The following is a 115,343-nucleotide window of genomic DNA, read 5'->3' as shown; positions in this document are numbered from 1 at the left end:
GGCGGCTCTGAAATTGAGCAGGAACGTCAGTGGTTGAAACCGCAGGTGTGGATCGGCCCGGCAATTTTGTCGGCCATTATGCTGGCGGTCATTGTTTACGCCATTCTGGGCGTCAACGACCAGGGGATCGACGGGACGCCAATCAGCGCGAAAGCCGTGGGTATCACCCTGTTTGGTCCGTACGTTCTGGCGGTTGAGCTGGCCTCAATGCTGCTGCTGGCGGGTCTGGTTGTGGCCTTCCACGTTGGCCGCGAAGAGCGTGCTGGCGAGGTGCTGAGCAACCGCACTGACGACCGCGCGAAAAGAAAAACGGAGGAACGCGCATGATCCCCTTAACACATGGACTGATCCTCGCTGCGATTTTATTCGTTCTGGGCTTAACCGGTCTGGTTATCCGCCGCAATCTGCTGTTTATGCTGATCGGTCTGGAAATCATGATTAACGCTTCCGCGCTGGCCTTCGTGGTCGCCGGCAGCTACTGGGGCCAGACCGATGGTCAGGTGATGTACATTCTCGCCATCAGCCTCGCGGCTGCTGAAGCGAGTATTGGCCTGGCGCTGTTGCTACAGCTCCATCGTCGCCGCCAGAACCTGAACATCGATTCAGTAAGTGAGTTGCGTGGATGAACATGCTTGCCTTAACCATTATTTTTCCGCTGATTGGCTTCGTGCTGCTGTCATTTTCTCGCGGCCGCTGGTCTGAGAATCTGTCCGCGACCGTGGGCATTGGCGCTATCGGCCTGTCGGCGCTGGTCACAGCGTATGCGGGTATCGACTTCTTTAACAACGGGCGTCAGGCCTACAGCGTACCGCTGTGGAACTGGATGTCGGTCGGTAACTTCAACATCGGTTTTAACCTGGTGCTGGATGGTCTGTCTCTGACCATGCTCTCCGTGGTCACCGGCGTAGGCTTCCTGATCCACATGTTCGCCTCCTGGTATATGCGCGGTGAAGAGGGATACTCCCGCTTCTTCGCCTACACCAACCTGTTTATCGCCAGCATGGTCGTTCTGGTGCTGGCCGATAACCTGCTGCTGATGTATCTGGGCTGGGAAGGCGTGGGCCTGTGCTCTTACCTGCTGATCGGTTTCTACTACACCGATCCGAAGAATGGCGCAGCGGCCATGAAAGCGTTCGTCGTGACCCGCGTGGGTGACGTGTTCCTCGCTTTCGCGCTGTTCATTCTCTACAACGAACTGGGCACGCTGAACTTCCGCGAAATGGTGGAACTGGCGCCGGCGCACTTCGAAGCAGGCAACAACATGCTGTGGTGGGCAACGCTGATGCTGCTGGGTGGCGCCGTGGGTAAATCCGCGCAGCTGCCGTTGCAGACATGGCTGGCCGACGCGATGGCGGGTCCAACCCCTGTCTCCGCGCTGATCCACGCCGCGACCATGGTTACCGCCGGTGTCTACCTGATTGCGCGTACCCATGGCCTGTTCCTGATGACCCCGGAAATTCTGCATCTGGTGGGTATCGTCGGTGCGGTTACGCTGGTGCTGGCAGGCTTTGCCGCGCTGGTGCAGACCGACATCAAGCGCGTTCTCGCGTACTCCACCATGAGCCAGATTGGTTACATGTTCCTGGCGCTGGGCGTTCAGGCGTGGGACGCAGCCATTTTCCACCTGATGACGCACGCGTTCTTTAAAGCGCTGCTGTTCCTCTCATCCGGTTCGGTGATCCTGGCCTGCCACCACGAGCAGAACATCTTCAAAATGGGCGGACTGCGTAAGTCCATCCCGCTGGTCTATGTCTGCTTCCTGGTGGGCGGCGCGGCGCTGGCGGCACTGCCGCTGATTACCGCGGGCTTCTTTAGTAAGGACGAAATCCTTGCGGGTGCCATGGCGAATGGTCATATCAATCTGATGGTTGCGGGTCTGGTCGGTGCGTTCATGACCTCCTTGTACACCTTCCGTATGATTTTCATCGTATTCCACGGTAAAGAACAAATTCACGCTCACGCAGGGAAGGGGATTACCCATCACCTGCCGCTGATTGTGCTGCTGGTCCTCTCCACCTTCGTTGGCGCGATGATTGTGCCACCGTTGCAGGGCGTACTGCCGGCGACAACCGAGCTTGAGCACGGTCGCGTTCTGACGCTTGAAATTACCTCTGGCGTGGTCGCAATTGCGGGCATTCTGATTGCCGCATGGCTGTGGCTGGGCAAACGCACGCTGGTGACCGCCGTTGCCAACAGCGCGCCGGGCCGTCTGCTGGGCAGCTGGTGGTACAACGCGTGGGGCTTCGACTGGCTGTACGACATGATCTTCGTGAAGCCGTTCCTGGGCATTGCGTGGCTGCTGAAGCGCGATCCCCTGAACAGCCTGATGAATATCCCGGCGATCCTCTCTCGCTTTGCAGGTAAAGGCCTGCTGTTCAGCGAGAACGGTTATCTGCGCTGGTATGTGGCGTCCATGAGCATCGGTGCGGTTGTTGTACTGGCGCTGCTGATGGTGTTGCGTTGATCGTTAAGTGAATTTTATTCGAATTCGTTGAAAATCAGGCCCCTGTTGGGGGCCTTAAAAAGGAATATAAATCGCCATGTTACTACCCTGGCTAATATTAATTCCCTTCATCGGCGGCTTCCTGTGCTGGCAGACTGAACGCTTTGGCGTGAAGATGCCGCGCTGGATCGCGCTGATCACCATGGGATTGACGCTCGCGCTTGGCCTGCAACTGTGGTTGCAGGGTGGCTACTCACTGACTCAGTCTGCGGGCCTTCCGCAGTGGCAGTCTGAGTTCATTCTGCCGTGGATCCCCCGTTTCGGTATCACGATCCACCTTGCGATTGACGGTTTGTCGCTGCTGATGGTGGTACTGACCGGTCTGCTCGGCGTTCTGGCGGTACTGTGTTCCTGGCGAGAAATCGAAAAATACCAGGGCTTCTTCCACCTGAACCTGATGTGGATCCTGGGCGGCGTAATCGGCGTGTTCCTGGCCATCGACATGTTCCTGTTCTTCTTCTTCTGGGAGATGATGCTGGTGCCGATGTACTTCCTGATCGCGCTGTGGGGCCACAAGGCCTCCGACGGTAAAACGCGTATCACGGCGGCCACCAAGTTCTTCATCTATACCCAGGCGAGCGGTCTGGTGATGCTGATTGCCATCCTGGCGCTGGTGTTTGTGCATTACAACGCCACCGGCGTCTGGACCTTCAACTATGAAGATCTGCTGAAGACCCCGATGTCCCACGGCGTGGAATACCTGCTGATGCTGGGCTTCTTCATCGCCTTCGCGGTGAAAATGCCGGTAGTACCGCTGCACGGCTGGCTGCCGGACGCGCACTCACAGGCGCCAACGGCGGGTTCCGTTGACCTGGCGGGTATCTTGCTGAAAACCGCGGCCTACGGTCTGCTGCGCTTTTCCCTGCCGCTGTTCCCGAACGCCTCCGCAGAGTTCGCGCCGATTGCCATGTGGCTGGGCGTGATCGGTATCTTCTACGGCGCGTGGATGGCCTTCACGCAGTACGACATCAAACGTCTGATTGCGTACACCTCCGTTTCCCACATGGGCTTCGTGCTGATTGCCATCTACACCGGCAGCCAGCTGGCGTACCAGGGTGCGGTGATCCAGATGATTGCGCACGGCCTGTCCGCGGCCGGTCTCTTCATCCTGTGCGGTCAGCTCTACGAGCGTCTGCACACCCGCGACATGCGCATGATGGGCGGCCTGTGGGGCAAAATGAAATGGCTGCCTGCGCTCTCCATGTTCTTCGCGGTGGCAACGCTGGGTATGCCGGGTACCGGTAACTTCGTCGGCGAGTTTATGATCCTGTTCGGCAGCTTCAAGGTGGTTCCGATGATTACCGTCATCTCTACCTTCGGTCTGGTGTTCGCGTCCGTGTACTCGCTGGCGATGCTGCACCGCGCATACTTCGGTAAAGCGAAGAGCGAAATTGCTGCACAAGAACTGCCGGGGATGTCGCTGCGCGAGCTGTTCATCATCCTGCTGCTGGTCGTACTGCTGGTGCTGCTGGGCTTCTATCCGCAGCCGATTCTGGATACCTCGCACAGCGCGATGGGTAACATCCAGCAGTGGTTTGTTAATTCTGCTTCTACTACAAGGCCGTAATTCGCCATGACAATAACTCCACAACAACTGATCGCGCTGCTACCGCTGCTGATCGTCGGATTGACGGTGGTGGTTGTGATGCTCTCCATTGCGTGGCGACGCAATCACTTCCTGAATGCGACCCTGTCCGTTCTGGGTCTGAACGCTGCGTTAGTCTCCCTCTGGTTTGTTGGCCAGGCGGGCGCGATGGACGTCACGCCGCTGATGCGCGTTGACGGCTACGCCATGCTCTACACCGGTCTGGTGCTGCTGGCGAGCCTGGCAACCTGTACCTTTGCCTACCCGTGGCTCGAAGGTTACAACGACAACAAAGAAGAGTTTTACCTGCTGGTACTGATTGCCGCGCTGGGCGGCATTCTGCTGGCGAACGCGAACCACATGGCCGCGCTGTTCCTCGGCATTGAGCTGATCTCACTGCCGCTGTTCGGCCTGATTGGTTACGCCTTCCGCCAGAAACGCTCGCTGGAAGCGGCAATCAAGTACACCATTCTGTCTGCTGCCGCGTCGTCGTTCCTGCTGTTCGGTATTGCGCTGCTGTACGCGCAGACGGGTAACCTCTCGTTCATGGCGCTCGGCAAGAGCCTGGGCGACGGCATGATGCACGAGCCGCTGCTGCTGGCGGGTCTGGGCATGATGATTGTTGGCCTTGGCTTCAAGCTTTCTCTGGTGCCGTTCCACCTGTGGACGCCAGACGTATACCAGGGTGCGCCTGCACCGGTCTCTACCTTCCTGGCGACGGCGAGTAAAATCGCTATCTTCGGCGTGGTTATGCGTCTGTTCCTGTACGCGCCGGTGGGTGACAGCGAAGCGGTTCGCGTGGTGCTGGGCATTATCGCGTTCGTGTCTATCATCTTCGGTAACCTGATGGCGCTGAGCCAGACCAACATCAAGCGTCTGCTGGGCTACTCCTCTATCTCCCATCTGGGCTACCTGCTGGTGGCGCTGATTGCGCTGCAAAGCGGCGAGATGTCGATGGAAACCGTGGGTGTGTATCTGGCCGGTTACCTGTTCAGCAGCCTCGGCGCCTTCGGTGTGGTGAGCCTGATGTCCAGCCCGTACCGTGGCCCGGATGCAGATTCCCTGTTCTCCTACCGTGGCCTGTTCTGGCACCGTCCGATTCTGTCGGCGGTAATGACCGTGATGATGCTCTCGCTGGCGGGTATCCCGATGACGCTGGGCTTTATCGGTAAGTTCTACGTGCTGGCCGTCGGTGTGCAGGCGGGTCTGTGGTGGCTGACTGCCGGTGTCGTTATCGGCTCCGCGATTGGTCTCTATTACTACCTGCGCGTAGCGGTGAGCCTGTACCTGAGCGCACCTCAGCAGCTCAACCGCGATGCACCATCCAACTGGCAGTACAGCGCCGGCGGGATTGTGGTGCTCATCTCCGCGCTGCTGGTGCTGATCTTCGGTATCTATCCGCAGCCGCTGATTGAGATTGTTCAGCGCGCGATGCCGCTGATGTAAAAACAAAAAACCCGCCTCGGCGGGTTTTTTATTGCCCAGCGACGCTACGCTTGCAGGGCCTGCGGGTTTTGTAGATCGGGTAAGCGTAGCGCTACCCGACTAAGCCAGCTGCTTCCGGCTAATTAACGGCCCGTCAATTTTCTTCATCGACCGCTCCAGCACTTCCTCAATCACCGACGACAGCTCGTTCAGCTCAAACTTCGCCACATAGCCGTCCGCCTTTACTTTGCGAATATGATCTTCGTTGGCGTTGCCGGAAAGGGACGAGTGGATCACCACCGGAATATCTTTCAGTACCGGGTCGGTTTTGATTTTGCGCGTCAGCGTAAAGCCATCCATCTCCGGCATTTCGAGGTCGGTTAATACCAGAGCGATCTTGTCGGTGACGGGGACACCCTCAGCCTGCGCCTGCGCGGCCAGCTGGGTGATTTTCTCCCATGCGTCTTTGCCGGTGATATGCAGCTGAGCCGGGATCTCCATCGCCTGCAATCCTTTCTCCAGCATCGAACGCGCCACCTTCGAGTCTTCTGCAACAATCGCGACGGAGCCTGGCTTGATGTTGAATTTAGTGGTTTCCAGATGGGTGGCGTGCAGATCGTGATTCGCCGGGGTGATGTCATACAGGATCTGTTCCACGTCCAGCACCATCGCCAGATCGTTGGTATCGGTCTTGTCATCCAGGCAGGCAATGCTGGTGATATAGCGACCGCTGACGGCGGTTTCAGCGGCGTGCACCTGCTTCCAGTCAAGACGCATGATGTTCTCCACCGATTCCACGGCGAAGGCCTGCACGCTGCGGGCATATTCGGTGATCAGCAGAATGTTCAGCCCGGTGGTTGGCTTGCAGCCAGCGACGGCGGCCAGATCGATCACCGGGATCACCTGGTCGCGAATGTTTACCATCCCCATTAGCGGCGACTTCATGCCCGCCGGTTTGGTGAAGGTCGGCATCGGCACAATTTCGCGCAATTTGAACACGTTGATGCCGAACAGCTCGGATTTATTTTCGTTCAGAGAGGTGCCAAGACGGAACAGCAACAGTTCAAAACGGTTGGACAGGGTGAGATTCGCCCTGTCATCAATATCTTTCTGGAAATTATCCATTCTACCCTCAATAGAAATGCTGGCCTTTTAATCGTTATCGGCATCCTGAGGGAAAAATAAAGGACTAAACGCTGACCTGAGCGAAATCTACCGCCAGCTCGCAGGCGGGAAACACTTCCCGACACTCTGCCAGCAGGCTTTCACAGCCGCGGACGTCATAGCGTGAACTGACGTGCGTGACAATCAGTTTCCCAACGCCAGCCTCACGCGCCAGCCGCGCCGCCTGACGCGTTGAGCTGTGCCCCCGGCTGTTGGCTTTCTCTTCCATCGCCGCTTCCAGCGTCGCCTCGTGCACCATCACGTCCACGCCCCCGGCAAGCCGAAGCGCCGAAGGGCAGGGGGCGGTATCACCAAAAATAGCCAGTTTTTTGCCCGGCTGCGGCGGCGCGAGGTAATCCTGACCGTTAATGACGCGCCCGTCGTCCAGCGTGACGGTTTCACCAAGCTTAAGGCGCTGGAACAGCGGGCCGGGCCTGACGCCATCGGCCCGCAACGCGGCGGCGTTCAGCGCACCGGGCTTATCGTGCTCCTCAATGCGATAGCCGTAGCATTCCACCGGATGGTTAAGCGGGTAAGCGTGCACCCGATAATCACCGTCGTCGAACACCTGGCCTTCGGCTATCTCAATCACCTCCAGCGGATAGTCTGTCCACGAGCCGCTCAGGCGCAGCGTGGTTTCAACAAATTCCTGAATGCCCGCAGGGCCATAAATCGTCAGCGGGTTGGCGTTACCCGCCATTGAACGGCTGCACAGCAGGCCCGGCAGGCCGAAAAGATGATCGCCGTGCAGATGCGTAATAAATATTTTATCCACTTTCCCTGGGTGATAAGAGGTGTGCAGCAGCTGGTGCTGCGTGCCCTCACCGCAGTCAAACAGCCACAGCCCACCCCGGGTAGGATGCTTAAGATCCAGCAGAATTGCCGTCACGTTTCGTGAGCGGGTTGGCACGCCGGCGGACGTACCCAGAAAAATCAGTTCCATAACGCAATCAGCCCTTTGCCCAATGGGAAGAGGTTTAGTATAACGTGATGAACCCCAGGAAGGAGAAACACATGATCCAGTGGCAAGATCTACACCACAGCGAACTGACCGTGCAGTCACTCTACGCCCTGCTCAAGCTGCGCTGTGAAGTCTTCGTGGTTGAACAAACCTGCCCGTATCAGGATATCGACGGCGATGACTTAATCGGCGAGAACCGGCACATCCTCGGCTGGCGGAATAACGAGCTGGTGGCGTATGCGAGGATTCTGAAAAGCGACGACGATTTTGACCCTGTCGTCATTGGCCGCGTCATCGTCAGCGGCAGCGCGCGCGGTGAAAAGCTGGGCTATCAGCTGATGGATAAAACGCTGGAAGCATGCCAAAAACAGTGGCCGGACAAGGCGTTATACCTGGGCGCACAGGCGCATTTGCAATCTTTCTATGCCCATTTTGGCTTTCGCGCGGTCACCGGGGTTTATGACGAAGATGGCATCCCCCATGTTGGCATGGCGCGCGAAGCGAAACAGGCGCAATAGCGAGACGTTGTCTATAGTTATCGGACTGGTGTACTAACATGGAGAAAAATATGTCATTTCAATCCTGGGAAACCCGAGCAGACGACGACCTGACGCTGCTAAGCGAAACGCTGGAAGAAGTGCTGCGCTCGTCAGGCGATCCTGCCGATCAGAAGTACATTGAGCTCAAAGCCCGCGCCGAGCAGGCGCTGCATGACGTTAAAAACCGCGTCAGTAACGCGTCCGACAACTACTACTACCGCGCCAAACAGGCGGTGTATCGTGCCGACGATTATGTGCATGAAAAACCATGGCAGGGTATTGGCGTCGGTGCAGCCGTAGGGCTGGTGCTGGGTCTGCTGTTAGCCCGCCGTTAAGCCGCTAAACCCCTCCCTACACGTGGGTACTGCTATTTATTGTCAGTACCCCGTATAATATAAGGTTTTAACAGGGAGAGGTTCGCGTGCACTCGATTTTCCTCGCGCTGCAAAGCCTGCGCACCCAGCTTGCGCAAGCGTTGCCTGATACACCCGGTTTCCGTCATTTCGACGTCTCTTTCCCGTTAAACGATGCCTTCGATCCCCTGGCCTGGCTGGGCGTGCAGCGAAGCTATCCACAGTTTTACTGGCAACAGCGCAGCGGTGATGAAGAACTTGCCGCGCTGGGAAGCCTCGCCCATTTTGATTCTCTGGCCTCGGCTTCCCGGTTCCTGCACACCCATGCCGTGGCAAATGACACCCGTATCTGCGGCCTGAACGCCTTCAACCCGGCGCAGGGCACGCTGTTTTTACCGCGTCTTCTCTGGCGACGGTCTGCCGGGGTCGCCACGCTGCGCCTGCAACTGTGGAGCGAAACCTCGCTGCGCGAAGATGCCCGTGTGGCATTGAGTTTTGTCGATAACCTGCGCGACGCCGCGCCGATCCGCCCGTTGTCCGTTCAGATTGAGCAGGAAACCCATCATCCAGAAAAACCGGAATGGCTGACACTGATCCGTCAGGCAACGGATACCATTGCTCGCGGCGACGTCGAGAAAGTGGTGCTCGCACGCGCCACCGATGTGCAGTGCCGGCAGCCCGTAGACGCCATTGCGCTGATGGCCGCCAGCCGCGCGCTGAACCTCAACTGCTATCATTTTTGCATGGTCTTCGATGCCGACAACGCGTTTCTTGGCTCGACCCCCGAGCGCCTGTGGCGGCGACGCGGCACGCTGCTGCGCACCGAAGCGCTGGCAGGCACTGTTGCCAGCCATTCTGACGATAAGCAGGCCCAGCGTCTGGGGGACTGGCTGATGAACGACGACAAAAATCAGCGGGAAAATATGCTGGTGGTGGAAGATATCTGCCAGCGTCTTCAGCACCAGACCCGGACGCTGGAGATCCTGCCTGCCCAGGTGCTGCGTCTGCGCAAGGTGCAGCATTTACGCCGCTGTATCTGGACCGAACTCAAACACGCTGACGACGAGCAGTGTTTGCATATTCTGCAACCAACGGCGGCGGTGGCCGGGCTGCCGCGTCAGGCGGCGCGAGAATTTATTGAGAAGGTGGAGCCGTTTGACCGGGAGTGGTACGCCGGATCGGCGGGCTATTTGTCGGTCGATCAAAGTGAATTCTGCGTGGCATTACGCTCCGCCCGCGTTCACGACGCCGCGCTGCGTCTTTATGCAGGGGCGGGCATCGTCAGCGGCTCCGATCCGGAACAGGAGTGGCAGGAGATCGAAAACAAAGCCGCCGGGCTGCGTTCCCTTCTCCTGAAGGATTAATACTGATTCGTGCAATCCCGATTCATATCAAAATTCTGACTTTTTCTATTATTTATACTGTGTCGCATTCTTGATACTGGACAATCTCATGTCAGTAAGTTCTTTTAACCGACGCTGGGCGACGGTGATCCTTGAAGCCCTGACCCGGCATGGCGTCAGGCACGTGTGTATTGCCCCGGGCTCTCGCTCCACGCCGCTCACCCTTGCTGCGGCGGAAAACCGGGCTTTTATTCATCACACCCATTTTGACGAGCGTGGACTCGGTCATCTGGCGCTCGGCCTGGCGAAAGTCAGCAAAGCGCCCGTGGCGGTGATAGTCACCTCCGGCACGGCGGTGGCGAACCTCTATCCGGCGCTGATTGAAGCGGGGTTAACCGGCGAAAAGCTGATTTTACTCACCGCCGATCGTCCCCCTGAACTTATTGACTGCGGCGCTAACCAGGCGATTCGTCAGCCCGGCATGTTTGCCTCGCATCCGTCACGGACGGTTTCACTGCCGCGCCCCACGCAGGATATTCCTGCCAGCTGGCTGGTTTCTACCCTGGACCACGCCATGAACGCGCTGCGCAGCGGCGGGCTGCACATCAACTGTCCGTTTGCCGAGCCGCTGTACGGCGAAATGAACGATACCGGCCTCGCCTGGCAGCAGCAGCTCGGCGACTGGTGGGAAAGCGAAAAACCGTGGCTGCGCGAGCAGACGCATCTGGAAAGCGCGAAACAGCGCGACTGGTTCTTCTGGCGTCAGAAGCGCGGCGTGGTCATTGCCGGGCGGATGAGCGCGGCGGAAGGCAGGCTGGCGGCGGAGTGGGCACACACGCTTGGCTGGCCGCTGATTGGCGACGTGCTTTCCCAGACGGGCCAGCCGCTGCCCTGCGCGGACCTCTGGCTGGGGAACGCGAAGGCGGTCACCGAGCTTGCGCAGGCGCAGATTGTCGTCCAGCTGGGATCGAGCCTGACGGGCAAGCGCCTGCTCCAGTGGCAGGCCACCTGCACGCCGGAAGAGTACTGGCTGGTGGATCCGCTCGAAGGACGCCTTGACCCGGCGCACCACCGCGGTCGCAGGCTGGTCAGCGACGTTGAGCGCTGGCTGGAGCTTCATCCGGCAGAAAAACGCAAGCCATGGGCGGTTGAGATCCCCGAACTTTCGCGTCAGGCGTGGGAGCTCACCAAAGCGCAGTGCGAGGCGTTCAGTGAAGCCGGTCTGGCGCACCGTATCCGCAAATACCTTCCCGAGCAGGGGCAACTTTTTGTCGGCAACAGCCTGGTGGTGCGCCTGATTGACGCCTTCTCGAAGCTGCCCGCAGGTTACCCGGTGTACAGCAACCGGGGGGCGAGCGGCATTGATGGTCTGATCTCCACCGCGGCGGGCGTACAGCGGGCCAGCGCGAAATCCACGCTGGCGATAGTAGGCGATCTCTCAGCCCTCTACGATCTCAACGCGCTGGCGCTCCTGCGTCAGGCGTCGGCCCCTTTCGTGCTGATTGTCGTTAACAACAACGGCGGGCAGATTTTCTCCCTGCTGCCCACTCCGCAAAGCGAACGTGAGCGCTTCTATCTGATGCCGCAAAACGTGCAGTTCGAACACGCCGCCGCCATGTTCAGCCTTAAGTACCATCGCCCGGAAAGCTGGGACGCGCTGGAAACGGCGCTGAACGCCGCCTGGCGACAGCCCGGCGCAACGCTGATTGAGCTGGTGGTTAACGATGCGGACGGCGCGCAGAAGCTGCAACATCTGCTGGCGCAGGTGAGCCACCTGTGATCCTCGCAGGCGTCACTCAGCGCGGAAAACCAGGCTACCCCTGGCTGGTTTTCCTGCACGGCTTTTCCGGCGACTGTCACGAGTGGCAGACCGTTGGGACGTCGCTGGATGACTATCCCCGGCTCTACCTTGACCTGCCCGGACACGGTGGTTCCGCGGAGACGGGCGTGGCGGGGTTTGCAGAGATGAGCGAGTTGCTCACGCACACTCTTATTAGTTACAACATACTAAACTACTGGCTGGTGGGGTACTCCCTCGGCGGCCGCATTGCGATGTTTCATGCCTGCCAGCATCCGGCGGGGTTAGACGGGGTGATTGTGGAGGGTGGACACCCTGGCCTGCAAGATACCGATGCGCGTCAGGCGCGGCTGATCGCTGACCGACGCTGGGCGTCACGTTTTTGCAGCGAGCCGCTGGAAGCTGTCTTTACAGACTGGTATCAACAGCCGGTCTTTGCCTCCCTTACGGAGGAACAGCGCAAGGCGTTGATCGCGCTGCGCAGCCGGAACAACGGCCCGAGGCTGGCTGATATGCTGGAAGCCACCTCGCTTGCCGTTCAGCCTGATTTACGTCCCGCGCTCACCGCGCGTGATTTTCCTTTTTACTTTCTCTATGGCGAACGTGATGAGAAGTTCAAAGCCCTTGCCGCTGAACTCAACGCCACGCGCCATGCTATCCCCCATGCCGGACACAACGCTCACCGGGAGAACCCGGATGCGGTTGCCGCGAGTCTGGCTCAGATACTGCGTCATCGAACAAAGGACACGCTATGATCTATCCTGATGAAAACATGCTCTACGCGCCGGTTGAATGGCAGGACTGCTCCGAAGGCTACACCGACATTCGTTATCACAAATCCGCCGACGGTATCGCCAAAATCACCATCAACCGTCCGCAGGTGCGCAACGCGTTTCGTCCTCTGACCGTCAAAGAGATGATCCAGGCGCTGGCGGATGCCCGCTACGACGACAATATCGGCGTTATCGTTCTGACCGGTGAAGGCGAGAAAGCCTTCTGCTCCGGCGGCGATCAGAAAGTGCGTGGCGACTACGGCGGATACCAGGATGATGCGGGCACGCACCACCTGAACGTGCTGGATTTCCAGCGCCAGATCCGCACCTGTCCGAAACCGGTCGTGGCGATGGTGGCAGGGTATTCCATCGGTGGCGGTCACGTGCTGCACATGATGTGTGACCTGACTATCGCGGCGGAAAATGCCATCTTCGGCCAGACCGGCCCGAAAGTGGGCTCTTTCGACGGCGGCTGGGGCGCCTCCTACATGGCGCGCATCGTCGGCCAGAAAAAAGCCCGCGAAATCTGGTTCCTGTGCCGTCAGTACAACGCACAGGAAGCGCTGGATATGGGCCTGGTTAACACCGTGGTGCCGATCGCCGATCTCGAAAAAGAGACCGTGCGCTGGTGTCGCGAAATGCTGCAAAACAGCCCAATGGCGCTGCGCTGCCTGAAGGCGGCCCTGAACGCGGACTGTGACGGTCAGGCGGGCCTTCAGGAGCTGGCGGGTAACGCCACCATGCTGTTCTACATGACCGAAGAGGGTCAGGAAGGGCGCAACGCGTTCAACGAAAAACGCCAGCCAGACTTCAGCAAATACAAACGGAACCCGTAATGCGTTGCGCGCAGGTTTACCGCTGGCAGATACCGATGGACGCGGGCGTGGTGCTGCGTGAACGGCGGTTAAAAACCCGTGACGGACTTTTTGTGCACCTCCGGCAGGGCGAGCGGGAAGGGTGGGGCGAAATCGCCCCGCTTCAGGGCTTTAGCCTGGAAACGCTGGACGAGGCGCAGGTGGCGCTGATGGCCTGGACGCACCAATGGCGCGAGGGAGTGGCTCCGGCACTGCCGGACGTTCCTTCCGCCGCGTTCGGCATCAGCTGTGCGCTGGCCGAGCTGGACGGCAGTTTGCCGGACGCGGCGAACTATCGCGCCGCGCCGCTCTGTACCGGCGATCCGGATGAACTCTTCGCGCTGCTCTCCGCGATGCCGGGCGAGAAGGTGGCGAAAATTAAGGTTGGCCTGTACGAAGCGGTGCGCGACGGGATGGTCGTCAACCTGCTGCTGGAAGCCATTCCCGATCTACACCTGCGGCTGGACGCCAACCGCGCCTGGACGCCGCTGAAGGCGCAGCAGTTTGCGAAGTACGTCAACCCGGCGTACCGCAGCCGCATCGCGTTTCTCGAAGAGCCGTGCAAAACGCGCGACGAGTCCCGTGCCTTTGCCCGGGAAACCGGCATTGCTATCGCCTGGGATGAGAGCCTGCGCGAAGCCGATTTCACGTTTGCCGCCGAACCGGGCGTCAGCGCCGTGGTGATTAAGCCAACGCTGACCGGCAGCCTCGACAAGGTGCGCGAGCAGGTTGCAGCCGCCCATGCGCTGGGGATGACGGCGGTGATCAGCTCGTCCATAGAATCGAGCCTCGGGCTGACGCAGCTGGCGCGCATTGCCGCCTGGTTAACGCCAGAGACTGTACCCGGCCTTGATACGCTGAGCCTGATGCAGGCGCAACTGCTTCGCCCGTGGCCGGACAGCACCTTACCGTGCCTTGACGTCGGGGCGCTGGAGCCGTTGCGATGAGCTTTAACGACTGGCCGTGGCGGCACTGGCGCGCCCGGAGTGGTGATAAACCCGCGCTGCGTTTAGACGAAGTCACGCACAGCTGGTCTCAGCTGTGCGAGCGTATCGATCGTCTGGCCGCCGGTTTTCAGGCTCAGGGCGTCAGGGAGGGCGACGGCGTCATGCTCCTCGCCCACAACCATCCGCGGACGCTGCTGGCCTGGCTGGCCCTGCTTCAGTGCGGCGCCCGCATTTTGCCGGTAAACCCTCAGCTTCCTCGCCCGCTGCTGGACGTTCTCCTGCCGCAGATGACGCTGCGCTTTGCGCTGGTGCTTAACGGTGAGTATGACGGTCTGCCCGCGCTGGCGTTGAGAGAGGGCGAGGAGCTTGCCAGCGTGACGTGGAGAGCTGAACGTCTGGCCTCAATGACGCTCACCTCCGGCTCCACCGGCCTGCCAAAAGCGGCGGTGCACACCTGTGCTGCCCACCTTGCCAGCGCACGAGGCGTGCTGTCCCTGATGCCTTACGGCGGTGATGACGACTGGCTGCTGTCCCTGCCGCTGTTTCACGTCTCCGGTCAGGGGATTCTGTGGCGCTGGTTGCAGGGCGGAGGCCGCCTCACCGTGCGCGAAAAACAGCCCCTGGAGCAGGCGCTCCAGGGCTGTACCCACGCCTCGCTGGTGCCGACGCAGCTGTGGCGGCTGGTCAATTCACACCATCCCGTCGCGCTGAAGGCCGTGCTGCTCGGGGGGGCGGAAATCCCCGTTGAGCTGACGGAACAGGCGCGCGAGCAGGGTATTCGGACCTACTGCGGCTATGGCCTGACCGAGTTCGCCTCCACCGTCTGCGCCAAAGAGGCCGACGGCGCGCCGGACGTGGGCCGCGCGCTGCCGGGCAGAGAGGTGCAGGTGGTGAACGGTGAAATCTGGATCCGGGCAGAAAGCATGGCGGCGGGCTACTGGCGGGACGGCGCGTTACTGCCGCTGGTCAACGAGCAGGGCTGGTTTGCCACCCGCGATCGCGGTGAGTGGCATAACGGCCGCCTGGCCGTTCTGGGCCGCATGGACAATCTCTTTTTCAGCGGCGGAGAAGGGATCCAGCCGGAAGCGCTGGAGCGCGTCATCGTTACGCATCCGCAGGTAAGCCAGGCGTTTGTCGTTCCGCTGGACGATGCCGAGTACGGACAGCGGCCGGTGGCGGTAGTGGAATGTGCGCCGGGCACGGATATCACGCTGTTGCCAGAGTGGGTTCAGGGCAGGCTGGCGCGCTTTGAGCAGCCGGTGCACTGGCTGGCGCTGCCGTCAGAACTGAAAAATGGCGGGATTAAAATCTCCCGCCAGGCGTTAAGGCAGTGGGTCAATGCCCTGTTAAGGGGCTAATCAGCCGATATCCGGCTGCGGTTTGTGCTGGCGACGACGGACCCAGCGCAGCACCGGCGGCACGACAATCACCATAATCGCCATTGCCAGCAGGATCTTCGTCACATTGCTCTCCCACAGGATCGCCATGTTGCCGTTGCTGATGGAGAGCGCGCGGCGCAGGTTTTGCTCCAGCATTTCCCCCAACACAAACCCTAAAATCAGCGGCGACATCGGGAAGTGCATTTTGCGCAAGATGTAGCCCAGGATCCCCAGCAGCACCATCAATACCAGGTCGAAGGTGGTGCTGTGCACCGCGTACACCCCAACCGCAGAGACGGCGGCGATGGCAGGAACCAGGAACCACAGGGGAATGGTCAGCATGCGCGTAAACAGGCCGATCAGCGGGATGTTCATCACCAGCAGCATCACGTTGGCGATCAGCAGCGCCGCAATCAGGCCCCAGACGATATCCGGTTGCTCGGTGAACATCGCCGGACCCGGGGTGATGTTATAGAGCGTCAGCGCGCCCATCATCACCGCCGTGGTGCCCGAACCCGGCACGCCGAGGGTCAGCATCGGGATGAACGAACCGCAGGCCGAAGCGTTATTGGCCGCCTCCGGCGCCGCCACGCCGCGAATATCGCCTTTGCCGAAACCGTCGCTGTTACCGCTCAGCTTCTTCTCGGTCATGTAGGTGATGGCGCTGGCGATGGTTGCCCCGGCGCCGGGCAAAATGCCGACGAAGAAACCGATCACCGACGACCGCAGGGTGGCACCCACGCACTGCGCCCCCTCTTTGGCATTGAACAGCATACGTCCGGTTTTACGCACCAGCGTCTGCCCGCTGCTGGTATGCTCCAGCATCAGCAAGATTTCTGAGACGGAGAACAGACCAATCACCACGACGATAAATTGCACGCCGTCGGAGAGGTGAACGCTGTCGAAGGTAAAGCGGTAAACCCCGGTGTTGGCATCCACGCCGACGGTGGCTAACCCCAGGCCAATCAGCGCAGATAAAAACGACTTCAGCGGGTTTTGCGCCATCATGCTGCCGAGGCAGGCAATGGCGAATACCATCAGCGCGAAATACTCGGCAGGACCAAACGCCAGCGACCACTGGGCCAGCGCCGGCGCGAACAAAATGATGCCGCCAATGGCGATCAGGGAGCCAAAGAACGAGCTGACGGCGGAAATTGAGAGCGCCACGCCGCCGCGCCCCTGCTGCGCCATCGGGTAGCCGTCCAGCGCGGTCATAATGGCGGCGGCATCGCCGGGCACGTTAAGCAGTATCGACGAAATTCGCCCGCCGTACTCGCAGCCGATGTATACCGTCGCCAGCAGGATCAGCGCCGACTCCGCAGGCAGGTGCAGGGCAAAGGCCAGCGGCAGTAAAATCGCCACGCCGTTGATCGGGCCAAGGCCCGGCAGCAGGCCGACGATGGTCCCGACGAAGCAGCCGATCAGGGCGATCACCAGGTTTTCCGGGGTCATCGCTACCGCGAACCCCTGAGAGAGATAGATCCAGGTATCCATAGCGTGCTCCGTTAGTTAAACCATGCGCCGAGCGGCAACGTCACGTCCAGCAGGCGGTCGAAGGCGTACCAGAGCAAAATGCCCAGTACGACCCCGGAGATCCCCGCCGCGGGCAGCGAGGCGTTAAACAGCATGCCAATCACCATCGTCAGCAGGGCAGTGGCAATCGGGAAGCCGAGCCACTCAAAGCCCCACGCGTACATCAGCAGAACAATTACCATCACCAGCAGACGTTGCAGGGTGCGGCGTGGCGGCCACTCTACGGTGTCCGGATGGCGCAGCAGTAGCGCCACCGAGCAGAGCAGCATCAGGCCGACAATGCCGACGGGGAAGGGGCGTGGCCCTACGGGTTCATAGCTGTATTCGCTGTGGATCTGCCAGGCGACGAACAGCCCGCCAATGCAGAGCAGCAGCCATATCCCGGCAAAAATGCGATCGCTCATAGCGCCTCCGGTTATTTCGCCAGGCCAAAGGCTTTCGCCTGTTCGCGGTAGTCATTCACCTGTTTTTTCACGTACTCGTCCAGCTGCTTGCCGTTCAGGTTGAACTCAAACAGTCCGCGCAGATCGCGCTGTTTTTTGAACTCGTCGGTTTGCTGGAGTTTTGTGAAGGTATCCACCCACCACTGGTACTCGGCGTCGGTCACTTTTGGCCCGACAAAGAAGCCGCGGATGATCGGCCAGACCAGGTTATAACCCTGCTCTTTGGCGGTTGGGACGTCCGCCAGCTGGCCCGGCAGACGGTTTTCCGAGAAGACCGCCAGCACGCGGATCTTATCTCCGCTCAGGTAGGGCACCATTTCGCTGAGATCGCCCGATACCGCCTGCACGTGATTGCCCATCAGCGCCGTCACCGGCTCGCCGCCGCCTTCAAAGGCCACGTAGCGCATCTTGTGCGGATCCACTTTGGCCTGCTGCGCGAGCAGCGCGGCTTTCATCCAGTCCTGGCTACCGATAGACGCGCCCGCGCCAATCACCACGCTGTTCGGATCTTTTTCCATGGCGGTCAGCAAATCTTTCAGGGATTTCCAGGGAGAGTCGGCGCGAACGGCGATCATCCCGTAATCGGTGCCCACGGTGGCGAGCCAGCGCACATCATCCACGTCATAACGACCAAATTTCCCCTGCGACAGGTTCAGCAGCGAGCCGCCGGAGAAGGCCACGACGGTACCGGGTTCGGCAGGGCGCTGCGCAACAATGGCGTTATAGGCTACCGCGCCCACGCCGCCGGGCATGTAGGTGACACGCATCGGTTTTTCGATGGCCTTCGTCTCCAGCAGGCTGACCTGAATCAGCTTGCAGGTCAGGTCGAAGCCGCCGCCGGGTTTGGCCGGGGCGATACATTCGGTGCGGGACGGCGCCTCCTGCGCCTGGACGACAGAGGCACTCAACAGCAATACGCTTGCAGCAACAGCAGAAAGTAATTGTTTTTTCATCGTTTATCCTCACGCCGGAGAACCGGGAGTACGGGTACGGGTGTCTTTTTTCTGATTATGTGAACCACCTTGTAGCGGTTCCGTTGCGTGATTGTTAAAACAATAACCTTTCATTTCCCTTTCACTGCGACACCAACTTTACAGGATGTGATATGCGTCTCTTACTCGCGGAAGATAATCGTGAGCTGGCTCACTGGCTGGAGAAAGCGCTGGTACAGAACGGATTTGCCGTGGATTGCGTCAACGACGGGCGGGCGGCCGACCACCTTTTACAGGGGGAAAACTATGCCGTCGCCATTCTTGATATCGGCATGCCCGGCTTCGACGGGCTGGAGGTGGTGCATCGCCTGAGAAAGCGCGGGCAGACGCTTCCCGTGCTGTTTCTTACCGCCCGCAGCAACGTGGCGGACAGGGTGAAAGGGCTGAATGCCGGGGCGGATGACTATCTGCCGAAGCCGTTCGAGCTGGAAGAACTCGATGCCCGCCTGCGCGCGCTGCTGCGCCGCAGTGAAGGGCGAACCCAGGAGCGGCAGCGGCTGGGGGAGCTGGAGTACGATGATGAAGGCTTTTTTCTGCTGCGCGATGAACCCCTTTCCCTCACGCCGCGCGAACTCTCTCTGCTGAAGGTGCTGATGCACCGCCGGACCCGTCCCGTTTCCCGACAGCAGCTCTTCGACCAGGTGTTCAGCCTGAACGACGACGTTAGCCCCGAGAGCATCGATCTCTATATTCACCGCCTGCGCAAGAAGCTGACCGGCAGCGGCGTGCGGATCACCACGCTCCGTGGGCTGGGCTACGTGCTGGAGTGCGGCGATGAAGTGGGTTAAGCCGCAGTCGCTTTACCTGCAACTTTTGCTCTTTCTGGGTTTGCCGCTGCTGCTGTTATGGGGGCTGTCGGCCTTTAACAGCTACGTTAGCGCGCTACAGGCGGCAACGCAGGCCTATGACCGCACGCTTTTATCCTCGGCGCGCACGGTGTCAGAGCGGCTGGTGGTGCACAACGGCAAGCTCCAGGTAAACGTGCCCTGGGTGGTGCTCGACAGCTTTGAGCTGAACATGAACGATCGCCTCTATTACAAGGTCGTTGATCCTGATGGGCGGACGATCTCCGGCTATGACGATCTGCCGAAAATGCCACCCTCCACGTCGCGCACCACCCACTATCCTGCGCTGGCCTGGTTTTATCATACCGAGTATCGCGGGCAGGCGATCCGCGTGGCGAAGCTGCTCCAGCCAGTTAACGAAGACAGCGTGTTCGGCATGGCGGAGATTTACGTCGCCGAAACCTTGCAGTCGCGGCGCTATCTCGCCACGCAGCTGCTGTTTTCCTCGCTCGTGTCGCAGGGGCTGCTGGTGCTGCTGACGCTGATTTTAACCGCCTGGCTGCTTCGCCGCGTGCTGCGCCCGATGCGCCAGCTCTCCTCGCTGATGGTGCGCCGCGAGCCCGGGCTGCTGGCTCCGCTGCCGGAGCTGTTGCCCTGGTCGGAAACGCGGCTGCTGATTGTGGCATTTAACCGCTATATCGACAGGTTGCGCGGCGTACTTTCGCGGCAGGCGCGCTTCAATGCCGATGCCTCGCACCAGCTCAAAACGCCGCTGGCGGTGCTGAAAACCCAGGTGTCCGTTGCCCTGACGCGTAACGATCCGGCGCTGTGGCAGGAAAGTTTACGGGCAATGAACGTGACGCTGGATAACACCATCGTGCTGACCGAAAGGCTGTTACAGCTTTCGGCGGTGAAGCGAAAAGAGCAGGGTGAGCGACAGTTTGCCCCTGTCGATCTGGTTCAGGTGGTGCAAAACAGCTGCTTTTCCCGGCTGGCGCAGGCGCGCAGCAAGGCTATTGACCTCGGTTATGACGGCGTACAGCAGCCGGTGATAATTGAGGGAGATGACGTGCTGCTGGGCGAACTCTGCGCCAACCTGCTGGAGAACGCGATCAAATACACGCCGGAGCAGGGCATCGTCACGGTGTACCTGCGCACGGATAACGATGCCGTTGAGCTGAGCGTGGAGGACAGCGGACCGGGGATTGCCGAAGATCAGATCGCCCAGGCCATGCTGCCGTTTCATCGGCTGGATAACGTGGGCGATGCCGCCGGGTCCGGCATTGGTCTGGCGCTGGCCAACGACATTGCCCGTCTTCACCGCAGCCATCTCCAGCTGATGCCCAGTGAAAATCTGGGCGGGCTGTGCGTGAAAATGCGCTTTTTGTTGATGATGTAAATGTCGATATTATCAAATCGTTACAAACTAATTGCCCGACGCACGCAGAGTCCATTGATCCCCCTGAAAGTCAGGTTAAAATCTCGCGGTTTTTGGACATCTCTGAATAAATTGTGCGGGATCACGACAATGAAAAAAGTGGCATTAATGGGCTTAGGCCTGATGTGTGTATCGGCGGCGGCCAACGCTATTTCCTTCAACGGCTCGGCGGGCGAGGACTATACCCACCTGGGCTTCGGTCTTGGCACGGACAGCGCAGGTCTGGCAATGACCGGCGGCTGGACGCATAACGACGACGACGGCGATGCGGCAAGCCTGGGCCTCGGCTTCAACGTTCCTCTGGGCCCGTTCCTGGCGACCGTCGGCGGTAAAGGGATCTACACCAACCCGAACGACGGTGACGAAGGTTACGCGGCGGCAGTGGGCGGCGGCTTGCAGTGGAAAATTGGCGACAGCTTTGGCCTGTTCGGTGAGTACTACTACTCTCCGGATTCACTCTCCAGCGGCATCGACAGCTATCAGGAAGCTAACGCCGGCGCGCGCTGGACCATCATGCGTCCGATCACCATCGAAGCGGGCTATCGCTATCTGAACCTGGCCGGTAAAGACGGCAACCGCGACAACGCCCTGGCAGACGGCCCGTACGTTGGCGTTAGCGCAGGTTTCTGATCCTCTCGGCGCGGCGTTCTGTCGCGCCAGTTTCTCTCTTCCTCCGGTCTTCGATTGCGCTATAGTGTTTTGACCATTGAAATGGGAGAACACAATGATAAACGTGGAAATGTTATCCACTGGCGACGAAGTGCTGCATGGGCAAATCATTGATACCAATGCCGCCTGGCTCGCCGATCTCTTCTTTGAGCAAGGATTACCGTTAACGCGCCGCAACACCGTGGGTGACAATCTTGAGTCGCTGGTCAACGTTCTGCGCGAGCGCAGCGAACGCTGCGACGTGCTGATTGTGAACGGCGGGCTCGGACCGACCAGCGACGATCTCAGCGCGCTGGCTGCCGCCACCGCCAAAGGCGAAGGTCTGGTTCTCCACGACGCGTGGCTGACGCAGATGGAGCGTTTCTTCTCCGATCGTGGCCGCGTGATGGCCCCCAGCAACCGCAAGCAGGCCGAGATCCCCGCCAGCGCGGAGCTGATTGATAACCCGGTCGGCACCGCCTGCGGGTTTGCCGTTCAGCTGAACCGCTGCCTGATGTTCTTCACCCCGGGCGTGCCGTCGGAATTTAAGGTGATGGTCGAGCAGCAGATCCTGCCGCGCCTGCGCGACCGTTTTACCCTGCCGGAACCACCGCTGTGCCTGCGACTGACCACGTTTGGCCGCTCGGAGAGCGATCTGGCCCAGAGCCTCGATCATCTGCAATTGCCTCCCGGCGTGTCGATGGGCTATCGCTCCTCCATGCCGATTATTGAACTGAAGCTGACCGGACCGGCGTCTGAGAAAGCCGCCATGCTGGCGCTGTGGCCCGAAGTGCAGCGCGTCGCCGGGGAAAGCCTGATTTTCGAAGGCACGGAAGGGCTGCCGGCGCAGATCGCCCGCCATTTGCAGTCTCGTCAGCTGAGCGTGACGCTAAGCGAGCAGTTTACCGGCGGGCTGCTGGCGCTCCAGCTGACCCGGGCGGGTGCGCCGCTGCTGGCCAGCGAAGTGGTGCCGTTCCAGCAGGAGACACTCGCGCAGACCGCGCGCTGGGCGTCCGAGCGCAGAGTGAAGCATTTCGCGGGGCTGGCGCTGTTCGTTGGCGGGCTGGATGAAGAGCATCTCAACTTCGCCCTGGCAACTCCGGAAGGAACGCACGCCCTGCGGGTGAAGATGAGTATTACCCGCCACAGTCTGGCCGTGCGTCAGGAGGTGTGCGCGATGATGGCCCTGAACATGCTGCGCCGCTGGCTGAACGGCAAAGAGGTCGCCAGCGAGCACGGCTGGATCAACGTCGTCGAGTCGCTGTTCGTGGAGTGAGAATCTGCCGGGGCGGTGGCCCCGGCAACGGTTACGCCAGCGCGTTTGCCAGCAGGGTAATAGGATGTTCGCAGCGTTTGCTGGTGGACATCTCAATCTGCCATTTACAGGTTTCACAGTCGGTCACGACGATATCCGCGCCGCTCTCTTCAATTTGCCGGAACAGCGGCGCGCCAATTGCCTGTGACGTTGGGTAGTTTTCGCGCTTAAAGCCGTAGGTGCCTGCGATGCCGCAGCAGCGTGAATCCAGCACCGTCAGCTCCAGCCCCGGGATCAGCCGCAGCAGCTCAAGCGTATAGAGCGACCAGCCCATCTTTTCCATATGACATGGCGTGTGATACACCACTTTCAGCGGCAATTTGCCCAGCGGCAACGTCTGCCCGCCGTCCAGTTTGCGCCAGAGAAAACGGGTCGCCAGCTCGATGTGCTCGCGCAGGCCGGTGTTATCCACATCCAGCAGATGCGGATATTCATCGCGCAACGTGAAGGTGCAGGTTGACGAAGTTGCCAGTACCGGTATGCCTTTGTCGACGATCGCTTCACGTAAAGCGGTGACGTTGCTTTTCGCCTGCCTCCGCGCTTTGTCGGTAAAACCGTTGGCAATCAGCGGAACGCCGCAGCACTTCTCTTTGCTCAGCAGCTGAACGCCCGTTCCCATGGCGTTCAGCACTTTCAGCAGGTCTTTCCCCAGCTGCGGATGGTTGTAGTTCACGTAGCAGCCGTGGAAGAAGGCGACCTGCTCGGCGAACCGCGCCTGTTCTGCCGCCACGGATTTATACCAGCCGCGGAAGGTGCCGTGAGAATATTTCGGCAGGCTGCGGTGATGGTCGATTTTGAGCGTTGCATCCAGCAGCCTGCGCACCGGCTTCAGGGCGGTGGCGGCATTGACGACCGGCGCGAAAGGCGTCGAGATGCTGCCCATCAAATCGGTATGGCTCAGTATCGCGTCACGCAGCGTCGGTTTCTGCGTGCTGTAGCGCGCGCGGGCGCGCTGGATGATATCGCCAATTTTCACGTCCGACGGGCAGGCAACTTCGCAGCGCTTGCAGTTGATACAGTATTTCAGCGCCTCGTCGTAAAGCGCTCCGTCCTTCAGGCGCAGACGTTCTCCGTCGGGACCGGCCTGCTTCGGGCCGGGATAGCGCGGATCGACGCCGCTGACCGGGCAAACCGTGGTACAAACCGTGCATTTGATGCAGTTTTCAAACCGGGTGTCGTTCATTGTGCTGCCTCCCTGCGCTGAATAATCTGCTCCGCAACGTGCAGCGCGGTGACGGCGCAGACGCCGCCGCCGCAGCCCTGCGCCACGGGATCGTACCCGCCCAGAACCGAGCCGATGGCGTACAGGTTTTCAACCGGTTGCCCGTCCAGCCGCGGGCGCAGCTGGGCGTCGACAATCACCCCGAACTGCTGCCAGGGCTGCGGAGTGAAAAAATCGCTCTGATACCAGTCTGCGCGGGAGGCGCTTTGCCGGACGTCCAGCCCGAGGATCGCCTCACGCACGCCCTCCCGACTGCTCAGCAGACCGTTACTGAAGAAGCTGCCGCTTGCCAGCACCGTATAGCGTGCGCGAAGCGGGATGTCGCCGTGGTTGCGGGTCCAGATTTCGCTTGCCGCGCCTTCTGCCAGGGTGATTTTTTTCACCTCGTCGCCCGCCATCCAGACGCCACCCTGGGCGACAAACTGACGCTGAAGCTGGGTATGCAGACGGATGCCGGGCACGGAAGGGGGGAGCGTCGGCAGTAAACCGAGCGTACAGGGCAGACGCGCCGAGAGCCAGCGCCAGAGCCGGTTATCCGTTAAGCCAAAGCAGGCGGGCATAAACAGGGCGTCGCAGGTCTCGCCGAGCGGTCGAAGCGCCGCGTACAGCTGCGGCCAGTAACGTTCATTATCCAGCAGGCGGGCAATGTTCACCGCCCGAAACTCGCTGGGGTTTTCGCGCAGCACGTCGAGTTCAGGGAGGTCAATCTCGGCGGTATCTGTCTGAACACCCTGCTGCCTGAGAGACGCGGCGGCCAGATGCGGCTGAAAGTCGAGGAATCCGCTGATCCCCACCACCAGCACGCGTTCCGCAGTGATGGGGGCGACAGGCACCTCTTCCGGGCTAAGCCAGGCGGCGCGCAGGGTGCCGAGCGGCGTGACGCGCTGATGGTTAAGCTCCGCGTCACCCTGCATACGTGCGCCGCAGGTGGTGAGCAGATATTCGGTTTCACAGGCAAAGCGGGCCATATTCTCTGCGCCCGTCAGCCGGTAGGGATGTTCAGGCGGCAGATCTTCGAACGACAGCGCGCCCAGTAAATCCAGCGATCCGGAGGAGAAGTGCAGGGCGCTCTGACCACGAGTCACAATGGCGCAGCGCAGACCGCGCTGCGTCAGCTTAAGGCCGCACAGCAGGCCCGCCAGCCCGCCGCCGACGATCACGGTATCAAATTTCATGGGGGTGCTCCTTCTCCAGACCGCAAAGCCCCTGATAGACCCAGCGGGTAAACTCGCTTTCGCGCAGGGCATCGCCCCAGGCGACGGGCTGAATGCCTTTCCAGCGCTCGTTTAAAAAATCGCTGAGCTGGGCAAGCGACTGGGTTGACGTGGTGGCGTGAAAACGTTGCAGCAGCCCGGCGGCACGGCAGGCGCACAGCTCCCCCTGACAGGTGCCCATCCCGACGCGCGTGCGGCGGCGTAAATCAAGCAGGCTGTTCACCGTCAGGTTTTCCACGGCATATTGCACCTCGCCTGCGGTCACGGCTTCGCATTCGCACACCAGGCTTCGGCTGAGTCGCCCTTCGCCAAGCCAGGTCGGAATGCGGTCGCCGTGGCGGTAAATCGCCGAGCCGCGAAGCGGTGCGGGGAGCGAGATGATTTTATGCAGCGTTTTTTCTGTCGAGTGCTGCGAGCCGGGCAGGGCCCGCTCCGCCGTCACGCACGGCGTGGTATTGCCGAGCTTACGGCAGACGGCATCCGTGGCCCACTGCGCCATCAGCCGGTAGGTCATCAGCTTGCCGCCGGTAATGGTGATAAACCCGTCCATGCCGTCACGTTCGGCGTGATCGAGCAGCACGATGCCGCGGCTGACGTTACGCCCGCTCGGATCGTTATCGCTGGCGACGAGGGGACGCACGCCCGCGTAGGCACGCAGAATACGGGTCTGCGCCATCACCGGGGCCAGCTTTTCCCCTTCGCGCAACAGAATATCCACCTCTTCGGCGGTAACCCGGTTGACGTCAATGTCGCTGTAGTCAACGTGCGTTGACGTCGTACCGATGAGCGAAATGGTGTCACCCGGCACCAGAATGTCGGCATCGGACGGCTTGCGGCAGCGGTTGATGACGTGGTTATTGATGCGGTGATCGAGGATCAGCAGCGAACCTTTGGCCGGGAACATGCGGATGGATAAATCGGCGTATTCCGCGATGCGCTGGCCCCATATCCCCGCTGCGTTAACCACCACGGCGGCATACAGCTCGCGGTGTTCGTTGTACTGCGCATCAAACACGCGCACGCCGCGCACGGTATTGCCTTCACGAATAAGTCCGGTAACGTGGTGCCCGGTCAGGATATGCGCCCCGTGTTCCCGCGCGTCGAGCATATTGGCGGCGGTCAGGCGGAAGGGATCAACGGTTCCGTCAGGCACCTTCACCGCGCCAAGTAACGCCGGGTTCACCGAGGGTTCAATACGGCGCGCCTGCGCCGGATCGATCGCTTCAGCCTGAATGCCTGCCGCGGTGCAGGCGGTGATAAAGGTTTGCTGAAAATCGAGGTCGTCTTCGGGAAGGGTGATAAAAAGGCCGTTGGTGGGTTCAACGCAGTGGCGGGCGATGCGCCTGAGGATCTGGTTTTCAGCGATACATTCGCGCGCGGATTCAGCATCAGTGACCGCATAGCGAGCGCCGCTGTGCAGCAGGCCGTGGTTACGCCCCGTCGCGCCGGTGGCGATATCGTGGCGTTCCAGAAGCGTGACGCTCAACCCCCGCAGGGCGCAGTCGCGTGCGATACCGGCACCCGTCGCGCCACCGCCAATGATAATCACATCGCAAGAGCGTGGATCGTGGATTGTCATTGCCTTTCCTCTATGTTCGTTTTTTAGCATTTAGCCACAGCGATCGTGTGGTTTGTTTGATTTCGAACATAAACGCGCGAAATTCGAAAGTGAAACGTGATTTCATGCGCTTTTTTGCGCATCCTGTCATATTTCTGTAACAATCTGTGCGTTGATTCACAGTAACATTCACCGTGATTTCTTAACATCGCCGCCTCTGTAGCCGGGCGCGAGATGCCCGGTCATTATTTGAAAGGCCACGGAGGCTGTTATGCTCAGTATCTTTAAACCTGCGCCACACCGGGCGCGACTGCCAGAGGCAGAGATCGATCCTCTCTACCGCCGTCTGCGTTGGCAAATCTTCCTCGGGATCTTCTTCGGGTATGCGGCGTACTATCTGGTACGTAAAAACTTTGCGCTCGCCATGCCGTATCTGGTGGAGCAGGGCTTCTCTCGCGGCGACCTGGGGTTCGCGCTGTCGGGGATCTCCATCGCGTACGGTTTTTCGAAATTCATTATGGGGTCAGTGTCGGATCGTTCGAATCCGCGCGTGTTCCTGCCTGCCGGGCTGATCCTCGCGGCAGCGGTCATGCTGTTCATGGGCTTCGTGCCATGGGCGACCTCCAGCATTGCCATCATGTTCGTGCTGCTGTTCCTCTGCGGCTGGTTCCAGGGGATGGGGTGGCCGCCGTGCGGACGCACCATGGTTCACTGGTGGTCACAGAAGGAGCGTGGTGGCATTGTGTCGGTGTGGAACTGCGCGCATAACGTTGGGGGCGGGCTTCCGCCGCTGCTGTTCCTGCTGGGGATGGCCTGGTTCAACGACTGGCACGCGGCGCTCTACATGCCTGCTTTTGGGGCGATCCTGGTGGCGATTATCGCCTTTGCGCTGATGCGCGACACGCCGCAGTCCTGCGGCCTGCCGCCAATCGAAGAGTACAAAAACGACTACCCGGATGATTACAGCGAGAAGCACGAAGAAGAGCTGACGGCAAAGCAGATCTTCATGAAGTACGTGCTGCCAAACAAGCTGCTGTGGTACATCGCGGTGGCGAACGTCTTCGTTTACCTGCTGCGCTACGGCATCCTCGACTGGTCGCCAACCTACCTGAAAGAGGTGAAGCACTTCGCGCTGGATAAGTCCTCCTGGGCCTACTTCCTGTATGAATACGCGGGCATTCCCGGCACGCTGATCTGCGGCTGGATGTCGGATAAAGTGTTCAAAGGTAACCGTGGCGCGACGGGCGTGTTCTTTATGACCCTGGTGACCATCGCGACGGTTGTTTACTGGCTGAACCCGCCGGGTAATCCATCAGTAGACATGGCCTGTATGATCGTTATCGGCTTCCTGATTTACGGTCCGGTGATGCTGATTGGCCTGCATGCGCTGGAGCTGGCGCCGAAGAAAGCGGCAGGCACGGCGGCGGGCTTTACCGGTCTGTTTGGCTACCTCGGCGGTTCAGTGGCGGCAAGTGCCATCGTCGGTTACACCGTCGACTTCTTCGGCTGGGACGGTGGCTTTATGGTGATGATTGGCGGCAGCGTGCTGGCGGTTCTGCTGTTGATCGTCGTGATGATCGGTGAAAAACGTCACCACGCTGAAGTGCTGGCGCGTCGTCAATAAGGAGCCTTGTCATGAAATTCACTCAACTTGCAGCCGGCCTGCTGCTGGCCGGTTTGATGACCGGCTCCGCGCTGGCGGCGGATAAAATCGTGATTGCCCATCGCGGCGCCAGCGGCTATCTGCCGGAGCATACGCTGCCAGCGAAGGCGATGGCCTATGCGCAGGGCGCGGATTATCTGGAGCAGGATTTGGTGATGACGAAGGACGACCGGCTGGTCGTTCTGCATGACCACTATCTTGACCGCGTCACGGACGTGGCGGAACGCTTCCCGGATCGCGCCCGTAAAGACGGTCGCTATTACGCCATCGACTTCACGCTGGCGGAGATCCGCTCGCTGACGTTTACCGAGGGCTTCGAGATTGAAAACGGCAAGAAGGTGCAGGTCTATCCGGGACGTTTCCCGATGGGCAAATCTGACTTCCGTATTCACACCTTCGAAGAGGAGATCGAGTTTGTTCAGGGGCTGAACCACTCGACCGGGAAAAACATCGGTATCTATCCGGAAATCAAAGCGCCGTGGTTCCACCATCAGGAAGGAAAAGACATTGCCGCTACGACGCTGGAGGTGCTGAAAAAGTACGGCTACACCAGCAAGCAGAGTAAGGTTTTCCTGCAATGTTTCGATGCGGCGGAGCTGAAGCGCATCAAAACCGAGCTGGAGCCGAAGATGGGGATGGATCTCAATCTGGTGCAGCTGATTGCCTATACCGACTGGAACGAAACCCAGGAAAAACAGCCGGACGGGAAGTGGGTGAACTACAGCTACGACTGGATGTTTAAGCCGGGCGCGATGAAGCAGATTGCGCAGTACGCCGACGGCATTGGGCCGGATTACCACATGCTGGTGGCGGAAGGCTCAACGCCGGGTCACGTGAAGCTGACGGCGATGGTGAAAGAGGCGCACGCGAGCAACATGCAGGTGCATCCGTATACCGTGCGTGCAGACCAGCTGCCGGACTATGCGACGGACGTGAATCAGCTTTACGACGTACTGTATAACCAGGCGGGAGTGGACGGGGTGTTTACGGATTTCCCGGATAAAGCGGTGAGTTTTTTGAAGGATAAACGCTGAAATTGCCGGGTGGCGGCTTCGCCTTACCCGGCCTACGAACTGCGGTTTTGTAGGTCGGGTAAGCGTAGCGCCACCCGACACTGTTACATCTCGATCTCTATATCGCCTTTTGCCCGGCAGCAGCAGGGCAAAATTTCCCCTTCACTGATAAAGGCCAGCGGTTCGGTCAGCCAGTCCACCTGGCCTGCGACCAGACGGCAGCGGCAGGAGCCGCAATAGCCTTCACGACACTGGTACTCTACCTCTACCTGATGCGCTTCCAGCGCCACCAGCAGGGAAGGGTGCTCTTCCTGGCACAGCACCTCTGTACCCGAAAGGCGTAGCGTTACGCGGGTCATCAGAGCTGGAAATCGCTCAGATCGTCGGTGTTGACTTCAGAGTCAATCTGACCGACCAGATACGAACTCACTTCCACTTCCTGCGGCGCCACCTGCACGTTATCGGACACCAGCCAGGTGTTGATCCACGGGATCGGGTTAGAGCGCGTCTGGAACGGCAGATCGAGGCCAACCGCCTGCATGCGGATGTTGGTGATGTACTCAACGTACTGGCAGAGAATATCTTTGTTCAGGCCAATCATGGAGCCGTCGCGGAACAGGTAGTCTGCCCACTCTTTCTCCTGCTGGGCGGCCTGCACGAATAGGTCGTAGCACTCCTGTTTGCACTCTTCCGCAATTTCCGCCATCTCCGGATCGTCCGTTCCGCTGCGCAGCAGGTTCAGCATATGCTGGGTGCCGGTCAGGTGCAGGGCTTCATCGCGGGCGATCAGACGGATAATTTTGGCGTTGCCTTCCATCAGCTTGCGCTCGGCAAAGGCGAAGGAGCAGGCGAAGCTCACGTAGAAGCGGATTGCTTCCAGCGCGTTGACGCTCATCAGGCACAGATAGAGCTGTTTTTTCAGCGCCCGCAGGTTCACGGTGACGGTTTTGCCGTTCACGGTGTGCGTGCCTTCGCCCAGCAGATGCCAGTAGCTGGTCATCTCGATCAGCTCATCGTAGTAGTGCGCAATGCCTTCGGCGCGCTTCTGGATCTGCTCGTTGGTAACGATATCGTCAAACACCACCGCCGGATCGTTCACGATGTTGCGGATGATGTGGGTATAAGAGCGGGAGTGGATCGTTTCAGAAAACGCCCAGGTTTCTACCCAGGTTTCCAGCTCAGGAATCGAGATCAGCGGCAGCAGCGCCACGTTCGGACTACGACCCTGAATGGAGTCCAGCAGCGTCTGGTACTTCAGGTTGCTGAGGAAGATGTGCTTTTCGTGTTCCGGCAGCGCCTGGAAATCGATACGGTCGCGGGAAACGTCAACTTCTTCCGGACGCCAGAAGAAGGAGAGTTGCTTTTCAATCAGCTTTTCGAAGATGTCATATTTTTGCTGATCGTAGCGTGCCACGTTGACCGGCTGGCCGAAGAACATCGGCTCTTTGAGCTGGTCGTTTTTCGTCTGTGAAAAGGTGGTATATGCCATGAGTGTGTCCTGTGAGAGATTTTGTCAATCGGGCAAACAAAATCGTAGGCCGGGTAAGCGGAGCGCCACCCGGCATTTACATTAGATCTTACATGCGCCGCTTTCGCAGCCGTCGTCCTGAATTGACGGGGCCAGGTCGTCCTGTGCGTCTTCCGCACCGTCACGGGTGTTGTGATAGTACAGGGTCTTCACGCCAAATTTGTAGGCGGTGAGCAGGTCTTTCAGCAGTTGCTGCATCGGAACCTTGCCTGACGGGAAGCGCGTCGGGTCGTAGTTAGTATTGGCAGAGATCGACTGGTCGATAAACTTCTGCATGATACCCACCAGTTGCAGGTAGCCGTCGTTGTTTGGCATTTCCCACAGCAGCTCGTAGTTATTGCCCAGCGTTTCGTAGTCCGGCACTACCTGACGCAGCACGCCGTCTTTCGACGCTTTGATGCTGACGTGGCCGCGCGGTGGCTCAATACCGTTGGTGGCGTTGGAGATCTGCGAAGAGGTCTCGGACGGCATCAGGGCAGAGAGCGTGGAGTTACGCAGGCCGTGCGTTTTAATGGACTCGCGCAGGCCTTCCCAGTCGAGGTGCAGCGGCTCGCTGACGATCGCATCCAGGTCTTTTTTGTAGGTGTCGATCGGCAGAATGCCTTTCGCGTAGGTGGTTTCGTTGAACCACGGGCACGCGCCTTGCTCTTTCGCCAGCTCGTTGGAGGCTTTCATCAGGTAGTACTGAATCGCTTCGAACGTCTGGTGGGTCAGGTTGTTGGCGCTGCCGTCGGAGTAACGCTTGCCGTTTTTCGCCAGCCAGTAGGCGAAGTTGATCACGCCGATACCCAGGGTACGACGGCCCATTGCGCCGCATTTTGCCGCCGGGATTGGGTAATCCTGGTAGTCCAGCAGGGCGTCGAGCGCGCGAACTGCCAGCACGGCCAGCTCTTCCAGCTCGTCCAGGCTCTTAATCGCACCCAGGTTGAACGCGGAGAGCGTACACAGGGCGATTTCGCCGTTTTCGTCGTTCACATCGTCCAGCGGTTTGGTCGGCAGGGCGATCTCCAGGCACAGGTTAGACTGGCGTACTGGCGCAACGACCGGGTCAAACGGGCTGTGGGTGTTGCAGTGGTCAACGTTCTGAATGTAGATACGACCGGTAGAGGCACGTTCCTGCATCATCAGGGAGAACAGGTCTACCGCCTTCACGCGCTGCTTGCGAATGCTGTCGTCTTTTTCATATTTGGTGTATAGACGCTCGAACTCGTCCTGATCGGCGAAGAACGCGTCGTACAGGCCCGGGACGTCGGACGGGCTGAACAGGGTGATGTCTTCACCTTTCAGCAGACGGGTGTACATCAGCTTGTTGATCTGCACGCCGTAGTCCATGTGACGCACGCGGTTGCCTTCCACGCCACGGTTGTTCTTCAGAACCAGCAGGCTTTCCACTTCCAGGTGCCACATTGGGTAGAACAGGGTTGCTGCACCCCCGCGCACGCCGCCCTGAGAGCAGGATTTTACTGCCGTCTGGAAGTGCTTGTAGAACGGAATACAGCCGGTGTGGAACGCTTCGCCGCCGCGGATCGGGCTGCCCAGCGCGCGGATACGGCCAGCGTTAATGCCGATACCGGCACGCTGGGAAACGTATTTTACGATGGCGCTGGAGGTGGCGTTGATGGAATCCAGGCTGTCACCACACTCGATCAGAACGCAGGAGCTGAACTGACGGGTAGGGGTGCGCACGCCAGACATGATTGGCGTAGGCAGAGAAATTTTGAACGTTGATACCGCATCGTAGAAACGCTTCACGTAGTCCAGACGGGTTTCACGCGGGTAATTCGAGAACAGGCAGGCGGCCACCAGAATATAAAGGAACTGGGCGCTTTCGTAGATCTCACCGGTCACACGGTTCTGAACCAGATATTTGCCTTCGAGCTGCTTCACCGCCGCGTAGGAGAAGTTCATGTCGCGCCAGTGATCGATAAACCCGTTCATCTGCTCGAACTCTTCTTCCGTATAGTCTTCCAGCAGATGCGTGTCGTATTTGCCCAGCTCAACCATTTTCACCACGTGATCGTAAAGCTTCGGCGGCTCGAACTGGCCGTAGGCTTTCTTACGCAGGTGGAAAATCGCCAGACGCGCAGCGAGGTACTGATAATCCGGTGCGTCGCGGGAGATCAGATCCGCCGCTGCTTTGATAATGGTTTCGTGGATATCAGACGTTTTGATGCCGTCGTAGAACTGAATGTGAGAACGCAGTTCAACCTGGGAGATAGATACGTTGTTCAGTCCTTCTGCTGCCCAGTCGAGAACTCGATGGATTTTGTCCAGATTGATACGCTCGGTGGTACCGTCGCGCTTTGTCACCAGCAGACTCTGATTCATGTGGGTTTTTACCTGTCCGTGAAATAAAAAATATCCCCCGCTTATCCACAGATCCGTCTTGTGACTAACTCTGTGGATAAATACTACATATAGGGGTTTTGCGATAAGAATAACGCTATATGGTGAGTATTCTAGTAAGGATTCTTTTCAGTACAAGGGTTGATTTTGACGTTAAATTGAGGTTGTGAAAGGGTAAAAAAGGCTAAGTCCTCGTGCCATAAGGCCTGGAAGAGATGTCAATATTCCAGAAAAAAAATTCAAAATTTGATCGAGTGCTGATTTCTTCAACGGGAGGTCAGAATTGCGCAACATGATGTCGCGCAATCATTATAAGAATAATGGATGACGTTAGTCGTTTTTGGCGGTTGTATGCAACATATAGTTAACATCCACGCCTGGGGCAAGTTTGAATTTATCCGTTAGCGGGTTGTAGTGCAGGCCGGTGATGTGCTGCTCTTTAAGCCATGTCTGGTCAACCCAGCCCAGCAGTTCGGCAGGCTTGATAAACTTCTTCACGTCGTGCGTCCCTTTCGGCACCATGCGCAGCACATATTCCGCGCCCACCACGGCCATCAGCCAGGCTTTGCCGTTGCGGTTGATCGTCGAGAAGAAGACCTGGCCGCCCGGCTTCACCAGTTTTGCACAGGCGTTGACCACCGACTGCGGATCGGGAACGTGCTCCAGCATCTCCATGCAGGTCACCACGTCGTACTGGTGCGCATGGTTTGCCGCGTGCTCTTCCACGGTTTCCTGAACGTATTCTACCTGTACGCCGGACTCCAGCGCGTGAAGACGGGCAACCTGTAGGGGTTCGAAGCCCATGTCCAGGCCGGTAACGGTGGCCCCTTCGCGCGCCATGCTTTCCGCCAGGATGCCGCCGCCGCAGCCGACGTCGAGCACTTTTTTACCGAACAGACCGCCGGAACGCTCCGCGATATAGCCCAGACGCAGCGGGTTAATACGATGCAGAGGTTTGAACTCACCTTCGAGATCCCACCAGCGGGACGCCACCGCTTCAAATTTGGCAATCTCTTCGTGGTCAACGTTGTGAGCCACCGGGGATTTTTCGGCATTCATGGGCGCTTTTACTCCTTATTTAGCAAGACAAATGAGTATATCAGGCAATCCCTGTGAATAAAGCGTATAGGTTTACCTGTATCACCGCGGCTGTGTTATAATTTGCGACCTTTGAATCCGGGATACAGTAGAGGGATAGCGGTTAGATGAGCGACCTTGCGAGAGAAATTACACCGGTTAACATCGAGGAAGAGCTGAAAAGCTCCTATCTGGACTATGCGATGTCGGTCATTGTTGGCCGTGCGCTGCCGGACGTCCGCGATGGCCTGAAGCCGGTACACCGTCGCGTACTATACGCCATGAACGTATTGGGCAATGACTGGAATAAAGCCTACAAAAAATCTGCCCGTGTCGTTGGTGACGTAATCGGTAAATACCATCCCCATGGTGATTCCGCGGTGTACGACACCATTGTCCGTATGGCGCAGCCGTTCTCGCTGCGTTACATGCTGGTAGATGGTCAGGGTAACTTTGGTTCTATCGACGGCGACTCCGCCGCGGCAATGCGTTATACGGAAATCCGTCTGGCGAAGATTGCCCATGAGCTGATGGCCGACCTGGAAAAAGAGACGGTTGATTTCGTTGATAACTACGACGGCACGGAAAAAATTCCTGACGTTATGCCAACGAAGATCCCAAACCTGCTGGTGAACGGTTCGTCCGGTATCGCCGTCGGTATGGCAACCAACATTCCGCCGCATAACATCACGGAAGTGATCAACGGCTGCCTGGCCTACATCGACGATGAAGACATCAGCATTGAAGGGCTGATGGAACACATCCCGGGCCCGGACTTCCCGACGGCGGCGATCATCAACGGTCGTCGCGGTATTGAAGAAGCGTACCGCACCGGTCGTGGCAAGATTTACATCCGTGCCCGCGCCGAAGTGGAAGCGGACGCCAAAACCGGCCGTGAAACCATCATTGTTCACGAGATCCCGTATCAGGTGAACAAAGCGCGTCTGATTGAAAAAATCGCCGAGCTGGTAAAAGAAAAACGCGTTGAAGGCATCAGCGCGCTGCGTGACGAGTCTGACAAAGACGGTATGCGCATCGTGATTGAAATCAAGCGCGACGCGGTGGGTGAAGTTGTGCTGAACAACCTTTACTCCCAGACTCAGCTTCAGGTCTCCTTCGGTATCAACATGGTTGCGCTGCACCACGGTCAGCCGAAGATCATGAACCTGAAAGAGATCCTGAGCGCGTTCGTGCGTCACCGCCGTGAAGTGGTGACTCGCCGTACCATCTTTGAACTGCGCAAAGCGCGCGATCGTGCTCATATCCTTGAAGCACTGGCCGTTGCGCTGGCGAACATCGACCCGATCATCGAGCTGATCCGCCGTGCGCCAACCCCGGCAGAAGCGAAAGCCTCGCTGGTTGCGCGTCCATGGGATCTGGGCAACGTGGCGGCGATGCTGGAACGTGCCGGCGACGACGCCGCGCGTCCTGAGTGGCTGGAACCGGAATTCGGCGTGCGTGACGGTCAGTACTACCTGACTGAACAGCAGGCCCAGGCGATTCTGGATCTGCGTTTGCAGAAACTGACCGGCCTTGAGCATGAAAAACTGCTCGACGAGTACAAAGAGCTGCTGGAACAGATTGCCGAGCTGCTGCATATCCTGGGCAGCGCAGAGCGCCTGATGGAAGTGATCCGCGAAGAGCTGGAGCTGGTTCGCGATCAGTTCGGCGACGAACGTCGTACCGAAATCACGGCCAACAGCTCTGATATCAACATTGAAGATCTGATCAACCGCGAAGACGTGGTAGTGACCCTGTCTCACCAGGGCTACGTGAAGTATCAGCCGTTGACCGACTACGAAGCACAGCGTCGTGGCGGTAAAGGCAAGTCTGCGGCACGTATTAAAGAAGAAGACTTCATTGACCGTCTGCTGGTGGCTAACACCCACGACACGATCCTCTGCTTCTCCAGCCGGGGCCGTCTGTACTGGATGAAGGTCTATCAGCTGCCGGAAGCGAGCCGTGGCGCGCGTGGACGTCCAATCGTCAACCTGCTGCCGCTGGAAGCGAACGAACGTATCACCGCCATCCTGCCGGTACGCGAGTACGAAGAGGGCGTGAACGTCTTTATGGCGACCGCGAGCGGTACCGTGAAGAAAACCGCACTGACCGAGTTCAGCCGTCCACGTTCCGCCGGGATTATCGCGGTGAACCTGAACGAAGGCGACGAACTGATCGGCGTGGATCTGACGTCCGGTTCTGATGAAGTGATGCTCTTCTCTGCGGCCGGTAAAGTGGTGCGCTTTAAAGAGAACGCCGTTCGCGCCATGGGCCGTACGGCGACCGGCGTGCGTGGTATCAAGCTGGCGGGTGAAGACACCGTTGTTTCCCTGATCGTTCCTCGTGGCGAAGGCGCAATCCTGACCGTCACCCAGAACGGTTACGGTAAGCGTACGGCGGAAAGCGAATACCCGACCAAATCACGCGGCACGCAGGGCGTTATCTCCATCAAGGTCACCGAGCGCAACGGTTCCGTTGTGGGGGCGGTGCAGGTGGACGACGCGGACCAGATCATGATGATCACCGATGCCGGTACGCTGGTGCGTACGCGCGTGTCTGAGATTAGCGTGGTGGGACGTAACACCCAAGGCGTTATCCTCATCCGTACGGCGGAAGATGAAAACGTCGTCGGTCTGCAACGCGTTGCTGAGCCGGTGGATGACGAAGAGCTCGACTCTATCGACGGCAGCGTCGCGGAAGGGGATGACGAAATCGTCCCGGAAGCGGACACCGATGATGACGCAGCGGATGACGCTGACGAGTAACGTCTCCTGACGCATAAAGGGCCGGTTTCCGGCCCTTTTGTTTTGCGTAAGCAGACAAGTGAACGTTGCGACAAGCCGCGTTTACCGCTACCTTAACCACATTCTTTTTTCCCCGATGGCGGAGCCTCGCCCCTTTGAAATACCTCGTTTCCTTTCGTACCACGCTAAAAGTCTCTCGCTATCTGTTTCGGGCGCTTGCGCTGCTGCTCTGGTTGCTGGTGGCGCTGCTCTCGGTGTTCTACATCGTTAAGGCGCTGCACCAGAAAGAAGCGGAGATCCGTCAGGAGTTTAACTTAAGCTCGGATCAGGCCCAGCGCTATATCCAGCGCACGTCTGACGTGATGAAAGAGCTTAAGTATATTGCCGAAAATCGACTGACGGCGGAGAACGGCATTCTGGCCCTTCGTGGACGAGATGAAAAAACCGAAGTACCTGATTTCGAACCGCTCTTCCCGGACTCCGATTGTTCAGCCATGGGCAAAGCCTGGCGTGGCTCACTGGAGTCGCTTTCATGGTTTATGCGCTACTGGCGCGATAACTTCTCCGCCGCCTACGATCTGAACCGCGTCTACCTGATTGGCAACGAAAACCTCTGCATGGCGGATTTCGGCCTGCGGGATATGCCCGTCGAACGCGAAGACGCGCTGAAAAGCCTGCATGAGCGCATCGTGAAATACCGTAATGCGCCTCAGGAAGAGCGTGGAAACAACATCTTCTGGATAAGCCAGGGGCCGCGCATGGGCGTCGGCTATTTCTATGCCCTGACTCCGGTTTATCTCGGCAACCGCCTGCAAGCGCTGCTGGGTATTGAACAAACCATCCGCATGGAAAACTTCTTCACGCCGGGCAGCCTGCCGATGGGGGTGACCATTCTGGATGAAAACGGCCACCCGCTCATCTCCCTTGCCGGGCCTGAAAACCGCCTGAAGGTTGAGCCCAGCTGGATGCAGGAGCGGTCATGGTTTGGCTATACCTCCGGTTTCCGCGAGCTGGTGCTGAAGAAAAGTTTGCCGCCGTCGTCGCTGAGCATCGTCTACTCGCTGCCGGTGGACAAGGTGCTGGAGCGCATTCGCATCCTGATCCTTAACGCCATTTTGCTGAACATCGCGGTAGGCGTGGCGCTGTTTATGCTGGCGAGAATGTATGAGCGGCGGATCTTTATTCCGGCGGAAGCGGATGCGCAGCGTCTGGAAGAGCACGAGCAGTTTAACCGTAAGATTGTCGCCTCGGCGCCAGTGGGGATCTGTATCCTGCGTACTCAGGACGGGACGAATATCCTCAGTAACGAGCTTGCCCATAACTACCTGAACATGCTCACGCATGAAGACCGCCAGCGGTTAACGCAGATCATCTGCGGTCAGCAGGTTAACTTTGTGGACGTGCTGACCAGTACCCACACCAATCTGCAAATCAGCTTCGTCCATTCGCGCTACCGTAATGAAAACGTGGCGATTTGCGTGCTGGTGGATGTTTCTGCGCGCGTGAAGATGGAAGAGTCATTGCAGGATATGGCGCAGGCGGCGGAGCAGGCCAGTCAGTCCAAGTCGATGTTCCTCGCGACCGTCAGCCATGAGCTGCGTACGCCGCTGTACGGCATTATCGGTAACCTCGATCTGCTCCAGACCAAGGAGCTGCCGAAAGGGGTCGACCGTCTGGTGACGGCCATGAACAACTCCTCCAGCCTGCTGCTGAAAATCATCAGCGATATTCTCGACTTCTCTAAAATTGAGTCTGAGCAGCTGAAAATAGAACCGCGTGAGTTCTCGCCGCGCGAGGTGATGAACCATATCAGCGCCAACTATCTGCCGCTGGTGGTGCGCAAGCAGCTGGGGCTTTACTGCTTTATCGAGCCGGATGTGCCGCTGACGCTGCATGGCGATCCGATGCGTCTGCAACAGGTCATTTCGAACCTGCTGAGCAACGCCATCAAGTTCACCGATATCGGCTGTATTGTGCTGCATGTCTGTCGGGCAGGGGAGTACCTGACCATTCGCGTGCGCGACACGGGGGTCGGCATCCCGGCGAAAGAGGTTGTTCGCCTGTTCGATCCGTTCTTCCAGGTGGGAACGGGCGTACAGCGCAACTTCCAGGGGACCGGGCTGGGCCTGGCGATCTGTGAGAAGCTGATCAGCATGATGGACGGGGATATCTCCGTCGATACCGAGCCGGGTATGGGCAGCCAGTTCACCATCCGTATTCCGCTCTATTCGGCACACTATCCGGCGAAAGCCACGGTCGACGGGCTGAGCGATAAGCACTGCTGGCTGGCGGTGCACAACGCCTCCTTACACGATTTCCTGACCTCGATGCTGACCAGCAGCGGCGTGCGGGTCTCACGCTATGAAGGCCAGACGCCGGACGCGGATGACATGCTGATCACCGACGTTGAGCCAGACCAGGCGTGGGCGGGACGCGGGGTGGTGATGTTCTGCCGCCGCCATATCGGTATTCCGATTGAGCGTTCGCCTGGACTGTGGGTGCACAGCGTGGCGACACCGCACGAGCTGTTGGGCCTGCTGGCGCGCATTTACAGCGTACAGCTTGAGGACAGCGATGGCGCGACCGCGCTGGCCTCTCCTGATGAGCTGGCGTCAGTGAACGACGACATGATGATTCTGGTAGTCGACGATCATCCGATTAACCGTCGTCTGCTCGCAGACCAGCTTGGCTCTCTGGGCTATCAGTGTAAAACGGCCAATGATGGCGTGGATGCCCTGAATGTCTTAAGTAAGAACCATATTGATATTGTGCTCAGCGATGTGAACATGCCTAACATGGACGGCTACCGTCTGACGCAGCGTATCCGACAGCTGGGGCTGACGCTGCCGGTGGTCGGGGTGACAGCCAACGCCCTGGCGGAGGAGAAACAGCGCTGTCTGGAGTCCGGGATGGACAGCTGTCTGTCGAAGCCGGTCACGCTGGATGTACTGAAGCAGACCCTATCCGTGTATGCGGATCGGGTACGAAAAGCGAGACAATAAAAAAGGCCCGAAAGGGCCTTTTTTATTTCTCCGGCGGCTGTAGGCCAGGTAAGCGCGAGCGCTACCCGGCGTAAACAGCGAAGATCAATCTTTGTCCGTTGCGCTCAGCGTCACGGAAGAGAGATAGTTCAGCAGGGCGATATCGTTATCCACACCCAGCTTCATCATCGCGGATTTTTTCTGGCTACTGATGGTTTTAATACTGCGGTTCAGCTTCTTGGCAATTTCAGTGACCAGGAAACCTTCAGCGAACAGACGCAGAACTTCACTCTCTTTTGGCGAAAGACGCTTGTCGCCATAACCACCCGCGCTGATTTTTTCGAGCAGGCGTGAGACGCTTTCAGGGGTGAATTTCTTCCCTTTCTGTAGCGCCGCCAGCGCTTTTGGCAGATCGGTAGGTGCGCCTTGTTTCAGTACAATCCCTTCAATATCGAGATCCAGAACGGCGCTCAGGATCGCCGGGTTATTGTTCATGGTCAGAACAATGATCGAAATGTCCGGGAAGTGGCGTTTAATGTATTTGATGAGCGTAATGCCGTCACCGTATTTATCTCCAGGCATGGAGAGATCGGTAATGAGCACGTGCGCATCAAGTTTAGGCAGGTTGTTAATGAGAGCTGTGGAATCTTCAAATTCACCGACTACATTCACCCACTCGATCTGTTCAAGTGATTTGCGAATACCGAACAGTACAATCGGATGGTCATCGGCAATAATTACGTTCATATTGTTCATGTATAAGGCTACCTTGCTACAGCAAGCTCTTGACGTAAGCGTCAATGTCGCTGATGTATTTTTCAATGCCAGAGGCATCTTTCTCACGAATTAGATGTTCCAGCGTTTCACATAACTGCTTGCCGGGAACCAGATTAAGCATGGCAAACACCCCTTTAAGCCGGTGTGCTGTCTGTGCCAGCGCTGCAAAATCCTGCGCAGCGGACTCAGTATACAACCGCTTAACATCATCTGGTACTGTATCAACGAAGAGCGAATAATATCCGCTGGCATGGAGTTCTGCATTTTCATCGCCGCCTAACGGTGACTCCAGGATCTCTTCCTGCGCCAGATTCTCTTCAATCAGTTGTAATACAGCTTCCTGCATTGCATTGCTCATATTAAAGTTGACGCGCAGCTGCCCAGGGCCAATTTTCCGCACGCCTGGCTCATCATCGCTTAAAAGCAAGCCTGAGGCAGTAAGATTAGACGGATTATCAGTTAAAAATAGATCAAATTCTTGACTCGCGAGCCTTTCGTCCGGGGTGATGCAGGACGCGCCCCAGTTTTCTAACTGACGAACGACGATATTACGGATCTCGCTGGAGGTCACGTCCACCATCACGACCACATCATCCAGCAGACGCTCTTCATCCTCTTCCTGTGGATTCGCCGCCATTTTGACGTGTAAGGAGTAGCGGGTACCGAGGGATTCGCGGGCCTTGATGTTCAGATGACCGCCCAGCTTGCGCGCCAGCTGATCGCAGAGCCAGAAGGTGAGGGCATTCGCCTTACCATAATGATCACGCTGCGTATCGTTCAGGAACGGGAAATGCAGGTTATCGATTTCGCTGACGGTCACGCCTTCGCCCGTATCCAGAATGCGGAACGTCAGGCGATCGTCGGTGGATTCATCGGTGCTGACTTCCAGGGTGATCTTGCCGATCTGCGTCGTAGTGACGGCATACTGGATCAGCATCATCAGAATGCGGCGCAGGGCATCACGATCGCCGTGACGCTCGTCGTTGGCCGGTAAATGGTTGTTGATCAACAGCTGGAGTCCCTTGCGCTTGATCACCGGCAGCACTTCCGGTACCACCTCATCAATCAGATCCTGGATGGAGAAGAGCGTCGGGGTGCCCTTCCAGATGTCGTTCTCCAGCATATTCGCCAGCTGGATTTCGTCCACCAGACGAACCAGCGAGTCGGCCTGGCTGCTCAGCTGTCGGCTTTCCGGCGTGCTTAAATCAGCAATCTGCGTGGCGAGTGACTTCAGCGGTTGCTTAAAAGCATCGCCGATATTTTGCATAAACGCGGCGCGACCGTGCTGGTTCTTTTCGTACAGCCTTTGCGCCTGCTTGAGCTTTTTATTCACCAGCACTTCGCGATCCTGATCGCGAATAATGAAGATTTGCGTACGCGAGGCGACCTGACTGCGGAACTGACGGATCTCATACAGTTCATTATTAATGGTGGCCTGGATAACGCCCTGATGCTGGTCCGCCATGGCCGTAATATTTTGCAGGTTAAGGTGCGGCAGAAGGTGGTCGGCAATTTTATTGCTCATGACCGTGCGGTTTGCTTCCTGATCGTGAACGAGCACCCCCAGCGGCAGCACGGAAATAATCTCTTCGTTTAAGGCACGCAGGACGCGCAGTTCGTTGCTGGTTCCTGAGGATACCGATGTCGAGTCGCTCTGGCGGCCCGACTGGAAACGGAAGGTGCTGTAGCCAAACAGCGCCAGCGCCAGCAGGCCGATATTCAGCAGCAGCGGCAGGAGAATGTTTTGCAGGGTATCAAGCATCAGGGTGCCAAAAGGCACCTGCCACACCAGCCGCATACCGGTTGAATTGAGCGATGAGGCAATCTCAATTTTTGAGCCATTAAAGGAGATTGCGACGCTGTCCGCGCCTTCTTTGTCCGACGGCGTGCGCATATTCTGGGTGCTGTTGTCTGGCTCCAGACGGAAACTGTCCAACGGCATATCCGGCGGGATGAGATCGTTAATCGGCAGATCGAAGGCAACCACGGTAGCGAGATGGCCCGGCTGGTTAAAGGTGGTGCGCAGCGTAAAGTAATGGCCGTTCTGCCAGGCGAGGCGGCGTAGCGAAGAAAAACTTTCGCGCTCGTCCAGCGCGTTGGCCTGTTGCAACATTTCTGCCCGACGGGAATCCACAATACTGCCAACGGTGGTCTCTTTAAAGCCGGACGAGAGGTCCTTAAGCGGCAGGGTAGAGACCAGGATCATGCTGTTGTCCTGGCCGTTCAGGTAATACATGGACCACGGAACGGTCTCGGCGCCCCACAGGGTGTCCAGATAGGAGGAGATCCGCTGCGTCATCTCCAGCGTTGCGCTGTCGTGCGAACCGAAAATCAGGGCTTCAGTTTTGCGCTGCGGTTTTTCAAGGTAATAAACATCCTGCTTAAGGCGCGTTTCCTGCAACCCTTCGCCTGACGAGGTGGCAGGCGCGGCGGCGATATTGTCGTAGATTTGCCAGGTCGCATAGCGCCACGTATCAATGCGCTTATGCACCGCGTGGGTGATATCGACGATTTGATAGCTTTTATCTTTAAGCCAGGTGTTCACGGCGCTCTGGACCATCACCCCCATTGTGACTAACAGCACAACGATCAACAGAAGAAAGAAACGGGTGATGCTGCCCGGTAGAAGGGAGAATTTGCTCGGGGCGGTAGTTTCTGTCTGACTCATTGATGTGTTTAACCCGTAATGGCCGCGCGGTAATGGGATAGGGCAGTATAAAGGGTAATAACCGAATTTCCAGCGTCGTTATCGGCATGACCTTGACTTTTTATCTGTCGCAACCCGCTTCAACGACATCCGGGTAAAAGATGTACAAAACTCAGTCAAATGTACAAATACGCCGTCACAACGGCTGAAAAATAGCACGAACTAACAAGAAATTAATTGCGGCTACAAAAAAAGGAATTCTGTAAACGCCAACGCTGAATTTAGTTAATAGTCGTTATCATTACAGGCGGGTAGCACATTAAATGTCTGCTGACGTAAAGAAAGGTAAAAAAAAACCGAATGCGAAGCATCCGGTTCAATTAGGGATAAACAGACATTCAGAACTGAATGACGGTAATAAATAAAGTTAATGATGATAGCGAGAGTTATTTTAGTGGTGTTGAAGGGAATTTTTTTGTCATTCAGTGCGGTACTGTTTTTTAAGTTAATTTATTGAATTTTTTACGATATATTTTTGTTTTGATTATCCGTGCTATATTTTTAAACTTTTGATGCTCTGTGAAAGTTCCTTGAAATTTACAAATTGAAACATCTTGATGGTAAAGTGAAACATCTTCAAAGTTTTCGTATCATATTCCTGTTGGATTATTCTGCATTTTTAAGGAGAATGAACTTGCCGACTGGTTAAGAGGGTTGACCAGTAAGCAGTGGTAAATAATAAGGCATATAACAGAGGGTTAATAAAATGAAAGTTAAAGTACTGTCCCTCCTGGTACCAGCTCTGCTGGTGGCAGGCGCAGCAAATGCGGCTGAAATTTATAACAAAGACGGCAACAAATTAGATCTGTACGGTAAAGTGGATGGCCTGCACTATTTCTCCGATGACGACGGTGCAGACGGCGACCAGACCTACATGCGTCTGGGCTTCAAAGGCGAAACTCAGGTTAACGATCAGCTGACCGGTTACGGCCAGTGGGAATACCAGATCCAGGGCAACTCTGGCGAGAACGAAAACAACTCATGGACGCGTGTAGCGTTCGCTGGTCTGAAATTCGCTGATGCGGGTTCATTCGACTACGGTCGTAACTACGGCGTTGTTTACGATGTCACTTCCTGGACCGACGTTCTGCCGGAATTCGGCGGCGACACCTACGGTTCTGACAACTTCATGCAGCAGCGCGGTAACGGCTTCGCGACCTACCGTAACCAGGACTTCTTCGGTCTGGTTGATGGTCTGAACTTCGCGTTACAGTACCAGGGTAAAAACGGCAGCCCAAGCGGTGAAGGCCAGACCAATAACGGTCGTGACGCGCTGCGTCAGAACGGTGACGGCTACGGCGGCTCTCTGACCTACGATCTGGGCGAAGGCTTCGCACTCGGTACGGCTGTCACCAGCTCTAAACGTACTGATGACCAGAACGCGCCAAACTACTTCGGTAACGGCGATCGTGCTGAGACCTACACCGGCGGTCTGAAATACGACGCGAACAACATCTACCTGGCTGCACAGTATTCTCAGACCTACAACGCGACCCGCGTTGGCGATCAGGGCTGGGCTAACAAAGCACAGAACTTCGAAGTGGTTGCTCAGTATCAGTTCGACTTCGGTCTGCGTCCATCCGTGGCTTACCTGCAATCTAAAGGTAAGGACATCGAAGGCTATGGCGATCAGGATATCCTGAAGTATGTTGACGTGGGCGCGACTTACTACTTCAACAAAAACATGTCCACCTACGTTGATTACAAAATCAACCTGCTGGATGAAAACGACTTCACTCGCCGCACCAGTATCAGCACCGACGATATCGTAGCGCTGGGTCTGGTTTACCAGTTCTAATTGCTCATACTGCAACAAAGGGGCCATCAGGCCCCTTTTTTCATGCTTTTTTAGGGTCTTACAAATACGCTGTTTTAGTGTACTCTTGCCGCCCTGGCATGAGGATAATAACCAATGGAAATGACTTTTTTGCGCGCCAGCTTTCTGGCGACTGTTTTACTCCTGACCGCGTGTGACTCTTCTACGCAGCCCGCAAAAATCGAGGCGCCAGCCGCGACGGTGCTGGAAGGGAAAACCATGGGGACCTTCTGGCGCGTCAGCGTGATGGATATTGATAAATCCCGCGCTGAAGAATTACGCGGAAAAATTCAGGCGCAGCTGGATGCTGACGATCAGCTGCTCTCGACGTATAAGAATGACTCAGCGCTGATGCGTTTCAATCGCTCCAGCAGCACCTCGCTGTGGCCGGTGAGCGAAGCGATGGCCGATATCGTCACGGAATCTATGCGCGTGGGCTACAAAACCAACGGCGCAATGGATGTGACCGTGGGGCCGCTGGTCAATCTGTGGGGATTTGGCCCTGACAAACAGCCGGTGGCTACCCCCGATCAGGCCGCCATCGACGACGCCCGCGCCCGTACAGGGTTACAGCATCTGTCGGTGATCGGTCAGTACGGTCAGCAATACCTGCAAAAGGATATTCCCGATCTGTTTGTGGATCTCTCTACGGTAGGCGAGGGGTATGCGGCGGACCATCTTGCGGCCCTGATGGCGCAGGAAGGCATTCCCCGTTACCTGGTTTCCGTAGGGGGCGCGCTCGTCAGCCGGGGCATGAACGCCAGCGGCAGGCCGTGGCGGGTGGCTATCCAGAAACCAACCGACCAGCAGAACGCGGTGCAGGCGATTGTCGACATCAACGGGCACGGTATCAGCACCTCCGGCAGCTACCGCAACTATTACGAACTGGACGGCAAACGTATTTCGCACGTTATCGATCCGCAAACCGGACGCCCCATTACCCACAATCTGGTGTCCGTTACGGTGATAGCCCCAACCGCGCTGGAAGCGGACGCATGGGATACCGGACTGATGGTGCTCGGCACGGAGAAAGCCAAAGAGGTGGTGCGCCAGGAAGGGCTGGCCGTCTATATGATCACCAAAGAGGCTGACGGGTTTAAAACCTGGAGTTCACCGCAGTTCAACAGCTTCCTGGTAAGCGAGAAAAATTAAAAAGCAAGGTTGCGGGTTTTTGTTCGGTGGCGTTCAGGCAGGCTAAGCGTATGCTTGTAAGAGGAGCCGATAATGAAAAACACAACCTATCTCACCGATGAGGATCGCTGGCAGGCCGTTCTGGCCCGCGATCCTCATGCGGATAACCAGTTTGTTTTTGCCGTGCAGACGACCGGCATTTATTGCCGCCCGTCCTGCCGCGCCCGCCACGCACTGCGTAAAAATGTCTGCTTCTATCCTGATGCTCACCAGGCAGGGCTGGCGGGCTACCGTCCCTGTAAGCGCTGTTTGCCGGACCAGGACGATCCTATGGCGCAGAAAAAGGCCCGTATTGCGCTGGCCTGCCGGCTGCTTGAGCAGGATGCCGCGCTGAACCTTGACGCGCTGGCGCAGCAGGTTGCCATGAGCCCGTTCCATTTCCACCGCTTGTTTAAATCCGTTACCGGCATGACGCCGAAAGCCTGGCAGCAGGCCGCGCGTGAACAACGCCTGCGCAGCACGCTGGCGCAGGGCGGTAAAATCACCGATGCCGTTCTGGCCGCCGGGTTCCCGGACAGCAGCAGCTACTACCGTAAAGCCGATGGCGCGCTGGGCATGACGGCCAGACAGTACCGCAACGGGGATGCCGCAGTCCGCTATGCCATCAGCGACTGCTCGCTGGGCCGCTGTCTGGTGGGGGAAAGCGAGCGCGGGATCTGCGCGATACTGCTGGGGGATGACGACGCCGCGCTGACGGCCGAGCTGCTTTCACTGTTTCCGCTTGCCGTCCGTGAACCGATGGAAGGCGCGTTTGCCGGGCGGATCCGTCAGGTGATTGCCTCTGTCGACAGCCGCGCGACGCCCCTGACGCTGCCGCTGGATATCCGCGGTACCGCCTTCCAGCAGCAGGTCTGGCAGGCGCTACGGGCTATCCCCTGCGGTGAAACGGCAAGCTATCAGCAGGTGGCGAAGGCCATTGGCAAACCCAACGCCGTCCGCGCCGTGGCGGGGGCCTGCGGGGCCAATAAACTGGCGATTGTGATCCCCTGTCACCGCGTGGTGCGTAACGACGGTGCGCTCTCGGGCTATCGCTGGGGGGCAGCGCGTAAGGTACTATTATTAAAACGTGAGGCGAATAAACAGGAGGGATAATGCTCGATCTTTTTGCGGAAGCTGAACCCTGGCAGGAGCCGCTCGCGCCGGGGGCGACGATCCTGAGACGCTTCGCGCTTTCCCGCGCGGCGGCGCTGTTCGACGGTATTGATGCCGTCACCGCCCGTTCGCCGTTTCGCCATATGGTCACGCCGGGCGGGTATACCATGTCCGTGGCGATGACCAACTGCGGCGAACTGGGATGGGCGACGAATGCGCGGGGCTATTTATATGCGCCGAACGATCCGCTGACGGGGCTGCCGTGGCCGCCAATGCCGGAGGCGTTTCAGGCGCTGTGCCATGATGCCGCCGTCGCGGCCGGCTATCCTGATTTTCGACCCGACGCCTGTCTCATCAACCGCTACGCCGTCGGGGCTAAACTTTCCCTGCATCAGGATAAGGACGAGCCGGATCTGCGCGCGCCGATTGTCTCGGTATCCCTTGGGCTGCCCGCTGTCTTTCAGTTTGGCGGGCTGCGGCGCAACGACCCGCTAAAACGGCTGATGCTGGAGCATGGCGATGTGGTGGTCTGGGGCGGTGAGTCACGGCTTTTTTACCATGGTATTCAGCCGCTTAAAAATGGCGAACACTCGGTGGCGGGGGCGTTTCGTTACAACCTTACGTTCCGGCAGGCAGCGTACAGAGAATAAAAATAAGAATTATTCTTGATGTGTGTGAAAGGCAGTTTACACTGCTGGCTGATTTTTCTTGTCCGGATTGCTCTGCATGCAACTACTTCTTCTTGTCTGGCGGCAGTACCGCTGGCCTTTCATCGCGGTAATGGCGCTAAGCCTTGCCAGCGCGGCGCTGGGGATTGGCTTGATTGCCTTCATTAACGTGCGTTTGATCGAAATGGTCGACACGTCACTCTCCGTCCTGCCGGAATTCCTGGGATTACTGCTGCTGCTGATGGCGGTCACGCTCGGATCGCAGCTGGCGCTGACCGCGCTCGGCCACCATTTCGTTTTCCGTCTGCGCAGTGAGTTCATCAAACGTATTCTCGACACCCAGGTTGAGCGCATCGAACAGCTGGGAAGCGCCTCTCTGCTGGCGGGGCTGACCAGCGACGTGCGCGCCATTACCATCGCGTTTGTACGTCTGCCGGAGCTGGTGCAGGGGATCATCCTGACCTTTGGCTCGGCGGCCTATCTCGCCTGGCTCTCCAGCAAAATGCTGGCCGTGACGGCATTGTGGATTGCGATCACCATCTGGGGCGGGTTCCTGCTGGTCTCCCGTGTCTATAAGCACATGGCGGTGCTGCGCGAAACGGAAGACAAGCTCTATAACGACTACCAGACGGTGCTGGAAGGGCGTAAAGAGCTGACGCTGAACCGCGAGCGCGCCGAGCACATCTTCAATAACCTCTATATTCCTGACGCGCACGAATATCGTCATCATATTATTCGCGCCGATACGTTCCACCTGAGCGCCGTGAACTGGTCCAACATTATGATGCTGGGCGCCATTGGCCTGGTGTTCTGGATGGCGAATAGCCTGGGGTGGGCGGATACCAACGTGGCGGCCACGTACTCCCTGACGCTGCTGTTTTTACGCACGCCGCTGCTGTCGGCCGTTGGCGCACTGCCGACGCTGCTGAGCGCTCAGGTCGCCTTTAACAAGCTGAAGAAGTTTGACCTTGCGCCGTTTAAGGCCGAGTTCCCGCGTCCGCAGGCTTTCCCGAACTGGCAAACGCTTGAGCTGCGTAACGTTACCTTCCGCTATCAGGAGAGCGCGTTCTCCGTGGGGCCGATAAACCTGACCCTTCACCGCGGCGAGCTGCTGTTCCTCATCGGCGGCAACGGCAGCGGCAAATCCACCCTGGCGATGCTGTTGACGGGGCTCTATCAGCCGCAGTCGGGTGAAATTTTGCTGGATGGCAACGCGCTGAGCGCGGAGAAACCGGAGGACTACCGCAAGCTCTTCTCGGCGGTATTTACCGACGTCTGGCTGTTCGATCAGCTGCTGGGTCCGGAAGGGCAGCAGGCGGATCCCGCGCTGGTGGAGAAGTGGCTTGCGCACCTGCAAATGTCACACAAGCTGGAGCTCCAGGATGGCAAAATCCTCAATCTCAGGCTGTCGAAAGGGCAGAAGAAACGCGTGGCGCTGCTGCTGGCGCTGGCCGAGGAGCGTGACATCATCCTGCTGGACGAGTGGGCCGCCGATCAGGACCCGCACTTCCGCCGCGAGTTTTATCAGGTGCTGCTGCCGCTGATGCAGGCGATGGGGAAAACCATCTTTGCCATCAGCCATGACGATCACTACTTCATTCACGCCGACCGTCTGCTGGAGATGCGCGACGGCAAGCTGAGCGAGCTGACCGGCGACGAGCGCGATGCTGCGTCACGGGATGCGGTGGCGCGTACGGCCTGAGTGCGATTGTGCCGGGTGCGCCCGGCACGTTAATTTTTCATATATGCCGATTTTTTCTCCATCCCGACACGCCGTTTATTCTTATTTACATATCCCCGCGCTATGCTTAAAGCCAACCTATTTCATGGATTTATGATTAATGTCGTTATTAAAGAAAAACAGCGCAAGGCAGCGTGACCAGGAGCGTGCGCGCCTCATCTGGCTCCTGACGACCGATAAAGCGGTGACGTCAACGTTATTGGGTAAGCTGACCCTGGCTGAGCAATATGATGTCGGCACGCTGGCCGACGATATTGCTGAGGTAGGTGCGCTGGTAGCACATTTACCACCCCCGGATCTGGCGGATACGCTGGAGGCGCTGCCTTCCGAGGAACGCCACGCCCTGTGGCGGCTGGTGCAGGATCACGAGCGCGGTCAGGTGCTGCTTGAAGCGTCGGAAAACGTCTGGGATGACCTTATCGATGAGATGAGCGACCGGGACATTCTTGACGCTCTGCAAACGCTGGATATCGACGAGCAGATCTACCTTGTACAGCACCTTCCGCGAAACCTGACCGGTCGCCTGCTGGCTTCCCTGCCTGCTGAGGAGCGGGCGCGCGTGCGTCAGGTGATGCACTACGAGAAAAACAGCGTCGGCGCAATCATGGAGTTTGGCGTCATCACCGTGCGTCCGGACGTCACTCTGGGCACGGTGCAGCGTTACCTTCGTCGGCTCGGCAGCATGCCGGACAACACCGACAAATTGTTTGTCACCTCGCGGGACAAAACCCTGCTCGGCGAGCTGGAGCTTAAAACGATCCTGCTGAACAGCACCCAGCAGCGGGTGAGTGAGGTGATGGAAACCGAGCCGATGGTGTTTTCGCCGGAAGACGATGCCGAAAAAGCGGCGCGTACCTTCGAACGTGATGACCTGGTGAGCGCCGCGGTGGTGGATTCCGTGGGCAAACTGATGGGGCGTCTGACCATCGATGAGATCGTTGATGTGGTCTATGAAGAGACCGATAACGACCTGCGAGCCCTTGGCGGGATCAGTGCCGAAGATGACGTTCACGCCTCCGTCGGCAAGGCCGTCAAAACGCGCTGGGCGTGGCTCGCCATCAATTTATGCACCGCGTTTGTGGCCTCCCGTGTCATAGATGGCTTCGAACATACCATTTCCCAGCTGGTAGCCCTGGCTTCTCTGATGCCTATTGTGGCGGGGATCGGGGGGAATACCGGTAACCAGACTATCACCATGATCGTTCGCGCCCTGGCGCTGGAAAATATTCAGCCGGGTAATTTTTCGTGGCTGATCTTCAGGGAGATGGGCGTTGCGCTGATTAACGGCCTGGTCTGGGGCGGCATCATGGGCGGCATCACCTGGTGGCTGTACGATGATATGGCGCTCGGCGGGGTCATGATGCTGGCGATGGTGCTGAACCTGCTGGTGGCGGCGATGATGGGCGTGATTATCCCGCTGACGATGACCCGTCTGGGGCGCGACCCCGCTGTGGGGTCGAGCGTGATGATTACCGCCATTACCGATACCGGCGGTTTCTTTATTTTTCTTGGACTGGCGACGATTTTTCTTCTGTAGCCAGCGCCTTTTGCTTCAGTCGGGCAGGGAGGATGCACATCATCACGATCCCGCCCAGCACGCCAATCGCCAGGTTACCGGTGGAAACCGTTGCCACAACCGTCACCAGCATCACGACGGTTTCCGCCACCGGCGCGTTTTTCAGCGTTCCGGGCTGAACGCTATGCCAGCTAAAGGTCTTGACGGCCACGATTGCCATAATACCCGCCAGTACCGCCATCGGGATTTTAGCCATTACCTCGCTGAGCGCCGTGACCAGTATCAGCAGCACAACGCCTGCCGCAAGGGTGGAGATACGGCTTCTGCCTTTGCCCATCTCCACGTTAACGATGGTTTGCCCAATCATCGCGCAGCCCGCAATGCCGCCGTAGAACCCGGCCATGATATTTCCTACGCCCAGCCCGATACTCTCGCGGCGCTTGCTTGAAGGGGTCACGGTCAGTTCATCCACCAGCTTAGCCGTCAGTAGCGATTCCAGCAGGCCAACGAAGGCGATACTCAGCGCGCACGGCCAGATGATGCTCAGCGTCTCCAGGTTAAGCGGCACCAGCAGTTGCGTAAAGCCAGGCAAACCGCCGCTCATGGAGCCTTCATCACCCACCGTTGGCAGAATTTGTCCGCTGGTGACGGTAAACAGCGTCAGCAGCACAATGGCAATCAGCGGGGAGGGAACGCTTTTGATATAGCGTGGCACCCACAGCACAATCAGCAGCGTCAGCACGAACAGGCCCACAATCAGTGGGCTTCGGCTCCAGAAATGGGGAACCTGGGCAAAGAAAATCAAAATGCCAAGGGCGTTAACAAACCCGGTCATCACCGACTGGGGAATAAAGCGCATCAGCCGCGCCATACCCAGCGCGCCGAACAGGATCTGAATCACGCCCGCCATCACTACCGCAGGCAAAATGTACTGTACACCGTGTTGATGAACCATCGGGCCAATAACCAGCGCGACGGAGCCCGCCGCCGCCGTCACCATGGCCGGACGCCCGCCGAGCAGGGAAAGAGCAAAGCAGAGCACCACGGAGGCGATAAGGCTCACTTTCGGGTCCACGCCCGCGACCACGGAAAACGAAATCACTTCCGGGATCAGCGCCAGCGCGGTAATCACGCCGGCCAGGGTTTCGCGCATCAGACGTTGAGGCGAACGTAAAACGGTGGCGACGTGGCCTTCATGGGGTACAGACGAATGGGGTAATGACATAAGAATTCGCTAGTTTGGGCAGGCTTCCGTGCGCGCGATCACAAAGTGCAGCATAATAGCCAGGAAAATCGCCTGGTGCCAGCCTGCCTGTCAAAACCCCACAAACAATCCATCATTAAATTTCACAATTACAATAATTTCGTAACCTTTAAACAATATTTAAAAGTTGTTACCGTGCCCCCGCAGCGTGTTTCACCTGTAATTTCTACGCATCAAGCACTATTCAACTAAGGCATAAATGATGAAAAAAATGACTGCCGTGCTCTTTTCACTGGCCGTGGGGCTGAACGCCGTCTCGCTGGCGGCGAAAGCTGACGCACCAAAAGAGCAGGAAACGGATGTCCTTTTAATTGGTGGCGGCATCATGAGCGCTACGCTGGGCACGTATCTTCAGGAATTAGAGCCGAACTGGTCCATGACCATGGTCGAGCGCCTTGATGGCGTGGCGCAGGAAAGCTCTAACGGCTGGAATAACGCCGGGACGGGGCACTCGGCACTTATGGAACTGAACTATACGCCGCAGAAAAAGGACGGTTCCATTAGTATCGAGAAGGCGGTAGAGATCAACGAAGCGTTCCAGATCTCACGCCAGTTCTGGTCTCACCAGGTGAACAGCGGCGTGTTGCACAATCCGCACTCCTTCATCAACACCGTACCGCACATGAGCTTTGTGTGGGGCGATCAAAACGTCAATTTCCTGCGCGCGCGTTACGCTGCCCTGCAACAGAGCACGCTGTTCCGCGGGATGAAATACTCTGAAGATCACGCTCAAATCAAAGAGTGGGCACCGCTGGTCATGGAAGGACGCGATCCGAACCAGAAAGTGGCGGCGACCCGCACTGAAATTGGTACTGACGTTAACTACGGTGAAATCACCCGTCAGCTGGTGGCCTCTCTGAAGAAAAAAGAGAACTTCAACCTGCAACTCAGCTCCGAAGTGCGTGGTTTCAAGCGCAACGCGGATAACAGCTGGAGCGTGACCGTTGCCGATCTGAAAAACAACGAAGCCGAGCATGTCATTAAGGCGAAGTTCGTCTTTATCGGTGCGGGCGGTGCGGCGCTGAAACTGTTGCAGGAGTCCGGTATTCCGGAAGCGGACGACTACGCGGGCTTCCCGGTCGGCGGCCAGTTCCTGGTGTCGGAAAACCCGGAAGTGGTTAACCGTCATCTGGCAAAAGTGTACGGTCAGGCCTCCGTTGGCGCGCCACCGATGTCCGTTCCCCATATCGACACCCGTATGCTGGACGGTAAGCGCGTGGTGCTGTTCGGGCCGTTCGCTACCTTCTCTACCAAGTTCCTGAAAAACGGTTCCCTCTGGGATCTGCTGAGCGCGACCACGACGTCGAACGTCAAACCTATGATGGACGTTGGGCTGGATAACTTTGATCTGGTGAAATACCTGATTAGCCAGGTGATGCTTTCTGATGACGAACGCTTCGAGGCGCTGAAAGAGTACTATCCGCAGGCGAAGAAAGAAGACTGGCGTCTGTGGCAGGCGGGTCAGCGTGTACAGATCATCAAGCGCGATCCGAAAGAGGGCGGCGTGCTGCGTCTGGGTACCGAAGTGGTGAGCGATAAGGATGGCACCATTGCCGCGCTGTTGGGGGCATCCCCGGGTGCGTCTACCGCTGCGCCAATCATGCTGCACCTGATGGAAAAAGTGTTTAAGGATAAAGTGTCCAGCCCGGAATGGCAGGCGAAGCTGAAAACCATTATTCCATCTTACGGTACGAAGCTGAACGGTAACGTTGACGCCACGGAGCAAGAGCTGGAATACACCAGCCGCGTTCTGCAACTGCAATACGTCAAACCGCAGGCTGCGGATGCGGCGCCAAAGGCGGAGCTGAAGCCACAGGCAGAAAACAAGCCGGTTGCGGATATCGCGCTGTAGCGTAAAAAAGCCGGGTAAGCGTGAGCGCCACCCGGCTTTTTTTTAACGAACTACCGCCTGCCCGACAGTCTCATCTGCCTTCCACACGCGATATTTCACATCTACGTTTTCCGGCGTATAGACAACAATTGGCAGCTTGCTGTTATAGCGCAGCAGACTGTTATCACCCAGATACGCGGTAATAAATTTCTTCTCTTTCTTGCCGTCCGGACACGCCATCATGGTGGAGACCGGTGACGTTACTTTGTCGAAGACATAGTAGTCATAACCCCAGCCTTCCAGCGTTTTGCTTTCCAGCTTGCCGCCCAGACGATGCTGGTTGCAGTCCACTTCCAGCGTCTGGCCGATTAACAGCTCAACTTTGAAATTTGCTTCATCCTGCTGGACCGGGAGCTGAATAACCTGGCGCTTCATCCCTTTGTCCGCTTGCGGATACGGGGCAACTTTTTCCAGCGGCTGCTCTTTCTGGGTTTCGCTGGCAAAAGCGCTGGTGCTGGCGCACGCAGCGGCGAGGAGGGCGATGGCAAATTTAGGTGCGTTTTTCACTGTCATTCCTTTTTTGTCAAAACGATCCGGTAAAGACTAACATAACGTACGTGAATGGTTGGCGCAATTTACTCATGTTTTCAATTTAAATGGAGTAATACACTGCTTTAGTGTTCTTTTTGTGGTGTTTAATGCTGCGTTGGAGTCGGGGCGGCGATCGTGTTATTTTACGCGTTAATTATTGTTATTTATCTGTAAAGGGAGGAGAGATGGTAGGGGAAAAACTGAAGACACCTGAAGGCCGCAAGTTCCTGCTGGCGTTACTGGTTGTATTTATGATTGCTGCCGCATGCGTGGGGCGCGCAACCATTGTCGGTGTGATCGAGCAGTACAACATTCCGCTCTCTGCGTGGACAACCAGCATGTTTGTCCTGCAATCGGCGATGATCTTTGTTTACAGTCTGGTGTTCACCGTCCTGCTTGCGATTCCGCTGGGGATTTTCTTTCTCGGTGGGCGTGAGAAGCACTGACCCTACTGCATGTGGGTACAGGCAATAAAAAACCAGCCATAAGCGGCTGGTTTTTTTTGTGTGTTTTTGGTCGGCACGAGAGGATTTGAACCTCCGACCCCCGACACCCCATGACGGTGCGCTACCAGGCTGCGCTACGTGCCGACGCATAAAAGGAATACTACTCGATTCCTTTTTGATTGCAAGGGGAAAGCAGCGCTAACTGATTCATAAATAATCAGTTAGCGATAAAGCGCTTCTCGTCTGTCAGCACCTGCAACAGCAAGCTGAGCTGCGGTTTCTGATCTTTGAGCTTCTCACCTTCGAGATTATACGTCTGGTAATTCCCGTTGCTGTTGAGCACCAGGGACAGCGTCGGCGTGGTCACCACCAGCGTATTTCCGCCGGCAGCCGTGACCCAGTTATGACGGCGCGTGGCGCTAAAGAGGTCCTGTCCCTGCGAGTACTCATTCGCCGGCGTGCTGACGTGCAGCAGTCGTTGCATTAGCGTGGTCATGACGTCTTTATGGTCGGTCAGCATGTTGATGCGCTGCGCGGGCGTGCCCGGCCAGTGGATCACCAGGGGAACATGCAGGTTGGGACGCGACCATTCCATGCCCTTCGCCTCGTCGCCGAGCGGCACGCCGTGTCCCGCCGTAATAATGACGACCGTATTGTCCAGCTTGCCCGCGTCGCGCAGGGCGGTCAGCACGCGGCCAATCTGCGCATCGACGTCACCCGCCGCACGGCTATAGCGGCGCGCGAAGCCTTTCTGATTGCTGTCATCAAGCGTTGTGCCGTTAAACGCAACCCAGGAGAACCAGCGGTTATCTTCCTGCGCATAGCGCTTCAGCCAGTCTATCCACTGGTCAGCGGTCCGATCGTCAGACTGGCTCTGCGCGGCAGGCAGTGAGAAATCAGACAGCAGCGCCTGGCGGTACAGCGAGCTGTTGAAGCCATCGGAGGCGAACAGCCCCAGCTGGTAGCCCTGCTGATTAAGCCCGGTAATCAGCGCGGCCGGAATACGGGCAGACAGCACGCCGTCCATATAGCTCGGTGAAATGCCGTAGAACAGGCCGAAAATACCCGCGTCGGTCGAATTACCGGAGCTCATATGCTGGGTGAATGCGATGTTGTTCTGCGCGAATTCAGCCAGGGCTGGCATCTGTTTCTCATAGCGAGAATAGTTCAGGCCATCAACGGTAATCAGCAGCACGTTCTGACCGCGGCCCATGTCGCGATATTTCAGATCGCTCAGAGGATACTGCACGCTAACCGCTTCCGGATTACCCTGTTCCACCAGACGACGCTGGTACTCCTGCGCATCCAGCAGGCCGTGTTTTTCCAGGAAACGACGCGCCGTCATCGGATAGGAGAGCGGCAGATTCGCGCGCTGCATGGTAATCGGACGGTAGAAGTTCGCATCTGCCCAGATATACATCAGGTGCGAACCGATAAATGAGGCGAAAAAGAGCGCCGCGACGGGCTTCGCGTAATGGCGGCGTCGGGTCAGACTGCGGAGCTTTTGCCAGCTCCACGTGGCGAACAGCATTTCAATCAGCAGGATAATCGGCACGCTGATAAACATCAGCTGCCAGTCGCGCGCGGTCTCGTTCTGATCCGGGTTAATCACCAGCTCCCAGACGATAGGGTTCAGGTGCAGGTGGAACCGGGTGAAGACTTCGCTGTCGATAAGCAACAGGGTCATGCCCGCCGTCGCAAGGATAGCGGACAGGAAGCGCATCAGCCGCTGCGACATGACGATAAACGTCAGAGGGAACAGGATCAGCAGATAGGTGGCGAAAACCAGAAAGCTAAAGTGACCAACAAGGCTCATCCACGAGTAGACTCGCCCGGTTAACGTGGTTGGCCAGTCCGCCACAAACAGATAACGGCAGCCGAGCACCATCGCCAACAGAATGTTGAACAGGGCAAACCAGTGCCCCCAGCTGACCATCTGGGAGACTTTTTCACGGTAGCGCTGACGATTCGTCACCATAAACTGTTGTTCGTTTCCCTTAGTGTGCCTGGTCGTCGCTAACGGAGGACTGCAATGCCTGGGCGAAAGATTTGGCGATCGCCTGACGCTGAGCCGGAGCAACGCTGGTATTAATCAGATTGGTAACCATATTTCCCAAAACCATCAGGGAGAGATCGGTTGGCGTTTTATGTTTTTCCAGTACGTTGACCAGCTCACCGAGCAGTTGTTCAACGTGTTCGTCACTGTAGCGGGAATGTTGTGGCATAAATCAAAATCAGTTTGTTGAGAGAAGGGCGACATATTACCGTAGCAACAGCTTTTTTTCCCCTTTTTTATCTTCTGTTGCACACATGCGTTGGTGGTGGTTGAATACCGCCCGGTCTAAAAGGAGAGTTTATCATGAGTCTGGAAATCAACCAGATTGCCTTGCACCAGCTTATCAAGCGTGATGAGCAAACCCTTGAAGTGGTGCTGCGCGATTCGTTACTGGAACCAACGCCTACCGTTGTCGAGATGATGGCGGAGCTGCATCGCGTCTATAGCGCGAAAAATAAAGCCTATGGCTTGTTCAGCGAAGAGAGCGAGCTGGCGGATAGCCTGCGCCTGCAACGTCAGGGCGAAGAGGATTTCCTGGCGTTCAGCCGCGCTGCCACGGGCCGTCTGCGTGACGAACTGGCGAAATATCCCTTCGCCGATGGCGGTATCGTCCTGTTCTGCCACTACCGTTATCTGGCGGTAGAGTATCTGCTGGTAACCGTGCTGAATAACTTAAGCAGCATGCGCGTGAACGAGCAGCTGGACATCAGCTCAACGCACTATCTGGATATCAACCATGCGGATATTGTGGCGCGTATCGATTTAACCGAATGGGAAACCAACCCGGAATCGACGCGCTACCTGACCTTCCTCAAAGGCCGCGTCGGCCGCAAAGTGGCGGATTTCTTTATGGATTTCCTCGGCGCCAGCGAAGGGCTGAACGCCAAAGCGCAGAATAAAGGTCTGCTCCAGGCGGTGGATGACTTTACGGCTGAGGCGCAGCTTGATAAGTCTGAGCGTCAGAACGTGCGTCAGCAGGTTTACAGCTACTGCAACGAGCAGTTACAGGCCGGGGAAGAGATTGAGCTGGAGTCGCTGTCCAAAGAGCTGGCGGGCGTCAGCGAAGTCAGCTTCCAGGAATTTACGGCGGACAAAGGCTATGAGCTGGAAGAGAGCTTCCCGGCGGATCGCAGCACCCTGCGTCAGCTGACGAAATTTGCCGGCAGCGGCGGTGGGTTAACCATCAACTTTGATGCCATGCTGCTCGGGGAACGTATCTTCTGGGATCCGGCCACCGACACGCTGACCATTAAAGGCACGCCGCCGAACCTGCGCGATCAGCTCCAGCGTCGCACCTCAGGCGGTAAATAACGGCCATAAAAAAACCCCGCAGAAGCGGGGTTTTTCTCGACAGGTTTGCGATTACGCGCGAACGAAGTCGATGTGAGACAGTTTTGGCTTGAACGGGTGACGCTGAACAGCCTGAACTTTCACTTTTTCTTCTTTACCGCCAACAACGATGGTCAGAACTTCGCTGTAGAATTCAGCTTTAGTCTGCATGTTCCATACTTTGTCGTGATCCAGTTCGATAGCAACTGGAGCAGCTTCGCCACCGTAAACGATAGCCGGGAACTTGTTAGCGGTACGCAGGCGGCGGCTCGCACCCTTACCCTGCACGTTACGTACTTCTGCTTCGATAGTGAACATTGATTTCTCTCTGTATTTAAAACCCTGCTACAGGCGACCCAGCAGCAGGTGAGTGTTCTGCCTCACGGATGTGAAGCGGGCGGCATTTTATACTCAAATGGCGCGCGCATCAACGAAAAGTCCCGCTAACCGCGTAATTCGTTTGCCCGCCGGAAGCGCCCTTCATAGTCAAAGACCTTCTCACGCACCTGCCAGAACTGGCCTTTTTTGCGGGCGACAACGAAATCGGGATGGCGCAGCAGCACCTGCTGGTGCACGATATCCGCCACGGTTATCCAGCGCAGCGGCACGCCGGGCGTGCGGGTATGCGGGCGGATAAAAAGCTGTTCGAACGCGGTTCGCTGGGCGGGCGTCTGAACCCTGAACCGCTCGCTGACGTCTGCGCCGTCCTCGTCGTAATAGGTAATCTTTAGCCACTCGCCTTTTTCATCCGCGCCGGGCTGTAGCGCCATGCCGGAACAGCGCAGCACCAGCGCATCCTTCAGCTTCAGCGCCGCTTTCAGCATGTCATCCGGGTCGACCAGCACCGTGTCACACTCCCGACAACGGCGGGCAGCGATGTCGTTCTCGGCGTTGCACTGCGGGCAGTTTTTGAAGCGGAAGCGGAAGTCGCACTGCTCGCGATGACCGTCGTCGTCTTCAAACCAGCCCTGACAGCGGCGGCCAAAGTGCTCAATCAGCGTGCCGTCGGCGGTGGTTTTGCCCCAGAAGGTGTTGGCAAACCCGCAGGCCGGGCAAAATACCTGTACCGGCACGTTGTCGCTTTTGCCTTTTGGCGTGCCCACTTCCGGGGAGTAGAGATCGTGCGGGTTACCGGCGTAATCAAGGATCAGGCAGTCGGTTTTGCCCGGCGCCAGGCGCAGCCCGCGCCCGACAATCTGCTGATACAGGCTGACGGATTCGGTCGGGCGCAGGATCGCAATCAGGTCGACGTGCGGGGCGTCAAACCCGGTGGTTAATACGGAGACATTCACCAGGTAGCGGAACTGCTGGGCTTTGAAGGCCTCAATCAGGCTGTCGCGCTCCGGCCCGGGGGTTTCACCGGTAATTAACGCCGCGTTGTCGGCGGGCAGCAGCCCCGTGATTTCGCGCGCGTGTTCGACGGTGGCAGCAAAAATCATCACCCCTTTACGCGTTTGCGCGAACTCTTCAATCTGGCTGATGATATGCGGCGTGATCCGCTTCTGTTTTTTCAGCTCATGGTTAAGATCCGCCTCGCTGAACAGCCCGTTGCTCTGCGCCTGTAAGCGGCTGAAATCATACTGCACGACCGGCATATCCAGCCGTTCCGGCGGCGTCAGGTAGCCGTGCTTGATCATGTAGCGCAGCGGAAGCTCATAGATACAGTCGCGGAACAGGGCTTTTTCGTCGCCACGCACCATACCGTGATAATGGAACTGATAAATCCAGCCCTTGCCCAGACGAAACGGCGTGGCGGTCAGGCCAAGCAGACGTATCTGAGGATTCACCGCTTTCAGGTGAGTGAGGATTTGCTGATACTGGCTGTCGTCGTCATCGCTGATGCGGTGACACTCGTCGACAATCAGCAGGGAAAACTCGCTGCGAAACAGGTCCAGGTTGCGGGCCACCGACTGTACGCTGCCAAACACCACTTTTCCGTGGCTCTCTTTGCGCTTCAGCCCGGCAGCAAAAATGTCGGCCTCCAGGCCGAGCGCACAATATTTGGCGTGGTTTTGCGCCACCAGCTCTTTGACGTGCGCCAGCACCAGCACGCGCCCGCGGGCCAGGCGCGCCAGTTCGGCAATCACCAGGCTTTTACCGGCTCCGGTCGGGAGCACGATGGCGGCGGGTTCCCGGTGCTTGCGAAACCAGGTGAGGGTGGCATCAACGGCTTCCTGCTGATAGGGGCGTAGTGTGAAAGTCATGGCTTCTCTATTCAGTTAACTCGCATATAGTATGCCACGAAACTTTTTCCCTTGAGTGGCGCAACCAGACCATTATACTGAACTGTTTCTGACTGCTTCTTTTTCGGACGCGTAGTCCGACTTCCAGCACCATTAAGGCTAAAAAGATTTCATGCGACTTGATAAGTTTATCGCTCAGCAACTCGGCGTAAGCCGCGCTATTGCCGGGCGTGAAATTCGCGCCAGCCGCGTAACCGTGGACGGCGACATTGTGAAAGACAGCGCTTTTAAACTCCAGCCCGACCACGAGGTGGAGTATGACGGCAATCCGCTGACCCAGCAGAATGGCCCGCGCTACTTCATGCTCAACAAACCGGAAGGGTACGTCTGTTCAACGGACGATCCGGATCACCCGACGGTGCTCTACTTCCTGGATGAGCCTGTGGCGCACAAGCTGCATGCGGCAGGGCGTCTGGATATTGATACCACCGGCCTGGTGCTGATGACCGATGACGGGCAGTGGTCGCACCGCATCACCTCCCCGCGCCATCACTGTGAGAAAACCTATCGGGTGACGCTGGAATCGCCGGTCTCAGATGACACGGCAGAGCAATTCGCGAAAGGCGTTCAGCTGCATAATGAAAAAGATCTGACCAAACCGGCGGTGCTGGAAGTCATCACCCCAACGGACGTCCGTCTGACCATCAGTGAAGGCCGCTACCACCAGGTGAAACGTATGTTTGCCGCCGTGGGCAACCACGTGGTGGGGCTGCATCGTGAACGTATCGGCGCGATTGAGCTCGATCCCGACCTGGCGCCAGGGGAATATCGCCCGCTGACGGAAGAAGAGATCGCCAGCGTCGGGCTGCCTTCACGCTAAATTCAGGAGAACCCTGTGACCACCAGGCCACACTCGTCGTTTAAAATTGTGTTTATCCTTGGCCTGCTGGCCATGCTGATGCCGCTGTCTATCGATATGTATCTGCCCGCGCTGCCGGTGATTTCCGCGCAGTTTGGCGTACCGGCGGGCAGCGCGCAGATGACGCTCAGCACCTACATCCTTGGGTTCGCGCTCGGCCAGCTCTTTTATGGCCCAATGGCTGACAGCCTGGGGCGTAAACCGGTTATTCTGGGCGGAACGTTGATATTTGCCGCGGCGGCGGTGGCCTGTGCGCTGGCGCAGAGTATCGATCAGCTGATCGTGATGCGTTTCTTCCATGGCCTGGCGGCGGCTGCGGCAAGCGTGGTGATTAACGCCCTGATGCGCGACGTCTATCCGAAGGAAGAGTTCTCGCGCATGATGTCGTTTGTCATGCTGGTCACGACCATTGCGCCGCTGGTCGCTCCCATGGTGGGCGGGGCGGTGCTGGTATGGTTCAGCTGGCATGCGATTTTCTGGATCCTGGCGATTGCCGCGCTGCTGGCCTCGGTCATGATCTTCGTCTTTATCGATGAAACGCTGCCGGTCGAGCGACGCCAGAAGTTTCACGTTCGCACCACGCTTGGCAACTTTGCCTCGCTGTTTCGCCACAAGCGCGTGCTGAGCTATATGCTGGCCAGCGGCTTTAGCTTTGCCGGGATGTTCTCGTTTCTGAGCGCGGGGCCGTTTGTGTACATCGAACTGAACCACGTGTCACCCCAGCACTTTGGCTACTACTTCGCGCTGAATATCGTGTTCCTGTTTGTCATGACCATTATCAACAGCCGCTTTGTCCGGCGGGTCGGGGCGCTGAATATGTTCCGCGCCGGGCTGTGGATCCAGTTCGTGATGGCTATCTGGCTGGTGGTGAGCGCGCTGTTAGGCGTCGGCTTCTGGGCGCTGGTGGTGGGCGTGGCGGCGTTTGTCGGATGCGTGTCGATGGTCTCGTCCAACGCGATGGCGGTGATCCTCGACGAATTCCCGCATATGGCGGGCACCGCCTCGTCGCTGGCAGGGACGTTCCGCTTCGGGATTGGCGCGATAGTCGGAGCGCTGCTCTCAATGGCCACGTTTAATACCGCCTGGCCGATGCTGTGGGCGATCGCCCTCTGCGCGACCAGCTCCATCCTCTTCTATCTGTATGCCAGCCGGCCGCGTAAGACGGCGCATAAATGAACGCTTAAGGCCCGATACGGGCCTTTTTGTTGACCCATATCAACCAACCCTTCGTTCGTTTACCCTGTGTTTGTTTCTTTTATGTAAAATCTATTTATGTAAAAAGTCACATCATTGTATTTAAAAAGGTTGAGTTAGATCGCAGAAACGGGTACATATAGCGCCGACGCGAGCCTGTGACGCCTATAAAATCCGCTAAACAGTGCAGGTTGGCGATGATGTGTTACTATAAATGTAAATAAATTGTGAAGTAAATTTGCTTCCGGGGAACTGAACGTGAATACATTACAACTCTCCATTGTCCATCGCTTGCCCCAGAGCTATCGCTGGTCGACGGGTTTTGCAGGTTCGAAAGTTGAACCGATTCCGCAAAGCGTTGCAGGGGAGGATAATTGCCTGGTGGCGCTCAAGCTGCTCAGCCCGAGCGATGAAAACGCGTGGCCGGTTATGGAACGTCTCAGCCAGGCGCTGACGGACATCGAAGTAGACAGCTCCGTGCTGGAATGTGAAGGTGAGCCGTGCCTGTTTGTTAACAGCCAGGATGAGTTTGCCGCGACCTGCCGCCTGAAAAACTTCGGCGTGGCGATTGCCGAACCGTTCTCCGGTCAATATCCTTTCTGAGTGCTAGTCAGCGGACAATAGCTGGCGCGTGTAATCCTGCGTCGGCGCGGTAAATACGCGCTGGCACTCTCCTTGCTCAACAACCTCTCCCTGCCGCAATACCACCACCTGATGGCAAAGCGCACGCACCACCTGTAAATCGTGGCTGATAAAGATATAGGCCAGCCGATGCTTTTCCTGTAGTCCCTTCAGCAGCGTCAGGATCTGCGCCTGCACGGTGCGGTCCAGCGAGGACGTCGGCTCGTCCAGCACGATCAGCTCCGGTTTCAGGATCAGCGCGCGGGCAATCGCGATACGCTGGCGCTGGCCGCCGGAAAACTCTGCCGGGTAGCGGTGGCGGGTTTCGGGATCTAACCCGACTTCCGCCAGCACCCGCTTCACCTCACTTTCGCGCTGCTGTGCCGTCAGCGCGGGCTGGTGGACGCGCAGGCCCTCCTCGACAATCTGCAACACGCTTAGCCGCGGGTTCAGCGAAGAGTTCGGATCCTGAAATACCACCTGCATGCGCGGGCGGACGGGCAGCATTTGGCGGCGGCTCAGGTTTTGCAGCGGCATGCCGTCAAAGAGAATGTCTCCCTGCGAGGCAATCAGGCGCAGCAGCGCCAGGCCGGTGGTGCTTTTGCCCGAGCCGGATTCGCCCACAAGCCCAAGCGACTCACCCGCACGCAGAGAGAAGCTCATGTTTTTCAGGACATGATTATGATCAACCACGCGGCGCAAAATGCCCTTGCGGATCGGGAATGACACCGACAGCCCCTCAACCTTCAGCAACGGCGCGCTGTCGGCGTTAAGCGGAACCGGGTCGCCAGAAGGTTCGCTGTCCAGCAGGCGCCGGGTATACGGGTGCTGAGGCGCGCTCAGCAGGGCGGATGCCCTGTTCTGTTCCACGCAGCGGCCGTTTTGCATCACGGCCACCGCGTCAGCGAGCTTTTTCACGATGCTCAGGTTGTGCGTAATAAACAGCAGGCTCATGTTCAGCTCGTCGCGAAGCTCGCGCAGCAGTTGCAGAATTTGCGCCTGCACCGTGACGTCCAGCGCGGTGGTGGGTTCATCCGCAATCAACAGCTCGGGGCGCGTCAGCAGGGCCATCGCGATCATCACGCGCTGACGCTCGCCGCCGGAAAGCTGGTGCGGGAAATCGTTCAGCCGTTTCGCCGCATGACGAATGCCGGTGCGCTCCAGGCAGTCCAGAATTTCACCCCGCGCCGCCTCTTTACGCATCCCCCGATGAAGTGACAGCACTTCATAGAGCTGTTTTTCCAGCGTATGCAGTGGGTTAAGCGACACCATCGGCTCCTGGAAAATCATGGCAATTTTATTGCCGCGAATGCCGCGCAGGGTTTGTTCATCCGCATTCAGCAGCGATTGTCCATGGAACAGAATGTCTCCCTGCGGATAGCTGACCGGCGGGGAAGGGAGCAGGCGCAGCACCGAAAGTGCCGAGACGCTTTTACCGGAACCGGATTCCCCAACCAGCGCCAGCGTCTCTCCGCGCTGGATCTGCAACGATAAATCCGTCACTACCGTGCGTGATTCGCCCTGCTTTGAAAACGCAATCGACAGGTTTTCTATGCTCAGAAGAGGCTGGGTCATGTCATACCGCCTTGTTGGGATCGAAGGCATCGCGCACGGCTTCGCCAATAAAAATCAGCAGGGAAAGCAGCACCGCCACGGAAAGGAATGCGGCGATGCCCAGCCAGGGGGCCTGAAGGTTGTTTTTGCCCTGTAACAGCAGTTCGCCAAGAGACGGTGAGCCCAACGGCAAACCGAAGCCCAGAAAATCGAGCGACGTCAGGGTGGTGATGGAGCTACACAAAATAAACGGCAGGAAGGTGAGGGTCGCCACCACCGCATTGGGAAGCATATGGCGGAAGATGATTGCGCGATCGCTCACGCCTAACGCCTGCGCAGCGCGAATATAGTCGTAATTTCGCGTGCGCAGAAACTCCGCGCGCACCACGCCGACCAGCGCCATCCAGCCGAACAGGACGGTGATCCCGAGCAGCCACCAGAAGCCAGGCTGAACCACGCTGGAAAGCAGGATTATCAGAAACAGCGTCGGCATACCGGACCAGACTTCAATCACGCGCTGCCCCCACAAATCGATTTTCCCACCGTAATAGCCCTGCACGGCGCCCGCCACGACGCCCATGATGCTGGAAAAGAGCGTCAGCATCAGTCCAAACAGGAGCGAGATGCGGGTGCCGTAAAGAATGCGCGCCAGCACATCACCGCCGTTCGCGTCCGTTCCCAGCCAGTTCTGCGAGGAAGGCGGGGAAGGGAAGGGGGTGGAGGTGGCATAGTTTATGCTGTTCGCGCCAAAGCGAATCGGTGCCCAGAGCGCCCAGCCGTGCTGCGCGATCTGTTCACGCAGCCAGGGATCCTGATACTCGGCTGGCGTCGCAAACGGACCGCCAAAATCGCTTTCGCTATAGGTAGTAAGTACCGGCACGTACCAGCGGTCTTTGAAATGCACCAGCAGGGGTTTATCGTTGGCAATCAGTTCCGAACACAGACTTAAGGCGAACAGGACGGCGAAGATCCACAGCGACCAGTAGCCGCGACGGTTGTGGCGAAAGCGAGCCCAGCGGGCCTGATTGACGGGGCTTAAACGCGACATCAGCGGCCCTCAAAATCGATACGGGGATCGACCAGCGTATAGCTGATATCGCTGATGATATTCAGCAGCAGGCCGATCAGGGTGAAAATGTACAGTGTGCCAAACATCACCGGATAATCACGGGAGACGGTGGCCTCATAGCCCAGCAGCCCTAATCCGTTGAGAGAGAACATCACTTCTATCAGCAGCGAGCCGGTAAAAAACATACTGATGAACGTGGCGGGAAAACCGGCAATCACCAGCAGCATGGCGTTGCGAAAAACGTGCTTCCACATAATCTGCTTTTCACCGACGCCTTTGGCGCGGGCGGTGACCACGTACTGCTTGCGGATCTCATCGAGAAAAGCGTTTTTGGTGAGCATCGTAAGCGCCGCAAAGCCACCAATAACCGTCGCCAGCACCGGAAGCGTGATGTGCCAGAAGTAGTCGGTGATTTTTTGATACCACGGCAGCGTGCTGAAATCCGCGGAAACCAGCCCGCGCAGCGGGAAGAGGTCGAAATAACTGCCGCCGGCAAAAAAGACAATCAGCAGCACGGCGAACAGAAACGCCGGGATCGCGTAGCCAATAATAATGAACGTGCTGCTCCAGATATCGAAACGGCTACCGTTGTGGACCGCTTTGCGGATCCCCAGCGGAATGGAGACCAGATAGATTATCAGCGTTCCCCACAGCCCGAGCGTGATGGACACCGGCAGGCTTTGTTTGATCAGGGTTAACACCGAGGCGCTGCGAAACAGGCTGTCGCCAAAATCGAAACGGACGTAATCCCAGAGCATGTTGAAATAACGTTCGTGCAGCGGCTTATCGAAACCATAGCGGTGGGTGATCTCGGCGATCACCTCCGGATCCAGTCCACGGCCGCCCCGGTAGTGGCTTTCGCTGATATTGCCCACGCCCGTCCGGGCATGGCTGGCGCCCATCCCTTCGCCGCCGCCGCCCGGCATGCCGCCAGCGTGACCAAATTCTATTGCCGCAATCGCCTGGTCCACCGGGCCGCCGGGGGCAATCTGCACGATGAAAAAGTTAATGGTGATGATGGCCCACAGCGTCGGGATCACCAGCAGCAGCCGGCGGATAAGATAAGCGCCCATCGTCACTCCTTAACGCCGCGCTGCGGGCAGTTTTGCGGCTTTATTCACGTCATACCACCACGTATCAAAACCAAGTGTATAAACCGGGCGAACGGCGGGCAGGGAGAATTTGTCCCAGCGGGCCACGCGATCTTCACCCATGTACCACATCGGCAGCATGTAATAGTTCCAGGTTAACACCCGGTCAAGCGCCCGCCCGAGCGGCAGAAGTTTCTCTTTATCGCCCTGAGCGGCCACGATTTTCGCAATCAGCGCATCAATCACCGGGCTCTTGACGCCCGGTGCGTTGTAGGAGGAGTTGATATAGCCCGATGCCCAGGAGATTTGCAGATCTGAACTCGGCCACGGCTGCGCGGCCCACAGGCTCTGCATCATGTCGTAATCGCGGCTGCGCTTGCGGTTGGTAAGCTGCGCGATATCCACCTGGCGAATATTCATGATCACCCCAAGCCGGGCAAGGTTCTTCTTAAAGGGCAGCACCCACTGGTCGTTCGCGCCGGAGGCAATCAGCAGTTCGAAGCTCAGGGGTTTACCGGTTTTGGCATTCACCCGCTGCTGGTTTTTCAGCACCCACCCGGCGTCATCCAGCAGCTTGCTGGCTTTCAGCAGATTTTCACGGTCGAACCCGTTTCCGTCGGATTTGGGCGGTTCAAATACGCGGGTGAACACCTCCGGCGGTAGCTGCGCTTTCATCGGAGCCAGCAGAACCAGTTCATCCGCGTGGGGATAATCACGGGCGGCGTATTCGGTATTCTGGAAATAGCTGTTCGCCCGGCTGTAGGCTCCGTAGAACAGCGCTTTGTTCATCCATTCAAAATCAAACGCCAGGGTAATGGCTTCACGCACCCGACGATCGGAAAACACCGGACGCTGGATGTTAAATGCCAGCCAGCGCGTATCTTGCGCAGATTCATTTTTGTGTTCGTCTTTAACGATATAGCCTTTCGCGAAATTTTTTCCGATATACCGGGTAGCCCAGTTTTTAGCGCTGTTTTCGACACGTAAATCAAACGCGCCTGCCTTAAATGCCTCGAAGGCCACGTTGTCATCGAGGTAGTAGTCGTAGCGGAGGGTATCGAAGTTCCAGCGGCCACGGTTTACCGGCAGCGCGGCAGCCCAGTAATCTTTTACGCGGGAATAGATCACATACTGGCCCATGCGCCAGTCGGTAATGCGATAGGGTCCTCCGGCCAGCGGCGGGGTAGAGAGGGGATCGCTCAGCTTATGGTTTTTCCAGAACGATTCAGGCATGACGGGCAGGGAGAGCAGGCTCAGCATGTTCTCTTTGTTCGGCTCACTCAGTTCGATTCGCACGGTCAGCGGGGCGATGGCTTTCACCGTGGTGCCCTTGTACACCAGACGAAACTGCGGTACGCCCTCGGTCATAAATTTATGAAAGGTGAACGCCACGTCGCGGGCGCTAACCGGGGAGCCGTCATGAAAACGCGCCTGCGGATTGATCGCGATTTCTGCCCAGCTAAAATCATCAGCGTAACGCACGTTCTCGGCAACCAGGGGATAATAGCTACCGGGCTCGTCGTCGGAGGTGACAAACAGCGTGTCATAGAGGGATTCGGTTCGGGCTGCCGCCACGCCGCGAAGGGCAAAGCGGTTAAAGTTATCAAACGTTCCCGTGGCGGAAAGCGTCACGTTCCCGCCTTTGGGTGCGGCGGGGTTCACGTAATCGTAGTGGGTAAAGTTGACCGCGTATTTCGGCTCGCCTATGACGGCAAAGGCCGTGCTTTCTTTGATGGACTGCGCCTGGCTCGACAGGCTCACCAGCGCCAACAGCATCACTACAACGCGCATAATCATCGTGCGGCGGATCCCTTTGTTCACAGGCAGGCTCGGTTGAGGAGAATAATAAGTGACTGCGCCGCGATTGTGAAATTATTCCCCGAGCGTGACGTCGGGCTGCCACGTCTTAAACTCCTCCAGCGGCATCGGGCGGCCGATCCAGTAGCCCTGAAGATAGTTCACGCCATGCTCGCGCAGCCACGCCGCCTGCTCAGGCGTTTCAACGCCCTCGGCGACGGTTAACATATTCAGGCGTCCCGCCAGCGTCAGCACCGCGTCAAGCACCGGCGAGGTGACGGTCTCCGTCCCGATGGCGTTCACGAAACCGCGATCTATTTTCAGGTAATCCATGGTGAAGCGTTCAAGATAGATCAGCGCGCTGTGGCCGGTACCAAAATCATCGATGGCGATTTCAAAACCTTCATCGTGCAGCCATTCGAACAACTGATTAGCCTCGCGGTGGTTAATCATGTCGCGCTCGGTTATTTCCAGCACTATCTGGAAGTGATCGGGTGGCAGGGCAGCGGCAAAGGCGAGCATATCCTCTTTAAAGCTTTCCGCATGCAGATGACCGGGCGCGATGTTTATCCCGAACTTGGCGCCGGGCGGAAGCCGCGTTTGCAGAACCGGGGCATCGCGAACGATCAGGTCAAAAAGGTGCAGCGTCAGCGGAACGATCAGCTTCTGCGCTTCGGCGAAAGTGATAAAGGCGTCCGGTGGGATTTCACCCATTACCGGGTGCTTCCAGCGCATCAGGACTTCCAGCCCGGTCATTTTGAGCGACTGCGCATCCACGACGGGTTGATAGACCACGTAAAACTGGTCGCGCTTGATGGCCGTGAGGATCTCTTTCCCGGGATTCAGACGGATAGTGAGAATATAGAAGTTGAGCAGACCCGCCGCGATGCCGCAGACCAGGCCGAAAAAGACGGCGTACAGCACCTCATCGGTCGTCCAGGCCTGCGCATAGACGTTTACGGTCAGAGGAATATTTTTCAGCGTGGCGGTGCGCGCAGGGACGTCAGGTAACTCACTTGCCTGAACCAGCATTTCGGACCGGGTGGACAACGCAGAATCGCCTATGACGATGGCAATGCCGGCAAACTCATCCTGACGCGAGGTGTAGAGAAGGTATGGCGACAGGTTGAGGTTGACGGAGGTAAACACGCCGCCGTCTTTCACCAGCGGATTGCGATACCAGATGGCAATCGCGGGCTTATCCGGCAGCATGGGCGTGCCCGGCAGGAGCGCGATATCAACAGGTTTGCTGATATGTAATTGAGGAATAAGCGTTTCCATCGGGGTATTCATCGGGCCTGTTGCTGAAGAGCAGAAGGCCTGTTTATCCCTGACCAGCAAAAAGGCGCGCACGTTAATGCTGAAGGCCGCGCGTGAGGTCAGCGCCGCGCTGACTTCGTCACAGCTGTTCAGCGTGAGCGGCTGGAGCGTATCAATAGACGTTTTGAGCTCGTCAAAATAGCCCTCCATATAGACGCTTAAATCCGTAATGAGGGTGTCGAACCTGACTTCTCGCTTGTGATAACTCCAGTAAAACTGTAACGCACCCAGAAGCAGGGCGGTGAATAACCCCGTAAGAAAACTGAGAAACAGTATTTTGCGGTTGCTGGAGAAGTAGCGGGTAAACATAGATGTCGTGATTCCTGAAATGCCGCTGGATGTCTATCAGTGTAACGGGCAAAAAAAAACACTGCCGGAGCAGTGCTTTTTTTTATCGTATCGCCAGCCAAGGGATAACCAACGATACGACAGCAAGATTAACTACGGCTCAGAACGCGGCGAGCTTCGTTGTAGCGTTTCTTCCAGTAAGGTTCGTTCATGCTGGAAATCGTCACGCCGCTGCTGGTGGAAGCATGGACAAACTGATCGTTACCGATATAGATGCCAACGTGCCGACCGGTTGAACCCGCTCTGAACAGGACTAAATCTCCCGTGCGCAGTTTAGTACGCGAAATGGACTTGCCCATTTCCTGCTGTTCATAGGTAGAACGCGGAAGGTCTAACCCAAACTGCTCGCGGAACGTACGCTGTACGAACGCAGAACAATCGATGCCTTTCTTGGTGCTGCCGCCCAGACGGTAACGCACGCCTTTCCAGTCAGCATACTGATCCATAATGCGCGACTTAACGTCGAGATTACGTACCATATTTTCAAATTCATCCTGAGAGGCTTGCAGTGAAGAGGAATCTTCCATTCCCACAACACGCGTCTCAGGATGCATATTCTTCGCGGTATTCGTTGTGCTACATGCCGAAAGCAGAACCGCCACTGCAATCGCCGGGATCCCCCGCAAGATATATCTCAAGATTGGTTGAGATTTGACCATTTTGTTTGTTTTCCCTTGAAGTCCTTAACGAAAATATCGTTATAAAAATGCCAACCGTGACGAGACTAATTATCTGTTCACAATGAGACAATTCTTTATGGTGAAAACTGTGGCGCAACGCACAAAATTATTCACCACGATAATAATTGTCTCAGTGGGGCAAAACGAGTTCGAGGTTAACCGATTGCTCAGGGTATTGCGAGCAAAAAAGTCCCTTTTTTTATAAGAAATTGTGATACACAACGTTACAGCGTGAAAATGCTCAAAACGCCGCCATTCCTGACGCTAATCCCTGCAATTGCTTCATTTTTATCACGAATAGTATGACGGGAAGATGACAGGGATGAATGACGCCGGTAAGAAGGGAGTCAGGGATCGAAAACAATCCCTGATGAATGGTGTTAATTTGCGTTATTTATTTGTTTCCGACTTGTTTAAATTTGCCGGGAAGATAGCGATCAAAAATACCTATTAAGCGATCGCTCAACGGGGTCATCAGTACCCAGGGTAAGCCAATCAACACCGCCGTGAATGAGCCCACGGCGATATCGGTCAGCCAGTGCGCGCCGATCATTACCCGCGGGAATGCGAATACCACAACAATAACCAGGGCGATGGCGAAGGCTTTTTTACCGAAATAGCGCAGCATAAAGCCAGCAAAAATCAGCAGCATCATACCGTGGTCGCCCGGGAAACTGTCCTTCGAGGCATCTTTGGTTGGAATATGCAGCAGCTCGCTGACGCGGTTAATGTTCGGGAAAGAGAGCGACGGACTGGCGCGTTTAACCGGCATCAGATGCTGCGCCAGCTGGTTGATAATCACGGCGGTCAGCAGCATCACCAGGCCGATAATCAGAATACGGCGACGACCCGTTTTGTCTTCTTTCAGCCAGAAGGAGAGCATCAGGCAGCCCATTGCCAGCAGCGAACAGCCGTCAAAGGCGCGGTTGTTGGTGATCGCAACCAGCCACAGGAAGGCCTCGCTCTTCGCCAGCGCCTGGTTAAAGAAGTGGAAAAGTCCGGAATCCAGCGGGAACCAGAAACCGTGATCCACCGGAAGATACCAGGAGAAAAAGATCGCCAGGCCGGCAGCATTGAGCAATAAAATAGCAGGAAGTCGAGTCGTCATAGTCTTCAGCACTGAATAGAACCAGCGGCAACGTTAGCCGCCCAAACTTAAACGAAGCTTCAACAAGCTTGACTGGAGGGCATTCCAGTCGGTATTAACCGCACTAATTAACTCTATCCGGCTGTCCGGCGGTGCGACGTTCTGGGTTTCAATGAAGAAATCCTCGCCCTGACGGTTAATGCGAACCAGACCATCCGGGGTGCGCATGATCCCTTTTACCCGCTCAACCGGAGCCAGTCTCGCCCACTCCAGTATACCAATGGTGTCGAAAACCGTATCGGCATCGAAGATCCATCCGCACGCCTGGTGCCCCTGGCCGCTGTTCAGATTTCGGCGCCAGCGCTGATGTTCCGGCAGGCTCAGTGCGGCCAGTCCTTGCTTCGCGCCGTGGCTGTGGGAATGCTCTGCGCTGGCGGGCAGTTGCGTCTGGTTGAGGCGGGGAAGGTCGAGCAGGGCGCCATCAATGTTGCCCTGGGTTGTCTGAACATACCGACGTCCACCGCCAGCCTGCTGCCACCAGGCTTCGAACGCGGCCTCGCTCTCGGCCGTCGCGCGATCGGATTTATTCGCCACGATAATGTCTGCCGAGGCGAGCTGATCGCGGAAATTGTCATTACCGATCGCTTTTTCATCCAGAAGCTGGCGGGGATCAAGCAGGCAAAGCGTCGCGCGCAGCTCAAGCCATGGCTCGTATACCGGGGCGGTGAGTAAATCAAGGATTTGCTTCGGATGACCCAGGCCGGTGGGCTCAATCAGCAGACGGTCCGGCTTACCCTGGCGCAGCAGCGTATTCAGGCCGACCTGCATCGGCAGACCATTCACGCAGCACATGCACCCGCCCGGGATCTCTTTCACCATTGCGCCGCTGTCGGCGAGCAACGCGCCGTCGATCCCCACTTCGCCAAATTCGTTGACCAGCACGGCCCACTTTTCCGCCGGATCTTTATTGGCCAGCAAATGCAGAATGGACGTAGTTTTACCGCTGCCGAGAAAACCGGTGATCAGGTTGGTTTTGGTCACGTTCGCTCCGATAGATAATTGTGATGTCGTAACAATTATCTATCATCCTGACGAAAAAAACGGGCATTGAGAAGAGGGAGGGCGAACGGAGCGCAAAACCGTTCGCCTTAAACGCAATAATCGCTAAATTTTTAACGTTTCGATAACGGCCTGACGCGCGCCGAGCCGGACGAGGCGCTGGTACGCTCCGGTTATCGCCTCGACAAACACCGGGTTTTGCGGCAGGTCATCGCCAAAGATTTCTTTAAGCGCCAGCAGGGCATTAACGCGTTCCGCGTCGCTGCTGGCTTCAGCAAGCGCCTGAAACTTTTCGCTCAGAGGGTCGCGCACGTCGATGGCGTTGCCCTGTTCATCCGTACCGCTGACGTAGCGCATCCAGCCCGCCACTCCCAGTGCCAGAAGTGGCCAGGCGGTCTTACGTTCAAGATGGACGCGGATCCCATCCAGCATGCGTTGAGGCAGCTTCTGGCTGCCGTCCATGGCGATTTGCCATGTACGGTGCTGTAGCGCCGGGTTGGCGAAGCGGTCAAGCAGGCTGTCGGCATACGCCGTCAGATCGACGTTGGTGATGCGAAGCGTAGGGGCCTGCTCATTCAGCATCAGTCTGCGGGCTGCCTCGCGGAAACTGTCGTCCTGCATGCATTCATTAATGTGCGCGTAACCGGCAAGGTAGCCCAGATAAGCGAGGAAGGAGTGGCTGCCGTTCAGCATCCGCAGCTTCATCTGCTCCCAGGGCAGGACGTCGTCAACCATCTGTACGCCTGCAACCTCCCACTCCGGGCGCCCGGCGACAAAATTATCTTCCACCACCCACTGAATGAACGGTTCACAGCTGATGGCGCAGGGATCGTCAACCCCCAGCTCCCGGGTGATTTCCGCGAGCGAGGCGTCGGTGGCGGCGGGCACGATTCGGTCGACCATGGTGCCGGGGAAGCTCACGTGCGTCTCTATCCATCCGGCCAGCTCTGCGGAACGCTTTGCGGCCATGCCGAGTACGGCGTTTTTCACCACGTGACCGTTGTCGGGGATATTGTCGCAGGAGAGCACGGTAAACGCCGGCAGGCCCCGTTCGCGGCGGCGATGAAGCGCTTCGACCAGAATTCCCGGCGCGGAATGCGGCTCAGACGGGTGCTCCAGATCGTGAAGGATGCGGCTGTTTTGCATATCCAGCTTTCCCGTCGCCGGATCGATGCAGTAGCCTTTTTCGGTTATGGTGAGGGAGACAATTGCTACCTGCGGTTCGCAGAACTTCTCAATAATGGCCGCCAGCGAGTCGAGTTTTGCGTTCAGGCACGCTTTTACCGCACCAATAATAATCGGCTGGTTACCTTCGGCACCTTTCTCAAGCACGGTAAAAAGATGATCCTGCGCCCGGAGCTGGCTCATGAGGACATCGCCGCTAAAGAGGCTAATCTCACAAATTCCCCAGTCGCCTCCTTTGGCGTTCAGCACCCGGTTTGTTAACAACGCCTGATGCGCCCGGTGGAACGCACCAAAGCCGAAATGGACGATGCGGGAGCGTAACTGCTGGCGATCGTAGCGGGGCTGCTGGACATGAGCAGGAAGCGCGGTGGAGGCAATAGTCTTCATGTAGTACACACCTGATTAACCATTAATTAACAACGCCAGTGTAAAGTTATATGACAACAAATTAAATTGGTAAGCCGTAAATATCCCTGTTATGTGAGTTTGATCAATCAATGTCGCGCGCTGTGTTGACCACTCCGATTAAACATGTATGGTAGTCGTCATTGAGCTAACATGTATTGGTATAACAACTTGAGAGGGTGGGGCAATGGAACAAACCTGGCGTTGGTACGGGCCGAACGATCCGGTTTCTCTTGATGATGTGCGTCAGGCTGGCGCAACGGGTGTGGTCACAGCGCTGCATCATATTCCGAACGGTCAGGTGTGGCCGGTTGCGGAAATTCAAAAGCGTCAGGCACAGCTGGCTGAGAAGGGGTTAACCTGGTCTGTCGTGGAAAGTATTCCGGTTCACGAAGACATTAAAACCCATTCCGGCGAGTGTGAAACCTGGATTGCGAATTATCAGCAGAGCATTCGTAACCTGGCGGCCTGCGGTATTGATACCGTCTGCTATAACTTTATGCCGATTCTGGACTGGACGCGTACCGACCTGGAATATGAAATGGCCGATGGTTCGAAAGCGCTGCGCTTCGATCAAATCGCGTTTGCGGCTTTCGAGCTGCACATTCTGAAGCGTCCAGGCGCGGAAGCCGACTATACCGCCGAAGAGCAGCAGCAGGCGCTGGCGTGGTTTAAAGCCGCCAGTGAAGCGGACGTAGACAAACTGGTCCGCAATATCATCGCGGGCCTGCCGGGGGCGGAAGAAGGATACACCCTCGATCAGTTCCGCGCGCGCCTGGCGGAATACGGCGATATCGATAAAAACCAGCTGCGTGAAAACATGGCGCATTTCCTGCGCGCTATCGTGCCGGTGGCCGAAGAAGCGGGCGTGCGCCTGGCGGTCCATCCGGACGATCCTCCGCGTCCTATCCTTGGCCTGCCGCGTATCGTGTCGACAATCGACGATATGCAGTGGCTGAAGGAGACGGTGGATAGCATCTACAACGGCTTTACCATGTGTACGGGCTCCTATGGCGTGCGTGCGGATAACGATCTGGTGCGGATGATCGAAACCTTCGGCGATCGCATTCACTTTACCCACCTGCGCGCAACCTGCCGGGAAGAGAACCCGAAAACCTTCCACGAAGCCGCGCATCTTGGCGGTGACGTGAATATGGTTGCGGTGGTAGATGCCATTCTGGCTGAAGAAGTACGGCGTAAACAGGCGGGCGATGTGCGTCCTATCCCGTTCCGTCCGGATCACGGGCACCAGATGCTGGACGATCTGCGCAAGAAAACGAATCCGGGCTATTCGGCGATTGGTCGTCTGAAGGGCATGGCGGAAGTGCGCGGTATTGAGCTGGCGCTGAAAATGACCAAATATCCTGAGCTTCTGTAGATGGTATTGCCCGGTGGCGCTTCGCTTACCGGGCCTACGAAAAACCGGCTCTGAAGCCGGTTTTTGTGTATTTGTAGGCCGGGTAAGGCGAAGCCGCCACCCGGCAAACGCCACTATCAGTCAGCGCGACCCATATAGCGTTTTTCTTCGATATGGATGCGGATCTTCTCGCCCGCTGACAGGTATTCAGGCACCTGTACGACCAGACCGGTCGTCAGGGTAGCCGGTTTGTTACGCGCGCTTGCAGACGCGCCTTTGATGCCCGGCGCCGTTTCCACTATTTCCAGATCAACGGTCTGCGGCAGCTCCAGCGCCAGCAGCACGCCATCCCAGGTCAGCACCTGCATGTCCGGCATTCCACCTTCAGGAATAAACAGCAGCTCTTCTTCGATCTGGTCTTTGGTGAAAATATACGGGGTGTAATCTTCTTTATCCATGAACACGTATTCGTTACCGTCGACATACGAGAAATCAACGTAGCGGCGGGTCAGGGTCACGGTATCCACGATATCGTCACCTTTGAAACGTTCTTCCACTTTCAGGCCGGTACGGACGTCGGCGAAACGCATTTTGTACAGCGTTGCTGCGCCACGGGCGCTTGGTGCCTGAATGTCGATATCTTTCACAATCAGCAGTTTGCCGTTGTAATTCAGTACCATACCTTTCTTAATTTCGTTCGCTCTTGGCATTGCAGTAATCCTGTATACGGGAGGTAAAAAATATCGCGCCAAATTACTCGCGCGCGGCCTTTCAGGCAAGCGGAATTCGTGGCTTTTGCTATCAATACATAAAAGGTGTTACTGTGCGCGCAATGCCCGACCACGCGGGCATTTGCCACCCACAGAGAGCATGTATGGATTGTCGTTCCGATTGTGGCGCGTGCTGTACCGCACCGTCCATCTCAAGTCCCATTCCAGGCATGCCGGACGGCAAGCCTGCCAATACCCGCTGCGTTCAGCTCTCGGAATCCAACCTGTGCATGATCTTTGGCTCGCCGTTACGCCCGAAAGTGTGCTCCGGGCTACAGCCAACCGCCGAAATGTGCGGCAGTACGCGCCAGCAGGCCATTACTTATCTGCTTGAGCTGGAAGCGCTCACCGCGCCCTAAACGTCTTTTATGCGCGTCAGGCAGCTCAGCGTCAGGACGCACATCACCAGCGCAATCCAGAACACCGTGTGATAGTTCCAGATTTCAGCCACCACGCCCGCCAGCGAGCCTGCAATAATCCAGCCCACGCGGGTGGTATTCGTATAAAGGGTGGTGGCAGAGCCCGCCTGACCCGGCATCAGATCCTGGAAATAGAGCATGCCAATACCGGCCAGAATGCCGATGTAAATGGCGTTCAGCAGCTGTAAAGCAAGAAGCAGCGCTGGCGTATGGACCGTCAGCATACCGATATAAAACAGCAGCCCGGCAGCGGCGGCGATGCGCATCAAAAAGCGCTTGCCGAAGCGCTTCGCGTAATAGCCCGCAATCAGCATGGTTGGGATTTCAAGCCCCGCGGCGGTTCCCATCATGATCCCGGCCAGCTTCTCCGGCAGATGCAGCTCATCAATAATAAACAGCGGCATATTAATGATATAGAGGCTGTTCGTTCCCCACATCAGGGTACAGATAATGAATAACAGCAGCGCATCGCGCCGGTTACGTCGCGGTGCCTCCAGCGTGCCGGTCGCCACTTTCGGCTCTTTACGCATGGAGGGCAGGAAGAACCAGACCATCGCGCCGCACACCACGAAGGCCACGGCTGCGCTCAGGTACATCACCGTAAAGCCAAAACCCATCGCCAGCGCGTAGGCGAGCGGGGGACCAATTACCCAGGCCAGCGACACCTGAGCACGCAGTATGGAGCTGAACATCACCGCTTCCCGCCCGGTGCGGTCCGCGTGCTCGCGGGCAAGGGCGAACATCTGCGGGTTGGCGGTAGAGCCGAAGCTGCTCAGGAAGACGCCCACAAACAGCAGAATGAAGTAGTTACGGTTCCAGGCAAACAGCAGGCAGGCAAACACCCCGAGCAGGCAGCAAAAAACGATCAGGCTTTTGCGATCGCCTTTTCGGTCTGAACGACCAGCAAGAAACTGGCTGACGAAAATGCCAATGATGGCGCTCCCGGTAAAGAAGAAGCCGACCATCGCCGGACGGGCGTGAACTTCGTTGGTCAGAAACAGGCTCAGCGTAGGCGTTTGTAACGCACCGGCAATACCGGTGAGGAAAGCAACAATCAAAAACGCCGTTGACGTCAAATCAAAGGGCTTTGGTGAGGCGGCAGCGGGGGTGTTATGCATGTTCAGTCTTTGCGAGTAACAGAGAGAGGCGGAGTTTACGCCGCCCGTCATTAAATAAACAGAGGGTAAAGTCAAGATTGCTACAAAAAATCAAAATGGCATTTCACTTTCGCGCCGCCTCGCTGAAGCGTGCTGAACCTGTTTGCTGAACATCAGCAAAATCCCCTGGGCTGAAGAAGAAATGTGCTGCACTTCTAAATTCTGCAACAAGAAATGTAACTTTTCTTGCAACCTGTTGTAGAAAAGACAAGACTTCTTGAAACGTTTCAGCGCTATCTTGCACGTCGAGATGAAGCAGTTTAGCGCTTATTTTCTCAGTTAAGCTGAAACGATTCAATTTCAGCAGGAGAGGAGAATCATGTTCCAGTTATCTGTTCAGGATATCCACCCGGGCGAACAGGCCGGGAATAAAGAAGAGGCTATTCGCCAGGTTGCTGCTGCGCTCGTGCAGGCAGGCAACGTGGCTGACGGCTACGTCAACGGCATGCTGGCGCGCGAGCAGCAGACGTCCACGTTCCTCGGTAACGGTATTGCTATCCCACACGGCACCACCGACACCCGCGATCAGGTGCTGAAAACCGGCGTGCAGGTCTTCCAGTTCCCGCAGGGCGTACTGTGGGGCGAGGGTCAGGTGGCTTACGTGGCGATCGGCATCGCGGCCAGCGGTGATGAACACCTGGGCCTGCTGCGTCAGCTGACGCACGTGCTGAGCGATGATGCCGTGGCAGAACAGCTTAAATCTGCGACTACGGCTGAAGAGCTGCGTGCTTTGCTGATGGGCGAAAAACAGAGCGAAGCGCTGAAGCTGGACAATGAAACCCTGACGCTGGACGTCGTGGCGTCCGATCTGGTGACGCTCCAGGCGCTGAACGCGGCTCGTCTGAAAGAGGTGGGGGCGGCGGATACCGCTTTTGTGACGCGCACCATCAATGATAAGCCTTTAAACCTGGGGCAGGGCATCTGGCTGAACGACAGTGCTGAAGGCAACCTGCGTAGCGCTATCGCCGTCAGCCGGGCGGCTGTTGCTTTTGAGACAGACGGCGAGCGCGCCGCGATGCTGGTGACCGTCGCCATGGCTGACGACCAGCCGGTTGCCGTGCTGAAGCGTCTGAGCGATCTGCTGCTGAACAATAAAGCTGAAAAACTGCTGAACGCCGACGCGGCGACGGTGCTGGCCCTGTTGACCAGCGACGATGCGCTGACGGACGACCTGCTGAGCGCAGAGTACGTGGTGCGTAACGAACATGGCCTGCATGCCCGTCCGGGCACCATGCTGGTGAATACCATCAAACAATTTGAAAGTGAGATCACCGTGACCAATCTGGACGGTTCGGGTAAACCTGCCAACGGGCGCAGCCTGATGAAAGTTGTCGCGCTGGGCGTGAAGAAAGGCCATCGTCTGCGTTTCACCGCGCAGGGTGCAGATGCTGAACAGGCGCTGAAGGCGATTGGCGATGCCATCGCGGCTGGTCTGGGGGAGGGCGCATAATGAGCAGACGTGTTGCAACCATTACGCTGAACCCGGCTTACGATCTGGTGGGCTTCTGCCCGGAAATTGAGCGTGGCGAAGTCAACCTGGTTCGGACTACCGGCCTGCATGCCGCAGGGAAAGGTATTAACGTGGCGAAAGTGCTGAAAGATCTCGGCATCGACGTCACCGTTGGCGGCTTCCTCGGCAAAGATAACCAGGACGGCTTTCAGCAGCTGTTCAGCGAGCTGGGCATCGCCAACCGTTTTCAGGTTGTGCAGGGCCGTACCCGCATCAACGTTAAGCTGACCGAGAAAGACGGGGAAGTGACCGATCTGAACTTCTCCGGCTTCGAAGTGACGCCGGCTGACTGGGAGCGCTTCGTTGCCGATTCCCTGAGCTGGCTGGGCCAGTTTGACATGGTGTGCGTCAGCGGCAGCCTGCCGTCGGGCGTCAGCCCGGAAGCGTTCACCGACTGGATGACGCGCCTGCGCAGCCAGTGCCCGTGCATTATTTTCGACAGCAGCCGCGACGCGCTGGTCGCCGGTCTGAAAGCCTCTCCGTGGCTGGTTAAGCCTAACCGCCGTGAACTGGAGATCTGGGCGGGCCGTAAGCTGCCAGAATTAAAAGATGTGATTGAAGCTGCCCATGCGCTGCGCGAGCAGGGTATTGCTCACGTGGTGATTTCGCTTGGCGCAGAAGGTGCCCTGTGGGTGAACGCCTCCGGGGAGTGGATTGCCAAACCGCCGTCAATGGAAGTGGTCAGCACCGTGGGTGCCGGGGATTCAATGGTTGGCGGCCTGATCTATGGCCTGCTGATGCGCGAATCCAGCGAACACACCTTACGTCTTGCTACCGCCGTGGCGGCCCTGGCCGTGAGCCAGAGCAATGTCGGCATTACCGATCGTACCCAGTTAGCCGCGATGATGGCGCGCGTTGACTTAAAACCTTTTAACTAACAGCAGGAGAGGAATAATGAAAACGCTGCTGATCATTGACTCCGGTCTCGGACAGGCTCGCGCCTACATGGCGAAGACCCTGCTGGGCGCGGCGGCACAAAAAGCGCACCTGGATATCATTGATAACCCGGGTGATGCCGAAATGGCGATTGTTCTGGGTGACAAAATCCCCGCTGACAGCGCCCTGAACGGCAAAAAGGTGTGGCTGGGCGATATTAATCGCGCGGTGGCTCACCCTGAACTGTTTCTGAGCGAAGCAAAAGGCCATGCGACGGTTTACAGCGCCCCCGTTGAGGCGGCGCCGGTTGCGGCCACTGGCCCGAAACGCATTGTCGCGGTAACGGCGTGCCCGACAGGCGTGGCTCATACCTTTATGGCGGCTGAAGCCATTGAAACCGAAGCGAAAAAACGCGGCTGGTGGGTGAAGGTTGAAACCCGCGGCTCTGTGGGCGCAGGCAATGCCATCACGCCGGAAGAGGTGGCAGAAGCCGATCTGGTGATTGTGGCGGCCGATATCGAAGTGGATCTGGCGAAGTTTGCCGGTAAGCCGATGTACCGCACTTCTACCGGCCTGGCGCTGAAGAAAACCGCGCAGGAGTTTGATAAAGCGCTGGCGGAAGCCAAACCTTATCAGGCAACCGGTGCGGTGAAAACGCCAGCCGAAGGCAAGAAAGAGTCTGCCGGTGCCTATCGTCACCTGTTAACGGGCGTGTCCTACATGCTGCCGATGGTGGTGGCGGGGGGGCTGTGCATTGCGCTCTCCTTCGCTTTTGGTATCGAGGCGTTTAAAGAGCCGGGCACGCTGGCGGCGGCGTTGATGCAGATTGGCGGCGGCTCCGCGTTCGCGCTGATGGTGCCGGTGCTGGCGGGCTTTATCGCTTTCTCCATTGCTGACCGTCCGGGCCTGACCCCGGGTCTTATCGGCGGTATGCTGGCCGTGAGCACCGGTTCTGGCTTTATCGGCGGTATCATTGCCGGTTTCCTTGCGGGTTACGTGGCGAAGCTGATCAGCTCGAAGCTGAAGCTGCCGCAGAGTATGGAAGCGCTGAAACCTATCCTGATTATTCCGCTGATCTCAAGCCTGGTAGTGGGCCTGGCGATGATCTACCTGATTGGTAAACCGGTCGCGGGCATTCTGGAAGGCTTGACCCACTGGCTGCAAACCATGGGAACGGCGAACGCGGTTCTGCTGGGCGCTATCCTCGGCGGTATGATGTGTACCGACATGGGTGGTCCGGTTAACAAAGCGGCATATGCCTTTGGCGTTGGCCTGCTGAGTACCCAGACCTACGCGCCGATGGCGGCGATCATGGCGGCAGGTATGGTGCCACCGCTGGCGCTCGGCCTGGCGACACTCATTGCCCGTCGTAAGTTCGATAAAGCGCAGCAGGAAGGCGGCAAAGCGGCGCTGGTGCTGGGCCTGTGCTTCATCACCGAAGGCGCAATCCCGTTTGCGGCGCGCGATCCAATGCGCGTTCTGCCCTGCTGTATCGTGGGCGGCGCGGTCACTGGCGCTATCTCCATGGCGGTTGGCGCGAAGCTGATGGCACCGCACGGCGGTCTGTTCGTCCTGCTGATCCCTGGCGCGATTACTCCGGTGCTGGGTTATCTGCTGGCGATTGTTGCCGGTACGCTGGTGGCGGGTCTGTCTTACGCGGTGCTGAAGCGTCCGGAAGCGGAAGCGGTAGCAAAAGCAGCCTGAATGAGGTGTCGGGTGGCGGCTTCGCCTTACCCGACCTACAAAAAAGCCGGGTCGCGTTAAGCGCCCGGCTTTTTTTATGCCGCCTGTTCAGCGGTTTGCTGGGCCTTCAGCCAGGCAATCTCTTCCGCCCAGATATCCGGATTAATGGTTTCCAGCACCATCGGAATGCCGTCGAAGCGGGCGTCCTGCATGATGAAGCGGAACGCATCGTGGCCGATATTGCCTTCGCCCAGGCTGTGGTGACGGTCAACGCGGCTGCCGAACCCGCTTTTCGCATCGTTTAAGTGCATACCGCGAAGATATTTGAAGCCAACAACGCGCTCGAACTCCTCGAAGGTAGTTTTCGTGGCCTCGGTGGTGCGCAGGTCATACCCGGCGGCAAACGCGTGGCAGGTATCAATGCACACGCCCACGCGGGATTTATCCTCCACGCCGTCGATGATCGCCGCCAGATGCTCAAACTTAAAGCCGAGGTTGCTGCCCTGACCGGCGGTATTCTCGATCACCGCCGTCACGCCCTGGGTTTTATCCAGCGTCATGTTGATCGACTCGGCAATGCGCTCCAGACAGGCGTCTTCGTCAATCTGCATCAGATGGCTACCGGGATGGAAATTCAGCAGCGTCAGCCCGAGCTGTTCGCAGCGCTGAACCTCATCAAGGAACGCCTCGCGGGATTTATCCAGCGCTTCCTGCACCGGATGCCCGAGGTTAATCAGATAGCTGTCGTGGGGAAGGATTTGGCCCGGCCCGTAATGGTATTTTTCACAGGCGGCTTTGAAATCGTCAATTACCTCGGTGGTGAGGGGCGCTGCGCGCCACTGGCGCTGATTTTTGGTGAACAGGGCGAAAGCGGTCGCCTTGATTTCAGCGGCGCGAATGGCGGCATTCGCAAGGCCACCGGCAGCGCTAACGTGCGCTCCAACATATTTCATGAAAAGACTCCTGTTAACCCGAAACGCCTATGATAACGGGTTAACAGGAGAAGGACGAGATGGTTTATGCCATCAGGCTGTGCACGGCAAGGTTAATCGCGCCGCCGCCCACAATCAGCCAGATGAAGAGCACCAGCGCCATCAACAGCGGTTTCGCACCGGCTTTTTTCAGCGCGCTGACGTGAGTGGTCACCCCCAGCGCCGCCATCGCCATCGCCAGCAGCACCGTATCGAGCGTCACCAGCATCTCCACCACCGCGTTTGGCAGCAGGTGGAAGGAGTTGAAGATAGCGACCACGATGAACAGGATCGCAAACCAGGGGATGGTGATTTTGCTTTTCTCGCTGCCGCCTGCCGGAGCCAGCTGCTTAACCCGCGCTGCGAGGAAAATCAGGAACGGGGCCAGCATCATCACGCGCAGCATTTTGGCGATGACCGCCGCGTTTTCCGCTTCCGGATTGATGGCGTGACCTGCCGCCACCACCTGCGCCACTTCGTGCATGGTTGAGCCAATATAGATGCCGTAGGTTTCCGGGCTAAACCAGTGCGCCACCAGCGGGTACATGGCCGGATACAGGAAGATCGCCAGCGTACCGAAGATGACCACCGTTGCAACGGCGACCGTCACTTTACTGGCTTCGGCCTTAACGACTGGCTCCGTCGCCAGCACCGCGGCGGCGCCGCAGATGCTGCTGCCCGCGCCGATCAGCCAGCTGGTCTGTTTGTCCAGCCCAAAGATCTTCTGGCCGATGAAGCACGCCAGTAAAAAGGTGCTGGTAAGGGTCAGGACGTCAATGGCAATCCCGCTGACGCCCACGTCCGCAATCTGCGAAAAGGTGAGACGGAAGCCGTAAAGGATAATCCCTAGACGTAATAGATGCTGCTTGGCGAAAATCACGCCGCCGTCGCAGGATTTCCAGAGGTGCGGATAAACGGTATTCCCCACCACCATGCCGAGCAGAATGGCCAGCGTTAAGGCGCTGAACCCTGCGCTGGCAACCGCCGGTATACTGCCGCCCCATAAGGCAACCCCGGTAACTACGGCGCTGAGCGCGAGACCCGGCACGAAGTGCCACACTGTACGATGATGTTGTAAGGTGATTTCTGACATAACCTTCTCCTTTGTCTGGCTAAAGGTTACGGCGCTCTGGCTTAAAAATAAAATTGATTATATATTTATAATCAATCTTTATAAGTGGTAAGCAACCATGCACATTACATTGCGTCAGCTGGAAGTTTTTGCCGAAGTGCTTAAAAGCGGCTCGACGACCCAGGCGTCACAAATGCTGGCGCTCTCGCAGTCCGCCGTCAGTGCGGCCTTGACCGATCTGGAAGGGCAGCTGGGCGTCCAGCTTTTCGACAGAGTAGGGAAGCGGCTGGTGGTGAACGAACATGGCCGACTGCTGTACCCGCGCGCGCTGGCGCTGCTGGAGCAGGCGACGGAGATCGAGCAGCTGTTCCGCGAGGACAACGGCGCTATTCGCGTTTTTGCCAGCAGCACGATCGGTAACTACATCCTGCCGGAAGTGATCGCCCGCTACCGCCGTGATTTTCCGACCCTGCCGCTGGAGATGAGCGTCGGCAACAGCCAGGACGTCATTAACGCGGTCATTGATTTCCGCGTGGATATCGGGCTTATCGAAGGGCCCTGCCACAACGTGGATATCATTGCGGAACCCTGGCTGGAGGATGAGCTGGTGGTATTCGCTTCCCCGGCCTCTTCTCTGTTACAGGGCGAGGTCACACTGGAACGGCTGGCGCAGGCCCAGTGGATCCTGCGCGAGCAGGGCTCCGGTACGCGTGAAATCGTCGATTATCTGCTGTTGTCCCATCTGCCGCAGTTCCAGCTGGGGATGGAGTTAGGTAACTCGGAGGCCATCAAGCACGCCGTGCGTCATGGTCTGGGCATCAGCTGTCTCTCCCGTCGGGTGATTGCCGAACAGCTGGAAACCGGCTCGCTGGTTGAGATCCCCGTTCCGCTGCCGAAGCTGGTGCGTACGCTGTGGTGCATCCATCATCGTCAGAAACACCTTTCCAGTTCGCTCCAGCGTTTTCTGCGCTACTGTGCCATTTAACATTTCCCGGTGGCGCTTCGCTTACCGGGGCTATGTGCGCGTACCACCCCACATTTTTATGCTTTACTTATAATCCTGGCCGAGTCATGAAGCTCTCTTATAACTGAGCATTTCTGCCGGAAGGAACGCGGATCGTCTGCTACAATCGCGCCTCATTTATTGAATGGACAGCATTTTCACATGGTTTCAGAAACTAAAACCACAGAAGCGCCCGCGCTACGTCGCGAACTCAAGGCGCGTCACCTGACGATGATCGCCATTGGCGGATCCATCGGTACAGGTCTTTTCGTTGCCTCTGGCGCAACGATTTCGGCAGCCGGCCCGGGTGGGGCACTATTCTCTTATATCCTGATTGGCCTGATGGTCTACTTCCTGATGACCAGCCTGGGCGAACTGGCGGCCTACATGCCGGTATCGGGGTCGTTTTCGACCTACGGACAAAAATACGTTGAGGAAGGCTTCGGCTTCGCGCTGGGCTGGAACTACTGGTACAACTGGGCGGTGACTATCGCCGTGGACCTCGTCGCGGCACAGCTGGTGATGACCTGGTGGTTCCCGGACACGCCTGGCTGGATCTGGAGCGCGCTGTTCCTGGCCGTTATCTTCCTGCTGAACTACATTTCCGTGCGCGGCTTTGGCGAAGCGGAATACTGGTTCTCTTTGATTAAAGTGGCAACCGTCATCATCTTTATCGTCGTCGGTGTGGCGATGATCGTTGGTATTTTCAAAGGGGCTGAACCAGCGGGCTGGAGTAACTGGACCATCGGCGACGCGCCGTTTGCCGGGGGCTTCTCGGCGATGATTGGCGTAGCGATGATTGTCGGCTTCTCTTTCCAGGGCACGGAGCTGATTGGTATCGCGGCCGGTGAATCCGAAAATCCGGAGAAGACCATTCCGCGCGCGGTTCGTCAGGTGTTCTGGCGTATTCTGCTGTTCTACGTGTTCGCCATCCTGATTATCAGCCTGATCATTCCGTATACCGATCCAAGCCTGCTGCGTAACGATGTTAAAGACATCAGCGTCAGCCCGTTCACCCTGGTCTTCCAGCACGCGGGTCTGCTCTCAGCGGCTGCGGTGATGAACGCGGTGATCCTGACGGCGGTACTGTCTGCGGGTAACTCCGGCATGTACGCCTCCACCCGTATGCTATATACCCTGGCCTGCGACGGCAAAGCGCCGCGTATCTTCTCGAAACTGTCTCGCGGTGGCGTGCCGCGCAACGCGCTGTATGCGACCACGGTGATTGCGGGTCTGTGTTTCCTGACCTCCATGTTCGGCAACCAGACGGTGTACCTGTGGCTGCTTAACACCTCCGGTATGACGGGCTTCATCGCCTGGCTGGGCATTGCCATCAGCCACTACCGTTTCCGTCGTGGCTACGTCATGCAGGGTCATGATCTGAATAACCTGCCGTACCGTTCAGGGTTCTTCCCGCTGGGGCCGATTTTCGCCTTCGTTCTGTGCCTGATTATTACTCTGGGTCAGAACTATGAGGCCTTCCTTGCGGACACCATTGACTGGGGCGCCGTTACGGCCACCTACATTGGTATCCCGCTGTTCCTGCTCATCTGGTTTGGCTACAAGCTGACGAAAGGAACACGCTTCGTTCGCTACAGTGAAATGGATTTCCCTGAACGATTTAAGCAATAACCGCACTTCCTCTCTTTAAGCCCGCTCAACCGAGCGGGCTTTTTTATGGGCAGATCAGAAGCTGTAGGTCATGCCAACCGTATAGCGACGCCCGTCCAGCACGGTGTCATACGTGTCGTAGTCAATCTGCTTATCCAGCACGTTATACACACCGGCGGTAACCAGCAGGTTTTTGTTCGCGTTGTAGCGCAGACCAACATCAACCTGAGTGTAGGACGGTGTGCCCTGTGACATTGACGTGCGGCTCAGGTACTCAGACGTTTTACCGCGAAGGTTCAGACGGCTCCAGAAACCGACGTCGGGCGTCGCCTGCCAGTCCAGGGTGGTGTTGAACATGTGCTTCGGCATCTTGTTCAGCGGCTTGCCTGAGAACTGACCGCTCTTCTGCTCGGATTCGGTATAGGTATAGTTTGCGGTCCAGTTTACATCGCGCGAGATTTTCCAGCCGAAGGAGGACTCCACGCCGCGCATGTTGGCTTTATCCACGTTGACCCGGTCGCTCACGAAATCATAGCTGTGATCGCCAATCGTACAGGCGGGATCGGCGCTGCTGTTACAGCGGCGAACTTCCGTAATCTTGTCCTTGAAGTCGGTATTGAACAGCGTCACGCCGGCATTCAGGTTATCGTTGTTATCCCAGAGCAGGGCGAGCTCTTCGCTCAGGCTCTTCTCTGGTTTCAGATCCGGGTTGCCGACGATGATACCGTCAAGACGGCCGCCACCCGTTACCTGGCCCCAGCTGGCAGACGACTGACGCAGATCCGGCGCACGATAGCCAGCCGAAACCCCGCCTTTCAACGTCCAGTGATCGGCCAGGTGCCATACGCCGTAACCGCGCGGCGTCCAGTTCGTCCCGTAGTTTTGGTCTTTGTCCATACGCAGGCCGCCGGTCAACGTAAAGCTTTCCGTCATTGACCATTCATCTTCGGCAAACAGGGCCCAGCTCCAGCGCGTCAGTTTGTTCAGGCCGTCCGCCGCTTCCAGCTGATTGCCCTTGTCGCGCAGTTTCTCATACCGATACTGTCCGCCGAGGGTCAACGTATGATCGCCGAGGAAAATCTGGTTCTGGTTGTTGAAGGTGGTGTTATACGAGCGCATTTTGCGACCTGGATTATTGGTCTCTTCCTGCTGGATATAGCTGGTGGTATTGAAGTCGTCGTAATACCCACTGTGGGTTAAGGAGTAGGTCGTGTGCTCATAGCGCGAGTCGCTTTTGGTATTTGGCTTACAGGTTGTTCCCCGGCAGGTTTCAGCCGCTTTCGACATCCCTGGCGTGCTGTTTCTGTCCTGAAGCTCGCGAGCAAAATCAAGATCGAAATCGTTCTTCTCATCCGGGGTGAAGTTCAGGGTAATGCCACCGTTACGCATTTTCTGCTCGTTATACCCGTTCACGATTTTATCTTCGGCGCGGCGTGACAACAGCCCCGTCACTTTTGCGCCAAGCAGCCCGTCAATCAGGGGACCAGAAGCGTAGGCGTTGGTCTGGAAGATATCGCCGGAATCATGGTTTTCCTGGAAGGTTGCATCGCCGTGCAACGAACCGGTCCAGGCTTTAGTGTTTGAGACTTTTTTGGTAATGACGTTGATGACGCCACCCATCGCATCGGAGCCGTAAAGCGAGGACATTGGGCCGCGGATAACCTCAATGCGCTCAATGGACTCCAGCGGCGGCAGCCAGCCTTGTTCAATACCCGAGTTGTCGCTGTTTGGGCGGGTGCTTCGCGTACTGACGCGTTTGCCGTTCACGAGGAACAAGGTGTACTGAGATGCCATGCCGCGAATGCTGATATCACTGCTACTCCCGCCGCCGGTGACGACAACGCCCGGGACGTCTCTCAGGGCATCGGTAACATCACGGTAGGCTTTATCTTCAATCTGCTGTTTCGAAATAACAGAGATGGAGGCGGGGGCATTCTGGATCTTTTGTTCAAAACCCGTCGCGGTGACGACAACGGTGTCCTGATCGGCTGCGTGAACGAGAGGGGTGAATGTGGCAGCGCCAACGGCGACGGCCAGGAGCTTAATGCGGGGTATTGTCATTTGTACATTCCGTATAAAAATGAATAAAACTCCATCGGGATAACCCTGAGAACTGTATGTTTTTGTCTTTTAAGAACTCTTTAAGATGGAGAAGAGCCTGGAATTGTACAAAAGAATGTAGAATTGTAAACACAAATGATAATTGAAATCATTTGTGTTTGACGAGGATGAAAGGAAACCAGCCTGGATTCAAGCGGATAGAATTATGTAAATGAGGGGGAGGGGAAAGGCCCGGTATGCAGGAGGCTACCGGGCAAAAAGGCTGAACTTACCCGAACAAATGTTCCGCATGGAAGCGGAGATGATCTTCAATAAAGGACGCCATAAAGTAATAGCTGTGATCGTATCCCGGCTGAATGCGCAGCGTAAGCGGCCAGTCCTTCTGGCGCGCCGCTTCAGCCAGCACCGCAGGCTGTAACTGTCCGGCAAGGAACTGATCCGCGTCACCCTGATCGATAAGCATCGGAATCGCATCTTCCGTCCGGCTTGCCAGCATCAGCGCGCAGCTATCCCATTCCTGCCATTTTTGACTGTCGTCACCCAGATAGTGCGTAAAGGCTTTTTGCCCCCACGGCACCTGCGTCGGGTTCACAATCGGTGCAAATGCCGACACGCTGACGTACTTACCCGGATTTTTCAGCGCCATGATCAGCGCGCCGTGGCCGCCCATCGAATGCCCGCTTATCGCGCAGCGCTCGCTGACCGCAAACTGAGACTGCACCAGCGCCGGCAGTTCGTCGCGAATGTAGTCATACATGCGGTAATGGCTCGCCCACGGCTGTTCGGTGGCGTTGAGATAGAATCCGGCACCTTTACCCAAATCGTATCCGGCATCGTCGGCCACGTCATCGCCACGCGGGCTGGTGTCTGGCATTACCAAAGCAATGCCCAGTTCAGCGGCAATACGTTGTGCTCCCGCTTTGGTGGTGAAGTTTTCGTCGTTACAGGTCAGGCCTGAAAGCCAGTACAGCACCGGTGGATTTTCCGCAGGGGGCAGGAAAATGCTGAACGTCATTGCACAATTCAGCGTAGTGGAGTCGTGCCGCCAGCGCTGCTGTCGACCTTCAAAACAACGATGCTCTTCGAGCAGTTCCATGCAGGGCTCCTTAAAGGTAAGACGATTCATAAAACGCATAATACAGCGTTTTCATTGACCTGTGAGCAACTTTCACTTTCGCAGGACGACGAGATGTTGCATCATAAATTTACTTTTCTTTAACAATTGGAGCGATCATGGCGCTGCGTATCGCGCTCAGCGGATTTGTGGTTCTGGTCGTGGCAATGGGGATAGGGCGCTTTGCCTTCACGCCTCAGGTGCCGCTGATGATTGCCGCCGGGCAACTCACGCTTACCAGCGCGGGTCTGGTGGCGGCGATGAACTATCTGGGCTATCTGGTCGGCGCATGGGATGCCATGCGCGCCCATCGCTTCGTTGAAACGCGTCTCTGGTTGGGGATTATCGGCGCGGTGGCGTTGACGCTGCTCTCCGCAGCGGCAGATAACGCCGTCGTTCACGGCCTGCTGCGCTTCGTGATTGGCTGTATGAGCGGCTGGTCAATGGTGCTGATTGCCGCCTGGACCAATGAGCGGCTGGGGCAGTTGGGCAAGCCGGGGCTCAGTGCGGCGGTCTTTGCCGGACCTGGCGCAGGCATTGCGCTGAGCGGCCTGCTGGCGGTCTATATTCAGGCCAAATCCCTGTCCGCCGGGGCGGCATGGCAAATCTACGGCGTCCTGGCGCTGGTGCTGATTGCGCTGGTAGCACGGTATCTGCCGCGCGCGGGTCAGCTTCACCGCCCGGGGTCCGCTCCTGAGCCGCTGCTCCTGACCGCAAATTTAAAGCGTCTGGTCTGGAGCTACAGCCTGGCGGGATTCGGCTATATCCTCCCGGCGACCTTTTTATCGCAAATGGCGGCGGTGCGTTTTCCCGGCAGCCTGTTTGCGCAGTTTGTCTGGCCGATATTTGGCGCCGCTTCGGTGGTGGGAATTGCGCTCAGCATTGCCCTGCGGCATACGTCAAGCGCTAACCGCAGGCTGGCGATTGTCCTTTGGCTACAGGGGATTGGTGTGCTGGCGGCCTGGCTGCTGCCGGGCATTGGCGGTTTGCTGACGGGAGGGATGCTGGTGGGCGGCGGGTTCCTCTGCGCCGTGCAGCTCTCTCTGCTATACGGTCGCGAACTGGCGCCCGACCACGCACGTTATATGGCGGGACTGCTCACTACCGGGTATGCCATTGGTCAGCTGGTGGGGCCGGTCACGTCGGCGCTGTCGACCTGGCTCACGCACCGGCTTGAACCTGCGCTGGGGCTGGCGGGGATCGCGCTGTTCGTTGGCGGGGCGTTAGTCTGGAACCGTCAGGCTGAAAGGCAACAGCAATTGCAATAATTATCGTCGTGAATACTGGATTATGTGCGTCGCCTCACGCACAATGAGCGCACACTTTTGCCACAACGAGGGCAAAAGACGCCACACCTGCAGGAGAAAAGAATGCCATCACTCAGTAAAGAAGCAGCCCTTGTCCATGAAGCGCTGGTTGCGCGCGGTCTTGAAACGCCACTGCGCCCGCCCGTGCAGGAGCTGGACAATGTTACCCGCAAGAGTCTGATCGCCGGCCATATGACGGAGATCATGCAACTGCTGAATCTCGATCTGAGCGACGACAGCCTGATGGAGACGCCGCACCGCATCGCGAAAATGTACGTCGACGAAATTTTCTCCGGCCTGGATTACGCGAACTTCCCGAAAATTACCGTCATTGAAAACAAGATGAAGGTTGATGAGATGGTGACGGTACGCGATATCACGCTGACCAGCACCTGCGAGCATCACTTTGTGACGATCGACGGTAAAGCGACGGTGGCTTATATTCCAAAAGATACGGTTATTGGCCTGTCCAAAATCAACCGCATCGTGCAGTTCTTCGCCCAGCGTCCGCAGGTGCAGGAACGTCTGACGCAGCAGATCCTGACCGCGCTGCAAACCCTGCTGGGTACCAACAACGTGGCGGTGTCCATCGACGCGGTGCACTACTGCGTGAAAGCGCGCGGCGTGCGTGATGCCACCAGCGCGACCACCACCACCTCGCTGGGCGGCCTGTTCAAATCGAGCCAGAACACCCGCCAGGAGTTCCTGCGCGCCGTGCGTCACCACAACTAATCAGACAGGGCAGGGACCATGGAGCGAAACGTCACGCTCGATTTTGTTCGCGGCGTCGCCATTCTCGGTATCCTGCTGCTGAATATCAGCGCCTTCGGTCTGCCGAAGGCCGCCTATCTGAATCCTGCGTGGTATGGCGACATCACGCGCAGCGATGCCTGGACGTGGGCAATACTCGACCTCTTCGCTCAGGTGAAATTCCTGACCCTCTTTGCGCTTCTTTTTGGCGCCGGACTTCAGCTTCTACTCAAACGCGGTACGCGCTGGATCCAGTCGCGCTTAACGCTGCTGGTCATCCTCGGCTTTATTCACGGGCTGCTTTTCTGGGACGGCGATATTCTGCTCGCGTATGGCCTGGTAGGCCTTATTTGCTGGCGGCTGATCCGCGACGCGCCCGGCGTAAAAAGCCTGTTTAATACCGGCGTGATGCTCTATGTCATGGGGCTGGCCGTGCTGCTGCTGCTCGGCATGATAGCCGATGACGCTACCAGTCGGTCGTGGATCCCGGATGCGGCCAACCTGCAATATGAGCAGTTCTGGAAGCTGAAAGGCGGCATGGAGGCGATCGGCAACCGGGCCGATATGCTCGGCGATAACCTGCTGGCGCTGGGCGCGCAATACGGCTGGCAGCTGGCGGGGATGATGCTGATGGGCGCAGCCTTAATGCGCACCGGCTGGCTGAAAGGGGAGTTTAGCCTGCGACACTATCGTCGAACGGGCGCAGGGCTGGTGCTGCTCGGTGTGATCGTCAACCTCCCGGCGGTGATTATGCAGTGGCATCTTCACTGGGATTACCGCTGGTGTGCGTTCCTGCTTCAGGTACCGCGCGAGCTGAGCGCGCCGTTCCAGACTATCGGCTATGCGGCGCTGATTTACGGCTTCTGGCCGCGGCTCTCCCGCCTGTGGATCGTCAGCGCGGTGGCCTGCGTTGGACGGATGGCGTTAAGCAATTACATTCTGCAAACCCTGATCTGCACCACGCTTTTCTACCGATTCGGCCTGTTTATGAAATTCGACCGCCTGACGCTGCTGGCGTTTGTTATTCCGGTCTGGATTGTTAACGTAGTGTTTTCCGTGGTCTGGCTGCGCTATTTCCGCCAGGGCCCGCTGGAGTGGGCATGGCGCCAGCTAACCGCCCTTGCGTCGGGTACATCATTACGTAATACATCCAGATAACGATCTGGATCACAATCATTAACAAAACGGATGTAAGCGTTTTCATCTGTGTGAGCTTCTTCACGTAGTCTCCTCTCTCTCGCTGCCAGAATAGCCACCTTGCTAAACACAGGGGGTGTCTGTGAGTTGCTGCAATCCTTTAAAGGATGGTGAATATGATCACCATTCGTGACGTCGCCCGCCAGGCGGGTGTTTCTGTTGCTACCGTCTCCCGCGTGCTGAACAACAGCGCGCTGGTCAGCCCTGAAACGCGTGAAACCGTAATGAAAGCCGTGACCCAGCTGGGGTACCGGCCAAACGCCAACGCGCAGGCGCTGGCGACGCAGGTCAGCGATACCATTGGCGTAGTCGTGATGGACGTGTCGGACGCCTTCTTCGGTGCGCTGGTCAAAGCGGTGGACGTTGTTGCCCAGCAGCACCAGAAATACGTGCTGATTGGCAACAGCTATCACGAGGCGGAAAAGGAGCGTTATGCCATTGAAGTGCTGATCCGCCAGCGCTGCAACGCTCTGATTGTGCACTCTAAAGCCCTGAGCGATGAGGAGCTGGCCGGGTTTATGGAGCAGATCCCCGGTATGGTGCTGATCAACCGCATCGTCCCCGGTTACGCGCATCGCTGCGTCGGTCTGGATAACGTCAGCGGCGCAATGATGGCGACGCGGATGCTCATCAGCAACGGCCATCAGCGCATTGGCTATCTGGCTTCCAGCCACGGTATTGAAGACGACATGATGCGCCGCGAAGGCTGGCAAAATGCCCTGAAAGAGCAGGGCATTGCGCCCCTTGAGAGCTGGGTCGGCACCGGTTCGCCGGACATGCAGGGCGGTGAAGCGGCAATGGTTGAACTGCTGGGGCGTAACCTTCAGCTATCAGCCGTGTTTGCCTATAACGACAGCATGGCGGCAGGTGCGCTTACCGCGCTGAAAGACAATGGCATTGCGGTGCCGCAGCATTTATCGCTGATCGGTTTTGATGATATCCCCATTGCCCGTTACACCGATCCGCAGCTGACAACGGTACGTTATCCCATTGCGTCGATGGCGAAACTGGCGACAGAGCTGGCGTTACAGGGGGCGGCCGGGCTGTTAGATCCTGACGCAACGCATTGTTTTATGCCCACTTTAGTACGCCGCCATTCGGTCGCTATTCGGCAAACTGTGGCTCCGATCACTAACTGATAACATCACGTGATGTAACCGTTTTCAATCTGTGAGTAAATTCACAGTATCTTAACAAGCCGCTGTCTATGATGTCAGCGTTTTAGGGGCTGAAACACAATGTAACGGTGATTATTCACTTTTACCGTTGCCATAACGCCTCAGACAACGAATAAAACGCATTTCTGGAGCGTTACCGAACACGGAAGCTGGACATTTTATAAGTGAACGTCGGCGATCAGTAACGTTTTATTAACATCTGCCCGCCTGCCGTTTTTCACCAGAACTACCCTGCATAAAAAAAAACCGGAGATACCATGAATAAGAAGGTGTTGACTCTGTCTGCTGTCATGGCAAGCATGCTTTTTGGCGCAGCAGCCCACGCTGCGGATACCCGTATTGGCGTGACTATCTATAAATACGACGACAACTTCATGTCTGTTGTGCGCAAAGCAATTGAAAAAGATGCTAAATCAGCGCCAGACGTACAGCTGCTGATGAATGACTCCCAGAACGACCAGTCCAAACAGAACGATCAGATTGACGTTCTGCTGGCAAAAGGCGTGAAAGCGCTGGCTATTAACCTGGTTGACCCGGCCGCAGCAGGCACGGTTATCGAGAAAGCGCGCGGCCAGAACGTGCCAATCGTCTTCTTCAACAAAGAACCTTCCCGTAAGGCGCTGGACAGCTACGATAAAGCGTATTATGTGGGTACTGACTCCAAAGAGTCCGGTATTATCCAGGGCGATCTGATTGCGAAACACTGGGCAGCAAACCCGAACTGGGACCTGAACAAAGACGGTCAGGTGCAGTTCGTTCTGCTGAAAGGCGAGCCGGGCCACCCGGATGCTGAAGCCCGTACCACCTACGTCATCAAAGAGCTGAACGACAAAGGCCTGAAAACCCAGCAGCTGGCGTTAGATACCGCGATGTGGGACACCGCTCAGGCGAAAGATAAGATGGACGCGTGGCTCTCTGGCCCGAACGCGAACAAAATTGAAGTGGTCATCGCCAACAACGACGCGATGGCTATGGGCGCCGTTGAAGCGCTGAAGGCTCACAACAAATCCGCTATTCCTGTCTTCGGCGTGGATGCTCTGCCAGAAGCGCTGGCGCTGGTGAAATCTGGCGCAATGGCCGGTACCGTGCTGAACGATGCTAACAACCAGGCGAAAGCCACCTTCGATCTGGCGAAAAACCTGGCCGACGGTAAAGGTGCCGCTGACGGAACCAACTGGAAAATTGAAAATAAAATCGTTCGCGTTCCTTACGTGGGCGTAGACCAGTCCAACCTGGCTGAGTTTATCGGTAAATAAGATTTTCGTTTTGTCTTCACTGGGCGCAATTCGTTGCGCCCTTTTATAACGCGATATGCGAGGCCAACAAGGTATAATTATGGTCAGCACAACTACTCAGCCGTCCGGTGAATACTTACTGGAAATGACCGGTGTCAACAAGTCATTCCCCGGGGTTAAGGCACTCGATAATGTTAATTTAAAAGTTCGTCCTCACTCTATTCATGCGTTAATGGGTGAAAACGGTGCGGGTAAATCAACATTATTAAAATGCCTTTTTGGGATCTATCAAAAAGATTCCGGCAGTATTCTTTTTCAGGGAAAAGAGATCGATTTCCATTCAGCGAAAGAAGCGCTGGAAAACGGTATCTCAATGGTTCACCAGGAGTTAAACCTGGTTCTGCAACGTTCGGTTATGGATAATATGTGGTTGGGTCGCTATCCAACCAAAGGTGTTTTTGTCGATCAGGATAAAATGTATCGCGACACCAAAGCCATTTTTGATGAGCTGGATATTGATATCGATCCGCGCGCACGCGTCGGGACATTATCGGTTTCCCAGATGCAGATGATCGAAATTGCCAAAGCGTTCTCCTATGATGCGAAAATCGTGATCATGGATGAACCAACGTCGTCATTAACGGAAAAAGAGGTTAATCACCTTTTTACCATTATTCGTAAGCTGAAAGATCGCGGCTGCGGCATTGTCTATATCTCACATAAAATGGAAGAGATCTTCCAGCTGTGCGATGAAATCACCATTCTGCGCGACGGCCAGTGGATTGCCACCCAGCCGCTGGAAGGGCTGGACATGGACAAGATCATCGCCATGATGGTCGGTCGTTCTCTGAACCAGCGCTTCCCGGACAAAGAAAACAAACCAGGCGAAGTAATTCTGGAGGTGCGTAACCTGACCTCGCTGCGTCAGCCGTCCATTCGTGATGTCTCTTTCGATCTGCACAAGGGCGAGATTCTGGGCATCGCAGGGCTGGTAGGCGCGAAGCGCACCGATATCGTAGAAACCCTGTTTGGCATCCGTGAAAAGTCGGGCGGCACCATTACGCTGCACGGCAAGAAAATTAATAACCACAACGCTAACGAAGCCATTAATCATGGTTTTGCGCTGGTGACGGAAGAGCGCCGCTCGACCGGCATTTATGCGTATCTCGATATTAACTTTAACTCGTTGATTTCGAATATCCGTAACTACAAAAGTAAAATCGGCCTGCTGGATAATTCCCGTATGAAGAGCGATACCCAGTGGGTGATTGACTCCATGCGCGTGAAAACGCCGGGGCACCGCACGCAAATCGGTTCACTCTCGGGAGGGAACCAGCAAAAGGTCATTATCGGTCGCTGGTTATTGACCCAGCCTGAGATCCTGATGCTGGATGAACCTACGCGCGGTATCGACGTTGGTGCAAAATTTGAAATTTACCAGCTGATCGCGGAGCTGGCCAAAAAAGATAAAGGGATCATTATTATTTCTTCCGAAATGCCGGAATTGTTAGGGATCACAGACCGTATTCTGGTTATGAGCAATGGTCTCGTTGCCGGTATTGTTGACACCAAAACGACAACGCAAAACGAAATTTTGCGTCTTGCGTCTTTGCACCTTTAAGATCAGGGGCTCCTCATGAGTGCGTTAAATAAAAAAAGTTTTCTCACTTATCTGAAAGAAGGCGGTATTTACGTTGTTCTTTTAGTCTTGCTGGCAATTATTATTTTCCAGGACCCTACGTTCTTAAGTCTGCTGAACTTGAGTAACATCCTGACCCAGTCTTCCGTACGTATTATTATCGCGTTGGGCGTGGCGGGGCTTATCGTTACCCAGGGGACTGACCTTTCGGCAGGGCGCCAGGTCGGTCTGGCGGCGGTCATTGCGGCGACCCTGTTGCAGTCGATGGAAAACGCCAACAAGGTATTCCCGGAGATGGCGACCATGCCTATTTTCGTGGTGATCCTGATTGTGTGCGCCATCGGCGCGGTGATCGGCCTGATTAACGGCATCATCATTGCTTACCTGAACGTGACGCCATTCATCACCACGTTGGGTACGATGATCATCGTTTACGGTATCAACTCCCTGTACTACGATTTCGTCGGCGCGTCCCCGATCTCTGGCTTCGACAGCGGCTTCTCGACCTTCACGCAGGGGTTTGTTGCGCTGGGCAGCTTCCGTCTCTCCTATATCACCTTCTATGCGCTGATTGCGGTGGCGTTCGTCTGGATCCTGTGGAACAAAACCCGCTTCGGTAAAAACATTTTCGCCATCGGCGGCAACCCGGAAGCGGCGAAAGTCTCCGGGGTCAACGTTGCGCTGAACCTGCTGATGATTTATGCCCTGTCCGGCGTGTTCTATGCCTTTGGCGGGATGCTGGAAGCGGGCCGTATCGGCTCTGCGACCAACAACCTCGGCTTTATGTACGAACTGGATGCAATTGCGGCCTGCGTGGTCGGCGGGGTCTCCTTCAGCGGCGGCGTGGGTACCGTGCTGGGCGTGGTGACCGGTGTGATCATCTTCACCGTGATCAACTATGGCCTGACCTACATCGGCGTTAATCCCTACTGGCAGTACATTATCAAGGGCGCGATCATCATCTTCGCGGTTGCCCTGGATTCACTGAAGTACGCGCGTAAGAAGTAAGCGCTGGAATGAAAAACCCGCAGTGATGCGGGTTTTTCAGGAAAAAAGTGAAGCGATAAGCGATTTTGAAACAGGCACTAGTCCAGTTTGAAGCCCAAAAGGTTTAAAGATTTTATTTATCACCTCAGCGGAATAGTTGCCTCTGTTATTTTCTACATCCGACAGTGTCTTACGCGATACGCTGACCAGCTTTGCATATTCATCCTGCTTTAGCCCCAACACCTCAACCCTGAGTCTTTTCAGCGCCTCTCCCTGTGAGATTTTACCCAGTAAAATGTCCCGTATGGCTGCATGCAGTACGGCCTGGCGATCGAGAGTGCTAATTCGTGTTAAGCCTTGCGAAACGCGTTGCCTCTTTACTACCGATGATGTGCCCGGATCTTCTGCCTCATCATGCTGTCGCTTTTTATTTGCGCTGCGTACTCGGGCTAATGTGTTTAGAAGCTCTGATTCAGTCTTACCAGGTGTTTTCATAATAAACCCCAACGGGAAAGTTTATTCGGAACATAGTTAAAACCAATCGCAGGCATTTCCATTATCTGTTCGGGAACGCCTCGCGCCGCCAGCCTTTCCGGGAGATCGATGAGCTGGACGGCTGTCTCATGCAGCGCGTCAAGTAACGTTGCGGGAGGGATCCACTCCGCCAGCGCTTGCGCGATAGCGTTGAAATTATACTCCCCCCCTGATTCGCAAGATAACGACCACTTCAGGGTTCGCGGTATCCCCTCAGGGTCCGCTTTCATCGGCGCAAAGTCATAAACAGGGGAGAGCCTAATTTGATTTTCAGCTTTTACAAAGGCGGTATTTCGCCCGTGGTTGTCACTATTTCCAAAAATAATATTTAGCAGATCCCGACGTACCCATTCTGTTACAAAGCCAGGAATATCAAACTGATAGCCCTGCTGCTGAACCATATGGCTGGAGGTGATTTTGTTAATTAACGCGCGCAGCGTTGTCTCATGATCCAGTAGAGTACCGGGTGCTTTTTGTAATAGCGAATACACCGACTCCATACCCAGCCTGACCAGCTGGTCCTGCTCATTTCTCACTATGTCGAAACGCGGCAACCACAGAGACGGGTAGTGGCTACCTTCTTCAAGGCGCATCGTGTCTACTGGGATCGTGGAAAACCCCATCGCGTTAAGCTCGTGGTAATAATGAAATTCAGCCCGCAGAATATTACAGTCAACTTCTGTTCTGTTTCCGCGTGGATATTTGACTAAATAATAGCGATCCCGGTTATCCGGCTCGTTTTGCCAGGTATCGATCCAGATGGCATCAGTTTCACTACAGCGCAGCAAAAGTTTAGGCGCTTCACCGCCAGCGCCGGTTGCACCACCCGCAGCCGCGCCTCTTTCCTGGGCATAATCCAGAAAATCAGCTGCACGATCGATAACGTCCGCAACCGTAAACGTTTTAGCGCTCGCGAATTTATTCCATTCAGGAACAGATTCTTTAATTCGTAAATTCCCCACAGGGGACATTGTGCCAAATTTCAGCAATAAGAAATTTTGCTGGCCAACGGGCAATTCGCTGATATTGAGCGCATTTACCCAGTAACGGCGGCTGGCTCCGGCGGGAATGATATCGTCGATAAATCGCAGCCAGCCCGGTTGACCATGATCATCAAAAAAGAGTGATACAGGGTGATTGACTGAGACCGCGTGAAAATCATCATAGTCGAGAAAATTAATCGCGTACTCAGTGAGGTAGTCTAACTGCGTAGTAGTCCAGTCATTTTTTTCACTTCCTGGATATTTGATGAGAGCGATATCCGTCCATGTTTCGTTCAGATATGCCTGTACGGTTAATGTCTCCATCTCACCTCCAGAAAGCCATAATGAGTAAAATACTACGCATTAGGAATGATAAAAGCAAGTAAGGCTACTTATATCACTCATTAGATGACTTGAAAGAGGATAAAGCGTTTTATATCACGCATTAATGAACTGGATTACTTCTTCTGCATTTCCAGCAGCTGCTCCGGCGTCACCGCCGGATAACCTTGCGCATTTTCAGGCACTTCATGCATCGCCGGGATTGGCACCAGCGGGCCTAAGAAGCGCGGTTCACGCTTGAACAGATACAGGTCAGCCAGCGCGCCAAAACGGGCGCCAAACTCGCGTACGCGTACGCTCAGCATATCTTTTGGCGACGGCACGGCGTAGCACTGGGCCTGGATCCCCATATGCAGGGCGATAAACAGCGCCCGCTCGCAGTGGAAACGCTGGGTGATGATGATGAAATCGTTGGTGTCGAACACCTTGCGGGTACGCACGATGGAATCAAGGGTGCGGAATCCGGCGTAGTCGAGCACGATATCGGCCGGGTCAACGCCTGCGGCAATCAAATCTTTGCGCATCGTCACCGGTTCATTATAGCTTTGCAGGGCGTTATCGCCGCTTAACAGCAGATAGTTCACCTTGCCGCTGTTATAGGCGTTCAGGGCGCCCTGAATACGATATCGGTAATACTGATTGATGACGCCGGTGCGGTAATACTTGGCGGTACCAAGCACGACGCCAACCTGACGGTAGGGGAGGTCCTGAAGATCGTCAAAAATGTAGGGGGCTGTTTTCCAGCTCATCCAGCGGTCGAGACCCAGCACGATCAACAGCAGTATGCCGACCAGGACAGACAGGCTGTAAAACACGCGCTTTAACATGCAGATGGCTCGTACCGATGATGAAATTTCCCTCAGGCTACTGTACCCGCCTGGTTAGCGCAAGAAACAGCGAATCAACTGAGGGGTTTTTCGTCAGACTGGCGGGCATTTCTGCCCGCCGGGACGATCAGGCAAGCAGCACGCGGTCGATGGTTGTACAGCCCAGCGCTTTCAGCGTGGCTGCGGTTGCGTCCCACTGGATCAGCGGCGCATCGGCAATTTCAGCCAGGATCGCGCGCTGAATATCCGGATAGTCATACCCGTTCAGGCTGAGCAGGTTCAGTGCGCCCTGAAGCGGAGGCAGCGTCGGGTTGAACGCGGCATTCTCAGCATAGCTCCCGGTGAAGATGCGACCGTCGCGGCACTGAAGGGCGACACCGCTTGGGGATTTACTGTACGGCGTGTGACTTTTGTTGGCGGCAGCAATGGCCGCTTCGCTGAGCGCATCCCCAGAGAGCGCATAACCGTGATCCTGCTCGTCCATCAGCAGGGTTTTGATCTCAAGATCTTTCGGGCCGAAAGCGTCGGGCAGGTAATCGCCCAGCGTATGCGGCGCGCGGCCCGGCAGATTGATACGCAGTTCCAGCCCGCTGTTCAGCTCATTCATAAACTGGCGGCAGTGGCCGCAAGGGGTGTAGTTGACGGTAATGGCGCGCAGGGCTTTTTCACCGCGCAGCCAGGCGTGGCTGATTGCGCTCTGCTCCGCGTGAACGGTTTGCTGCATGGTCGCACCGAGAAACTCCATATTCCCGCCGAAATACCAGTTTCCGCTTACGCCGCGCGCAATCGCGCCTACGTTAAAATGGGAAAGGTCAGCGCGGGCGCAGGCAGCCGCCAGCGGCAGCAGGGCGAAAGCCAGCGCGTCTTCGTCCAGCCCCGTTGCCTGCTTAAGCGTCGTGACCTGATCTGCCGTCAGCAGGGCGGGGAAATGCGCATCCGCCAGAACCGGAGCCAGGGCTGATTGCAAATTCTCTGCAAGCTGAGAGAAAGCAGCTTGAAAACGTGGATGCATGACGTTGCCTCATCAAGGTTAATGGATCGGTAGTGTACGGAGCCGAACGGCCTTTATATGTGATCCAAATCTCATTATGTGTGCAACTTATGAAATGAAAATGAAATTTGCGCGACGCATCGCAAATTTTAGCCCATCACGGCCAGAATAATCGGGAAGATGAACGGTGCGACCAGGGAGGTAATAATCCCGCAAATCACCAGCGCCAGCGAGCTGAATGCCCCTTCCTGATAATCCAGTTCCGCACAGCGTGCGGTGCCCAGCGCGTGCGAGGCGGTACCCATCGCCAGACCGCGCGCCGCTTTGGTGCGTATTTTCATGATGTTCAGCAGCGTATGGCCAAACACCGCCCCCAGGATACCGACAAAAATCACGCATACGGCGCTAATGGCCGGGATGCCTCCGATGCTGCCGCCCACGGCCATGGCGATCGGCGTGGTCACGGATTTCGGCAGAATAGAGGCGGCAATCTGCGGCGACGCGCCCATCAACAGGGCCACTGACGTGCCGGTAATCATCGCCACCAGGCTACCCACAAAGCAGATGGTGATGATGGACTTCCAGCGCGCGCGGATCTGATGCAGTTGCTCATATAAAGGAAACGCCAGCGCCACCACGGCGGGCTGCAATAAATCGTTGAGGATTTTACTCCCGGCGAAGTAACGTTCATAAGGTATGCCGGTGAACAGCAGAAAAGGAATGATCACCACCATGGCGACCAGCAGCGGGTTCAGCAGTGGCATTTTAAAACGAACCGCAAGCTTACGGGCAGCGAAGAACACCGCCAGGGTTAACGGCAGGGACCACCAGATATTTTCCATCATTTTTTTGTTTTCTCCCCAACCACTTTACGTTCGCCATGCACAATATGTGAGCTCCAGCTGACCACCAGAAAAACCACCAGCGTACTGATGGCGCAGGAGACGACTATCGGGCCGAATTGCGCTTTAAGCACATCGTAATACTGCATAACCCCAACGCCGATAGGCACAAAAAGCAGGGCCATATAGCGAATGAGAACGAAGCACCCCGGGTTGACCCATTTCGCGGGCAGCACCTGTAATGCCAGCAGCACAAAGAGGATCAGCATGCCGATAATGCTGCCGGGTATGGTAATCGGCAGCAGCGACGCGATAAAAATGCCGGCGTACAGGCAGGCATAAATCAGGACGAAGGCCCGAAGGTATTGCCAGATAGTATTCAGTGATTTGCTCATGGTGAAAGTCCTTGCTGAGACGTATTCATCATACAATTAAACCTGAAAATGTGCCACGGATCACAACATGAATTTTGAGCATAACAGACATTCCTGAATGGAACGCCGGGCTTTCCACAGTCATAGAGAGCAGCTACTATAGCGCGTCTTTTTTCACAGGTACTCAGAATGCGTGTTTTACTGGCCCCGATGGAAGGCGTGCTCGACTCGCTCGTGCGCGAGCTGCTGACCGAGGTGAACGATTACGATCTCTGCGTGACGGAGTTCTTGCGCGTGGTCGATATGTTGCTGCCAGAAAAATCATTTTATCGCCTCTGCCCGGAGCTGCATCGGCAGAGCCGCACCCCCTCCGGTACGCTGGTGCGCATTCAGCTGCTCGGTCAGTACCCTGAGTGGCTGGCTGAGAACGCCGCCCGCGCGGTCGCGCTTGGCTCGTACGGCGTCGACCTTAACTGCGGCTGTCCGTCAAAGCTGGTTAACGGCAGCGGCGGCGGGGCAACGTTGCTAAAGGATCCGGAGCTGATTTATCGCGGCGCAAAGGCCATGCGTGAGGCGGTGCCATCGCATCTGCCGGTGACGGTCAAAGTGCGTCTGGGATGGGACAGCGGGGATAAGCAGTTTGAAATTGCCGATGCGGTGCAGCAGGCGGGCGCCACCGAGCTGGTGGTGCACGGGCGTACCAAAGAGGATGGCTACAAAGCCGAGCGCATTAACTGGCAGGCGATTGGCGAGATCCGCAAACGCCTTACCATTCCCGTTATCGCCAACGGCGAAATCTGGGATTACGAGAGCGCACAAGCGTGTCTGAAAGCCACCGGCTGTGATGCGGTGATGATTGGACGCGGCGCGCTGAACGTGCCGAACCTCAGCCGGGTGGTGAAGTATAATGAGCCGCGTATGCCTTGGGCTGACGTGGTGAAACTCCTGCAAAAATACACGCGGCTGGAAAAGCAGGGCGATACCGGGTTGTATCACGTTGCGCGTATCAAACAGTGGCTGAGCTATTTGCGTAAAGAGTACGGCGAAGCGCTGGGGTTATTTCAGGAGATCCGTACGCTACAGACGTCTGCGGATATTGCCCGCGTCATCCAGTCGAAGGGCTGAGCCAGGCGTGAATACCTTTGCCCGGCGCGCAGCCGGGCAGAAGAATCAGAAAATCATCTTGAATACGCCGGTTACCACCAGCAGCCCTATCAGAAATATAATCAAAATAACCCACAATAATATTTTCATTCGCCTCTCCTGCGTATGTCTGTCGTGAGTAAGTGTAGCAGCCAATTCATAACTAGCATGAATACATGAAATTAAATCATTGTCTTGGGGAATAAATTTCCGGATATGAAAATGTATAACATTATGCGGATTGCCACGCGTTACTAAAAAACGGAACGCCAGTAAGCGTAAGTTGCGCCTTTACTTTTTTGAGTGCATGGCGTAATGAAACGTTCCCTTACTTTATCTCTGAGTGCTCCCCTGATTTTTATGCTGGTCGCCTGTGCGCCGGAACATGCCACGGTATCACCAATTAAAACGCAAGCCACCGCCGCCGCTGTAAATACCCAGCTGAGCCATGCCGACTGGCCAAAAAGCGAATGGTGGAAAGATTATAATGACCCCCAGCTCAACTCGCTTATCGCCAAAGCGATAGCGGATGCGCCGGATATGGAAATTGCCCGACAGCGTATCACCCTGGCGGAAGCGCAGGCGAAAGCCGCTGTCGCCGCTGATGGCCCACAGCTGGACTTTTCCGCCGATGTTGAACGGCAAAAGATGTCGGCAGAGGGGCTGATGGGACCGTTCGCCCTGACCGACCCGGCGGCGGGAACAACCGGCCCCTGGTATACCAACGGCACCTTTGGCCTGACGGCGGGTTGGGATCTGGATTTATGGGGGAAAAATCGCGCCAAGATTGAGGCCCGCATCGGTAAAGTGAATGCGCAAAAAGCGGAGCTGGAGCAGACCCGCCAGCTGCTCGCCAGCAGCGTCGCGCGGCTGTACTGGGAATGGCAGACCGAGGCCGCCGTGGGTGATGTGCTCATGCAGATCAAACAGGAGCAGGAAAATATCATCGGCGCCGATCGTGAACTCTATCAGCACGGGATCACCTCCTCCGTAGAGGGCGTTGAAACGGATATTAATGCCAGCAAAACCGATGAACAGCTCGCTGACGTGAAGGGTAAAATGAAGGCCATTGAAGCGCGTCTGAACGCGTTGACCAATACCCCTTCGATCACGCTCGCCCGGCATGCACTACCTGACGTAGAGGCGTCGCTGCCGTCAACGCTCGGCTATGAGCTGCTGGCTCGCCGCCCGGATTTGCAGGAGGCGCACTGGTATATCGAAGCGTCCATGAGCGAAGTGGAGGCCGCCAAAGCCGCGTTCTATCCCGACGTCAATTTGATGGCGTTCTTGCAGCAGGATGCGTTGCACCTGAGCGATCTGTTCCGTTCTTCCGCGCAGCAAATGGGCGTGACCGCGGGTCTGACCCTGCCAGTCTTTGACAGCGGTCGGTTAAATGCGAACCTGGATATCGCCCAGGCGCAGAACAACCTCTCCGTGGCGAACTACAACAAGGCCGTGGTGGAGGCCGTAAACCAGGTCACCCGAACGGCGAGTGAAGTGGAAACCCTGACCGCCAAAAATCAGCACCAGCGGAAGGTCGAAAAAGACGCCGCGCTCGTCGTTGGACTGGCGCAGGCGCGCTTCAGCGCGGGGATCATTGCCGGCTCCCGGGTGAGTGAAGCAAAAATTCCGGCGCTGAAAGAGCAGATTGCAGGATTAATGCTGCAAGGCCAGTACGTGGACGCCACGCTACAGCTCACGTCCGCGCTGGGCGGTGGATATCATCACGTCTAAAATCGCGCATTATCTATACTTACCTCTTTGCAGATTTTCAGGAGGTGAGTATGACGCGAGTCGCAATTGTTACCGCATCGGATTCAGGGATTGGTAAAACGACGGCCCTGATGCTGGCCGAACGCGGGTTTGATATCGGGGTGACCTGGCATTCAGATGAAAAAGGGGCGCTGGAAACCTGCCGTGAGGTTGAAGCGCGCGGTCAGCGTGCCGAGGCCATCCATCTTGACCTGGGCACGCTGCCGGAAGGCGCAAAGGCCATCGAAACGCTGATTTCCCGCTTCGGGCGGCTGGACGTGCTGGTTAACAATGCCGGGGCGATGAACAAAGCGCCTTTTCTGGAACTGTCGTTTGATGACTGGCGGAACATTTTCACCGTTGACGTGGACGGTGCGTTTCTCTGCTCGCAAATCGCGGCGCGTCAGATGGTGAAGCAGGGGGAAGGGGGGCGAATCGTGAACATCACCTCGGTTCATGAACATACGCCGCTGCCGGATGCCAGCGCCTATACCGCAGCAAAGCACGCTCTGGGCGGGTTAACCAAATCAATGGCGCTGGAACTGGTGCAGCATAAGATCCTGGTGAACGCCGTCGCCCCCGGTGCGATTGCCACGCCGATGAACGATATGGACGACAGCGAAGTTAAAGAGGGATCTATGCCGTCAATTCCGCTGGCGCGCCCCGGCCACACCAAAGAAATTGCCAGCCTGGTGGCCTGGCTATGCGACAGCGACGCCAGCTATACCACCGGACAGTCGTTTATCGTCGATGGCGGATTTATGCTGGCGAATCCGCAGTTTAAGCCAGCGGAATAAGTTTCCCCCTCACCCCGGGAGAGGGCCGGGGTGAGGGCATCAGGCCGCACTCACTCTTCATCCCGGCGCTTTTCACGATGCTTCAGCCACAGGCGCACCCCAATCACCGCCACAACGACCAGGATCAACCACGCCCAGTGCTTCAGGTGCTGGTCAAGATTATGCAGCCACGGGCTAATCACTTCGCCACCCGCGTAGCCAAGCGTGGTGAAAATCAACGCCCAGGCAATCGCCCCGATAATATTCAGCGGCAGGAAAATTTTCGGCGGTAAGCGGCTCGCGCCAATCAGTATCGGCCCAATGATGCGAAAACCGTACATAAAGCGGGTGCCAATCACGAAAAGATAAGGATGTCGCTGGATCAGCCGCTGGGCGCGGCGAATTTTCTTCTGATGTTTAGCGAAACGGTGCAAAAGCGTCGGGCCAAAACGCAGCCCCAGAAAGTAGAGCAGCTGATCGCCAATCATACCGCCCAATGCGACGGCGGCGACCACCAGCGGAAATTTCAGCAATCCCTGATGTGCGGCCACCCCGCCCAGCAGCGTGATGGTTTCGCCCTCTGCCACGCTGCCGATCACCAGCGCGGCGTATCCATATTGTTCAATAAGACCGTTGATATCCATTAAGTAAACGTCGTCTCCCTTACTGTGCCTGCGTTAATCATATACCCCATCCATCAACTGCGCGGCAATCAACGGAAATTTCCCACTGTACATAAAATAATCTAAAGCCTGCATTATACTTAAGCTATCGCTGACGGGCCGACAACAAGGGGGCGTTATGAACCATGTCTGGGGACTTTTCTCCCATCCCGATCGTGAAATGCAGGTGATACGTAACGAGAACGAAACGGTCGCGCATCACTACACCCACCATGTCCTGCTGATGGCAGCGGTGCCGGTGGTCTGCGCGTTTATAGGTACTACGCAAATCGGCTGGAACTTTGGTGACGGCACCGTGGTTCAGCTTTCCTGGTTTACCGGACTGTACATGGCCATCCTGTTCTATGGCCTGATGCTGGCCGGGGTGGCGGTGATGGGGCGGGTCATCCACTGGATGGCGCGTAACTATCCGCAGCGCCCGTCGCTGGCACACTGTATGGTCTTCGCCGGATACGTCGCGACCCCGCTGTTCTTAAGCGGTATTGTCGCGCTCTATCCACTGGTCTGGCTGTGCGCGCTGATCGGTACGGTAGCCCTCTTTTACACCGGTTATCTGCTGTATGTGGGGGTTCCCACCTTCCTGAATATCAATAAAGAAGAGGGCCTGAGCTTCTCCAGCTCAACGCTTGCCATCGGCGTGCTGGTCCTGGAGGCGCTACTGGCCCTGACGGTTATTCTCTGGGGTTATGGATACCGTCTCTTTTGAGTGCCCTGCATTGCTGGCGTAAATGCCAGCAATGCAGCATCTGGTCACGATTCTCCGCTGGCGACAACGCACAGTGGCCGCTATGATGCCAAAGCCAGCCTGCGTTTATCCGTCGATGCAGGCGGTGTACGTCATCACGTGCGTGAATCATTATCAGAAGTCTCATCATGCTGAAATTCCGAGTGTCACTCCTTAGTCTTGCGCTGCTGTTCGGCGTGTCCGCTACCGCGCCAGCCATCGCCAAAACGCCCGCAGTCGCAACAACCGCTGCGCAACCCCAGATTGCCTCCGGCAGTGCGATGATCGTTGACCTGAACACCAACAAGGTCATCTACGCCAGCCACCCGGATCTGGTGCGCCCGATAGCCTCCATAACCAAAGTCATGACCGCGATGGTAGTGCTGGATGCACGACTGCCGCTGGACGAAAAGCTGAAAGTGGATATCAGCCACACGCCAGAGATGAAAGGGATCTACTCTCGCGTGCGTCTGAACAGTGAAATCAGCCGTAAAAATATGCTGCTGCTGGCGCTGATGTCCTCAGAGAACCGCGCGGCGGCGAGCCTCGCCCACCATTATCCTGGCGGTTACGACGCGTTTATCCGCGCGATGAACGCGAAAGCCAAATCGCTGGGGATGAAAAATACCCATTTCGTGGAGCCAACCGGTCTGTCGATCCATAACGTCTCGACGGCGCGTGACTTAACAAAGCTGCTGATCGCCAGCAAGCAATATCCGCTGATTGGTCAGCTCAGCACCACGCGTGAGGAGATGGCGACCTTCTCAAGCCCGGCGTATACGCTGCCGTTCCGCAACACTAACCATCTGGTGTATCGCGATAACTGGAATATTCAGCTAACCAAGACCGGATTCACCAATGCGGCAGGCCACTGCCTGGTGATGCGCACCGTGTTTAACGGTAAGCCGGTGGCGCTGGTGGTGATGGATGCCTTCGGCAAATACACCCACTTTGCGGATGCGAGCCGCCTGCGAACCTGGATTGAGACCGGGAAAGTGCAGCCGGTGCCGGCTTCAGCACTGGCGTATAAGAAGCAGAAAGCGGAACAGATGGCGACGGCGCAGAACGACTGAGCCGTTTGCGTGTGCCGGGTGACGGCTTCACCTTACCCGGCCTACAGCGGCCTCGACACGTAGGCCCGGTAAGCGAAGCGCCACCGGGCGAAAGCGCCTTACTCAGGCAGCGTCCAGTCACCGTCGTTGAGCGGGCGCTGCATCATCACCGTGTCCCGCCAGTCGCCTTTTTTATATCCCACACTTCTGAGCTGACCCACAATGTCGAAACCGTGCTTTTTATGCAGCCGCAACGACCCGGAGTTATTTTGCCCGTCGCCGACCACGGCTATCATCTGCCGCCACGGTCCTTGTTCACACCGGGCGATCAGCGCCTGGAGTAAGATCGAACCAAACCCGCGGCCGGTAGTGCTGGCATCCACATAAATGGATTCTTCAAGGGTATATCGATAAGCCTGGCGCGGACGATAAAACGTGGCGTAGCAGTAGCCGACGACGATGCCGCGATATAGCGCGACCAGCCACGGTAACCCGCTGTCGGTCACGTTTTTTATCCGCTGGCGCATCTCATCGACGGTTGGAGGAACTTCCTCAAAGGAGGCACGTCCATGAAGCACGTGCCAGGCGTATATTGCCGAGATAGCATGCGCATCGTCAGGAAGGGCGTCGCGCACCTCGATTTCGGTTTCGGGTAAACTCTCTACAGCCGACATGTTCTGCCCGCTCCTCGTTTGGCAAGCCAGAGAAACGTTTCTCTGGCAATAAGCCGTTACTCTAGTACGTTTGAGGAGCGCTTAACAATCTCTTAATTTTGGCTAGAGGCGCTCATCAGAGGATGGCGTAATGTGCTGCGCTGGTTCGGGACTCTCTTTCCAGTATTTCTTCCGCGTTGTCTTACCAATGCCGGGGTTCATACTGTTTGTCGGGTCATTTTTGCGATAAAACTGTGTAAGCGTCTCCGGCGCTTTATACAGATGCCCCACGTTGTGCTCGGCAGGATACTGTGCGCCACGCGCGTGCAGTAGCGCGAGCATCTGCTCTTTTAGCGCGTGCGCATCAACGCCTTTTTTGACGATGTAATCCTGATGGAAGACATAGCACATAAAGTGGCCGTAATAGAGCTTGTGCACCAGCTTGCTGTCGATCTCCGGCGGCAGGTGTTCAAACCACTCGGTATCGTTGCGACGCAGCGCGATATCCAGCGCCAGAATATCTTCCACCTCTTCGGAATGCACCGCCTGGTAGCGTATAGCAGCACCCGCCGCGGCGAAGCGGTGCAGGAAGGCTTTACTGCCTTCTTCCGGCGTACAGGCGAAGAAATCCCCGTCGGCAGTTTTGAAGAACTCGGTAAGCCAGCTCTGCGCTTCGGCAATGCCGTCCCCGGCCATTTTCAGCAGCAGGTGGTGCTCATACTTGTCGCGCCAGGTCTTCATCCGCTCAGGTAAATGCGCCGGGAAGACGTTGCCCAGCTTCTGCATGAAGCGGTCGGTAAAGTGCGGCTTGAACAGCGACACTTTCTCCAGCATTGCGTCGGTGCGGCCCTTCAAGGTGAAGAAGAACGGCATTTTATCGGTGCCGAGCTTGTCGATCATCAGGAAGGTGTCTTTGCCGTAGCGTTCGGCGATGTCGTAAATGTCCCGGTGCATATACTCGCCTGCCACCGGCAGGTGCGTGAAGTCGGCCAGAATATGACGGCGGATCTCCGTCAGCACCTCCGGCTGATTGGTGCCGATGTAAAACACCTGCTGCTTTTTCTCTGCCGGGAAGGTATCAAGGCGCACCGCAAACACGGCCAGCTTGCCCGCGCAGCCGGAGGATTCAAACAGGCGATCCGGATCGGCGTTATAGCGCGCCGGCGTATCGGCGTCGATATCGCGCACGCGGGTGATGTAATCGTGGTCATGCGCGTGGCGGCCATCGTGCTGAACGTCTTCATCCCTCACGCGGTCGTCGTCGAGCTTGCTGAGGATCTGCTCTGGCGTTACGCCCAGATCGATGCCCAGATGGTTTACCAGCGTCAGCTTGCCGTTTTCATCGATACGGGCAAACAGCGACATTTCCGTGTACGCCGGGCCGCGCTGCACCAGCGAGCCGCCGGAGTTGTTGCAGATCCCGCCGATCACCGAGGCGCCAATGCACGACGAGCCGATCACCGAGTGCGGTTCGCGTCCCAGCGGCTTAAGCGCTTTTTCCAGCGAGTAGAGCGTGGTGCCGGGGAAGGCGAGCACCTGTTCGCCTTTGTCCAGCAGGTGCAGTTTGTCGAGGCGCAGGGTGCTGATAATCACGATGTCACGATCGTAATCGTTGCCGTTCGGCGTGGAGCCTTCGGTCAGGCCGGTATTCGCAGCCTGCATTAAAATAATCTTGTCTGCCGCAACGCAGGCGCTCAACACGCGCCACAGTTCGAGCAGCGTGCCGGGGAAAACCACCGCCAGCGCGTCGCCCTGTCCGGAGCGAAAGCCCTTACGGTAGCGGGCGGTTTTGGCCGGGTCGGTAAGCAGGTGAGAGTGACCCACCAGGCGCGACAGTTCGTTAATAAAAGTAGTGTTATCGTCAGTTCGAACAGAAGACATCTTCCACTCCTTGTGGTGGGGCAAATTTCTCGCTGTAAAGCATAGCGCGATTAGCCGTTAAGCGGTCGGGTATTCATGAGAAAAATCAGAGAATAACCCTGCACGGGTTTACGGGTTTGTGGCACACTGCGATTTTCGTACGGTCTGGCCGGGTGCTTCCCGCGGTTATTGATGAGAGAGAATAACAACATGAAATGGCTATGTTCTGTAGGTGTTGCCGTCAGCCTGGCGCTGCAACCTGCGCTGGCAGAGGATTTGTCTGGTAATCACCCGCTCACGCCTGAAGCCCGCGACGCCTTTGTCACGGATTTACTCAAAAAGATGACGGTCGATGAGAAAATCGGCCAGCTGCGCCTGATCAGCGTCGGCCCGGATAACCCGAAAGAAGCGATCCGCGAGATGATCAAAGAGAGCCAGGTCGGAGCGATTTTTAACACCGTTACCCGTCAGGATATCCGCGCCATGCAGGATCAGGTCATGCAGCTCAGCCGCCTGAAAATTCCTCTCTTCTTCGCCTATGACGTGGTGCACGGTCAGCGTACCGTCTTCCCGATCAGCCTTGGCCTGGCCTCCTCGTTTAATCTTGATGCGGTGAAAACCGTCGGGCGCGTGTCGGCATATGAAGCCGCAGACGACGGCCTGAACATGACCTGGGCGCCGATGGTTGACGTCTCCCGCGATCCGCGCTGGGGCCGCGGCTCGGAAGGCTTTGGTGAAGATACCTGGTTAACCGCCACGATGGGCAAAACCATGGTGGAAGCGATGCAGGGCAAAAGTCCGGCAGATCGTTACTCGGTGATGACCAGCGTCAAGCATTTCGCCGCCTACGGCGCGGTGGAGGGCGGCAAAGAGTACAACACCGTCGACATGAGCCCGCAGCGTCTGTTTAACGACTACATGCCGCCGTACAAAGCGGGGCTGGACGCGGGCAGCGGCGCGGTGATGGTGGCGCTGAACTCGCTGAACGGCACGCCTGCCACCTCCGATTCGTGGCTGCTGAAAGACGTGCTGCGCGACCAGTGGGGCTTTAAGGGCATCACCGTTTCAGACCACGGCGCGATTAAAGAGCTGATCAAGCACGGTACGGCGTCTGACCCGGAAGATGCGGTACGCGTGGCGCTCAAGTCCGGCATCAACATGAGCATGAGCGACGAGTACTACAGCAAATACCTGCCGGGGCTGGTGAAGAGCGGCAAGGTGACGATGGCGGAGCTGGACGATGCCGCGCGCCACGTGCTGAACGTGAAATATGACATGGGGCTGTTTAACGATCCGTACAGCCACTTGGGGCCGAAGGAGTCTGACCCGGCGGACACCAATGCCGAAAGCCGCCTGCACCGCAAAGAAGCCCGCGAAGTGGCACGCGAAAGCCTGGTGCTGCTGAAAAACCGTCTCGAGACGCTGCCGCTGAAAAAATCCGGCACCATTGCCGTGGTCGGCCCGCTGGCCGACAGCAAGCGTGACGTGATGGGCAGCTGGTCCGCCGCGGGCGTGGCCGATCAGTCCGTGACGGTGCTGACCGGTATTAAGAGCGCCGTGGGTGATAACGCAAAAGTGGTTTACGCCAAAGGCGCGAACGTCACCGACGATAAAGACATCGTTACCTTCCTTAATCAGTATGAGGAAGCGGTGAAGGTCGATCCGCGCACGCCGAAGGAGATGATTGACGAAGCGGTAAACGCCGCGAAGCAGTCTGACGTGGTGGTCGCCGTGGTGGGTGAAGCGCAGGGGATGGCGCACGAAGCCTCCAGCCGTACCGACATCACCATTCCGCAAAGCCAGCGCGACCTGATCGCGGCCCTGAAAGCCACCGGCAAGCCGCTGGTGCTGGTGCTGATGAACGGTCGTCCGCTGGCGCTGGTGAAAGAAGACCAGCAGGCTGATGCCATTCTGGAAACCTGGTTCGCCGGTACCGAAGGGGGGAACGCCATCGCCGACGTGCTGTTTGGCGATTACAACCCGTCAGGCAAGCTGCCGATGTCCTTCCCACGCTCCGTCGGGCAGATCCCGGTTTACTACAGCCATCTGAACACCGGCCGTCCGTATAACGCCGACAAGCCGAACAAGTACACGTCTCGTTATTTCGATGAGGCGAACGGCCCGCTGTATCCGTTTGGCTACGGCCTGAGCTACACCACGTTTACGGTCTCTGACGTGAAAATGTCGGCCCCGACCCTGAAGCGTGATGGCAGCGTGACCGCCAGCGTGGATGTGACCAACAGCGGCAA

Annotated in this window: 97 protein-coding genes and 1 tRNA gene (2 of these 98 cut by a window edge); 53 read left to right on the top strand and 45 right to left on the bottom strand. The window is 57.0% G+C overall.

Annotated elements, in window-relative coordinates:
• From nuoJ to nuoN, 5 genes are all read left to right on the top strand, one after another.
• Nucleotides 1–327 carry the 3' portion of an NADH-quinone oxidoreductase subunit J gene (gene nuoJ / locus IM267_RS10895; protein ID WP_006811379.1) on the top strand. It extends 228 nt beyond the left edge of the window, so only the last 327 of its 555 coding nucleotides appear in the window; the start codon falls outside the window, past its left edge; the stop codon is at nucleotides 325–327.
• Entirely contained in the window at nucleotides 324–626 is a 303-nt protein-coding gene (gene nuoK, locus IM267_RS10890) for an NADH-quinone oxidoreductase subunit NuoK (RefSeq protein WP_003861496.1), read from the top strand. The genes nuoJ and nuoK overlap by 4 nt, the downstream gene beginning before the upstream one ends.
• Entirely contained in the window at nucleotides 623–2,464 is a 1,842-nt protein-coding gene (gene nuoL, locus IM267_RS10885; RefSeq protein WP_193033388.1) for an NADH-quinone oxidoreductase subunit L, read from the top strand. The genes nuoK and nuoL overlap by 4 nt, the downstream gene beginning before the upstream one ends.
• 76 nt (nucleotides 2,465–2,540) lie before the next feature.
• Nucleotides 2,541–4,070, top strand: a complete 1,530-nt coding sequence (gene nuoM / locus IM267_RS10880) for an NADH-quinone oxidoreductase subunit M (protein ID WP_063450385.1) — start codon at nucleotides 2,541–2,543, stop codon at nucleotides 4,068–4,070.
• Nucleotides 4,071–4,076: 6 nt separating this feature from the next.
• A complete protein-coding gene (gene nuoN / locus IM267_RS10875; protein ID WP_063450384.1) occupies nucleotides 4,077–5,534 on the top strand; it encodes an NADH-quinone oxidoreductase subunit NuoN in 1,458 nt (485 codons plus the stop codon).
• Nucleotides 5,535–5,633: 99 nt separating this feature from the next.
• Here nuoN and IM267_RS10870 read toward each other — a convergent pair whose 3' ends face one another.
• Nucleotides 5,634–6,638: a chemotaxis protein gene (locus IM267_RS10870; RefSeq protein WP_193033387.1), complete on the bottom strand. Its 1,005-nt coding sequence runs from the start codon at nucleotides 6,636–6,638 to the stop codon at nucleotides 5,634–5,636.
• 64 nt (nucleotides 6,639–6,702) lie between these two features.
• Entirely contained in the window at nucleotides 6,703–7,620 is a 918-nt protein-coding gene (rbn, locus tag IM267_RS10865) for a ribonuclease BN (RefSeq protein WP_193033386.1), read from the bottom strand.
• A 71-nt stretch (nucleotides 7,621–7,691) separates the two neighbouring features.
• Between rbn and IM267_RS10860 the strand changes: the two genes are divergently transcribed.
• The 8 genes from IM267_RS10860 to menE all read left to right on the top strand — a co-directional run bounded on the left by IM267_RS10860 (nucleotide 7,692) and on the right by menE (nucleotide 15,603).
• Entirely contained in the window at nucleotides 7,692–8,156 is a 465-nt protein-coding gene (locus tag IM267_RS10860; RefSeq protein WP_193033385.1) for a GNAT family N-acetyltransferase, read from the top strand.
• Nucleotides 8,157–8,206: 50 nt separating this feature from the next.
• Nucleotides 8,207–8,512, top strand: a complete 306-nt coding sequence (gene elaB / locus IM267_RS10855; RefSeq protein ID WP_063450380.1) for a stress response protein ElaB — start codon at nucleotides 8,207–8,209, stop codon at nucleotides 8,510–8,512.
• Nucleotides 8,513–8,598: 86 nt separating this feature from the next.
• Complete coding sequence (menF, locus tag IM267_RS10850; protein WP_193033384.1) at nucleotides 8,599–9,894, top strand: isochorismate synthase MenF; 1,296 nt, start codon at nucleotides 8,599–8,601, stop codon at nucleotides 9,892–9,894.
• A gap of 88 nt (nucleotides 9,895–9,982) precedes the next feature.
• Complete coding sequence (gene menD, locus IM267_RS10845) at nucleotides 9,983–11,653, top strand: 2-succinyl-5-enolpyruvyl-6-hydroxy-3-cyclohexene-1-carboxylic-acid synthase (RefSeq protein WP_193033383.1); 1,671 nt, start codon at nucleotides 9,983–9,985, stop codon at nucleotides 11,651–11,653.
• Nucleotides 11,650–12,426, top strand: coding sequence for a 2-succinyl-6-hydroxy-2,4-cyclohexadiene-1-carboxylate synthase (menH, locus tag IM267_RS10840; protein ID WP_193033382.1), 777 nt, complete (start codon nucleotides 11,650–11,652; stop codon nucleotides 12,424–12,426). The genes menD and menH overlap by 4 nt, the downstream gene beginning before the upstream one ends.
• Nucleotides 12,423–13,280, top strand: coding sequence for a 1,4-dihydroxy-2-naphthoyl-CoA synthase (gene menB, locus IM267_RS10835; protein WP_013098093.1), 858 nt, complete (start codon nucleotides 12,423–12,425; stop codon nucleotides 13,278–13,280). The genes menH and menB overlap by 4 nt, the downstream gene beginning before the upstream one ends.
• Nucleotides 13,280–14,245: an o-succinylbenzoate synthase gene (menC, locus tag IM267_RS10830; RefSeq protein WP_193033381.1), complete on the top strand. Its 966-nt coding sequence runs from the start codon at nucleotides 13,280–13,282 to the stop codon at nucleotides 14,243–14,245. The genes menB and menC overlap by 1 nt, the downstream gene beginning before the upstream one ends.
• Complete coding sequence (gene menE / locus IM267_RS10825; RefSeq protein WP_193033380.1) at nucleotides 14,242–15,603, top strand: o-succinylbenzoate--CoA ligase; 1,362 nt, start codon at nucleotides 14,242–14,244, stop codon at nucleotides 15,601–15,603. The genes menC and menE overlap by 4 nt, the downstream gene beginning before the upstream one ends.
• Here the strand turns inward: menE and IM267_RS10820 are convergent, their stop codons facing one another.
• From IM267_RS10820 to IM267_RS10810, 3 genes are read right to left on the bottom strand one after another with little or no spacing between them, the layout of a single operon-like run.
• Nucleotides 15,604–17,118, bottom strand: a complete 1,515-nt coding sequence (locus IM267_RS10820) for a tripartite tricarboxylate transporter permease (protein WP_063450374.1) — start codon at nucleotides 17,116–17,118, stop codon at nucleotides 15,604–15,606.
• An 11-nt stretch (nucleotides 17,119–17,129) separates the two neighbouring features.
• Nucleotides 17,130–17,561 (bottom strand): tripartite tricarboxylate transporter TctB family protein, encoded by a 432-nt coding sequence (locus tag IM267_RS10815; protein ID WP_063450373.1) that lies wholly within the window; start codon nucleotides 17,559–17,561, stop codon nucleotides 17,130–17,132.
• A gap of 11 nt (nucleotides 17,562–17,572) precedes the next feature.
• Nucleotides 17,573–18,553 (bottom strand): tripartite tricarboxylate transporter substrate binding protein, encoded by a 981-nt coding sequence (locus IM267_RS10810; RefSeq protein WP_064910302.1) that lies wholly within the window; start codon nucleotides 18,551–18,553, stop codon nucleotides 17,573–17,575.
• 152 nt (nucleotides 18,554–18,705) lie between these two features.
• Between IM267_RS10810 and tctD the strand changes: the two genes are divergently transcribed.
• From tctD to IM267_RS10790, 4 genes are all read left to right on the top strand, one after another.
• Complete coding sequence (gene tctD / locus IM267_RS10805; RefSeq protein WP_017693014.1) at nucleotides 18,706–19,380, top strand: transcriptional regulator TctD; 675 nt, start codon at nucleotides 18,706–18,708, stop codon at nucleotides 19,378–19,380.
• Complete coding sequence (locus IM267_RS10800; protein ID WP_193033379.1) at nucleotides 19,367–20,776, top strand: sensor histidine kinase; 1,410 nt, start codon at nucleotides 19,367–19,369, stop codon at nucleotides 20,774–20,776. Before tctD ends, IM267_RS10800 begins: the two co-directional genes overlap by 14 nt.
• 129 nt (nucleotides 20,777–20,905) lie before the next feature.
• Nucleotides 20,906–21,445: a YfaZ family outer membrane protein gene (locus tag IM267_RS10795; protein ID WP_063450369.1), complete on the top strand. Its 540-nt coding sequence runs from the start codon at nucleotides 20,906–20,908 to the stop codon at nucleotides 21,443–21,445.
• A 94-nt stretch (nucleotides 21,446–21,539) separates the two neighbouring features.
• The gene (locus tag IM267_RS10790; protein ID WP_063868226.1) at nucleotides 21,540–22,739 is read left to right on the top strand and encodes a nicotinamide mononucleotide deamidase-related protein YfaY; all 1,200 of its coding nucleotides are present in this window, start codon (nucleotides 21,540–21,542) and stop codon (nucleotides 22,737–22,739) included.
• A gap of 31 nt (nucleotides 22,740–22,770) precedes the next feature.
• Here IM267_RS10790 and glpC read toward each other — a convergent pair whose 3' ends face one another.
• From glpC to glpA, 3 genes are read right to left on the bottom strand one after another with little or no spacing between them, the layout of a single operon-like run.
• A complete protein-coding gene (gene glpC / locus IM267_RS10785; protein WP_112791571.1) occupies nucleotides 22,771–23,961 on the bottom strand; it encodes an anaerobic glycerol-3-phosphate dehydrogenase subunit GlpC in 1,191 nt (396 codons plus the stop codon).
• Nucleotides 23,958–25,175 (bottom strand): glycerol-3-phosphate dehydrogenase subunit GlpB, encoded by a 1,218-nt coding sequence (glpB, locus tag IM267_RS10780; protein ID WP_193033378.1) that lies wholly within the window; start codon nucleotides 25,173–25,175, stop codon nucleotides 23,958–23,960. The genes glpC and glpB overlap by 4 nt, the downstream gene beginning before the upstream one ends.
• Nucleotides 25,165–26,793 carry an anaerobic glycerol-3-phosphate dehydrogenase subunit A gene (gene glpA / locus IM267_RS10775; RefSeq protein WP_193033377.1) on the bottom strand — a complete coding sequence of 543 codons (1,629 nt, stop codon included), beginning with the start codon at nucleotides 26,791–26,793 and terminating at the stop codon, nucleotides 25,165–25,167. The genes glpB and glpA overlap by 11 nt, the downstream gene beginning before the upstream one ends.
• A 250-nt stretch (nucleotides 26,794–27,043) precedes the next feature.
• On the opposite strand from glpA, the gene glpT reads away from it, so the two are divergent.
• Entirely contained in the window at nucleotides 27,044–28,396 is a 1,353-nt protein-coding gene (glpT, locus tag IM267_RS10770; RefSeq protein WP_063868234.1) for a glycerol-3-phosphate transporter, read from the top strand.
• Nucleotides 28,397–28,407: 11 nt separating this feature from the next.
• Nucleotides 28,408–29,469 (top strand): glycerophosphodiester phosphodiesterase, encoded by a 1,062-nt coding sequence (glpQ, locus tag IM267_RS10765; RefSeq protein WP_193033376.1) that lies wholly within the window; start codon nucleotides 28,408–28,410, stop codon nucleotides 29,467–29,469.
• A gap of 83 nt (nucleotides 29,470–29,552) precedes the next feature.
• Here glpQ and yfaE read toward each other — a convergent pair whose 3' ends face one another.
• The 4 genes from yfaE to ubiG form a co-directional block, all read right to left on the bottom strand.
• Nucleotides 29,553–29,807, bottom strand: a complete 255-nt coding sequence (yfaE, locus tag IM267_RS10760; protein WP_063868240.1) for a class I ribonucleotide reductase maintenance protein YfaE — start codon at nucleotides 29,805–29,807, stop codon at nucleotides 29,553–29,555.
• Entirely contained in the window at nucleotides 29,807–30,937 is a 1,131-nt protein-coding gene (gene nrdB, locus IM267_RS10755) for a class Ia ribonucleoside-diphosphate reductase subunit beta (protein ID WP_063868242.1), read from the bottom strand. The genes yfaE and nrdB overlap by 1 nt, the downstream gene beginning before the upstream one ends.
• 81 nt (nucleotides 30,938–31,018) lie before the next feature.
• A complete protein-coding gene (gene nrdA, locus IM267_RS10750) occupies nucleotides 31,019–33,304 on the bottom strand; it encodes a class 1a ribonucleoside-diphosphate reductase subunit alpha (protein WP_193033375.1) in 2,286 nt (761 codons plus the stop codon).
• A 348-nt stretch (nucleotides 33,305–33,652) separates the two neighbouring features.
• On the bottom strand, nucleotides 33,653–34,381 hold the full coding sequence (gene ubiG, locus IM267_RS10745; RefSeq protein WP_063868243.1) for a bifunctional 2-polyprenyl-6-hydroxyphenol methylase/3-demethylubiquinol 3-O-methyltransferase UbiG: 729 nt from the start codon (nucleotides 34,379–34,381) through the stop codon (nucleotides 33,653–33,655).
• A 146-nt stretch (nucleotides 34,382–34,527) separates the two neighbouring features.
• Here ubiG and gyrA point away from each other — a divergent pair, with 146 nt between their 5' ends.
• Both gyrA and rcsC read left to right on the top strand, forming a co-directional pair.
• The gene (gene gyrA, locus IM267_RS10740) at nucleotides 34,528–37,164 is read left to right on the top strand and encodes a DNA topoisomerase (ATP-hydrolyzing) subunit A (protein WP_112791567.1); all 2,637 of its coding nucleotides are present in this window, start codon (nucleotides 34,528–34,530) and stop codon (nucleotides 37,162–37,164) included.
• A 134-nt stretch (nucleotides 37,165–37,298) separates the two neighbouring features.
• On the top strand, nucleotides 37,299–40,145 hold the full coding sequence (gene rcsC / locus IM267_RS10735) for a two-component system sensor histidine kinase RcsC (protein WP_193033374.1): 2,847 nt from the start codon (nucleotides 37,299–37,301) through the stop codon (nucleotides 40,143–40,145).
• A gap of 84 nt (nucleotides 40,146–40,229) precedes the next feature.
• Here rcsC and rcsB read toward each other — a convergent pair whose 3' ends face one another.
• Nucleotides 40,230–40,880, bottom strand: a complete 651-nt coding sequence (gene rcsB, locus IM267_RS10730; protein WP_003859405.1) for a response regulator transcription factor RcsB — start codon at nucleotides 40,878–40,880, stop codon at nucleotides 40,230–40,232.
• Nucleotides 40,881–40,896: 16 nt separating this feature from the next.
• Nucleotides 40,897–43,569, bottom strand: coding sequence for a phosphotransferase RcsD (rcsD, locus tag IM267_RS10725; RefSeq protein ID WP_063450357.1), 2,673 nt, complete (start codon nucleotides 43,567–43,569; stop codon nucleotides 40,897–40,899).
• 745 nt (nucleotides 43,570–44,314) lie between these two features.
• Here rcsD and IM267_RS10720 point away from each other — a divergent pair.
• The 6 genes from IM267_RS10720 (at nucleotide 44,315) to mgtE (ending at nucleotide 51,653) form a co-directional block, all read left to right on the top strand.
• Nucleotides 44,315–45,406, top strand: a complete 1,092-nt coding sequence (locus IM267_RS10720) for a porin OmpC (RefSeq protein WP_063450356.1) — start codon at nucleotides 44,315–44,317, stop codon at nucleotides 45,404–45,406.
• A 114-nt stretch (nucleotides 45,407–45,520) separates the two neighbouring features.
• The gene (apbE, locus tag IM267_RS10715) at nucleotides 45,521–46,576 is read left to right on the top strand and encodes an FAD:protein FMN transferase ApbE (RefSeq protein WP_131636560.1); all 1,056 of its coding nucleotides are present in this window, start codon (nucleotides 45,521–45,523) and stop codon (nucleotides 46,574–46,576) included.
• Between the two features lie 72 nt (nucleotides 46,577–46,648).
• Nucleotides 46,649–47,707 carry a bifunctional DNA-binding transcriptional regulator/O6-methylguanine-DNA methyltransferase Ada gene (gene ada / locus IM267_RS10710; protein WP_063868251.1) on the top strand — a complete coding sequence of 353 codons (1,059 nt, stop codon included), beginning with the start codon at nucleotides 46,649–46,651 and terminating at the stop codon, nucleotides 47,705–47,707.
• Complete coding sequence (gene alkB, locus IM267_RS10705; protein ID WP_193033373.1) at nucleotides 47,707–48,357, top strand: DNA oxidative demethylase AlkB; 651 nt, start codon at nucleotides 47,707–47,709, stop codon at nucleotides 48,355–48,357. Before ada ends, alkB begins: the two co-directional genes overlap by 1 nt.
• Before the next feature lie 76 nt (nucleotides 48,358–48,433).
• Entirely contained in the window at nucleotides 48,434–50,077 is a 1,644-nt protein-coding gene (locus tag IM267_RS10700; RefSeq protein WP_063450352.1) for a multidrug ABC transporter permease/ATP-binding protein, read from the top strand.
• Between the two features lie 139 nt (nucleotides 50,078–50,216).
• Entirely contained in the window at nucleotides 50,217–51,653 is a 1,437-nt protein-coding gene (gene mgtE, locus IM267_RS10695) for a magnesium transporter (protein WP_063450351.1), read from the top strand.
• On the opposite strand, the gene IM267_RS10690 is transcribed toward mgtE, so the two are convergent.
• Complete coding sequence (locus IM267_RS10690) at nucleotides 51,616–52,857, bottom strand: SulP family inorganic anion transporter (protein ID WP_193033372.1); 1,242 nt, start codon at nucleotides 52,855–52,857, stop codon at nucleotides 51,616–51,618. The genes mgtE and IM267_RS10690 overlap by 38 nt on opposite strands.
• A 241-nt stretch (nucleotides 52,858–53,098) precedes the next feature.
• Between IM267_RS10690 and mqo the strand changes: the two genes are divergently transcribed.
• Complete coding sequence (mqo, locus tag IM267_RS10685; protein WP_102750726.1) at nucleotides 53,099–54,748, top strand: malate dehydrogenase (quinone); 1,650 nt, start codon at nucleotides 53,099–53,101, stop codon at nucleotides 54,746–54,748.
• A 42-nt stretch (nucleotides 54,749–54,790) separates the two neighbouring features.
• Here mqo and eco read toward each other — a convergent pair whose 3' ends face one another.
• The gene (gene eco, locus IM267_RS10680; protein ID WP_193033371.1) at nucleotides 54,791–55,300 is read right to left on the bottom strand and encodes a serine protease inhibitor ecotin; all 510 of its coding nucleotides are present in this window, start codon (nucleotides 55,298–55,300) and stop codon (nucleotides 54,791–54,793) included.
• A gap of 203 nt (nucleotides 55,301–55,503) precedes the next feature.
• On the opposite strand from eco, the gene IM267_RS10675 reads away from it, so the two are divergent.
• Nucleotides 55,504–55,764: a DUF2534 family protein gene (locus tag IM267_RS10675; RefSeq protein ID WP_045343803.1), complete on the top strand. Its 261-nt coding sequence runs from the start codon at nucleotides 55,504–55,506 to the stop codon at nucleotides 55,762–55,764.
• A 67-nt stretch (nucleotides 55,765–55,831) separates the two neighbouring features.
• Here the strand turns inward: IM267_RS10675 and IM267_RS10670 are convergent.
• From IM267_RS10670 to IM267_RS10660, 3 genes are all read right to left on the bottom strand, one after another.
• Nucleotides 55,832–55,908: transfer RNA gene (locus IM267_RS10670), tRNA-Pro, on the bottom strand.
• Nucleotides 55,909–55,981: 73 nt separating this feature from the next.
• On the bottom strand, nucleotides 55,982–57,742 hold the full coding sequence (gene yejM, locus IM267_RS10665) for an LPS biosynthesis-modulating metalloenzyme YejM (RefSeq protein ID WP_063450347.1): 1,761 nt from the start codon (nucleotides 57,740–57,742) through the stop codon (nucleotides 55,982–55,984).
• 19 nt (nucleotides 57,743–57,761) lie between these two features.
• Entirely contained in the window at nucleotides 57,762–57,989 is a 228-nt protein-coding gene (locus IM267_RS10660; protein ID WP_063450346.1) for a YejL family protein, read from the bottom strand.
• 134 nt (nucleotides 57,990–58,123) lie between these two features.
• On the opposite strand from IM267_RS10660, the gene yejK reads away from it, so the two are divergent.
• Nucleotides 58,124–59,131 (top strand): nucleoid-associated protein YejK, encoded by a 1,008-nt coding sequence (gene yejK / locus IM267_RS10655; protein WP_028016284.1) that lies wholly within the window; start codon nucleotides 58,124–58,126, stop codon nucleotides 59,129–59,131.
• Between the two features lie 51 nt (nucleotides 59,132–59,182).
• Here yejK and rplY read toward each other — a convergent pair whose 3' ends face one another.
• Entirely contained in the window at nucleotides 59,183–59,467 is a 285-nt protein-coding gene (gene rplY / locus IM267_RS10650) for a 50S ribosomal protein L25 (RefSeq protein WP_063450345.1), read from the bottom strand.
• Nucleotides 59,468–59,592: 125 nt separating this feature from the next.
• Nucleotides 59,593–61,353, bottom strand: a complete 1,761-nt coding sequence (locus tag IM267_RS10645) for a DEAD/DEAH box helicase (protein WP_193033370.1) — start codon at nucleotides 61,351–61,353, stop codon at nucleotides 59,593–59,595.
• Between the two features lie 151 nt (nucleotides 61,354–61,504).
• On the opposite strand from IM267_RS10645, the gene rsuA reads away from it, so the two are divergent.
• The 3 genes from rsuA (at nucleotide 61,505) to IM267_RS10630 (ending at nucleotide 64,048) form a co-directional block, all read left to right on the top strand.
• Entirely contained in the window at nucleotides 61,505–62,212 is a 708-nt protein-coding gene (rsuA, locus tag IM267_RS10640; RefSeq protein WP_063868272.1) for a 16S rRNA pseudouridine(516) synthase RsuA, read from the top strand.
• 15 nt (nucleotides 62,213–62,227) lie between these two features.
• Nucleotides 62,228–63,427, top strand: a complete 1,200-nt coding sequence (locus IM267_RS10635) for a Bcr/CflA family multidrug efflux MFS transporter (protein ID WP_063868273.1) — start codon at nucleotides 62,228–62,230, stop codon at nucleotides 63,425–63,427.
• Between the two features lie 276 nt (nucleotides 63,428–63,703).
• Nucleotides 63,704–64,048 (top strand): YejG family protein, encoded by a 345-nt coding sequence (locus tag IM267_RS10630; RefSeq protein WP_003859372.1) that lies wholly within the window; start codon nucleotides 63,704–63,706, stop codon nucleotides 64,046–64,048.
• Between the two features lie 3 nt (nucleotides 64,049–64,051).
• Here the strand turns inward: IM267_RS10630 and yejF are convergent, their stop codons facing one another.
• From yejF to IM267_RS10585, 9 genes are all read right to left on the bottom strand, one after another.
• Nucleotides 64,052–65,641, bottom strand: coding sequence for a microcin C ABC transporter ATP-binding protein YejF (gene yejF / locus IM267_RS10625; protein WP_193033369.1), 1,590 nt, complete (start codon nucleotides 65,639–65,641; stop codon nucleotides 64,052–64,054).
• Between the two features lies 1 nt (nucleotide 65,642).
• Nucleotides 65,643–66,668, bottom strand: coding sequence for a microcin C ABC transporter permease (locus tag IM267_RS10620; protein WP_063868280.1), 1,026 nt, complete (start codon nucleotides 66,666–66,668; stop codon nucleotides 65,643–65,645).
• The gene (locus IM267_RS10615; RefSeq protein WP_102750720.1) at nucleotides 66,668–67,762 is read right to left on the bottom strand and encodes a microcin C ABC transporter permease YejB; all 1,095 of its coding nucleotides are present in this window, start codon (nucleotides 67,760–67,762) and stop codon (nucleotides 66,668–66,670) included. Before IM267_RS10615 ends, IM267_RS10620 begins: the two co-directional genes overlap by 1 nt.
• A gap of 9 nt (nucleotides 67,763–67,771) precedes the next feature.
• Nucleotides 67,772–69,577 carry an extracellular solute-binding protein gene (locus IM267_RS10610; protein ID WP_193033430.1) on the bottom strand — a complete coding sequence of 602 codons (1,806 nt, stop codon included), beginning with the start codon at nucleotides 69,575–69,577 and terminating at the stop codon, nucleotides 67,772–67,774.
• 75 nt (nucleotides 69,578–69,652) lie between these two features.
• Entirely contained in the window at nucleotides 69,653–71,206 is a 1,554-nt protein-coding gene (locus IM267_RS10605; protein WP_193033368.1) for a cyclic di-GMP phosphodiesterase, read from the bottom strand.
• Nucleotides 71,207–71,334: 128 nt separating this feature from the next.
• Entirely contained in the window at nucleotides 71,335–71,904 is a 570-nt protein-coding gene (gene mepS, locus IM267_RS10600) for a bifunctional murein DD-endopeptidase/murein LD-carboxypeptidase (RefSeq protein ID WP_003859364.1), read from the bottom strand.
• Between the two features lie 415 nt (nucleotides 71,905–72,319).
• Nucleotides 72,320–73,033: a phosphatase PAP2 family protein gene (locus IM267_RS10595; protein WP_063450336.1), complete on the bottom strand. Its 714-nt coding sequence runs from the start codon at nucleotides 73,031–73,033 to the stop codon at nucleotides 72,320–72,322.
• 33 nt (nucleotides 73,034–73,066) lie between these two features.
• Entirely contained in the window at nucleotides 73,067–74,053 is a 987-nt protein-coding gene (locus IM267_RS10590; protein ID WP_131636570.1) for a GTP-binding protein, read from the bottom strand.
• Between the two features lie 123 nt (nucleotides 74,054–74,176).
• Nucleotides 74,177–75,643, bottom strand: coding sequence for a mannitol dehydrogenase family protein (locus tag IM267_RS10585; RefSeq protein ID WP_193033367.1), 1,467 nt, complete (start codon nucleotides 75,641–75,643; stop codon nucleotides 74,177–74,179).
• Between the two features lie 205 nt (nucleotides 75,644–75,848).
• Between IM267_RS10585 and uxuA the strand changes: the two genes are divergently transcribed.
• The gene (uxuA, locus tag IM267_RS10580; RefSeq protein WP_193033366.1) at nucleotides 75,849–77,039 is read left to right on the top strand and encodes a mannonate dehydratase; all 1,191 of its coding nucleotides are present in this window, start codon (nucleotides 75,849–75,851) and stop codon (nucleotides 77,037–77,039) included.
• A gap of 116 nt (nucleotides 77,040–77,155) precedes the next feature.
• Here uxuA and yeiP read toward each other — a convergent pair whose 3' ends face one another.
• Nucleotides 77,156–77,728, bottom strand: coding sequence for an elongation factor P-like protein YeiP (gene yeiP, locus IM267_RS10575; protein ID WP_014884579.1), 573 nt, complete (start codon nucleotides 77,726–77,728; stop codon nucleotides 77,156–77,158).
• Between the two features lie 164 nt (nucleotides 77,729–77,892).
• Here yeiP and IM267_RS10570 point away from each other — a divergent pair, with 164 nt between their 5' ends.
• Complete coding sequence (locus IM267_RS10570; protein WP_063450332.1) at nucleotides 77,893–78,147, top strand: YkgJ family cysteine cluster protein; 255 nt, start codon at nucleotides 77,893–77,895, stop codon at nucleotides 78,145–78,147.
• On the opposite strand, the gene setB is transcribed toward IM267_RS10570, so the two are convergent.
• Complete coding sequence (gene setB, locus IM267_RS10565; RefSeq protein ID WP_193033365.1) at nucleotides 78,144–79,325, bottom strand: sugar efflux transporter SetB; 1,182 nt, start codon at nucleotides 79,323–79,325, stop codon at nucleotides 78,144–78,146. The genes IM267_RS10570 and setB overlap by 4 nt on opposite strands.
• Nucleotides 79,326–79,683: 358 nt before the next feature.
• On the opposite strand from setB, the gene fruB reads away from it, so the two are divergent.
• The 3 genes from fruB to fruA are packed head-to-tail and all read left to right on the top strand — an operon-like array spanning nucleotide 79,684 to nucleotide 83,454.
• The gene (gene fruB, locus IM267_RS10560; RefSeq protein ID WP_063868294.1) at nucleotides 79,684–80,814 is read left to right on the top strand and encodes a fused PTS fructose transporter subunit IIA/HPr protein; all 1,131 of its coding nucleotides are present in this window, start codon (nucleotides 79,684–79,686) and stop codon (nucleotides 80,812–80,814) included.
• Nucleotides 80,814–81,752, top strand: coding sequence for a 1-phosphofructokinase (gene fruK, locus IM267_RS10555; protein ID WP_063450329.1), 939 nt, complete (start codon nucleotides 80,814–80,816; stop codon nucleotides 81,750–81,752). The genes fruB and fruK overlap by 1 nt, the downstream gene beginning before the upstream one ends.
• 16 nt (nucleotides 81,753–81,768) lie before the next feature.
• Nucleotides 81,769–83,454, top strand: coding sequence for a PTS fructose transporter subunit IIBC (gene fruA, locus IM267_RS10550; protein ID WP_193033364.1), 1,686 nt, complete (start codon nucleotides 81,769–81,771; stop codon nucleotides 83,452–83,454).
• 74 nt (nucleotides 83,455–83,528) lie between these two features.
• Here the strand turns inward: fruA and nfo are convergent, their stop codons facing one another.
• Nucleotides 83,529–84,386, bottom strand: coding sequence for a deoxyribonuclease IV (nfo, locus tag IM267_RS10545; RefSeq protein WP_193033363.1), 858 nt, complete (start codon nucleotides 84,384–84,386; stop codon nucleotides 83,529–83,531).
• 64 nt (nucleotides 84,387–84,450) lie between these two features.
• Nucleotides 84,451–85,497, bottom strand: coding sequence for a YeiH family protein (locus tag IM267_RS10540; protein ID WP_193033362.1), 1,047 nt, complete (start codon nucleotides 85,495–85,497; stop codon nucleotides 84,451–84,453).
• A gap of 97 nt (nucleotides 85,498–85,594) precedes the next feature.
• Here IM267_RS10540 and yieE point away from each other — a divergent pair, with 97 nt between their 5' ends.
• Nucleotides 85,595–86,461, top strand: coding sequence for a DNA-binding transcriptional regulator YeiE (yieE, locus tag IM267_RS10535; protein WP_063943443.1), 867 nt, complete (start codon nucleotides 85,595–85,597; stop codon nucleotides 86,459–86,461).
• Nucleotides 86,462–86,641: 180 nt separating this feature from the next.
• The gene (locus IM267_RS10530) at nucleotides 86,642–88,111 is read left to right on the top strand and encodes an amino acid permease (protein ID WP_063450324.1); all 1,470 of its coding nucleotides are present in this window, start codon (nucleotides 86,642–86,644) and stop codon (nucleotides 88,109–88,111) included.
• A 54-nt stretch (nucleotides 88,112–88,165) separates the two neighbouring features.
• On the opposite strand, the gene IM267_RS10525 is transcribed toward IM267_RS10530, so the two are convergent.
• Entirely contained in the window at nucleotides 88,166–90,151 is a 1,986-nt protein-coding gene (locus tag IM267_RS10525; RefSeq protein ID WP_047367964.1) for a ligand-gated channel protein, read from the bottom strand.
• Nucleotides 90,152–90,419: 268 nt separating this feature from the next.
• Nucleotides 90,420–91,247: an S-formylglutathione hydrolase gene (gene fghA, locus IM267_RS10520; protein ID WP_107533389.1), complete on the bottom strand. Its 828-nt coding sequence runs from the start codon at nucleotides 91,245–91,247 to the stop codon at nucleotides 90,420–90,422.
• Nucleotides 91,248–91,384: 137 nt separating this feature from the next.
• Between fghA and IM267_RS10515 the strand changes: the two genes are divergently transcribed.
• From IM267_RS10515 to mglC, 7 genes are all read left to right on the top strand, one after another.
• Nucleotides 91,385–92,533 (top strand): YbfB/YjiJ family MFS transporter, encoded by a 1,149-nt coding sequence (locus IM267_RS10515; protein ID WP_193033361.1) that lies wholly within the window; start codon nucleotides 91,385–91,387, stop codon nucleotides 92,531–92,533.
• Between the two features lie 102 nt (nucleotides 92,534–92,635).
• Nucleotides 92,636–93,304, top strand: coding sequence for a GTP cyclohydrolase I FolE (gene folE / locus IM267_RS10510; protein ID WP_064910334.1), 669 nt, complete (start codon nucleotides 92,636–92,638; stop codon nucleotides 93,302–93,304).
• Between the two features lie 18 nt (nucleotides 93,305–93,322).
• Nucleotides 93,323–94,480 carry a DUF418 domain-containing protein YeiB gene (yeiB, locus tag IM267_RS10505; RefSeq protein WP_193033360.1) on the top strand — a complete coding sequence of 386 codons (1,158 nt, stop codon included), beginning with the start codon at nucleotides 93,323–93,325 and terminating at the stop codon, nucleotides 94,478–94,480.
• Nucleotides 94,481–94,635: 155 nt separating this feature from the next.
• The gene (galS, locus tag IM267_RS10500) at nucleotides 94,636–95,658 is read left to right on the top strand and encodes an HTH-type transcriptional regulator GalS (RefSeq protein ID WP_063450318.1); all 1,023 of its coding nucleotides are present in this window, start codon (nucleotides 94,636–94,638) and stop codon (nucleotides 95,656–95,658) included.
• 296 nt (nucleotides 95,659–95,954) lie between these two features.
• The gene (gene mglB, locus IM267_RS10495) at nucleotides 95,955–96,953 is read left to right on the top strand and encodes a galactose/glucose ABC transporter substrate-binding protein MglB (RefSeq protein WP_063450317.1); all 999 of its coding nucleotides are present in this window, start codon (nucleotides 95,955–95,957) and stop codon (nucleotides 96,951–96,953) included.
• Between the two features lie 79 nt (nucleotides 96,954–97,032).
• Nucleotides 97,033–98,553, top strand: a complete 1,521-nt coding sequence (gene mglA, locus IM267_RS10490) for a galactose/methyl galactoside ABC transporter ATP-binding protein MglA (RefSeq protein WP_063450316.1) — start codon at nucleotides 97,033–97,035, stop codon at nucleotides 98,551–98,553.
• 15 nt (nucleotides 98,554–98,568) lie between these two features.
• Nucleotides 98,569–99,579, top strand: coding sequence for a galactose/methyl galactoside ABC transporter permease MglC (mglC, locus tag IM267_RS10485; protein WP_003859318.1), 1,011 nt, complete (start codon nucleotides 98,569–98,571; stop codon nucleotides 99,577–99,579).
• A 36-nt stretch (nucleotides 99,580–99,615) separates the two neighbouring features.
• Here mglC and IM267_RS10480 read toward each other — a convergent pair whose 3' ends face one another.
• From IM267_RS10480 to IM267_RS10455, 6 genes are all read right to left on the bottom strand, one after another.
• A complete protein-coding gene (locus tag IM267_RS10480) occupies nucleotides 99,616–100,053 on the bottom strand; it encodes a helix-turn-helix transcriptional regulator (protein ID WP_193033359.1) in 438 nt (145 codons plus the stop codon).
• On the bottom strand, nucleotides 100,050–101,399 hold the full coding sequence (locus IM267_RS10475) for a type II toxin-antitoxin system HipA family toxin (RefSeq protein ID WP_193033358.1): 1,350 nt from the start codon (nucleotides 101,397–101,399) through the stop codon (nucleotides 100,050–100,052). The genes IM267_RS10480 and IM267_RS10475 overlap by 4 nt, the downstream gene beginning before the upstream one ends.
• 134 nt (nucleotides 101,400–101,533) lie before the next feature.
• Entirely contained in the window at nucleotides 101,534–102,244 is a 711-nt protein-coding gene (gene sanA, locus IM267_RS10470; protein ID WP_063450315.1) for an outer membrane permeability protein SanA, read from the bottom strand.
• 127 nt (nucleotides 102,245–102,371) lie between these two features.
• Nucleotides 102,372–103,256, bottom strand: a complete 885-nt coding sequence (cdd, locus tag IM267_RS10465; protein WP_193033357.1) for a cytidine deaminase — start codon at nucleotides 103,254–103,256, stop codon at nucleotides 102,372–102,374.
• A gap of 128 nt (nucleotides 103,257–103,384) precedes the next feature.
• Nucleotides 103,385–104,080 (bottom strand): CidB/LrgB family autolysis modulator, encoded by a 696-nt coding sequence (locus IM267_RS10460; protein ID WP_063450313.1) that lies wholly within the window; start codon nucleotides 104,078–104,080, stop codon nucleotides 103,385–103,387.
• Complete coding sequence (locus IM267_RS10455; protein WP_003859308.1) at nucleotides 104,077–104,472, bottom strand: CidA/LrgA family protein; 396 nt, start codon at nucleotides 104,470–104,472, stop codon at nucleotides 104,077–104,079. The genes IM267_RS10460 and IM267_RS10455 overlap by 4 nt, the downstream gene beginning before the upstream one ends.
• A 168-nt stretch (nucleotides 104,473–104,640) precedes the next feature.
• Between IM267_RS10455 and dusC the strand changes: the two genes are divergently transcribed.
• The 3 genes from dusC (at nucleotide 104,641) to IM267_RS10440 (ending at nucleotide 108,143) form a co-directional block, all read left to right on the top strand.
• Entirely contained in the window at nucleotides 104,641–105,576 is a 936-nt protein-coding gene (gene dusC / locus IM267_RS10450; RefSeq protein ID WP_063868310.1) for a tRNA dihydrouridine(16) synthase DusC, read from the top strand.
• 333 nt (nucleotides 105,577–105,909) lie between these two features.
• A complete protein-coding gene (mdtQ, locus tag IM267_RS10445) occupies nucleotides 105,910–107,328 on the top strand; it encodes a multidrug resistance outer membrane protein MdtQ (RefSeq protein WP_193033356.1) in 1,419 nt (472 codons plus the stop codon).
• Between the two features lie 50 nt (nucleotides 107,329–107,378).
• A complete protein-coding gene (locus IM267_RS10440) occupies nucleotides 107,379–108,143 on the top strand; it encodes an SDR family oxidoreductase (protein WP_074177786.1) in 765 nt (254 codons plus the stop codon).
• A 50-nt stretch (nucleotides 108,144–108,193) separates the two neighbouring features.
• Here IM267_RS10440 and IM267_RS10435 read toward each other — a convergent pair whose 3' ends face one another.
• Nucleotides 108,194–108,766 carry a DedA family protein gene (locus IM267_RS10435; protein ID WP_193033355.1) on the bottom strand — a complete coding sequence of 191 codons (573 nt, stop codon included), beginning with the start codon at nucleotides 108,764–108,766 and terminating at the stop codon, nucleotides 108,194–108,196.
• Between the two features lie 157 nt (nucleotides 108,767–108,923).
• Between IM267_RS10435 and IM267_RS10430 the strand changes: the two genes are divergently transcribed.
• On the top strand, nucleotides 108,924–109,511 hold the full coding sequence (locus tag IM267_RS10430; RefSeq protein ID WP_063868314.1) for a Yip1 family protein: 588 nt from the start codon (nucleotides 108,924–108,926) through the stop codon (nucleotides 109,509–109,511).
• 167 nt (nucleotides 109,512–109,678) lie between these two features.
• Nucleotides 109,679–110,602 carry a D-alanyl-D-alanine endopeptidase gene (pbpG, locus tag IM267_RS10425; RefSeq protein WP_063868315.1) on the top strand — a complete coding sequence of 308 codons (924 nt, stop codon included), beginning with the start codon at nucleotides 109,679–109,681 and terminating at the stop codon, nucleotides 110,600–110,602.
• Between the two features lie 98 nt (nucleotides 110,603–110,700).
• Here the strand turns inward: pbpG and IM267_RS10420 are convergent, their stop codons facing one another.
• Together IM267_RS10420 and dld are read right to left on the bottom strand one after the other, a co-directional pair.
• Nucleotides 110,701–111,255, bottom strand: a complete 555-nt coding sequence (locus tag IM267_RS10420) for a GNAT family N-acetyltransferase (protein ID WP_193033354.1) — start codon at nucleotides 111,253–111,255, stop codon at nucleotides 110,701–110,703.
• 102 nt (nucleotides 111,256–111,357) lie between these two features.
• A complete protein-coding gene (gene dld, locus IM267_RS10415) occupies nucleotides 111,358–113,115 on the bottom strand; it encodes a D-lactate dehydrogenase (RefSeq protein WP_193033353.1) in 1,758 nt (585 codons plus the stop codon).
• Nucleotides 113,116–113,304: 189 nt separating this feature from the next.
• Here dld and bglX point away from each other — a divergent pair, with 189 nt between their 5' ends.
• Nucleotides 113,305–115,343, top strand: partial view of a beta-glucosidase BglX gene (gene bglX / locus IM267_RS10410; RefSeq protein ID WP_107533382.1) — the 5' portion only. The gene runs 259 nt beyond the window's last position; 2,039 of the gene's 2,298 nt are visible here — the first part of the coding sequence; it begins with the start codon at nucleotides 113,305–113,307; its stop codon lies off the right edge, out of view.

This window comes from Enterobacter cloacae complex sp. P15RS, assembly GCF_014895905.1.
Lineage (GTDB): Bacteria > Pseudomonadota > Gammaproteobacteria > Enterobacterales > Enterobacteriaceae > Enterobacter > Enterobacter quasihormaechei.
Note: the sequence above shows the minus strand (reverse complement) of the source record. Positions and strands in the feature narration are given on the sequence as shown.

Excerpts from the sequence above, each read along its gene's own strand:
- sanA (WP_063450315.1), bottom strand. The coding sequence starts at position 102,244 with ATGTTAAAGCGCGTGTTTTACAGCCTGTCTGTCCTGGTCGGCATACTG.
- mgtE (WP_063450351.1), top strand. The coding sequence starts at position 50,217 with ATGTCGTTATTAAAGAAAAACAGCGCAAGGCAGCGTGACCAGGAGCGT.
- glpB (WP_193033378.1), bottom strand. The coding sequence starts at position 25,175 with ATGAAATTTGATACCGTGATCGTCGGCGGCGGGCTGGCGGGCCTGCTG.
- IM267_RS10800 (WP_193033379.1), top strand. The coding sequence starts at position 19,367 with ATGAAGTGGGTTAAGCCGCAGTCGCTTTACCTGCAACTTTTGCTCTTT.
- IM267_RS10420 (WP_193033354.1), bottom strand. The coding sequence starts at position 111,255 with ATGTCGGCTGTAGAGAGTTTACCCGAAACCGAAATCGAGGTGCGCGAC.
- mdtQ (WP_193033356.1), top strand. The coding sequence starts at position 105,910 with ATGAAACGTTCCCTTACTTTATCTCTGAGTGCTCCCCTGATTTTTATG.
- apbE (WP_131636560.1), top strand. The coding sequence starts at position 45,521 with ATGGAAATGACTTTTTTGCGCGCCAGCTTTCTGGCGACTGTTTTACTC.
- IM267_RS10690 (WP_193033372.1), bottom strand. The coding sequence starts at position 52,857 with ATGTCATTACCCCATTCGTCTGTACCCCATGAAGGCCACGTCGCCACC.
- nuoN (WP_063450384.1), top strand. The coding sequence starts at position 4,077 with ATGACAATAACTCCACAACAACTGATCGCGCTGCTACCGCTGCTGATC.
- nuoL (WP_193033388.1), top strand. The coding sequence starts at position 623 with ATGAACATGCTTGCCTTAACCATTATTTTTCCGCTGATTGGCTTCGTG.
- eco (WP_193033371.1), bottom strand. The coding sequence starts at position 55,300 with ATGACAGTGAAAAACGCACCTAAATTTGCCATCGCCCTCCTCGCCGCT.
- mglC (WP_003859318.1), top strand. The coding sequence starts at position 98,569 with ATGAGTGCGTTAAATAAAAAAAGTTTTCTCACTTATCTGAAAGAAGGC.
- yeiB (WP_193033360.1), top strand. The coding sequence starts at position 93,323 with ATGGAGCGAAACGTCACGCTCGATTTTGTTCGCGGCGTCGCCATTCTC.
- IM267_RS10870 (WP_193033387.1), bottom strand. The coding sequence starts at position 6,638 with ATGGATAATTTCCAGAAAGATATTGATGACAGGGCGAATCTCACCCTG.
- IM267_RS10570 (WP_063450332.1), top strand. The coding sequence starts at position 77,893 with ATGGATTGTCGTTCCGATTGTGGCGCGTGCTGTACCGCACCGTCCATC.
- IM267_RS10795 (WP_063450369.1), top strand. The coding sequence starts at position 20,906 with ATGAAAAAAGTGGCATTAATGGGCTTAGGCCTGATGTGTGTATCGGCG.
- ada (WP_063868251.1), top strand. The coding sequence starts at position 46,649 with ATGAAAAACACAACCTATCTCACCGATGAGGATCGCTGGCAGGCCGTT.
- nrdB (WP_063868242.1), bottom strand. The coding sequence starts at position 30,937 with ATGGCATATACCACCTTTTCACAGACGAAAAACGACCAGCTCAAAGAG.
- nrdA (WP_193033375.1), bottom strand. The coding sequence starts at position 33,304 with ATGAATCAGAGTCTGCTGGTGACAAAGCGCGACGGTACCACCGAGCGT.
- IM267_RS10610 (WP_193033430.1), bottom strand. The coding sequence starts at position 69,577 with ATGATTATGCGCGTTGTAGTGATGCTGTTGGCGCTGGTGAGCCTGTCG.
- fruK (WP_063450329.1), top strand. The coding sequence starts at position 80,814 with ATGAGCAGACGTGTTGCAACCATTACGCTGAACCCGGCTTACGATCTG.
- fruA (WP_193033364.1), top strand. The coding sequence starts at position 81,769 with ATGAAAACGCTGCTGATCATTGACTCCGGTCTCGGACAGGCTCGCGCC.
- rsuA (WP_063868272.1), top strand. The coding sequence starts at position 61,505 with ATGCGACTTGATAAGTTTATCGCTCAGCAACTCGGCGTAAGCCGCGCT.
- IM267_RS10525 (WP_047367964.1), bottom strand. The coding sequence starts at position 90,151 with ATGACAATACCCCGCATTAAGCTCCTGGCCGTCGCCGTTGGCGCTGCC.
- IM267_RS10475 (WP_193033358.1), bottom strand. The coding sequence starts at position 101,399 with ATGGAGACATTAACCGTACAGGCATATCTGAACGAAACATGGACGGAT.
- menE (WP_193033380.1), top strand. The coding sequence starts at position 14,242 with ATGAGCTTTAACGACTGGCCGTGGCGGCACTGGCGCGCCCGGAGTGGT.
- glpT (WP_063868234.1), top strand. The coding sequence starts at position 27,044 with ATGCTCAGTATCTTTAAACCTGCGCCACACCGGGCGCGACTGCCAGAG.
- IM267_RS10720 (WP_063450356.1), top strand. The coding sequence starts at position 44,315 with ATGAAAGTTAAAGTACTGTCCCTCCTGGTACCAGCTCTGCTGGTGGCA.
- rbn (WP_193033386.1), bottom strand. The coding sequence starts at position 7,620 with ATGGAACTGATTTTTCTGGGTACGTCCGCCGGCGTGCCAACCCGCTCA.
- folE (WP_064910334.1), top strand. The coding sequence starts at position 92,636 with ATGCCATCACTCAGTAAAGAAGCAGCCCTTGTCCATGAAGCGCTGGTT.
- mepS (WP_003859364.1), bottom strand. The coding sequence starts at position 71,904 with ATGGTCAAATCTCAACCAATCTTGAGATATATCTTGCGGGGGATCCCG.
- fruB (WP_063868294.1), top strand. The coding sequence starts at position 79,684 with ATGTTCCAGTTATCTGTTCAGGATATCCACCCGGGCGAACAGGCCGGG.
- IM267_RS10430 (WP_063868314.1), top strand. The coding sequence starts at position 108,924 with ATGAACCATGTCTGGGGACTTTTCTCCCATCCCGATCGTGAAATGCAG.
- tctD (WP_017693014.1), top strand. The coding sequence starts at position 18,706 with ATGCGTCTCTTACTCGCGGAAGATAATCGTGAGCTGGCTCACTGGCTG.
- uxuA (WP_193033366.1), top strand. The coding sequence starts at position 75,849 with ATGGAACAAACCTGGCGTTGGTACGGGCCGAACGATCCGGTTTCTCTT.
- menC (WP_193033381.1), top strand. The coding sequence starts at position 13,280 with ATGCGTTGCGCGCAGGTTTACCGCTGGCAGATACCGATGGACGCGGGC.
- IM267_RS10660 (WP_063450346.1), bottom strand. The coding sequence starts at position 57,989 with ATGCCACAACATTCCCGCTACAGTGACGAACACGTTGAACAACTGCTC.
- IM267_RS10810 (WP_064910302.1), bottom strand. The coding sequence starts at position 18,553 with ATGAAAAAACAATTACTTTCTGCTGTTGCTGCAAGCGTATTGCTGTTG.
- mglB (WP_063450317.1), top strand. The coding sequence starts at position 95,955 with ATGAATAAGAAGGTGTTGACTCTGTCTGCTGTCATGGCAAGCATGCTT.
- IM267_RS10675 (WP_045343803.1), top strand. The coding sequence starts at position 55,504 with ATGGTAGGGGAAAAACTGAAGACACCTGAAGGCCGCAAGTTCCTGCTG.
- rcsD (WP_063450357.1), bottom strand. The coding sequence starts at position 43,569 with ATGAGTCAGACAGAAACTACCGCCCCGAGCAAATTCTCCCTTCTACCG.
- mqo (WP_102750726.1), top strand. The coding sequence starts at position 53,099 with ATGAAAAAAATGACTGCCGTGCTCTTTTCACTGGCCGTGGGGCTGAAC.
- nfo (WP_193033363.1), bottom strand. The coding sequence starts at position 84,386 with ATGAAATATGTTGGAGCGCACGTTAGCGCTGCCGGTGGCCTTGCGAAT.
- IM267_RS10440 (WP_074177786.1), top strand. The coding sequence starts at position 107,379 with ATGACGCGAGTCGCAATTGTTACCGCATCGGATTCAGGGATTGGTAAA.
- IM267_RS10605 (WP_193033368.1), bottom strand. The coding sequence starts at position 71,206 with ATGTTTACCCGCTACTTCTCCAGCAACCGCAAAATACTGTTTCTCAGT.
- alkB (WP_193033373.1), top strand. The coding sequence starts at position 47,707 with ATGCTCGATCTTTTTGCGGAAGCTGAACCCTGGCAGGAGCCGCTCGCG.
- ubiG (WP_063868243.1), bottom strand. The coding sequence starts at position 34,381 with ATGAATGCCGAAAAATCCCCGGTGGCTCACAACGTTGACCACGAAGAG.
- IM267_RS10595 (WP_063450336.1), bottom strand. The coding sequence starts at position 73,033 with ATGACGACTCGACTTCCTGCTATTTTATTGCTCAATGCTGCCGGCCTG.
- glpA (WP_193033377.1), bottom strand. The coding sequence starts at position 26,793 with ATGACAATCCACGATCCACGCTCTTGCGATGTGATTATCATTGGCGGT.
- IM267_RS10860 (WP_193033385.1), top strand. The coding sequence starts at position 7,692 with ATGATCCAGTGGCAAGATCTACACCACAGCGAACTGACCGTGCAGTCA.
- IM267_RS10480 (WP_193033359.1), bottom strand. The coding sequence starts at position 100,053 with ATGAAAACACCTGGTAAGACTGAATCAGAGCTTCTAAACACATTAGCC.
- elaB (WP_063450380.1), top strand. The coding sequence starts at position 8,207 with ATGTCATTTCAATCCTGGGAAACCCGAGCAGACGACGACCTGACGCTG.
- cdd (WP_193033357.1), bottom strand. The coding sequence starts at position 103,256 with ATGCATCCACGTTTTCAAGCTGCTTTCTCTCAGCTTGCAGAGAATTTG.
- IM267_RS10530 (WP_063450324.1), top strand. The coding sequence starts at position 86,642 with ATGGTTTCAGAAACTAAAACCACAGAAGCGCCCGCGCTACGTCGCGAA.
- rcsB (WP_003859405.1), bottom strand. The coding sequence starts at position 40,880 with ATGAACAATATGAACGTAATTATTGCCGATGACCATCCGATTGTACTG.
- IM267_RS10460 (WP_063450313.1), bottom strand. The coding sequence starts at position 104,080 with ATGATGGAAAATATCTGGTGGTCCCTGCCGTTAACCCTGGCGGTGTTC.
- yieE (WP_063943443.1), top strand. The coding sequence starts at position 85,595 with ATGCACATTACATTGCGTCAGCTGGAAGTTTTTGCCGAAGTGCTTAAA.
- gyrA (WP_112791567.1), top strand. The coding sequence starts at position 34,528 with ATGAGCGACCTTGCGAGAGAAATTACACCGGTTAACATCGAGGAAGAG.
- dusC (WP_063868310.1), top strand. The coding sequence starts at position 104,641 with ATGCGTGTTTTACTGGCCCCGATGGAAGGCGTGCTCGACTCGCTCGTG.
- IM267_RS10815 (WP_063450373.1), bottom strand. The coding sequence starts at position 17,561 with ATGAGCGATCGCATTTTTGCCGGGATATGGCTGCTGCTCTGCATTGGC.
- yeiP (WP_014884579.1), bottom strand. The coding sequence starts at position 77,728 with ATGCCAAGAGCGAACGAAATTAAGAAAGGTATGGTACTGAATTACAAC.
- IM267_RS10645 (WP_193033370.1), bottom strand. The coding sequence starts at position 61,353 with ATGACTTTCACACTACGCCCCTATCAGCAGGAAGCCGTTGATGCCACC.
- menD (WP_193033383.1), top strand. The coding sequence starts at position 9,983 with ATGTCAGTAAGTTCTTTTAACCGACGCTGGGCGACGGTGATCCTTGAA.
- dld (WP_193033353.1), bottom strand. The coding sequence starts at position 113,115 with ATGTCTTCTGTTCGAACTGACGATAACACTACTTTTATTAACGAACTG.
- menB (WP_013098093.1), top strand. The coding sequence starts at position 12,423 with ATGATCTATCCTGATGAAAACATGCTCTACGCGCCGGTTGAATGGCAG.
- IM267_RS10615 (WP_102750720.1), bottom strand. The coding sequence starts at position 67,762 with ATGGGCGCTTATCTTATCCGCCGGCTGCTGCTGGTGATCCCGACGCTG.
- glpC (WP_112791571.1), bottom strand. The coding sequence starts at position 23,961 with ATGAACGACACCCGGTTTGAAAACTGCATCAAATGCACGGTTTGTACC.
- IM267_RS10820 (WP_063450374.1), bottom strand. The coding sequence starts at position 17,118 with ATGGATACCTGGATCTATCTCTCTCAGGGGTTCGCGGTAGCGATGACC.
- rplY (WP_063450345.1), bottom strand. The coding sequence starts at position 59,467 with ATGTTCACTATCGAAGCAGAAGTACGTAACGTGCAGGGTAAGGGTGCG.
- fghA (WP_107533389.1), bottom strand. The coding sequence starts at position 91,247 with ATGGAACTGCTCGAAGAGCATCGTTGTTTTGAAGGTCGACAGCAGCGC.
- IM267_RS10540 (WP_193033362.1), bottom strand. The coding sequence starts at position 85,497 with ATGTCAGAAATCACCTTACAACATCATCGTACAGTGTGGCACTTCGTG.
- glpQ (WP_193033376.1), top strand. The coding sequence starts at position 28,408 with ATGAAATTCACTCAACTTGCAGCCGGCCTGCTGCTGGCCGGTTTGATG.
- yejK (WP_028016284.1), top strand. The coding sequence starts at position 58,124 with ATGAGTCTGGAAATCAACCAGATTGCCTTGCACCAGCTTATCAAGCGT.
- IM267_RS10515 (WP_193033361.1), top strand. The coding sequence starts at position 91,385 with ATGGCGCTGCGTATCGCGCTCAGCGGATTTGTGGTTCTGGTCGTGGCA.
- IM267_RS10790 (WP_063868226.1), top strand. The coding sequence starts at position 21,540 with ATGATAAACGTGGAAATGTTATCCACTGGCGACGAAGTGCTGCATGGG.
- yfaE (WP_063868240.1), bottom strand. The coding sequence starts at position 29,807 with ATGACCCGCGTAACGCTACGCCTTTCGGGTACAGAGGTGCTGTGCCAG.
- IM267_RS10620 (WP_063868280.1), bottom strand. The coding sequence starts at position 66,668 with ATGTCGCGTTTAAGCCCCGTCAATCAGGCCCGCTGGGCTCGCTTTCGC.
- yejM (WP_063450347.1), bottom strand. The coding sequence starts at position 57,742 with ATGGTGACGAATCGTCAGCGCTACCGTGAAAAAGTCTCCCAGATGGTC.
- mglA (WP_063450316.1), top strand. The coding sequence starts at position 97,033 with ATGGTCAGCACAACTACTCAGCCGTCCGGTGAATACTTACTGGAAATG.
- nuoM (WP_063450385.1), top strand. The coding sequence starts at position 2,541 with ATGTTACTACCCTGGCTAATATTAATTCCCTTCATCGGCGGCTTCCTG.
- galS (WP_063450318.1), top strand. The coding sequence starts at position 94,636 with ATGATCACCATTCGTGACGTCGCCCGCCAGGCGGGTGTTTCTGTTGCT.
- setB (WP_193033365.1), bottom strand. The coding sequence starts at position 79,325 with ATGCATAACACCCCCGCTGCCGCCTCACCAAAGCCCTTTGATTTGACG.
- IM267_RS10435 (WP_193033355.1), bottom strand. The coding sequence starts at position 108,766 with ATGGATATCAACGGTCTTATTGAACAATATGGATACGCCGCGCTGGTG.
- IM267_RS10585 (WP_193033367.1), bottom strand. The coding sequence starts at position 75,643 with ATGAAGACTATTGCCTCCACCGCGCTTCCTGCTCATGTCCAGCAGCCC.
- yejF (WP_193033369.1), bottom strand. The coding sequence starts at position 65,641 with ATGACCCAGCCTCTTCTGAGCATAGAAAACCTGTCGATTGCGTTTTCA.
- nuoK (WP_003861496.1), top strand. The coding sequence starts at position 324 with ATGATCCCCTTAACACATGGACTGATCCTCGCTGCGATTTTATTCGTT.
- IM267_RS10455 (WP_003859308.1), bottom strand. The coding sequence starts at position 104,472 with ATGAGCAAATCACTGAATACTATCTGGCAATACCTTCGGGCCTTCGTC.
- IM267_RS10700 (WP_063450352.1), top strand. The coding sequence starts at position 48,434 with ATGCAACTACTTCTTCTTGTCTGGCGGCAGTACCGCTGGCCTTTCATC.
- pbpG (WP_063868315.1), top strand. The coding sequence starts at position 109,679 with ATGCTGAAATTCCGAGTGTCACTCCTTAGTCTTGCGCTGCTGTTCGGC.